Origin of the sequence: Ramlibacter sp. WS9 (assembly GCF_003797765.1) — a bacterium.
GTDB lineage: Bacteria > Pseudomonadota > Gammaproteobacteria > Burkholderiales > Burkholderiaceae_C > Ramlibacter.
In genome coordinates this window covers 1-112,869 of sequence record NZ_RKMB01000015.1, presented here as the reverse complement: position 1 = coordinate 112,869, position 112,869 = coordinate 1, and the positions used below count along the sequence as shown (strand labels likewise).

The 112,869-nt window shown below is 65.0% G+C and carries 109 protein-coding genes, 1 tRNA gene and 1 pseudogene (1 of these 111 only partly in view); 60 read left to right on the top strand and 51 right to left on the bottom strand.

Features of this window, described 5'->3' with window-relative positions:
* The 21 genes from EEB15_RS21190 to EEB15_RS21090 form a co-directional block, all read right to left on the bottom strand.
* Positions 1–233, bottom strand: the beginning of a protein-coding gene (locus EEB15_RS21190) for an NADH-quinone oxidoreductase subunit M (protein WP_141511871.1). The gene continues 1,240 nt to the left of window position 1, outside the view; 233 of the gene's 1,473 nt are visible here — the first part of the coding sequence; the start codon lies at positions 231–233; the stop codon falls past the left edge of the window.
* Between the two features lie 18 nt (positions 234–251).
* Positions 252–2,309 (bottom strand): NADH-quinone oxidoreductase subunit L, encoded by a 2,058-nt coding sequence (gene nuoL, locus EEB15_RS21185; protein ID WP_141511870.1) that lies wholly within the window; start codon positions 2,307–2,309, stop codon positions 252–254.
* Between the two features lie 16 nt (positions 2,310–2,325).
* Positions 2,326–2,634, bottom strand: a complete 309-nt coding sequence (nuoK, locus tag EEB15_RS21180) for an NADH-quinone oxidoreductase subunit NuoK (protein WP_048439385.1) — start codon at positions 2,632–2,634, stop codon at positions 2,326–2,328.
* Positions 2,631–3,284: an NADH-quinone oxidoreductase subunit J gene (locus EEB15_RS21175; RefSeq protein WP_141511869.1), complete on the bottom strand. Its 654-nt coding sequence runs from the start codon at positions 3,282–3,284 to the stop codon at positions 2,631–2,633. The genes nuoK and EEB15_RS21175 overlap by 4 nt, the downstream gene beginning before the upstream one ends.
* A gap of 22 nt (positions 3,285–3,306) precedes the next feature.
* Positions 3,307–3,816, bottom strand: coding sequence for an NADH-quinone oxidoreductase subunit NuoI (gene nuoI, locus EEB15_RS21170; RefSeq protein WP_141511868.1), 510 nt, complete (start codon positions 3,814–3,816; stop codon positions 3,307–3,309).
* Between the two features lie 2 nt (positions 3,817–3,818).
* Positions 3,819–4,895, bottom strand: a complete 1,077-nt coding sequence (nuoH, locus tag EEB15_RS21165) for an NADH-quinone oxidoreductase subunit NuoH (RefSeq protein ID WP_141511867.1) — start codon at positions 4,893–4,895, stop codon at positions 3,819–3,821.
* Positions 4,892–7,042 (bottom strand): NADH-quinone oxidoreductase subunit NuoG, encoded by a 2,151-nt coding sequence (gene nuoG / locus EEB15_RS21160; protein WP_141511866.1) that lies wholly within the window; start codon positions 7,040–7,042, stop codon positions 4,892–4,894. The genes nuoH and nuoG overlap by 4 nt, the downstream gene beginning before the upstream one ends.
* Positions 7,039–8,448, bottom strand: a complete 1,410-nt coding sequence (gene nuoF, locus EEB15_RS21155; protein WP_141511865.1) for an NADH-quinone oxidoreductase subunit NuoF — start codon at positions 8,446–8,448, stop codon at positions 7,039–7,041. The genes nuoG and nuoF overlap by 4 nt, the downstream gene beginning before the upstream one ends.
* Positions 8,445–8,933 carry an NADH-quinone oxidoreductase subunit NuoE gene (nuoE, locus tag EEB15_RS21150; protein ID WP_141511864.1) on the bottom strand — a complete coding sequence of 163 codons (489 nt, stop codon included), beginning with the start codon at positions 8,931–8,933 and terminating at the stop codon, positions 8,445–8,447. Before nuoE ends, nuoF begins: the two co-directional genes overlap by 4 nt.
* On the bottom strand, positions 8,930–10,183 hold the full coding sequence (locus EEB15_RS21145; protein ID WP_141511911.1) for an NADH-quinone oxidoreductase subunit D: 1,254 nt from the start codon (positions 10,181–10,183) through the stop codon (positions 8,930–8,932). Before EEB15_RS21145 ends, nuoE begins: the two co-directional genes overlap by 4 nt.
* Before the next feature lies 1 nt (position 10,184).
* Positions 10,185–10,802 (bottom strand): NADH-quinone oxidoreductase subunit C, encoded by a 618-nt coding sequence (locus EEB15_RS21140; protein WP_141511912.1) that lies wholly within the window; start codon positions 10,800–10,802, stop codon positions 10,185–10,187.
* Positions 10,803–10,807: 5 nt separating this feature from the next.
* Positions 10,808–11,287, bottom strand: a complete 480-nt coding sequence (locus tag EEB15_RS21135; RefSeq protein ID WP_141511863.1) for an NADH-quinone oxidoreductase subunit B family protein — start codon at positions 11,285–11,287, stop codon at positions 10,808–10,810.
* A 31-nt stretch (positions 11,288–11,318) separates the two neighbouring features.
* Positions 11,319–11,690, bottom strand: coding sequence for an NADH-quinone oxidoreductase subunit A (locus tag EEB15_RS21130; RefSeq protein ID WP_141511862.1), 372 nt, complete (start codon positions 11,688–11,690; stop codon positions 11,319–11,321).
* Positions 11,691–11,749: 59 nt separating this feature from the next.
* A tRNA-Leu gene (locus tag EEB15_RS21125) sits at positions 11,750–11,834 on the bottom strand.
* A 115-nt stretch (positions 11,835–11,949) separates the two neighbouring features.
* Positions 11,950–12,366 carry a preprotein translocase subunit SecG gene (secG, locus tag EEB15_RS21120; protein WP_141511861.1) on the bottom strand — a complete coding sequence of 139 codons (417 nt, stop codon included), beginning with the start codon at positions 12,364–12,366 and terminating at the stop codon, positions 11,950–11,952.
* A 36-nt stretch (positions 12,367–12,402) separates the two neighbouring features.
* Entirely contained in the window at positions 12,403–13,146 is a 744-nt protein-coding gene (gene tpiA / locus EEB15_RS21115) for a triose-phosphate isomerase (protein ID WP_141511860.1), read from the bottom strand.
* Entirely contained in the window at positions 13,143–14,162 is a 1,020-nt protein-coding gene (locus tag EEB15_RS21110; protein ID WP_141511859.1) for an NAD(P)H-quinone oxidoreductase, read from the bottom strand. Before EEB15_RS21110 ends, tpiA begins: the two co-directional genes overlap by 4 nt.
* The gene (pnp, locus tag EEB15_RS21105; RefSeq protein WP_141511858.1) at positions 14,159–16,426 is read right to left on the bottom strand and encodes a polyribonucleotide nucleotidyltransferase; all 2,268 of its coding nucleotides are present in this window, start codon (positions 16,424–16,426) and stop codon (positions 14,159–14,161) included. The genes EEB15_RS21110 and pnp overlap by 4 nt, the downstream gene beginning before the upstream one ends.
* A gap of 252 nt (positions 16,427–16,678) precedes the next feature.
* A complete protein-coding gene (gene rpsO / locus EEB15_RS21100) occupies positions 16,679–16,942 on the bottom strand; it encodes a 30S ribosomal protein S15 (protein ID WP_141511857.1) in 264 nt (87 codons plus the stop codon).
* A gap of 102 nt (positions 16,943–17,044) precedes the next feature.
* Positions 17,045–18,205 (bottom strand): pyridoxal phosphate-dependent aminotransferase, encoded by a 1,161-nt coding sequence (locus tag EEB15_RS21095; RefSeq protein ID WP_141511856.1) that lies wholly within the window; start codon positions 18,203–18,205, stop codon positions 17,045–17,047.
* A 30-nt stretch (positions 18,206–18,235) separates the two neighbouring features.
* Complete coding sequence (locus tag EEB15_RS21090; protein ID WP_141511855.1) at positions 18,236–19,555, bottom strand: branched-chain amino acid ABC transporter substrate-binding protein; 1,320 nt, start codon at positions 19,553–19,555, stop codon at positions 18,236–18,238.
* 92 nt (positions 19,556–19,647) lie between these two features.
* On the opposite strand from EEB15_RS21090, the gene EEB15_RS21085 reads away from it, so the two are divergent.
* Positions 19,648–20,031: an Hsp20/alpha crystallin family protein gene (locus EEB15_RS21085; protein ID WP_141511854.1), complete on the top strand. Its 384-nt coding sequence runs from the start codon at positions 19,648–19,650 to the stop codon at positions 20,029–20,031.
* On the opposite strand, the gene EEB15_RS21080 is transcribed toward EEB15_RS21085, so the two are convergent.
* Positions 20,032–22,677: a zinc-dependent metalloprotease gene (locus EEB15_RS21080; protein ID WP_233259565.1), complete on the bottom strand. Its 2,646-nt coding sequence runs from the start codon at positions 22,675–22,677 to the stop codon at positions 20,032–20,034. It lies immediately after the preceding gene.
* A 22-nt stretch (positions 22,678–22,699) separates the two neighbouring features.
* Positions 22,700–23,746 (bottom strand): tRNA (adenosine(37)-N6)-threonylcarbamoyltransferase complex transferase subunit TsaD, encoded by a 1,047-nt coding sequence (gene tsaD, locus EEB15_RS21075; protein WP_141511853.1) that lies wholly within the window; start codon positions 23,744–23,746, stop codon positions 22,700–22,702.
* A gap of 79 nt (positions 23,747–23,825) precedes the next feature.
* Here tsaD and EEB15_RS21070 point away from each other — a divergent pair, with 79 nt between their 5' ends.
* From EEB15_RS21070 to EEB15_RS21030, 9 genes are all read left to right on the top strand, one after another.
* A complete protein-coding gene (locus EEB15_RS21070; protein ID WP_141511852.1) occupies positions 23,826–24,458 on the top strand; it encodes an ANTAR domain-containing response regulator in 633 nt (210 codons plus the stop codon).
* A 406-nt stretch (positions 24,459–24,864) separates the two neighbouring features.
* On the top strand, positions 24,865–26,109 hold the full coding sequence (locus EEB15_RS21065; RefSeq protein WP_141511851.1) for a CmpA/NrtA family ABC transporter substrate-binding protein: 1,245 nt from the start codon (positions 24,865–24,867) through the stop codon (positions 26,107–26,109).
* 29 nt (positions 26,110–26,138) lie between these two features.
* A complete protein-coding gene (gene ntrB, locus EEB15_RS21060; protein ID WP_141511850.1) occupies positions 26,139–27,068 on the top strand; it encodes a nitrate ABC transporter permease in 930 nt (309 codons plus the stop codon).
* A 10-nt stretch (positions 27,069–27,078) separates the two neighbouring features.
* Positions 27,079–27,894 carry an ABC transporter ATP-binding protein gene (locus EEB15_RS21055; protein ID WP_141511849.1) on the top strand — a complete coding sequence of 272 codons (816 nt, stop codon included), beginning with the start codon at positions 27,079–27,081 and terminating at the stop codon, positions 27,892–27,894.
* A gap of 113 nt (positions 27,895–28,007) precedes the next feature.
* Positions 28,008–30,131, top strand: a complete 2,124-nt coding sequence (locus EEB15_RS21050; RefSeq protein WP_141511848.1) for an ATP-binding protein — start codon at positions 28,008–28,010, stop codon at positions 30,129–30,131.
* A gap of 20 nt (positions 30,132–30,151) precedes the next feature.
* Positions 30,152–30,523 carry a response regulator transcription factor gene (locus EEB15_RS21045; RefSeq protein WP_141511847.1) on the top strand — a complete coding sequence of 124 codons (372 nt, stop codon included), beginning with the start codon at positions 30,152–30,154 and terminating at the stop codon, positions 30,521–30,523.
* Positions 30,520–30,981, top strand: coding sequence for a chemotaxis protein CheX (locus EEB15_RS21040; protein ID WP_233259564.1), 462 nt, complete (start codon positions 30,520–30,522; stop codon positions 30,979–30,981). Before EEB15_RS21045 ends, EEB15_RS21040 begins: the two co-directional genes overlap by 4 nt.
* 159 nt (positions 30,982–31,140) lie before the next feature.
* Entirely contained in the window at positions 31,141–32,394 is a 1,254-nt protein-coding gene (locus EEB15_RS21035; protein ID WP_141511845.1) for a nitrate/nitrite transporter, read from the top strand.
* On the top strand, positions 32,394–33,608 hold the full coding sequence (locus EEB15_RS21030) for a nitrate/nitrite transporter (RefSeq protein ID WP_141511844.1): 1,215 nt from the start codon (positions 32,394–32,396) through the stop codon (positions 33,606–33,608). The genes EEB15_RS21035 and EEB15_RS21030 overlap by 1 nt, the downstream gene beginning before the upstream one ends.
* Positions 33,609–33,615: 7 nt before the next feature.
* Here EEB15_RS21030 and EEB15_RS21025 read toward each other — a convergent pair whose 3' ends face one another.
* Positions 33,616–35,430, bottom strand: a complete 1,815-nt coding sequence (locus tag EEB15_RS21025) for a bifunctional protein-serine/threonine kinase/phosphatase (RefSeq protein ID WP_141511843.1) — start codon at positions 35,428–35,430, stop codon at positions 33,616–33,618.
* A 149-nt stretch (positions 35,431–35,579) separates the two neighbouring features.
* On the opposite strand from EEB15_RS21025, the gene nirB reads away from it, so the two are divergent.
* From nirB to EEB15_RS20990, 7 genes are read left to right on the top strand one after another with little or no spacing between them, the layout of a single operon-like run.
* Positions 35,580–38,012, top strand: coding sequence for a nitrite reductase large subunit NirB (gene nirB / locus EEB15_RS21020; protein ID WP_141511842.1), 2,433 nt, complete (start codon positions 35,580–35,582; stop codon positions 38,010–38,012).
* Positions 38,013–38,026: 14 nt separating this feature from the next.
* Positions 38,027–38,818, top strand: a complete 792-nt coding sequence (locus tag EEB15_RS21015; RefSeq protein ID WP_141511841.1) for a type IV pili methyl-accepting chemotaxis transducer N-terminal domain-containing protein — start codon at positions 38,027–38,029, stop codon at positions 38,816–38,818.
* Complete coding sequence (gene nirD, locus EEB15_RS21010; protein ID WP_141511840.1) at positions 38,818–39,204, top strand: nitrite reductase small subunit NirD; 387 nt, start codon at positions 38,818–38,820, stop codon at positions 39,202–39,204. Before EEB15_RS21015 ends, nirD begins: the two co-directional genes overlap by 1 nt.
* An 8-nt stretch (positions 39,205–39,212) precedes the next feature.
* Entirely contained in the window at positions 39,213–41,459 is a 2,247-nt protein-coding gene (locus EEB15_RS21005; protein ID WP_141511839.1) for a molybdopterin oxidoreductase family protein, read from the top strand.
* 4 nt (positions 41,460–41,463) lie between these two features.
* Positions 41,464–42,045 carry a chlorite dismutase family protein gene (locus EEB15_RS21000; RefSeq protein ID WP_141511838.1) on the top strand — a complete coding sequence of 194 codons (582 nt, stop codon included), beginning with the start codon at positions 41,464–41,466 and terminating at the stop codon, positions 42,043–42,045.
* Between the two features lie 17 nt (positions 42,046–42,062).
* The gene (locus EEB15_RS20995; RefSeq protein WP_199236587.1) at positions 42,063–44,048 is read left to right on the top strand and encodes a DmsC/YnfH family molybdoenzyme membrane anchor subunit; all 1,986 of its coding nucleotides are present in this window, start codon (positions 42,063–42,065) and stop codon (positions 44,046–44,048) included.
* A 9-nt stretch (positions 44,049–44,057) separates the two neighbouring features.
* Positions 44,058–44,441, top strand: coding sequence for a hypothetical protein (locus EEB15_RS20990; protein WP_141511837.1), 384 nt, complete (start codon positions 44,058–44,060; stop codon positions 44,439–44,441).
* A gap of 17 nt (positions 44,442–44,458) precedes the next feature.
* Here the strand turns inward: EEB15_RS20990 and EEB15_RS20985 are convergent, their stop codons facing one another.
* From EEB15_RS20985 to EEB15_RS20975, 3 genes are read right to left on the bottom strand one after another with little or no spacing between them, the layout of a single operon-like run.
* Positions 44,459–45,640 carry a cytochrome P450 gene (locus EEB15_RS20985; protein ID WP_141511836.1) on the bottom strand — a complete coding sequence of 394 codons (1,182 nt, stop codon included), beginning with the start codon at positions 45,638–45,640 and terminating at the stop codon, positions 44,459–44,461.
* Positions 45,637–46,101, bottom strand: a complete 465-nt coding sequence (locus tag EEB15_RS20980; protein ID WP_141511835.1) for a hypothetical protein — start codon at positions 46,099–46,101, stop codon at positions 45,637–45,639. Before EEB15_RS20980 ends, EEB15_RS20985 begins: the two co-directional genes overlap by 4 nt.
* Positions 46,098–48,011: a cyanophycin synthetase gene (locus EEB15_RS20975; RefSeq protein ID WP_141511834.1), complete on the bottom strand. Its 1,914-nt coding sequence runs from the start codon at positions 48,009–48,011 to the stop codon at positions 46,098–46,100. The genes EEB15_RS20980 and EEB15_RS20975 overlap by 4 nt, the downstream gene beginning before the upstream one ends.
* A gap of 252 nt (positions 48,012–48,263) precedes the next feature.
* On the opposite strand from EEB15_RS20975, the gene ybiB reads away from it, so the two are divergent.
* From ybiB to EEB15_RS20945, 6 genes are all read left to right on the top strand, one after another.
* Positions 48,264–49,190 (top strand): DNA-binding protein YbiB, encoded by a 927-nt coding sequence (gene ybiB / locus EEB15_RS20970; protein ID WP_141511833.1) that lies wholly within the window; start codon positions 48,264–48,266, stop codon positions 49,188–49,190.
* On the top strand, positions 49,187–49,951 hold the full coding sequence (cobA, locus tag EEB15_RS20965) for a uroporphyrinogen-III C-methyltransferase (protein WP_141511832.1): 765 nt from the start codon (positions 49,187–49,189) through the stop codon (positions 49,949–49,951). The genes ybiB and cobA overlap by 4 nt, the downstream gene beginning before the upstream one ends.
* An 88-nt stretch (positions 49,952–50,039) precedes the next feature.
* Positions 50,040–51,407 carry a TonB-dependent receptor gene (locus tag EEB15_RS20960; protein WP_141511831.1) on the top strand — a complete coding sequence of 456 codons (1,368 nt, stop codon included), beginning with the start codon at positions 50,040–50,042 and terminating at the stop codon, positions 51,405–51,407.
* 11 nt (positions 51,408–51,418) lie between these two features.
* On the top strand, positions 51,419–52,933 hold the full coding sequence (locus EEB15_RS20955; RefSeq protein ID WP_141511830.1) for a FecR domain-containing protein: 1,515 nt from the start codon (positions 51,419–51,421) through the stop codon (positions 52,931–52,933).
* Positions 52,934–52,976: 43 nt separating this feature from the next.
* Positions 52,977–54,101, top strand: a complete 1,125-nt coding sequence (locus EEB15_RS20950; RefSeq protein WP_141511829.1) for a sterol desaturase family protein — start codon at positions 52,977–52,979, stop codon at positions 54,099–54,101.
* A complete protein-coding gene (locus EEB15_RS20945; RefSeq protein ID WP_141511828.1) occupies positions 54,102–55,340 on the top strand; it encodes an NAD(P)/FAD-dependent oxidoreductase in 1,239 nt (412 codons plus the stop codon). It abuts the gene before it with no gap.
* 6 nt (positions 55,341–55,346) lie between these two features.
* Here EEB15_RS20945 and EEB15_RS20940 read toward each other — a convergent pair whose 3' ends face one another.
* Both EEB15_RS20940 and EEB15_RS33750 read right to left on the bottom strand, forming a co-directional pair.
* Positions 55,347–56,207 carry a follicular epithelium yolk protein subunit gene (locus EEB15_RS20940; RefSeq protein WP_141511827.1) on the bottom strand — a complete coding sequence of 287 codons (861 nt, stop codon included), beginning with the start codon at positions 56,205–56,207 and terminating at the stop codon, positions 55,347–55,349.
* A 103-nt stretch (positions 56,208–56,310) separates the two neighbouring features.
* Entirely contained in the window at positions 56,311–56,583 is a 273-nt protein-coding gene (locus EEB15_RS33750) for a hypothetical protein (protein ID WP_158290184.1), read from the bottom strand.
* A gap of 619 nt (positions 56,584–57,202) precedes the next feature.
* On the opposite strand from EEB15_RS33750, the gene rpsU reads away from it, so the two are divergent.
* On the top strand, positions 57,203–57,415 hold the full coding sequence (gene rpsU / locus EEB15_RS20930) for a 30S ribosomal protein S21 (RefSeq protein ID WP_012346814.1): 213 nt from the start codon (positions 57,203–57,205) through the stop codon (positions 57,413–57,415).
* An 87-nt stretch (positions 57,416–57,502) separates the two neighbouring features.
* Positions 57,503–57,964, top strand: a complete 462-nt coding sequence (locus EEB15_RS20925) for a GatB/YqeY domain-containing protein (protein WP_141511825.1) — start codon at positions 57,503–57,505, stop codon at positions 57,962–57,964.
* Positions 57,965–57,971: 7 nt separating this feature from the next.
* Here the strand turns inward: EEB15_RS20925 and pmbA are convergent, their stop codons facing one another.
* Positions 57,972–59,351: a metalloprotease PmbA gene (pmbA, locus tag EEB15_RS20920; RefSeq protein ID WP_141511824.1), complete on the bottom strand. Its 1,380-nt coding sequence runs from the start codon at positions 59,349–59,351 to the stop codon at positions 57,972–57,974.
* 36 nt (positions 59,352–59,387) lie between these two features.
* On the opposite strand from pmbA, the gene yjgA reads away from it, so the two are divergent.
* From yjgA to EEB15_RS20905, 3 genes are read left to right on the top strand one after another with little or no spacing between them, the layout of a single operon-like run.
* On the top strand, positions 59,388–60,050 hold the full coding sequence (gene yjgA / locus EEB15_RS20915; protein ID WP_141511823.1) for a ribosome biogenesis factor YjgA: 663 nt from the start codon (positions 59,388–59,390) through the stop codon (positions 60,048–60,050).
* Entirely contained in the window at positions 60,031–60,630 is a 600-nt protein-coding gene (gene mog / locus EEB15_RS20910; protein WP_141511822.1) for a molybdopterin adenylyltransferase, read from the top strand. Before yjgA ends, mog begins: the two co-directional genes overlap by 20 nt.
* Positions 60,627–61,670 (top strand): hypothetical protein, encoded by a 1,044-nt coding sequence (locus tag EEB15_RS20905; RefSeq protein ID WP_141511821.1) that lies wholly within the window; start codon positions 60,627–60,629, stop codon positions 61,668–61,670. Before mog ends, EEB15_RS20905 begins: the two co-directional genes overlap by 4 nt.
* Here EEB15_RS20905 and cysE read toward each other — a convergent pair whose 3' ends face one another.
* A complete protein-coding gene (gene cysE / locus EEB15_RS20900) occupies positions 61,671–62,441 on the bottom strand; it encodes a serine O-acetyltransferase (RefSeq protein WP_141511820.1) in 771 nt (256 codons plus the stop codon).
* Positions 62,442–62,482: 41 nt separating this feature from the next.
* The gene (locus EEB15_RS20895; protein ID WP_141511819.1) at positions 62,483–63,205 is read right to left on the bottom strand and encodes an RNA methyltransferase; all 723 of its coding nucleotides are present in this window, start codon (positions 63,203–63,205) and stop codon (positions 62,483–62,485) included.
* 123 nt (positions 63,206–63,328) lie between these two features.
* Between EEB15_RS20895 and EEB15_RS20890 the strand changes: the two genes are divergently transcribed.
* Both EEB15_RS20890 and EEB15_RS20885 read left to right on the top strand, forming a co-directional pair.
* Positions 63,329–64,234, top strand: a complete 906-nt coding sequence (locus EEB15_RS20890; RefSeq protein WP_233259563.1) for an inositol monophosphatase family protein — start codon at positions 63,329–63,331, stop codon at positions 64,232–64,234.
* Between the two features lie 130 nt (positions 64,235–64,364).
* Positions 64,365–66,140 (top strand): ATP-binding protein, encoded by a 1,776-nt coding sequence (locus EEB15_RS20885; RefSeq protein WP_141511818.1) that lies wholly within the window; start codon positions 64,365–64,367, stop codon positions 66,138–66,140.
* A 6-nt stretch (positions 66,141–66,146) separates the two neighbouring features.
* On the opposite strand, the gene EEB15_RS20880 is transcribed toward EEB15_RS20885, so the two are convergent.
* The 3 genes from EEB15_RS20880 to EEB15_RS20870 form a co-directional block, all read right to left on the bottom strand.
* The gene (locus tag EEB15_RS20880; RefSeq protein WP_141511817.1) at positions 66,147–67,328 is read right to left on the bottom strand and encodes an HPP family protein; all 1,182 of its coding nucleotides are present in this window, start codon (positions 67,326–67,328) and stop codon (positions 66,147–66,149) included.
* A 102-nt stretch (positions 67,329–67,430) separates the two neighbouring features.
* Entirely contained in the window at positions 67,431–68,336 is a 906-nt protein-coding gene (locus tag EEB15_RS20875) for an antitoxin (RefSeq protein ID WP_141511816.1), read from the bottom strand.
* Positions 68,333–69,412 (bottom strand): helix-turn-helix domain-containing protein, encoded by a 1,080-nt coding sequence (locus EEB15_RS20870; RefSeq protein ID WP_199236586.1) that lies wholly within the window; start codon positions 69,410–69,412, stop codon positions 68,333–68,335. Before EEB15_RS20870 ends, EEB15_RS20875 begins: the two co-directional genes overlap by 4 nt.
* A 178-nt stretch (positions 69,413–69,590) precedes the next feature.
* Here EEB15_RS20870 and mutS point away from each other — a divergent pair, with 178 nt between their 5' ends.
* The 5 genes from mutS (at position 69,591) to EEB15_RS20845 (ending at position 76,452) form a co-directional block, all read left to right on the top strand.
* Positions 69,591–72,188 carry a DNA mismatch repair protein MutS gene (mutS, locus tag EEB15_RS20865; protein WP_141511814.1) on the top strand — a complete coding sequence of 866 codons (2,598 nt, stop codon included), beginning with the start codon at positions 69,591–69,593 and terminating at the stop codon, positions 72,186–72,188.
* On the top strand, positions 72,185–73,015 hold the full coding sequence (locus tag EEB15_RS20860; RefSeq protein WP_141511813.1) for a proteasome-type protease: 831 nt from the start codon (positions 72,185–72,187) through the stop codon (positions 73,013–73,015). Before mutS ends, EEB15_RS20860 begins: the two co-directional genes overlap by 4 nt.
* A 37-nt stretch (positions 73,016–73,052) precedes the next feature.
* Positions 73,053–73,862, top strand: a complete 810-nt coding sequence (locus tag EEB15_RS20855; protein ID WP_141511812.1) for an alpha/beta hydrolase — start codon at positions 73,053–73,055, stop codon at positions 73,860–73,862.
* 48 nt (positions 73,863–73,910) lie between these two features.
* Positions 73,911–75,575, top strand: a complete 1,665-nt coding sequence (locus EEB15_RS20850; protein WP_141511811.1) for a DUF4214 domain-containing protein — start codon at positions 73,911–73,913, stop codon at positions 75,573–75,575.
* Positions 75,576–75,687: 112 nt separating this feature from the next.
* Positions 75,688–76,452: an alpha/beta hydrolase gene (locus tag EEB15_RS20845; RefSeq protein WP_158290183.1), complete on the top strand. Its 765-nt coding sequence runs from the start codon at positions 75,688–75,690 to the stop codon at positions 76,450–76,452.
* Here the strand turns inward: EEB15_RS20845 and EEB15_RS20840 are convergent.
* Positions 76,415–77,239 carry an undecaprenyl-diphosphate phosphatase gene (locus tag EEB15_RS20840; protein ID WP_141511809.1) on the bottom strand — a complete coding sequence of 275 codons (825 nt, stop codon included), beginning with the start codon at positions 77,237–77,239 and terminating at the stop codon, positions 76,415–76,417. The genes EEB15_RS20845 and EEB15_RS20840 overlap by 38 nt on opposite strands.
* Before the next feature lie 71 nt (positions 77,240–77,310).
* Positions 77,311–77,793 carry a hypothetical protein gene (locus tag EEB15_RS20835; protein ID WP_141511808.1) on the bottom strand — a complete coding sequence of 161 codons (483 nt, stop codon included), beginning with the start codon at positions 77,791–77,793 and terminating at the stop codon, positions 77,311–77,313.
* Positions 77,794–77,949: 156 nt separating this feature from the next.
* On the opposite strand from EEB15_RS20835, the gene EEB15_RS20830 reads away from it, so the two are divergent.
* The 11 genes from EEB15_RS20830 (at position 77,950) to EEB15_RS20770 (ending at position 86,472) form a co-directional block, all read left to right on the top strand.
* Positions 77,950–78,540 carry an RNA polymerase sigma factor gene (locus tag EEB15_RS20830; RefSeq protein ID WP_158290182.1) on the top strand — a complete coding sequence of 197 codons (591 nt, stop codon included), beginning with the start codon at positions 77,950–77,952 and terminating at the stop codon, positions 78,538–78,540.
* Entirely contained in the window at positions 78,537–79,013 is a 477-nt protein-coding gene (locus EEB15_RS20825; protein WP_141511806.1) for a cupin domain-containing protein, read from the top strand. Before EEB15_RS20830 ends, EEB15_RS20825 begins: the two co-directional genes overlap by 4 nt.
* A 128-nt stretch (positions 79,014–79,141) precedes the next feature.
* Entirely contained in the window at positions 79,142–80,140 is a 999-nt protein-coding gene (locus EEB15_RS34655; protein ID WP_370283770.1) for a DUF6622 family protein, read from the top strand.
* A 33-nt stretch (positions 80,141–80,173) separates the two neighbouring features.
* Positions 80,174–80,461 (top strand): 2TM domain-containing protein, encoded by a 288-nt coding sequence (locus tag EEB15_RS20810; protein WP_141511805.1) that lies wholly within the window; start codon positions 80,174–80,176, stop codon positions 80,459–80,461.
* 6 nt (positions 80,462–80,467) lie between these two features.
* Entirely contained in the window at positions 80,468–81,493 is a 1,026-nt protein-coding gene (locus tag EEB15_RS20805) for a dienelactone hydrolase (RefSeq protein ID WP_141511804.1), read from the top strand.
* Positions 81,490–82,518: a dienelactone hydrolase gene (locus EEB15_RS20800; RefSeq protein ID WP_141511803.1), complete on the top strand. Its 1,029-nt coding sequence runs from the start codon at positions 81,490–81,492 to the stop codon at positions 82,516–82,518. Before EEB15_RS20805 ends, EEB15_RS20800 begins: the two co-directional genes overlap by 4 nt.
* 31 nt (positions 82,519–82,549) lie before the next feature.
* The gene (locus EEB15_RS20795) at positions 82,550–82,843 is read left to right on the top strand and encodes a 2TM domain-containing protein (RefSeq protein ID WP_141511802.1); all 294 of its coding nucleotides are present in this window, start codon (positions 82,550–82,552) and stop codon (positions 82,841–82,843) included.
* 10 nt (positions 82,844–82,853) lie between these two features.
* Positions 82,854–83,897: a sensor histidine kinase gene (locus tag EEB15_RS20790; RefSeq protein WP_141511801.1), complete on the top strand. Its 1,044-nt coding sequence runs from the start codon at positions 82,854–82,856 to the stop codon at positions 83,895–83,897.
* The gene (locus EEB15_RS20785; protein ID WP_141511800.1) at positions 83,894–84,700 is read left to right on the top strand and encodes a LytTR family DNA-binding domain-containing protein; all 807 of its coding nucleotides are present in this window, start codon (positions 83,894–83,896) and stop codon (positions 84,698–84,700) included. Before EEB15_RS20790 ends, EEB15_RS20785 begins: the two co-directional genes overlap by 4 nt.
* Before the next feature lie 257 nt (positions 84,701–84,957).
* Positions 84,958–85,845 carry a LysR family transcriptional regulator gene (locus EEB15_RS20775; RefSeq protein ID WP_141511798.1) on the top strand — a complete coding sequence of 296 codons (888 nt, stop codon included), beginning with the start codon at positions 84,958–84,960 and terminating at the stop codon, positions 85,843–85,845.
* A gap of 87 nt (positions 85,846–85,932) precedes the next feature.
* Positions 85,933–86,472 carry a DUF3455 domain-containing protein gene (locus tag EEB15_RS20770; protein ID WP_141511797.1) on the top strand — a complete coding sequence of 180 codons (540 nt, stop codon included), beginning with the start codon at positions 85,933–85,935 and terminating at the stop codon, positions 86,470–86,472.
* A gap of 229 nt (positions 86,473–86,701) precedes the next feature.
* On the opposite strand, the gene EEB15_RS20765 is transcribed toward EEB15_RS20770, so the two are convergent.
* Positions 86,702–87,145 carry a type II 3-dehydroquinate dehydratase gene (locus EEB15_RS20765; RefSeq protein ID WP_141511796.1) on the bottom strand — a complete coding sequence of 148 codons (444 nt, stop codon included), beginning with the start codon at positions 87,143–87,145 and terminating at the stop codon, positions 86,702–86,704.
* A 19-nt stretch (positions 87,146–87,164) separates the two neighbouring features.
* The gene (locus EEB15_RS20760; RefSeq protein ID WP_370283784.1) at positions 87,165–88,175 is read right to left on the bottom strand and encodes a TRAP transporter substrate-binding protein; all 1,011 of its coding nucleotides are present in this window, start codon (positions 88,173–88,175) and stop codon (positions 87,165–87,167) included.
* 160 nt (positions 88,176–88,335) lie between these two features.
* On the opposite strand from EEB15_RS20760, the gene EEB15_RS20755 reads away from it, so the two are divergent.
* Entirely contained in the window at positions 88,336–89,133 is a 798-nt protein-coding gene (locus tag EEB15_RS20755) for an IclR family transcriptional regulator (RefSeq protein ID WP_141511795.1), read from the top strand.
* 2 nt (positions 89,134–89,135) lie between these two features.
* Entirely contained in the window at positions 89,136–89,816 is a 681-nt protein-coding gene (locus EEB15_RS20750; RefSeq protein WP_141511794.1) for a DUF4286 family protein, read from the top strand.
* Positions 89,817–89,910: 94 nt separating this feature from the next.
* On the opposite strand, the gene EEB15_RS20745 is transcribed toward EEB15_RS20750, so the two are convergent.
* Positions 89,911–90,258: a hypothetical protein gene (locus EEB15_RS20745; protein WP_141511793.1), complete on the bottom strand. Its 348-nt coding sequence runs from the start codon at positions 90,256–90,258 to the stop codon at positions 89,911–89,913.
* A gap of 256 nt (positions 90,259–90,514) precedes the next feature.
* Here EEB15_RS20745 and EEB15_RS20740 point away from each other — a divergent pair, with 256 nt between their 5' ends.
* From EEB15_RS20740 to EEB15_RS20710, 8 genes and pseudogenes are all read left to right on the top strand, one after another.
* Positions 90,515–92,320, top strand: coding sequence for a glutamine--tRNA ligase/YqeY domain fusion protein (locus EEB15_RS20740; protein WP_141511792.1), 1,806 nt, complete (start codon positions 90,515–90,517; stop codon positions 92,318–92,320).
* A gap of 35 nt (positions 92,321–92,355) precedes the next feature.
* Positions 92,356–92,673 carry a type II toxin-antitoxin system RelE/ParE family toxin gene (locus EEB15_RS20735; protein ID WP_141511791.1) on the top strand — a complete coding sequence of 106 codons (318 nt, stop codon included), beginning with the start codon at positions 92,356–92,358 and terminating at the stop codon, positions 92,671–92,673.
* Positions 92,664–92,987, top strand: a complete 324-nt coding sequence (locus EEB15_RS20730) for a DNA-binding transcriptional regulator (protein ID WP_141511790.1) — start codon at positions 92,664–92,666, stop codon at positions 92,985–92,987. Before EEB15_RS20735 ends, EEB15_RS20730 begins: the two co-directional genes overlap by 10 nt.
* 61 nt (positions 92,988–93,048) lie before the next feature.
* Positions 93,049–93,393 (top strand): nucleotidyltransferase family protein, encoded by a 345-nt coding sequence (locus EEB15_RS20725; protein WP_141511789.1) that lies wholly within the window; start codon positions 93,049–93,051, stop codon positions 93,391–93,393.
* A complete protein-coding gene (locus EEB15_RS34475) occupies positions 93,390–93,524 on the top strand; it encodes a hypothetical protein (RefSeq protein WP_255466364.1) in 135 nt (44 codons plus the stop codon). The genes EEB15_RS20725 and EEB15_RS34475 overlap by 4 nt, the downstream gene beginning before the upstream one ends.
* Positions 93,520–93,888: pseudogene (locus EEB15_RS20720) on the top strand (glutamine--tRNA ligase); the annotation flags it as partial. The gene EEB15_RS34475 and the pseudogene EEB15_RS20720, both read left to right, overlap by 5 nt.
* Positions 93,885–94,364, top strand: coding sequence for a hypothetical protein (locus tag EEB15_RS20715; protein ID WP_141511787.1), 480 nt, complete (start codon positions 93,885–93,887; stop codon positions 94,362–94,364). The pseudogene EEB15_RS20720 and the gene EEB15_RS20715, both read left to right, overlap by 4 nt.
* Positions 94,365–94,380: 16 nt before the next feature.
* Positions 94,381–98,334, top strand: coding sequence for a hypothetical protein (locus EEB15_RS20710; protein ID WP_141511786.1), 3,954 nt, complete (start codon positions 94,381–94,383; stop codon positions 98,332–98,334).
* A gap of 206 nt (positions 98,335–98,540) precedes the next feature.
* Here the strand turns inward: EEB15_RS20710 and EEB15_RS20705 are convergent, their stop codons facing one another.
* The 6 genes from EEB15_RS20705 to EEB15_RS33745 all read right to left on the bottom strand — a co-directional run bounded on the left by EEB15_RS20705 (position 98,541) and on the right by EEB15_RS33745 (position 104,715).
* Positions 98,541–99,812: an IS256 family transposase gene (locus tag EEB15_RS20705; RefSeq protein WP_141511785.1), complete on the bottom strand. Its 1,272-nt coding sequence runs from the start codon at positions 99,810–99,812 to the stop codon at positions 98,541–98,543.
* Between the two features lie 138 nt (positions 99,813–99,950).
* Entirely contained in the window at positions 99,951–100,850 is a 900-nt protein-coding gene (locus EEB15_RS20700; RefSeq protein ID WP_141511784.1) for a hypothetical protein, read from the bottom strand.
* A 183-nt stretch (positions 100,851–101,033) separates the two neighbouring features.
* On the bottom strand, positions 101,034–101,897 hold the full coding sequence (locus EEB15_RS20695) for a restriction endonuclease (RefSeq protein ID WP_141511783.1): 864 nt from the start codon (positions 101,895–101,897) through the stop codon (positions 101,034–101,036).
* A 145-nt stretch (positions 101,898–102,042) separates the two neighbouring features.
* The gene (locus EEB15_RS20690; RefSeq protein WP_158290180.1) at positions 102,043–102,795 is read right to left on the bottom strand and encodes a hypothetical protein; all 753 of its coding nucleotides are present in this window, start codon (positions 102,793–102,795) and stop codon (positions 102,043–102,045) included.
* An 83-nt stretch (positions 102,796–102,878) separates the two neighbouring features.
* Positions 102,879–104,135, bottom strand: coding sequence for a hypothetical protein (locus EEB15_RS20685; protein WP_141511781.1), 1,257 nt, complete (start codon positions 104,133–104,135; stop codon positions 102,879–102,881).
* A 52-nt stretch (positions 104,136–104,187) separates the two neighbouring features.
* Positions 104,188–104,715 (bottom strand): hypothetical protein, encoded by a 528-nt coding sequence (locus EEB15_RS33745; RefSeq protein ID WP_158290179.1) that lies wholly within the window; start codon positions 104,713–104,715, stop codon positions 104,188–104,190.
* An 83-nt stretch (positions 104,716–104,798) separates the two neighbouring features.
* On the opposite strand from EEB15_RS33745, the gene EEB15_RS33740 reads away from it, so the two are divergent.
* Positions 104,799–105,014: a hypothetical protein gene (locus EEB15_RS33740; RefSeq protein WP_158290178.1), complete on the top strand. Its 216-nt coding sequence runs from the start codon at positions 104,799–104,801 to the stop codon at positions 105,012–105,014.
* A 280-nt stretch (positions 105,015–105,294) separates the two neighbouring features.
* Here EEB15_RS33740 and EEB15_RS20675 read toward each other — a convergent pair whose 3' ends face one another.
* A complete protein-coding gene (locus EEB15_RS20675; protein WP_141511780.1) occupies positions 105,295–105,546 on the bottom strand; it encodes a hypothetical protein in 252 nt (83 codons plus the stop codon).
* Positions 105,547–105,628: 82 nt separating this feature from the next.
* Here EEB15_RS20675 and EEB15_RS20670 point away from each other — a divergent pair, with 82 nt between their 5' ends.
* Positions 105,629–106,252 (top strand): hypothetical protein, encoded by a 624-nt coding sequence (locus tag EEB15_RS20670; protein WP_141511779.1) that lies wholly within the window; start codon positions 105,629–105,631, stop codon positions 106,250–106,252.
* Positions 106,253–106,267: 15 nt separating this feature from the next.
* Here the strand turns inward: EEB15_RS20670 and EEB15_RS20665 are convergent, their stop codons facing one another.
* The gene (locus EEB15_RS20665) at positions 106,268–106,645 is read right to left on the bottom strand and encodes a hypothetical protein (RefSeq protein WP_141511778.1); all 378 of its coding nucleotides are present in this window, start codon (positions 106,643–106,645) and stop codon (positions 106,268–106,270) included.
* Positions 106,646–106,733: 88 nt separating this feature from the next.
* Here EEB15_RS20665 and EEB15_RS20660 point away from each other — a divergent pair, with 88 nt between their 5' ends.
* Complete coding sequence (locus EEB15_RS20660) at positions 106,734–107,552, top strand: class I SAM-dependent methyltransferase (protein WP_199236585.1); 819 nt, start codon at positions 106,734–106,736, stop codon at positions 107,550–107,552.
* A 27-nt stretch (positions 107,553–107,579) separates the two neighbouring features.
* On the opposite strand, the gene EEB15_RS20655 is transcribed toward EEB15_RS20660, so the two are convergent.
* Together EEB15_RS20655 and EEB15_RS20650 are read right to left on the bottom strand one after the other, a co-directional pair.
* Positions 107,580–109,250, bottom strand: coding sequence for a DUF3455 domain-containing protein (locus EEB15_RS20655; RefSeq protein ID WP_158290177.1), 1,671 nt, complete (start codon positions 109,248–109,250; stop codon positions 107,580–107,582).
* Positions 109,251–109,276: 26 nt separating this feature from the next.
* Positions 109,277–110,134 (bottom strand): class I SAM-dependent methyltransferase, encoded by an 858-nt coding sequence (locus tag EEB15_RS20650; RefSeq protein WP_141511777.1) that lies wholly within the window; start codon positions 110,132–110,134, stop codon positions 109,277–109,279.
* Positions 110,135–110,220: 86 nt separating this feature from the next.
* On the opposite strand from EEB15_RS20650, the gene EEB15_RS20645 reads away from it, so the two are divergent.
* Positions 110,221–112,263, top strand: a complete 2,043-nt coding sequence (locus EEB15_RS20645) for a transcriptional regulator (RefSeq protein WP_233259562.1) — start codon at positions 110,221–110,223, stop codon at positions 112,261–112,263.
* A 25-nt stretch (positions 112,264–112,288) separates the two neighbouring features.
* On the opposite strand, the gene EEB15_RS20640 is transcribed toward EEB15_RS20645, so the two are convergent.
* Positions 112,289–112,648 carry a hypothetical protein gene (locus tag EEB15_RS20640; RefSeq protein WP_141511776.1) on the bottom strand — a complete coding sequence of 120 codons (360 nt, stop codon included), beginning with the start codon at positions 112,646–112,648 and terminating at the stop codon, positions 112,289–112,291.
* Between the last annotated feature and the right edge of the window lie 221 nt (positions 112,649–112,869).

Sequence of the window (112,869 nt, the reverse complement as noted above, 5' to 3'; positions counted from 1 at the left end):
CCCAGGTGGTAATTGACGTTGAACCGGTCGATCCACGGCGCCTTCTCGACGAACTGCATCGCCGAGCTGGCAACGTCGAAGCGCGAGTACAGCGGCAGCGTGACCAGCAGGCTGACGACGGCGCCGATCAGCGCGATCCAGCGCACCGTGCGTGCCTGGTCGTCCCGCCCGAGGGCCAGCAACACGGCGCCGAAGAAGATCGGCGTCCAGATCGCGAGACTCAGCAAACCCATTTTTGTTCTTCTTTCAACTTAACGCTTGACCCATTCCATCAGCTGCGGCCAGCTGATGAAGTAGGTGATGAGCAAAAACACGCCGACGATCATCGCGAACGCGTAGTGGTAGATGTAGCCGGTCTGGAACCAGCGCACCACGCCGGCCACCCACGCCACGCCGCGCGCGCTGCCGTTGACCATGGCGCCGTCGATGATGGCCTGGTCGCCGCCCTTCCAGAGGCCGAGGCCCAGGAGGCGCGCCCCACGGGCCAGCACGTTCTCGTTGAACCAATCCATGTAGTACTTGTTGTCCAGCAGCGTGTACAGCGGCATCACGCGCGCCTTGATCGCGGCGGGCAACTCCGGCTTTACCAGGTACATGTACCAGGCCGCCACCACACCAGCCAGCGCAAGCCAGAACGGTGCAGTCATGAGGCCGTGCAACGCCATCTGGGCCGGGCCGTGGAACTCCGCGGCGAGCTTCGCCATGGCCGGGTGCAGTTCGCTGTTGACGAAGATCGAATCCTTCAGCAGGTCGCCGTACAGCATCGGGCCGATGGCCAGGAAGCCGATCACCACCGACGGGAATGCCAGCAGCAGCAGCGGTGCCGTCACCACCCACGGCGACTCGTGCGGCGTGCCGTGGTCGTCGTGATGATGGTGCGGATCGGGCTCGTCGTGGGCGTCGTGGTGATGCGCGTCGGGGTTCTGGTCGAACCGCTCCTTGCCGTGGAACACCAGGAAGTACATGCGGAACGAATAGAACGCCGTCACGAACACACCGGCCAGCACGGCGAAATGCGCGAAGCCCGCGCCCGGCAGCGTGCTGAAGTGCACCGCCTCGATGATCGAGTCCTTGGAATAGAAGCCGGCGAACAGCGGCGTGCCGATCAACGCGAGGGACCCCAGCAGCGACGTGATCCAGGTGATCGGCATGTACTTGCGCACGTTGCCCATCCAGCGGATGTCCTGGTTGTGGTGCATGCCGATGATCACCGAGCCGGCCGCAAGGAACAGCAGCGCCTTGAAGAACGCGTGCGTCATCAGGTGGAACACCGCGACGGAATAAGCCGACGCGCCGAGCGCCACCGTCATGTAGCCCAGCTGCGACAGGGTCGAGTACGCCACCACGCGCTTGATGTCGTTCTGGATGATGCCCAGGAAACCCATGAAGAGCGCGGTGATCGCGCCAACCACCAGGATGAACGACAAAGCCACGTCGCTCAACTCGAACAGCGGCGACATGCGCGCGACCATGAAGATGCCGGCCGTCACCATGGTGGCGGCGTGGATCAGCGCGGAGATCGGCGTCGGGCCTTCCATCGAATCGGGCAGCCAGACGTGCAGCGGGAACTGCGCGCTCTTGCCCATCGCGCCGACGAACAGGCAAATGCAGATGGCGGTGATCAGCATCCAGCCGGTGTGCGGCAGGGTCATCTTGGCCAGTTCGCCGGCCTTGGCGAAGGTTTCGGCGTAGCTCAGCGTGCCGGCAAAGGCCACGATCAGGCCGATGCCCAGGATGAAACCGAAGTCGCCGACGCGGTTGACCAGGAAGGCCTTCATGTTGGCGAAGATCGCCGTCGGCTTGTTGAACCAGAAGCCGATCAGCAGGTACGACACCAGGCCCACCGCCTCCCAGCCGAAGAACAGCTGCAGGAAGTTGTTGCTCATCACGAGCATCAGCATCGAGAACGTGAAGAGCGAGATGTAGGCGAAGAAGCGGTTGTAGCCGTCGTCTTCTTCCATGTAGCCGATGGTGTAGATGTGGACCATCAGCGACACGAAGGTCACCACGCACATCATCATCGCGGTGAGGCCGTCGACGAGGAAGCCCACTTCCATCTTCAGGCCGCCGATCACCATCCACTCATAAATGGTCTGGTTGAAGCGTGCACCGTCCACCGCCACGCTCTTGAGCGTCATCGCGGAGATCACGAAGGCCACGAACACGCCCAGGATGCACAGCGTGTGCGACAGGCGCCGGCCGATCCAGTTGCCGCCGAACGTGGTGCCGAAGATGCCGGCCAGCGCAGCGCCGGCCAGCGGGGCCAGCGGGACGACGAGCAGGGTTGAAGCGTTGAGGGTCTGGCTCATGTTGTTGTGGTCCGGCTCAGCCCTTGAGGGTGTTGAGCTCGTCGACGTTGATGTTCGATTTGTTGCGGAACAGCAGCACCAGGATGGCCAGGCCGATGGCCGACTCCGCCGCCGCCACCGTCAGGATGAAGAACACGAAGACCTGGCCGTGCATGTCGTTCAGGTAGTACGAGAACGCGACGAAGTTCATGTTCACGGCCAGGAGCATCAGCTCGATGGCCATCAGCAGCACGATCAGGTTGCGGCGGTTCAGGAAGATGCCGATCACCGACAGCGCGAACAGCATCGCGCCGAGCGAGAGGAAATGTCCGAGGGTGAGCGTCATGCCTTGGTCTCCACGGCGGCCACGGGCTGCGGCTCGGGTTCGGCGATCGTCGGTGGCAGCTTGATGATCTGCAACCGGTCGGCGGCCTTCACGCGCACCTGCTGCGACGGATCGGTGTGCTTGCTGTCCTTGCGCTGACGCAGCGTGAGCGCGATGGCCGCGATGATGGCAACCAGCAGGATGACCGCGGCAATTTCCAGCGGGTACAGGTACTGGCTGTACAGCAGCTTGCCCAGCTCCTTGGTGTTGGAAATCGGGATCGCGCCCGGCGCGGGCATCGGCACGACACGGGGTTCTTCGCCCAGGCGGAAACCGCCCATCAGCACGGCGGCCATTTCCAACGCGATCAGCGATCCCACGGTGGCCGCGACCGGGAAGTGCTTCCAGAATCCGGCCCTCAGGCTGTCGACGTTGATGTCCAGCATCATCACGACGAAGAGAAACAGCACCATCACGGCGCCGACGTAGACCAGCACCAGCGAGATGGCGAGGAATTCCGCCTTGAGCAGGATCCACACGGCCGCCGCCTGGAAGAACGCCAGCACCAGGTACAGCGCGGCATAGACCGGGTTGCGCGCGGTGATGACGCGGAACGCCGCGAACAGCAGGACCGCGGAGAACAGGTAGAAGAAGCCGGTTCGGATATCCATGGGTTGTTTCTTTTCCGCGCGTTCAGCGGTATTTGGCGTCGGCCGCCTTGGCCGCGGCGATCTCGGGCTCGTAGCGGTCGCCCACGGCCAGCAGCATCTCTTTGGTGAAGTACAGGTCGCCGCGCTTTTCGCCGTGGTATTCGAGGATGTGGGTCTCGACGATGGAGTCGACCGGGCAGCTTTCCTCGCAGAAGCCGCAGAAGATGCACTTCGTCAGGTCGATGTCGTAGCGCGTGGTGCGACGCGTGCCGTCGGCGCGCTGGTCGGATTCGATCGTGATGGCGAGCGCGGGGCACACGGCCTCGCACAGCTTGCAGGCGATGCAGCGCTCTTCGCCGTTCTCGTAGCGGCGCAGCGCGTGCAGGCCGCGAAAGCGCGGCGACAGCGGCGTCTTTTCTTCCGGGAACTGCACGGTGATCTTGCGGCTGAACGCGTACTTGCCGGTGATGGCCAGGCCCTTGAACAACTCGAACAGCATGAAGCTGCCCAGGAAGTCCTTGAGCGAGAAATTGGATGCGGCTACAGCTGCCATGGTCATTTCCAGGGGTTGTAGGGGGTTTGCATGATGGCGGCGATCAACACCAGCCACACCAGCGTGACCGGGATGAAGATCTTCCAGCCCAGGCGCATGATCTGGTCATAGCGGTAGCGCGGGAAGGTGGAGCGCACCCACAGGAACATGGTGACGACCATGAAGGTCTTGATGCCCAGCCAGATCCAGCCGGGGATGAACGACAGGAACTCGAACGGGGGCAGCCAGCCGCCCAGGAACATGAGGACGGCCAAGATCGCGACCAACCACATGTTGGCGTACTCGGCCAGGAAGAACATGGCGAAGCTCATGCCCGAGTACTCGATCATGTGGCCCGCGACGATTTCCGACTCGCCTTCCACCACGTCGAACGGATGGCGGTTGGTCTCGGCCAGGCCGGAGACGAAATAGACGACGAAGATCGGCAACAGCGGAAGCCAGTGCCACGACAGGAAGTTGAGCCCCATCGACGTGCCGGTGCCCTTGGCCTGGCTCATCACGATGTCGGTCATGTTCAGGCTGCCCGACACCATCAGCACCACCACCAGGCAGAAGCCCATGGCGATCTCATAGCTGACCATCTGCGCCGAAGCGCGCAGCGCGCCCAGGAAGGCGTACTTGGAGTTGGACGCCCAGCCGGCGATGATGACGCCGTAGACCTCCATCGAGGTGATCGCCATCAGGAACAGCAGGCCGGCGTTGATGTTGGCCAGCGCGACGTCCGGGCCGAACGGGATCACGGCCCATGCGGCCAGGGCCGGCATGATGGTCATGATCGGGCCCAGGTAGAACAGGCCCTTGTTGGCCACCGTGGGCAGGATGATTTCCTTGGTCAGCAGCTTGAGCGCATCAGCGATCGGCTGTAACAGCCCCATGGGTCCGATGCGGTTGGGGCCGACGCGAATCTGCGTGAAGCCGATGGCCTTGCGTTCCCACAGCGTGAGGTAGGCGACAGCACCCATCAGCGGCGCGACCACGACGATGATCTTGATCAGCGTCCACGCCACCGGCCAGGCGGCAGCTGTCCACCAGCCGGCGTTGATGAGGCCGTTGCCGAAGCCCCAGATCTGGTCGATCATGCCGGCACTCCTTCACGCGCTTGCGCGTCTTGCACCACGGCAGCACGCGCATCGGCCGTGAGCTGGAGAGAAGGCGCTCGGCGCACGATGCCGTCGAGTTGGTAGATCGCGGCGGTCACTGGTTGGCCGGCCTGAGCTGATACGTTCACAGCCACCGACGTTGCGTTGTTCAACAGGTTGCCCTGGACATGGCTGGCCTTGACGTCTTGCGCACCGCGAGCAGCGACCAGAACCTCTTGCGCCGATTCGTGGGCGAAGCCGGGCAAGCCAAGCATGTTGGCAAGCACGCGCAGCACCTTCCAGCACGGACGCGCCTCGCCCAAGGGCTTGACGACCGCGTGGAAACCCTGGACGCGGCCCTCGGCGTTGACGAAGGTGCCGGGTGTTTCGGTGAAAGGCGCGATCGGCAGCAGCACGTCGCTGAATTCCAGGTTGGCCTTGAACGGGCTGAGCGTCACGACCATCTCGGCCTGACCCAGCGCAGCGGCTGCTTTCATGCCGGCGGCAGAGTCGAATTCGGGTTCGGTGTTCAGCAGGATGGCGGCCTTGAGGGCACCGCCCAGCATCTGCTGTGCGTTCAGGCCGCCAGCACCGGGCATGGCGTTCACGAGTTGAGCGCCGACAGTGTTGGCGGCTTCGGTGAGGAAGCCGACCGTCGCACCGGTCTGCTCGCCGATCCAGTTGGCGAGGGCGAGCAGGCCCGACGCGTTGGCGTGGTGTGCCGCGGCGTTGCCCAGCAGGATGGCCTTGCGCTCGCCGCCCAGCAGCGACTTGGCGATGGCCTTGGCGGCGTCGGTCGCGTTGCCTTGCGCGGGCGCGGAAGCGCCCTTCTCTGTTGCGACTGCGGCGGCCACGTCGGCCAGAGCCTGCGCCCAGTTCGACGCGGGCGTGATCACGGAAGAAGCAATGGACATGGCCCAATCGTTCTTCACATCGTGGATCACCGATACCGCCGCGCCCTTGCGCGTTGCCGCGCGCAGGCGCAGCGCAAACAGCGGATGGTCCTTGCGGAGGTTGGAACCGACGACCAAGGCGCGCTGCAGATTCGACAACGACGCGACGGAGGTGCCGAGCCAACGGACGCCGTCGTGCTTCGCAAATTCCGCGTTGCGCAGGCGGTAGTCGATGCTCTCGCTGCCCAGGCCGCGCACCAGCGCGCCAGCCAGGAACAACTCCTCGACCGTGCTGTGGGGGCTGACCAGGGCGCCGATGCTCTTGGCGCCGTGATCGGTCTTGATCTGCTTCAACCCGTTCGCCACGTATTCCAGCGCCGTCTGCCAGTCGACCGTCTTCCACTCGCCGCCCTGCTTGAGCATGGGCTGGGTCAGGCGGTCTGCTTCGTTCAGCGCTTCATACGAGAAGCGGTCGCGGTCGGCGATCCAGCACTCGTTGACTTCGTCGTTCTCGAAGGGCAGGACGCGCAGGACCTTGTTGTTCTTGACCTGGACGATCAGGTTGGCACCGGTCGAATCGTGCGGACTCACCGACTTGCGGCGCGACAGCTCCCAGGGGCGGGCCTGGTAGCGGAACGGTTTGCTGGTAAGCGCGCCCACCGGGCACAGGTCGATCATGTTGCCGGACACTTCGGAATCGACCGTGTCACCCAGCACCGTCGTGATTTCGGAGTGCTCGCCGCGATGGATCATGCCCAGTTCCATTACGCCGCCCACTTCCTGGCCGAAGCGCACGCAGCGGGTGCAATGGATGCAGCGGCTCATCTCTTCCATCGAGATCAGCGGGCCGACGTCCTTGTGCAGCACGACGCGCTTTTCTTCCTCGTAGCGCGAGGAAGAACCGCCGTAGCCCACGGCCAGGTCTTGCAGCTGGCATTCGCCGCCCTGGTCGCAGATCGGGCAGTCCAGCGGATGGTTGATCAGCAGGAACTCCATCACCGACTGCTGGGCCTTCAGGGCCTTGTCGCTCTTCGTGCGGACGATCATGCCGTTGGTGACAGGCGTCGCGCAGGCCGGCATCGGCTTCGGCGCTTTTTCCACGTCGACCAGGCACATGCGGCAGTTGGCCGCGATGGACAGCTTCTTGTGATAGCAGAAGTGCGGGATGTACGTGCCCGCCTTGTCGGCCGCATGCATGATCATGCTGCCTTCGGTGATCTGTACCTTCTGGCCGTCGAGTTCAATCTCTATCATGGAGCGCTCCGCGCTTCTGTTCTCACCCTCTCCCCTTGGGAGAGGGCCGGGGTGAGGGCTGCCCCGGCGACAGCTTTGTTAATCTTGGCTTCGAACTCGTGGCGGAAGTGCTTGATCATTGCGCGCACGGGCATCGCCGCCGCGTCGCCCAGGGCGCAGATGGTGCGGCCCTGGATGTTGTCGGCTACCGAGTTCAGCAGGTCCATGTCGCTCGGCTTGCCATGGCCATGGTGGATGCGGTCCACCACGCGCCAGAGCCAGCCCGTGCCTTCGCGGCAAGGCGTGCATTGGCCGCACGATTCGTGCATGTAGAAGTACGACAGGCGCAGCAGTGACTCCACCATGTCGCGCGAGTCGTCCATCACGATGACGGCGCCCGAGCCCAGCATGGAGCCGGCCTTGGCGATGGAGTCGTAGTCCATCGTGCAGGTGTTCATGATGTCGGCCGGCAGCACCGGCGCCGACGATCCGCCGGGGATCACCGCCTTGAGCTTGCGGCCCTTGCGCACACCGCCGGCGAGCTCCAGCAGCTTGGTGAACGGCGTGCCCAGCGGCACTTCGTAGTTGCCGGGCAGCTCCACGTCGCCGGAGACCGAGTAGATCTTCGTGCCGCCGTTGTTCGGCTTGCCACACTCCAGGTAGGCCTGGCCGCCATTGCGGATGATCCAGGGCACCGCCGCGAAGGTTTCGGTGTTGTTGATGGTGGTCGGCTTGCCGTACAGGCCGAAGCTGGCCGGGAACGGCGGCTTGAAGCGCGGCTGGCCCTTCTTGCCTTCGAGCGATTCAAGCAGCGCGGTTTCTTCGCCGCAGATGTAGGCGCCGAAGCCGTGGGCCGCGTGCAGCTGGAACGAGTAGTTGGAGCCCAGGATCTTGTCGCCCAGATAGCCCGCCGCCCTCGCCTCTTCCAGCGCTTCCTCGAAGCGGTCGTAGGTCTCGAAAATCTCGCCGTGGATGTAGTTGTAGCCTACGTTGATGCCCATCGCGTAGGCCGCGATGATCATGCCTTCGATGACGATGTGCGGGTTGAACTGCAGGATGTCGCGGTCCTTGCAGGTGCCCGGCTCGCCTTCGTCGGAGTTGCACACCAGGTACTTCTGACCCGGGAACTGGCGGGGCATGAAGCTCCACTTCAGGCCGGTGGGAAAGCCCGCGCCGCCGCGGCCGCGCAGCGCCGATTCCTTGACGGTGGCGATCACCTGGTCTTGCGTGAGGCCGACAACGCCCTCGGCGTTCACTTCGGTCAGGATCTTGCGCAAGGCCTGATAGCCGCCGCGCGATTCATAGTCCTTCAGGCGCCAGTTGGTGCCATCGAGATCCGCATAGATCTGCGGGTTGATGTGGCGGCCATGGAAGCACGTTTGCACGCCCGTGGCCTGGAATTGCGCCAGCACTTGATCGGCGTTCATGCTTGCTCCGCCTTCTTCAAACCATCGATCAGCTGGTCGAGCTTGTCGTCGCTCATGAAGCTGCACATCGTGCGGTCGTTCACCAGCATCACCGGCGAATCGGCGCAGGCGCCCAGGCATTCGGATTGCTGCAGGGTGAACATGCCATCGCGCGTGGTCTCGCCCATCGCGATGCCGAGGCGATGCTCCAGATGGCGCAGCGCACGCGCGCCGTCGCGCAGCTGGCACGGCAGGTTGGTACAGACGTTGAGCTTGTACTTGCCCACCGGCTTCTGGTTGTACATGTTGTAGAAGGTCGTGACCTCGTGCACGGCGATAGGCGCCATGCCCAGGTATTCCGCGACGATGTTCTCGCTGTCGCGGCTGACCCAGCCCTCTTCCTTCTGCACGATGGCCAGCAGGGCCATCACGGCCGACTGCTTCTGCTCGGGCGGGTACTTCGCGACTTCCTTGTCGAAGAGCGCTTTTGTCGATTCAGAAATCATCGGTCAATCTCTCCGAACACGATGTCCATGGTGCCGATGATCGCGACGGCGTCGGCGATCATGTGGCCGCGGCCCATCTCGTCAAGGGCGGCCAGGTGGGGAAAGCCCGGCGGACGGATCTTCAGGCGGTAAGGCTTGTTGGCGCCGTCGCTCACGATGTAGATGCCGAACTCGCCCTTCGGGTGCTCCACCGCCGCGTACGCCTCGCCGGCCGGGACGCGGAAGCCTTCGGAGAAGAGCTTGAAGTGGTGGATCAGCTCTTCCATGTTGGCCTTCATCGACTCGCGGTCGGGCGCGGCCACCTTGTGGTTGTCGGTGATCACGGGGCCGGGGTTGGCACGCAGCCAATCGACGCACTGCTTGATGATGCGGTTGGACTCGCGCATTTCCTGCACGCGCACCAGGTAGCGGTCGTAGCAGTCACCCGTCTTGCCGACGGGGATGTCGAAGTCCATGTGCTCGTACACGTCGTACGGCTGCTTCTTGCGCAGATCCCACGCGATGCCCGAGCCGCGCAGCATGGGGCCGGTGAAGCCCAGGTTCAGCGCGCGCTCCGGCGTCACCACGCCGATGCCGACGGTGCGCTGCTTCCAGATGCGGTTGTCGGTAAGCAGCGTCTCGTATTCGTCCACGTAGTGGGGGAAGCGCTTGGTGAAATCTTCGATGAAGTCAAGCAGCGAACCTGTGCGGTTCTCGTTGAGCCGCTTGATCGCGCGTTCGTTGCGGATCTTGTTGACCTTGTACTGCGGCATGCTGTCGGGCAGGTCGCGGTAGACACCGCCCGGGCGGAAATACGCCGCGTGCATGCGCGCGCCGGAGACAGCCTCGTACATGTCAAACAGGTCTTCGCGCTCGCGGAAGCAGTAGATGAGGATGTTCATCGCGCCGCAGTCCAGCCCGTGCGCGCCCAGCCACAGCAGGTGGTTCATCAGCCGCGTGATCTCGGAGAACATCACGCGGATGTATTGCGCGCGAACCGGCACTTCCAGGCCCATCATCTTCTCGATGGCCAGGCAGTAGGCGTGCTCGTTGCACATCATCGACACGTAATCCAGCCGGTCCATGTAGGGCAGCGACTGGATGTAGGTGCGCGTTTCGGCGAGCTTTTCGGTGGCGCGGTGCAAGAGGCCGATGTGCGGGTCGGCGCGCTGGATCACTTCGCCGTCCAGTTCGAGCACCAGACGCAGCACGCCGTGCGCCGCCGGGTGCTGCGGACCGAAGTTGAGGGTGTAGTTCTTGATCTCGGCCATCTCAGTGCAGGCCCCCATAGTTCTCTTCGCGGATGATCCGCGGCGTGATCTCTCGCGGCTCGATCGTCACGGGCTGGTAAATGACGCGCTGGCGTTCCGGGTCGTAGCGCATCTCGACGTGGCCCGACACCGGGAAGTCCTTGCGGAACGGGTGGCCGATGAAGCCGTAGTCGGTGAGGATGCGGCGCAGGTCGGCGTGGCCTTCGAAGACGATGCCGTACAGGTCGAACGCCTCGCGCTCGAACCAGTTGGCCGAGCTCCAGAGGCCGGTGAGCGAATCCACGACCGGCAGCTCGTCATCGGGGGCGAACACCTTCAGGCGCACGCGCTGGTTCAGGCTGACGGACAGCAGGTGGCTGGCCACGCAGAAACGCGCGCCCTCCCAGCGGCCGTCGCCCCACTCGGAGTAATCGAGCCCGCACAGGTCGAGCAGCTGTTCGAACTGGCAGCCGGGCGCGTCGCGCAACAGCTGGGCGGCGGCCAGGTAGTCGGCAGCGGCCACCGTGACGGTGAGCTCGCCCAGGCGCAGCTCGACGCTCTTGGCCAGGGCGCCCAGCGTGGACGCGAGCACTTCCTTGAGCTCTTCGGGCTTGACGGCGAAGGGGGTGTTCAGCGGCATGTCGTTCATGCCCTGGCAATGGTTTGCGTGCGGCGGATCTTTTGCTGCAGCTGGATGATCCCGTAGAGCAAGGCTTCCGCCGTGGGCGGGCAGCCCGGCACGTACACGTCGACCGGCACGATGCGGTCGCAGCCGCGGACCACCGAATAGCTGTAGTGGTAGTAGCCGCCGCCATTGGCGCACGAGCCCATGGAGAGGACCCAGCGCGGCTCCGGCATCTGGTCATACACCTTGCGCAGCGCCGGCGCCATCTTGTTGCACAGCGTGCCGGCGACGATCATCAGGTCGGACTGACGGGGGCTGGGGCGAAACAGCATGCCGAAGCGGTCGATGTCGTAGCGCGCCGCACCGGCGTGCATCATCTCCACCGCGCAGCACGCCAGGCCGAACGTCATCGGCCAGAGCGAGCCGGTCTTGGCCCAGTTGACGACCGAGTCCACGGTCGTGGTGACCATGCCCTTTTCGAGAATGCCTTCGTTGGCCATAGTTATTCCTTGGGGTGCGCGAGCAGCGGGATCACTCCCAGTCGAGCGCGCCCTTTTTCCATTCGTACACGAAGCCCACGACGAGGATGGCCAGAAAGACCATCATGGCCCAGAAGCCGGCGGGGCCGATTTCCTTCAGGGCGACCGCCCAGGGGAAGAGGAAAGCGATTTCCAGGTCGAACAGGATGAAGAGGATCGCGACCAGGTAGTAGCGCACGTCGAACTTCATGCGCGCGTCTTCGAAAGCTTCGAAGCCGCATTCATAGGGGGAGTTCTTTGCCGCGTCAGGCTTCTGGAAGCCCATCAGGCTGCTGAAGGCCCAGCCCAGCACCTGGGGCAGGACGCCGACCGCAACGCCGACAAGGATGAACAGGAGGACAGGGAGGTACTGGTCTAAGTTCATCTTGAGGGCTGTAATCCGCACTTTGACCCGCCGATGCGTCCCGGCGGGATTTTCTTGTTTGGTGCCGTCGGCGAGACTCGAACTCGCACAGCTTTCGCCACTACCCCCTCAAGATAGCGTGTCTACCAATTTCACCACGACGGCGGTTTTTTCCTGCCCGGGTGGGCATGAGGAATCTCGCGATTTTTAGCTTCCCGGACAGCCTTGGAGTTTACCCTTAAATACAGGCCCTTCTCCACCTGCGGAATCTATGTTTGCGTCACTTGACTGGGATCAAGCCGGCACCCGACGCGGCAGGCGCTGCCGGAGCGGGAACCGTGGACGTAGCGGGCGCGGGTGCCGCGGTGCCGGGAATCTGCGCTGCGCCTGACGCTGCAGGCGCCGGGGCAGTGGCAGGCGCGCCGGCCCGGTCGAGCACACTACCCGACTCGGGTGCACGCAAGTTGCCGAAGTAGGCGAGCGCCAGCGTGCAGGCGAAAAACACCGCCGCCAGCACAGCCGTGGTGCGGGACAGGAAGTTGGCGCTGCCGCTGGCGCCGAACAGGCTGCCCGAGCTGCCGCTGCCGAAAGCAGCACCCATGTCGGCGCCCTTGCCGTGCTGGATGAGGATGAGGCCGATCATGCCGAGCGCCGTGAGCATCTGCACGGCGAGGACGACGGTAAGCAAAACGTTCATTTCCTGTTTACTCCTGATTCTTGTGACGGACGGCGCCTAGCGCGCGGCCCCGACGATTTGCAGAAAGTCCGCCGCCTTGAGCGAAGCGCCGCCGACGAGCCCGCCATCGATGTCGGGTTGCGCCAGCAGGGCCGCCGCGTTGGCCGCGTTCATGCTGCCGCCGTAGAGAAGATGGATGCGGCCCGAATGTTCGGTCGCCGCCTTGAGCTGCGCTCGCAGCAGCGCGTGCACCTGTTGGGCCTGCTCGGGCGTAGCCGTGCGGCCGGTGCCGATCGCCCAGACCGGCTCATAAGCCACGACGATCTCGCTGATGCAATGCCCGTTGGTGTGGATCACCGCGGCCATTTGGCGTTTGACCACCTCTTCGGTCTTGCCACCCTCGCGTTCCGCCAGCGTTTCGCCGACGCAGACGATGGGCGTGACGCCCGCCGCCAGCGCGACGCGCGCCTTCTCGGCCACCAGCGCGTCGGTTTCGCCGTGGTATTGCCTGCGCTCGGAGTGGCCGACGATGGCGTAACGCACGCCGAATTCCTTCAGCATCGCCGCCGACACTTCGCCGGTGTACGCGCCGCGCTCGTGCTGCGACACGTCCTGCGCGCCCACTTCCAGCGCGGAACCGGTACGCAGCATCTGCACCTGCGCGAGATACGGGGCCGGCACGCAGACGGCCACCGTGCATGCGGCGTCCTTCATGCCGGCGATGACGGCGCGCACCAGCGCGTCGTTGGCGGCCAGGTCGCCGTTCATCTTCCAGTTGCCGGCGATGAGTTTCTTTTTCATTTCTGTTCAGCCCAGGTGAGCACGATCTTGCCGACGTGCTGGTTGGACTCCATCAACTCGTGGGCCTTGGCGGCATCGGCTGCCGGGAACACGCTGTGAATCACGGGCTTGATGGCGCCGCTTTCCAGCAGCGGCCACACCTTGGCCTGGAGCGAACGCGCGATGTCGGCCTTGAATTCGATCGAGCGCGGCCGCAGCGTCGAGCCAGTGATGGTGAGGCGCTTGCGCAGCACCAGGCCTGCATTGAATTCCGCCTTCGTGCCGCCCTGCACTGCGATGATGACGATGCGGCCGTCCTCGGCCATGCAGCCGACTTCGCGCGCGACGTAGGCACCCGCGACCATGTCGAGGATGACGTCGACGCCCTTGCCGCCCGTGAGGCTCTTCACCTCCTCGGCAAAGTCCTTCGTCTTGTAGTTGATCGCGTGATCAGCGCCGAGTTTCACGCAGGCGTCGCACTTGTCGTCGCTGCCGGCGGTGGCGATCACCCGCGTCGCAGGCGCGTTCACGCCATCGCCCAGCGCCTTGGCCAATTGGATCGCCGTCACGCCGATGCCGCTCGTGCCGCCCTGGACCATGAACGTCTCGCCGGCCTTCAGACGACCGCGATCGAACACATTGCTCCAGACGGTGAAGAAGGTTTCGGGCAGCGAAGCCGCCTCGATGTCGCTCAGGCCCTTCGGCACGGGCAGGCATTGGCCGACAGGCGCAACGCACAGCTCGGCGTAGCCGCCCCCGGCAACCAGCGCGCAAACGCGGTCGCCCTTCTGGAAGCCGGCCGCGGCCATGGCTTGCGCGTCGCCATCGACGATTTCGCCGGCCACTTCGAGCCCCGGGATGTCAGAGGCGCCCGGCGGCACCGGGTAATTGCCCGTGCGCTGCAGGACGTCCGGGCGGTTGATGCCGGAAGCGGTGACCCGTATCAGGAGCTCGCCCGCGCCCGGCACAGGCGCGGGACGCTCGCCCAGGCGCAGCACGCCGGGCGGCCCGTACGAGCTGATCTCGACGGCTTTCACTCTTGCGGTTCGACCGGTGCTTGTTGCGGTTCGCGCGGCTGCTGGTCGCCACGCGGCTGACGGTCTTCGCGCGGCGGGCGATCTTCACGCGGGCCACGGTCACCGCGCGGGCCGCGATCTTCGCGGGGCTGGCGGTCTTCACGCGGGGCGCGGTCCTGGAAATCGCCGGCCGGACGGTCCAGCAGCGCCTTCATGGACAGCTTGACGCGGCCCTTTTCGTCCGTCTCGAGCACCTTGACCTTGACGATCTGGCCTTCGCTCAGGTAGTCGGTGACTTTTTCCACGCGCTCATGGGCAATCTGGCTGATGTGCAGCAGGCCGTCCTTGCCGGGCAGCAGGTTGACCAGGGCGCCGAAGTCGAGGATCTTGGTGATCGGGCCTTCGTAGACCTTGCCGATTTCCACTTCCGCGGTGATCTGCTCGATGCGCGCCTTGGCAACGTCGGCCTTGGCGGCGTCGGTGGCGGCGATGGTGATGGTGCCGTCTTCCTCGATGTTGATCTGGCAGCCGGTCTCTTCGGTCAGCGCGCGAATGACGGCGCCGCCCTTGCCGATCACGTCACGGATCTTCTCGGGGTTGATCTTCATCGTGTAGAGCTTGGGCGCGAAGCTGGAGACTTCGGTGTTGGCCGAGCCCATGGCTTCCTGCATCTTGCCCAGGATGTGCATGCGCGCTTCCTTGGCCTGGGCCAGGGCGACCTGCATGATTTCCTTGGTGATGCCCTGGATCTTGATGTCCATCTGCAGCGCCGAGATGCCGTTGGTGGTGCCAGCGACCTTGAAGTCCATGTCGCCCAGATGATCTTCGTCGCCCAGGATGTCGGTCAGCACCGCGAAGCGGTTGCCTTCCTTGATGAGGCCCATGGCGATGCCGGCCACGTGGGCCTTCATCGGGACGCCCGCGTCCATCAGCGACAGGCAGCCGCCGCAGACCGACGCCATCGACGACGAGCCGTTGGATTCGGTGATCTCGGACACGACGCGCATCGTGTAGGGGAATTCGTCCTTGCTCGGCAGCACGGCGATGAGCGCGCGCTTGGCCAGGCGGCCGTGGCCGATTTCGCGGCGCTTGGTGGAGCCCATGCGGCCCACTTCACCGGTGGCGAAGGGGGGCATGTTGTAGTGGAACATGAAGCGGTCTTCGTATTCGCCCATCAGCGCGTCGATGCGCTGCGCGTCGCGCTCGGTGCCGAGCGTCGTGACGACCAGCGCCTGCGTCTCGCCACGCGTGAACAGCGCCGAGCCGTGGGTGCGGGGCAGCACGCCGGTGCGGATTTCGATGGGGCGCACGGTGCGAGTGTCACGGCCGTCGATGCGGGGTTCGCCGGCCAGGATCTGGTCGCGCACGATCTTCGCCTCGACGGCGAACAGCAGGTCGCCCAGCTTGCCGGAGTCGAATTCGCCGCCGTCGGCCTTCAGGGCTTCGACGATGGAAGCGTTGGCTTCGCGCAGAGCCTGGGTGCGGGCCTGCTTGCTGCGGATCTGGTAGACCGCGCGCAGCTTGGGTTCGGCAATGCCGTTGACCTTGGCGATGAAGGCCTCGTCCTTGGCGGGCGCTTGCCATTCCCACACCGGCTTGCCCGCGTCGCGGACCAGCTCGTGGATGGCGTTGATGGCGATGTTGCCCTGCTCGTGGCCGAAGACCACGGCGCCCAGCATGATTTCTTCGGACAGCTGCTGCGCTTCCGATTCGACCATCAGCACGGCGGCTTCGGTGCCGGCGACGATCAGGTCGAGCTGGGAATCCTTGCGCTGGGTCTGGCCCGGGTTCAGGACGTATTCGCCGTTGATGTAGCCCACGCGCGCGGCGCCGATGGGGCCGGCGAACGGGATGCCGGAAATCGCCAGCGCGGCGCTGACGCCGATCATCGCGGCGATGTCGGCGTCAACTTCGGGGTTCAGCGACAGCGTGTGGATGACGACGTGCACTTCATTGAGGAAGCCTTCGGGGAACAGCGGGCGGATCGGGCGGTCGATCAGGCGGCTGGTCAGCGTCTCGTGCTCGCTGGGCTTGGCTTCACGCTTGAAGAAGCTGCCGGGAATCTTGCCCGCGGCATAGGTCTTCTCGATGTAGTCGACGGTCAGCGGGAAGAAGTCCTGGCCCGGCTTGGCGGACTTGGACGCCACCACGGTCGCCAGGACCACAGTACCTTCGATATCGACGACGACGGCGCCGCCCGATTGCCGGGCGATCTCGCCGGTTTCCAGCTTGACGGAGTGGGCGCCCCACTGGAACGTCTTGGTGACCTTGTTGAAAATGCTCATGTTGATCTTTCCTTGTGCTTGCGGGACAGATCAGGATTGCTTGCAATCTGCTCTGTCCCCACTGACTAAGGGTGCATCAGGCTGCACCGGGATGCCCGGAGAGGCGGTGTCGAACACGATGCCATTCCATCAAGAGCCTCGCCGGGCTGCTGGTGGAATGACACAGCGCGTATTCGTCTTGCCGTCTCCGAAGTACAAAGCGCCTGAGCTAGGGTGAACTAACTCAGGCGCTCATGTGATTCTTGCCCAGTCTTACTTGCGCAGGCCCAGCTTGCCGATCAGCGCGGTGTAACGCTCAGCGTCCTTGCCCTTCAGGTAAGCCAGCAGGCTCTTGCGGCGGTTCACCATGCGCAACAGGCCGCGGCGGCCATGGTGGTCCTTGGCGTGGGTCTTGAAGTGCGGGGTGAGTTCGTTGATGCGGGCGGTGAGCAGTGCGACTTGCACTTCGGGGCTGCCCGTGTCGGATGCGCTGCGCGCGTTGGCCTTGACGACTTCGGCCTTGTTCAATGCGGTCATTGGGTTTCCTTGAATGTTTTAACTTGCGTTGGTGGCTGGAATGGCTGCCAACGTGCGCCCTGCGAAATGCAAAGCCTCGGAATTATACAACGCCCCCCGAAGCTACTTGCCCGCCGCCAGCCAACGCCCCAGCCGTTCCACGCCCTGCCCCAACCGGGCAACGTCTTTTGAAGCAAAGCACCAGCGCAGCCACCCCTGGGCCTCGGGCGCGAAGGCATTTCCGGGCGCCAGGCCCAGCCCCGCCTCCACCACCAGCCTTTTGGCCGTTTCCAGCGAGTCCTTGTAACCGTTGAGCTTGAAAAAGGCGTACATGCCGCCCTTGGCCGGCTCGAGTTCGACCTGGGGCAGCGCCTGCAGCAACGGGACTAGGGTGTCGCGGCAGGCCTTCAGGTGCGCCACGACCCGCGGCGTGACCTCTTCCGTGCGCTGCAAGGCCACGATCCCGGCCCTCTGGGTAAAGACGCTGGCGCAGGACGTGTTGAACTCCACGAGCTTGCCCATGTGCGGCGTGAGGGTGGCGGGCATGACCAGCCAGCCCAGCCGCCAGCCGGTCATGAGGAAGCTCTTTGAAAAACTGTGCGCCACCACCAGCCGGTCGTCGGGCGAAGCGACATCGAGGAAGCTCGGCGCACAGCGGTTCGGCGTGTCTTCGAAGTAGAGCCGCTCGTACACCTCGTCCGCGAGGATCCACGTGCCGGTCTTGCGGCAGTGCGCCAGGATGGCTTCCTGCTCCGCACGGGTCAGCGTCCAGCCCGTCGGGTTGTTGGGCGCATTGACGATCAGCAGCCGGGTCCCTGGTGTCACGGCATCCAGCAATTCCTGCACGTCCAGTGTCCAGCGCCCGCCCTCGGGCCGCAACGGCACGCATCGGAGCTTGGCGCCCATGATGAGTGGCTGGGCCGTGAGGTTCGGCCAGACAGGAGTGACGCACACCACGTCATCGCCGGCATCGACCAGCGCCTGCACAGCCAGCATCAGGGCATTGACGCCACCTGACGTGATGGCGATGCGGTCGGCCGTCACGCGCGGGTGCAACGCGCTGGTGTAGCCCGCGACAGCCTCGCGCAGCTCGGGCAAGCCCAGGTTGTGCGAGTAAAAAGTCTCTCCCTTTTGCAGCGATTCGATAGCTGCATCACGGATGAACTGGGGCGTGACCTCGTCGCTTTCGCCGAACCAGAAGGCCAGCACGTCACTGCGGCCCATGCCCGCGTTCGCGACTTCACGGATGCGGGACTCTTCGAGGTTCTGGATGGCTTGGCGCATGGATGGTGGCGGCTGGTGGAGCGCGCAGTATCAACCAGCGCGCGCCATCTTGCAGGTGGAGGGCATTTCTGCCATGCCCGGCTGGATGGTCTTGATCACCCGGAACCCGTAGCCCGAACCTTCCACGTCGAACTTCACGCCGGGCGTGCCCTGGCGGTCCATCATGCCCACGACCAGCGGCTGCTGGAACTGGTGATCGGCCGCCCGCATCGCGCCGCGCTGGCCGTGGAAGCTGACCGTGACTTTTTCCAGCGCCGTCGCGACGGCCGCCGCATCGACGCTGCCCGCCTTCTCGACGGCTTGTGCCAGCGCCTCGATCATCAGCTGCATGCGCATGTGGACGTAGTCGTCCGCGGGCTTGGGATAGCGCTGGCGGAACGCCTGGTAGAAGGCCTCGCTCTGCGGCGTCGGCACGTTGGGAAGCCAGTCGGCCACCGCGACGATGCGGCCGGCGCCCGCGTCACCGATGGCGGCCGGCGCGCCCAGTGCGTTGCCGTAGAAGGTGTAGAACTTGCCGTCGAAGCCCGCTTCACGCGCGGCCTTCACGAGGAGCGTCAGGTCGCTGCTGAAGTTGCCGGTGATGATCGCGTCGGCGCCGGTGGCCTTGATCTTCGCCGCATACGGCGCGAAGTCCTTGATGCGCATCAGCGGGTGCAGCTCGTCGCCGACGATCTGCACGTCGGGCCGCTGCGCGCCGAGCTGGCGGCGCGCCTCGCGCAGCACCGCCTGGCCGAAGCTGTAGTCCTGGCCGATCAGGTAGGCGCTTTTCACGCCCCGGTCTTCGCGCAGCACCTCCATAAGGGCGGCCATGCGCATGTCCGCGTGGGCGTCGAAACGGAAGTGCCAGAAGCTGCACTTTTCGTTGGTGAGGATGGGATCGACCGCGGAGTAATTCAGGAAGACGACGCGCCGCGCCGGCTCGCGTTCGTTGTGCTTGTTGATGGCGTCGATCAGCGCTGCCGCCACTGCCGACGAATTGCCTTGCAGGATGAACTGCGCGCCATCGTCGATAGCTGAACGCAACGTCGAGAGCGCTTCCTCGATCTGGCCCTTGCTGTCGTAGCGCTCCAGCGCGAGGCGCCGCGCACCGCCCGGCAGCTTCACGCCGCCGCGCTCATTGACGCGCTCCACGGCCCAGACGAGGTTGCGGAACACCGCTTCGCCGCCGTTGGCGTTGCCGCCCGACAGGCCTTCGATCATCGCCAGCTTGATCGGCGCCTGGGGGCTCTGGGCCCAGGCGAAGGCCGGCGCACATAGCGATGCGGCCAGCGATTTCAAGACCCGGCGGCGCTGATTTTTCACTCTTGATTTCCCTTGAAAACGGATCGCGCGGGCACAGATGGGAGGCATGCGGCGATCACGGTTGAAAGCCGCGCAGTGTAGCCGGGGACAGCGGAACAAAACCCGCCGTCTCCACCTCGTTTCAAGCCAAGGAGATCACCATGTTTTTCGCCCCCGTTGTCCGCACCCGCGCCGCTGCCCCGTCGTTCCGTTCTTTTGACCGCAGCTTCGAGCGTTTTGTGAACGATGCCTTCTTTACCGGCACCGCAACGCCGGGCTTCAAGGTCGAACAGGACGACAAGGCCTGGACGGTCACGCTGGACCTGCCCGGTGTCGCCCGTGAAGAGCTGGCCATCAGCATCGAAGGCGCCATCGTGCGCATCGAGACCAAGGCCGAAGCCAAGCGCTCCTTCAAGGCCGCTTACGAGCTGCCGCAGGAGATCGACGTCGCCAACACCGGCGCCAAGCTCGAGAACGGCGTGCTGACGCTGACGCTGGCCAAGCAAGTGCCGGTCAGCAACGTCCGCACCATCGAAGTCAAGTAATCACACGCCGCTGCGCACCAGCGGCGCTTTCAAAACCTCGGTCAGCGTCGCCTGGCTCTCCAGCAGGTGCGCGCGGGCCTCGTGGCTCATCGGCCGGCCGAGCGCACGCTGGATGCCCGCCAGCAGCTGCGTCGCCTTCTCGCGCTGCAGGCTGCGGGCGTCCGCCGGCGCCCTGCCCGACGGCCGCACCAGCATGCCGGCCATGCGCCTCAGGTGTTCGCGCTGCAGGTTGCGGCGCGCGGGGCTGATGTCGCCGCCCTTCGCCAGCTCGCTCCAGATGGCGGATTGCAGATTCGCGTAGAGCTCGTGCAGCGGCAATGCGTCCTCTGCACGGCGCAGCTTCTCGCGTGAGTTGAGCAGGCGCGCGGCCACCACGTCGGACATCAGCTGATCGAGCGCCGCCGTCTGCAGGCCCAGCAGTCGAGCGGAGATCGAAATGTCGGTGCGGTCGCCGCGGAAGTGGTCGACGCCGAGGCGGCTGACCAGCTCGGGCGAGAAAACAAAGCTCTTGGCCTGGAACAAACTATCCGACACGAGCTTCAACGCCTGCCGCTGCCGAGGGGCCGGCACCGGCGTGAAAGTCGCCCTGCCCGTTCCCGCGCGGTCGCGCAGGAACGTCGTGCCGCCCACGTATTTCACGGCCACGGGCACCGCCCGCGCGAACTGGCGGAACCCGTATTCGAAGCTGCGCCGCAGCGACTCATAGCTGCCGCCCGGCTGCAATTGCCGCGTCTGGAGCCGGTCCCACAATTCGCGCGACATGGACAGTCGCTTGTCGACATAGACCAGCGGGTCCGAGCCCAGGTCGAAGGTGTTCACGTCCGGGTCTGCCACCTGCGAAGCGGACGCGTCTTCGTCCGTTCCGTAAGCCAGCCGAGGTTCCGTCGAGCGCGAAGCGATGCGCGCGAGTTCCCCGGTCTCCTTCGCCGGGTCGAGCTGTGCGTACGCGTATTCGACCGCCCAGTAGTCGTACGGGCCCAGCGTCGTCATGACGTACTCGCCTTGCGGCTCGCCCTTGACCGACAGGTTGAACGGCACATAGTCCATGATGGAGCCGGCCATCCCGTTCGCCTGCGTGAACGTCTTGTCCTGCAGCTGCTTCAGGTTGTAGATGGTGGACGACCGGAAGTTGTGCCGCAGCCCCAGCGTGTGCCCGATCTCATGAATGATCGTGGACTTGACGTAAGCCTGTGCCAGCGCCTCGGCCTGCGGGCTGCCCATGTCGATGTCGCCGCGCGCGTCGAGCAGCTCGAGCGCGAAGCCCATTTCCATGGAAGCCTCATGCGAAAAATGGCAGTCCGCGCCGTGCTGGTGGTCCATGCTCGTGGGCGACAAATCATCGGTGGCCACGCGCCGTGCACCACGTGCGAACACGTCGGACATGCCGATGTCGGCGTCGAGGATTTCTCCGCTGCGCGCGTCCACGCGTGACGGGCCGATGGCAAAGCCGACGTCGGCCCCGACGAACCAGCGGATCGAAGCGTGCCGCGCATCGAGCGTGTCGAAGCTGTCGCCATCTTGCTGCTGGCGCACCGCGATGGCGTCCTTGAAGCCGATCTTCTCGAACGCCTTGTTCCATTCCAGCACGCCATCGGCCACGCTCTGGCGGTACTTCTGCGGGATGTTCTTGTCCAGCCAGTACACGATGGGTTGCTTCGGCTCGGACAGGGCCGCGGCGGGATCCTTCTTCTCGAGCCGCCAGCGGTTCACGTAGTGCCGTGCCGTGTCGGGCTTGATGTCGTCGCTGAAGTCGTGGCTGGTCGTCACGAAGTGGCCGACGCGGTCATCCGCGAGGCGCGGGCGCATCGGCTGCTCCGGCAGCGGCGCGAAGTTGTAATAGAAGCCGACGAACAGGCTGCGCGGATCGGGCGTGGTCTGCGGCGGGGACGGCATCGGCACCGGCGGAGGGGTCAGCGGCGGAGCGGAAATACGTGCCACCGAGAAATGCGTGTTGACCAGGAAGCCGGTCAGCGCGGCGTCGACATCGAGCTTGGAAAAGCTGGTGTTGGCCCGGTCCACGGTGTAGTTGAGCCGGTAGGCGTTTTCAAGCCGTGTGGAATACCCGGCGACGTCGTTGAACAGCAACGCCGAAGCATCCACCAGGATCGCCTGGGTGTCGCGGTGCGGCGAGCTGAGCACCGGTGCGCTGCCGATCAGGCTGTCCGAAAACGCCTGGGCCACGGCCCGGGCATGCGGGGTGCCCGGCGTGGCGTAGAACGCGGTGTTCTTCGCGATGAGCTGCACCTGGTTGCCGATCTTCCGGAACTCCGCCTGGTAGCTGCGGCCCATCTGGCTGCCGTAGAGGCCGCGCTCGCCGACGCTGTTCGCCACGTTCCACGAGAAAAAGAACGGCTTGCCGAACTGCTCCGGCCGAATTTCCAGCCAGACCTTTTCGTCCTTCTGGTGCAGTGTGAAGAAGCCCTTGAGCTCGGCGGCGTCGCGGACGATCTCCCGGAATGGCTTCAGGGGCGTAACGGGAGGCGGGATTGCCGGCGCTGCCGGGGCAGCAGCGGGCGCGGCGGGGCTAGCAGGCGCCGATGCCGGCGCCGCCGGCGGTTCGGGCTGCTGGGCCCGTGTGGTCCCCAGCGCACACAGCAACATCAGCCCGGCGGCAGTGGTGCCGATCCGGCGATTCATCAAGTCCATCTCGCGTCTCCATCGTTTGGCTCTATTGTCCGGCTGCGCCGGCCAGCGAGTCCAGCCCCCAACGGGGCTTGACGTCGAACGCATAGTCAAAATTGGCCTGTTCGCGGCCGCTTTGCAACCGCATGGCGGCCGCCATGGCGATCATGGCACCGTTGTCGGTGCAGAACTCGAGCTCCGGGTAATGCACTGTCGCGCCGCGCCGGGCGCAAGCGGCATTGAGTTCCGCGCGCAGCGACGTGTTGGCGCCGACGCCGCCGGCAATCACGATGCGCCGCAAGCCCGTGCGGTCCAGCGCCGCCACGGACTTCCTGACCAGCACTTCCACGATCGCGGCCTGTGTGGACGCCGCCAGATCGGCCTTGCGCGCTTCCAACTCGTCGCCCAGCTTCTTTGCCTGCGTGAGCACGGCCGTCTTCAACCCCGCAAACGAAAAGTCGAGGTCACCGCTGTGCAGGAGCGGGCGCGGCAGTTTGAACGCCGATGGGTTGCCCTGCCCCGCCAGCCGCGACAGCGCAGGCCCGCCCGGATAGCCCAGCCCCATGAGCTTGGCCGATTTGTCGAAGGCCTCGCCGGCGGCATCGTCGATGGTTTCGCCCAGCAGCGTGTAGCGCCCGACGCCCCCGACTTCCATCAATTGCGTGTGCCCCCCCGATACCAGGAGGGCAATGAACGGAAATTGCGGCGGATCGCTGCCGAGAAACGGCGACAGCAAGTGGCCCTCAAGATGGTGCACGCCCAGCACCGGTTTGCCGAGAGCTGCACCCAGGGCACACGCCACGCCCGCACCAACGAGCAGCGCACCGGCCAATCCCGGCCCGCGCGTGTACGCCACCACGTCCAGGTCGGACAGCCGTGCACCAGTGTCGCGCAGCACCGCCTCGGTAAGGGGCAGAACGCGCCGGATGTGGTCGCGGCTGGCTAGCTCAGGCACCACGCCGCCATAGGCCTGGTGCATGTCGATCTGGGTATGGAGCGCCTGGCCGCGCAGCGTCGGCAACCCCGCGCCGCGCGATTCGACCAGCGCGACACCTGTTTCGTCGCAAGAGGACTCGATACCCAGTACAAGCATGGAGCGAGTTTAGGCGAACCTTCCCCCCCGGAGGGTGGGGGTCACATCCATCTGGCTCGAATCTTGCGCAATGCCCTGCATGACGCCTTCGCAGTCCCTCCGTATCGTGGTGATCGCACCAGATTCGCTCGTTCCCGATTCGACGGACGAGCACGAGGTCGAGCAGGCGGAGCGTTCGCGCCTGCTGCGCATCAGCCTGCTCGAGAACGGCTACAACATCATTGCCGTCCTGCCGACGGACACTTTCCTCGGCGAGCGTATCGCCCAGCTGCAGCCGGACATGATCGTGGTGGACGCGGAAAGCGCGGCACGTGACGCGCTGGAGCACGTGGTGATGGCCACGCGCGACGCCCGGCGGCCGATCGTGCTGTTCACCAACGACGAAGACACCACGCACGTGAAGGACGCCGTGGCGGCGGGCGTGTCGGCATACATCGTGGCGGGCCTCGCGCCCGACCGGATCCGCCCCATTCTGGACGTGGCGATGGCGCGGTTCCAGCACGAACAGCAGTTGCGCCGCGAGCTGGCGGACGCGCGGTCCGAGCTGCAGGAGCGCAAGGTGATCGACCGCGCCAAGGGACTGCTGATGCAGCGCCAGGGCCTCTCCGAGAAAGAAGCCTACGAGAAGCTGCGCAAGACCGCGATGGACCGCGGCCTGAAGCTCGGCGACGTGGCGCAGCGCATCCTTGACGTGGCCGATCTGCTGGCGTGAATTCAGCGTTTCGACGCTGGGCCGCCCCAAGGCGAAACAGCGCCCTCGGGGGGCAGCGCGGCAACGCAGTTGCAAGCGTGGGGGCACCATCTGGTGCGCACGTTTTAGTGCACCGCACAAAACGAGTGCGCACCCTCCAGTGGTGCATTCACCTCCTTCGTACCCCGCACCAAACCTACGCATCATGCTATTCAAACAATAGCTAACAGGGGCCCGGAACACCTGGCACAGCTATTGCATTATCCCTCCCAAGAACCAACGAAGGTTCGCTGACCGCAACCGCTTCAAAGGCGAAGCAGCTCGCAGGTCAACCTGGACGAAGGCGTCCCCACCAACACGGTGCCGTGTTGCGTGAGGGCGCCTTTTTTTGTTTTGTTTTTTCAATTCGTTTGGAGACGAATACGTGATGACCGATCTCTTGAAAACCAAACTCTCGCGCCGCAGTGTCCTGCAGGCCGCCGCCGTCGGCGCCGTGGGCATCTCCCCCGCCCTGCGCAGCGTCGTCTGGGCCGCGGGCTCGGACAAGCCCGAGAAAGAAGAAGTCAAGATCGGCTTCATCCCGCTCACCGACTGCGCCAGCGTGGTGATGGCCTCGGTGCTGGGCATCGACAAGAAGTACGGCGTCAAGATCACGCCCAGCAAGGAAGCGAGCTGGGCCGGCGTGCGCGACAAGCTCGTCAACGGCGAGCTGGACATGGCCCACGTGCTGTGGGGCCTGATCTACGGCGTCCACATGGGCACCAGCGGCCCCAAGAAGGACATGGCGGTCCTGATGAACCTGAACCACAACGGCCAGGCCATTACGCTGTCCAAGAAGCTCGCCGAGAAAGGCGCCGTGGACGGCGCCTCGCTGGCGAAGCTGATGCAGACGGACAAGCGCGAGTACACCTTCGCCCAGACCTTCCCGACCGGCACCCACGCGATGTGGCTGTATTACTGGCTCGCGACGTACGGCATCAACCCGATGAAGGACGCCAAGGTCATCACCGTGCCGCCGCCCCAGATGGTGGCCAACATGCGCGTGGGCAACATGGACGGCTACTGCGTGGGCGAGCCCTGGGGCCACCGCGCCATCATGGACGGCATCGGCATCACCGGCGTCACCACGCAGGACATCTGGAAAGACCATCCTGAGAAGGCGCTCGGCACCACTGCGGACTTCGTCAAGAAGTACCCCAACACCGCGCGCGCCGTCACGGCCGCCATCCTGGAAGCCGGCAAGTGGATCGACGCCGGCCTGCAGAACAAGATGAAGATGGCCGAGACGGTGGCCGACAAGTCCTACGTCAACACCGGCGTGGACGCGATCAACCAGCGCATCCTGGGCCGCTACCAGAACGGCCTGGGCAAGACCTGGGACGACCCGAACCACATGAAGTTCTACAACGACGGCATGGTGAACTTCCCCTACCTCACCGACGGCATGTGGTTCCTCACGCAGCACAAGCGCTGGGGCCTGATCAAGGAGCACCCCGATTACCTGGGCATCGCCAAGCAGATCAACCAGATCGACGTGTACAAGGACGCCGCTTCGCTGGCGAAGGTCAACGTGCCGAAGGACCCGATGCGCACCGCCAAGATGATCGACGGCGTCGTGTGGGACGGCAAGGACCCGAAGAAGTACGCGGACTCGTTCAAGGTCCACGCCTGAGTTTGCATTCAATTCCCGAGGAGACAAACATGGTCAGCGCAGTATTTCATTCCCCGCTCGAGAAGGCGCCCACGGCGCCGTCCGTCCCCGTCCGCGAGGCCAAGCCCGCCATGAAGACAGTGGCGGCTAACACCGCGGCCCCCGTCGAAGCACCGGCAGCGTTTCGCCCGTCCTTCGACTGGCGCGGCCTGTGGCTCAAGGTGCTGCCACCGTTCTTCGGCATGGGCTTCCTGGTGGGCATCTGGGCCATCATCTCGATGAACAGCGCCAGCGGCTTTCCGTCGCCGACCGACACCTTCAAGCAGGCGGTCGACGTGTTCAGCGACCCGTTCTACTCCAAGGGCCCGAACGACCAGGGCATCGGCTGGAACGTGCTGTCCTCGCTCAAGCGCGTGGCCTTCGGCTTCGGCATGGCGGCGGCGGTAGGTATCCCGGCCGGCTTCCTGATCGGCCGCTTCACCTTCCTGTCGCGGATGTTCAACCCGCTGATCAGCCTGCTTCGCCCGGTCTCGCCGCTGGCCTGGCTCCCGATCGGCCTGATGGTGTTCAAGGGCGCCAACCCGGCCGCCATCTGGACCATCTTCATCTGCTCCATCTGGCCGATGATCATCAACACCGCCGTCGGCGTGCAGCGCGTGCCCAGCGACTACATGAACGTGGCGCGCGTGCTCAATCTTTCCGAGTGGAAGATCGTCACCAAGATCCTGTTCCCCGCCGTGCTGCCTTACATGCTCACCGGCGTGCGGCTGGCCGTCGGCACGGCGTGGCTGGTGATCGTCGCGGCCGAGATGCTGACCGGCGGCGTCGGCATCGGCTTCTGGGTGTGGGACGAGTGGAACAACCTGAACGTCAAGAACATCATCATCGCGATCTTCACGATCGGTCTGGTGGGCCTGATCCTGGAATTCGCGCTGATCAAGCTCGCGACTGCATTCACGTTCGAAGAAGTAAAGACCTGAGGAGACAGACATGAGCGCCAACCTGACCACCAAATACATCCAGATCGAAGGCGTCGAGCAGACCTTCAAGACGAGCAAGGGCCCGTTCGTCGCCTTGCGCGACATCAACCTCACGGTCGCCAAGGGCGAGTTCGTCGCGCTGATCGGCCACTCGGGCTGCGGCAAGTCCACGCTGCTGAACCTGATCGCCGGGCTCACTACGCCGACCCAGGGTCACCTCATCTGCGCCAACCGCGAAATCGCCGGCCCGGGCCCGGACCGCGGCGTGGTGTTCCAGAACCACTCGCTGCTGCCGTGGCTGACCTGCTTCGAGAACGTCTACCTGGCGGTCGAGCGCGTCTTCGGCGCCGCCGAAAGCCGCAGCCAGCTCAAGGCGCGCACCGATGCCGCGCTGGCGCTGGTTGGATTGACCCCGGCGGCACAGAAACGTCCCGGAGAGATCTCCGGTGGCATGAAGCAGCGCGTGGGCATCGCACGCGCGCTGTCGATGGAGCCCAACGTGCTGCTGCTGGACGAACCGTTCGGCGCGCTGGATGCATTGACCCGCGCCAAGCTGCAGGACGAGCTGCTGCAGATCGTCGCCAAGACACAGAGCACCGTCGTGATGGTCACGCACGACGTGGACGAAGCCGTGCTGCTGTCGGACCGCATCGTGATGATGACGAACGGCCCCGCCGCGACGATCGGCGAAGTGCTCGCCGTAGAGCTGCCGCGCCCGCGCGACCGGATCGCGCTCGCCGAAGACCGCAACTACGTGCACTACCGCAAGGCGGTCATCGACTTCCTCTACACCCGCCAATCCCATGTGGAGAAGCTCGCCGCCTAAGAGCATGACCCACCCCCGAAGCGCCTGCGGCGCCTCCCCCTCAAGGGGGCGCCACCAGCGGCCCGGCAAAGCCGGTTCCGCGGTGGCCCCCGAATAGACAACAGGAGCCCTCCATGTCTGCAGTCTTGCCCCTTCCCTCCACCGGCCAGCCGGCCGGCAAGACGCCTTTGGCGCGCGGCAACCGGGCCGGACAGGGATTTTCGTTCGGCAAGTACCGCGAGATCATCATCGCGGTGGCATTCTTCCTGCTGTTCGACATCGGCGTGCTGGTGTTGAACTTCTACACCTCGTTCAAGATCGACCAGGACACGGTGGCCATCAACCTGGCGGGCCGGCAGCGCTACGTGTCGCAACGCATCGCACGCACGTTGCTGGAGCTGGACGCCGCGCGCGTTTCCGACAAGCCGTACAAGCCCGAGACGCTGGCCGAGCTGCGCGCCGGCGCCAAGATCTTCAACCTTTCGCACTCGGCCTTTCGCGAAGGCGCCACGGTGCCCGGCGGCGACGGCAAGCCCGTGTTCCTGGAAGCCGTCACATCGCCGCGCGGCAGGGAGCTGGAAGACCAGGTAGAAGCGCTGTGGCGGCCCTACTTCGAGCGGCTGCAGCCGCTCAATCTCGACAGCTTCACGCCGCAGCAGCTCGCCGACGCCCTGGCCTACAGTCAGGCCAACAACATCAAGCTGCTCGGCATCGCCAATGATTTCGTCACGGAGACGCAGGCTATCGGCGCGTCTCGGGCGAGCACGCTTCGCATGGTTCAGACGGGCGGGATCGTGCTCGCGCTGCTGAACTTCATCTTCATCCTGTTCAAGTTCTTGACGCGCCTGCGCACCTCGGACGCGGCCATTGAAACGGCCAACGAAGAGAACCGCGAAATCCTGACCAGCGTGCGCGAGGGCCTGTTCCTCATCACGCCGGATTTCCAGCTCGGCTCGCAGCTGTCCCAATCCGCTCACACGCTCTTCGGACGCCAACTGACGCCGGGCGACAACTTCTTCGCCCTCCTGCAGCCGCTGGTCTCGGAAAAGGCACTGACGGACGCCCGCGACTATGTGCAGCTCCTGTTCGCGCCGCACGTCAAGGAGTCGCTGGTTCAAGGCATCAACCCGCTGTCGGAAGTCGAGGTTGCGATCAAGAACCGCCTGGGCGCCGACGCGCGGCGCCACCTGTCGTTCCACTTCAACCGCGTGCAGGAAGGCGGCGCAGTGCGTCACTTGCTGGTCACCGTTCAGGACATCTCCGCGCGCATCGAACTGGAGACGCGGCTGCAGACCGAACGCACGCGCTCGCAAAAAGAGTTTTCGATGCTGCTGAAGGCGATCGACGCCGACCCGGCCTTGCTGCGCCAGTTCGTCTATCGCGCCGAAGGCAGCCTGCTGGAGATCAACGACATCATGCGCAGCACGTCGGCGGCGAACGGCGAGTCCGCGATCCTGAAACGGCTGGACGAGATCGCCCGCCGCGTGCACTCGCTCAAGGGCGATGCAGGGACGCTCGGGCTGGACACCGTCGCCAACCAGGCCCATGCCTTCGAGAGCGAGCTGCTGCGCATTCGCAATTCGGGTGGCGACCTGGGTTCCGCGCTGTTGTCATTGCCGCTGCCAGTCGAGGACCTGCTCACCAAGATCTCCGCGCTCAAGAGCCTGACAGGGCTGCAGCGCCCGGCCGCCGACGACGGCGCGTCACCCGAAGCGGTCAACGCCGCGCTCGCCAAGCTGGCGCAGGACGCGGCCACCGATTGCGGCAAGAAGATCGAACCGGTCGTCCGCATGGGCAGCCAGAGCGATCTGGAAGACACCACCGGGCAACTGGTGCGCGAAATCGCGGTGCAACTGCTGCGCAACGCCGTCGTGCATGGGGTCGAGTCGCCGATGCTGCGCAAGGCCGCCAACAAGCCGGAGCACGGCAAGGTGGATGTGCAGCTGGTGCGCGGCGAGACCGAATGGTCGCTGACCGTGCGCGACGATGGCGCCGGGTTATCCGCCGGGCGCGTCCGCCAGAAGCTGCTGGATCTGGGCTGGTACACCGCCGCCCAGCTGGAGAGCTTCGACGACCGTCAGATCGTCGCGCACATCTTCAAACCCGGCTTCTCGACGGCCGCGGGCGTTTCGATGCATGCGGGGCGCGGCGTTGGCCTGGACGTCGTGCAGGCCAACGTACAGAAGCTCGGCGCTCGCCTGCTGCTCAGCTCGACGCCGGGCCAGTTCACCGAGTTCAAGATCAAATTCGCCGCCTGACCGTAAAGAAGTCCACTGCCATGCGCCTCCTCATCGTCGACGACTCCAACATGATCCGCTCGCGCATCTCGCGCGTGGTGCAGGCCGGCGGCCTGTCGAACATTTCGCTGGTGGGCCTGGCCCGCAACGGCGCCGAAGCCGTGCGCATTGCGCGCTCGACCCAGCCCGAAGTGGTGACCATGGACCTGACCATGCCCGAGATGGACGGTGTCGAGTGCATCGGCCAGCTGCTGCGCATCCTGCCGAAGGTCAACATCCTCGTGGTGAGCGCACTTTCCGACAAATCGACGGCCATCCAGGCACTCAAGCTGGGCGCGCGCGGCTTCGTCGCCAAGCCCTTTTCCGACGACGAACTGAAAATGGCCTTGCTGGACGTGATGGAGACAAGATGATGGACGCCCTGCACGAAACCGAACTCAAGTTGTTCGTCGATTCCGTCCGCCGCTACTTTCAGGTGGTCACCAAGCAGGAGCCGCAGATCACATCTGCCTTCCTCGGCACGGGCGACGTGGACGGCCACGACTTCAACGGCATCGTCACCTTCTCGGGAACCTACAACGGCCACGTCATGGTTTCGATGCCGCCGCAGCTGCTGAAGGAACTGCTCCTGCTGCAAGGCGAGACTGACCTGTCGGAGAGCAACCTGCTGGACGCCGTGGGCGAGATTGCCAACACGCTGGGCGGCAATGCCCGCAAGACGCTTGGCGCCGGATTGAATATCTCGGTCCCCATGAAGCTGCACGGCAGCTCGGGCGTGCGCGCCCGGGTGCGCAAGCACCCGTACGTGATCACGCTGCGCTGGAACCACCAGCCGGCGATGGTGTGCGTGGACATGGAGAAGAGGCACTAGGACGGCCCGCCGCAAAACCAAAGTGGTGCGGCGCACCAATTGCGCCCGCTGAACGCCCCGCATTGATGCGAAGGCGGGCGATTTGGCGTGCCCCACGCTGGCACGTTTCTCGCACTGATTCTGTGAACTTAACGATATGCCTCACAGAGGATTTGCACCATGGCGGGTTTTCGCACCTTTCTGAAGTCGGGCCACGCACCGACATTGTTTGCCGCGTTCCTGTACTTCGACTTCTGCTTCGCGGTATGGGTCCTGAATGGTGCGATGGCACCTTTCATCAGTGAGGCGTATCAGCTCACGGCTGCCCAAAAGGGCTTCATGATCTCGGTACCGATCCTGGCCGGTGCCGTCATGCGGTTTCCCCTCGGCGTCCTGGCGCAGTACATCGGGCGCAAGAATGCGGCACTGGTCGAGATGGGCATGATCGTCGCGGCGCTGGCGTTCGGGTTCTTCTTCATCAGCTCGTATGACCACGTGATCGCGATGGGCGTGCTGCTGGGCATCGCGGGCGCCAGTTTCGGCGTGGCGCTGTCACTGGGTTCGGGCTGGTACCCGCCCAAGTACAAGGGGCTGGCGATGGGCATCGCGGGCGCCGGCAACTCCGGCACCGTGCTGGCAGTGCTGTTCGCCCCGCCGCTGGCCATGGCCTATGGCTGGCAAGCGGTCTACGGCATCGCTGCCTTCTTCATGCTGATCCCGATGGTGGTGATGGTGGTCTTCGCAAAAGAGCCGCCGGACATCGAGCACCAGACCTTCCGCGAGCACATCGCCTGCCTGTTCGAAAAGGACGGCTGGGCCTTCAGCCTGATCTACGTCATCACCTTCGGCGGCTTCATCGGCCTGGCCAGCTTCCTGCCCACCTACTTCCACGACCAATTCGGCGTCACCAAGGTCCAGGCGGGCCAGCTCACGATGCTGGCAGCCCTGATGGGCTCGGCCATCCGCGTGGTGGGCGGCTACATCTCGGATCGCGTCGGCGGCATCAACACCCTTACCGGAGTGCTGGGCGTCGTGGCCGTCACGCTGGTGCTGTGCGGCCTCGCTGGCAGCTCGCTCACCGTCACCACCTTGCTGTTCATGCTGTGCTTCGCCGCGCTGGGCGCGGGCAACGGCGCGCTGTTCCAACTGGTGCCGCTTCGCTGGCCGCTGGCCACGGCCGTCGCCGGCTCCATGATCGGCGAGATCGGCGCGCTGGGCGGCGGATTCCTGCCCAATGCCATGGGCCTGTCCAAGCAGTTCACGGGCACCTATTTCTGGGGTTTCCTCGCCTTCGCCGTGCTGGCCGTCGCCATGCTGGTGATGCTGCGCGTGATGCAGCTGCGCTGGACCCGCACCTGGGCCGAAAAGGGTGGCCGCGCACGGCCGGCAACCGTTGAGCCGGAGGGCAAGACCAGGCTGGCCACGGCCAAGTAATGGCAGGCATCCGCAATTTCCTGGGCGCCGGCCACGCCCCGACGCTCGGCGCCGCGTTCTTCTACTTCGCGTTTTCCTGCTGCATCTGGGTGATGAACGGCGCCATGGCGCCCTTCATCACGGAGGCCTACAACCTCTCGCCCGCGCAGAAGGGCGTGATGCTGTCGGTGCCCATTTTCGCGGGTGCGCTAATGCGCTTTCCGCTGGGCATCCTGGCCCAGTACATCGGCCGAAAGAATGCCACGCTGGTCGAGATGGCGTTGATCATGGTGGCGCTGCTGTTCGGCTATTTCTTCGTTGATTCGTACGGCAGCCTGCTGGCCATGGGCGTGCTGCTGGGCATCGCCGGGGCCAGCTTCGGCGTGGCATTGAGCCTGGGCTCGGGCTCTTTCCCCGCGCGGTACAAGGGCCTGGCCATGGGCCTTGTGGGGGCAGGCAACGTGGGAACGGCCGTCTCCGTACTGGTCGCGCCCGCGTTGGCGCAGCGTCTCGGCTGGCAGACGGTTTACGGCATCGCCGCAGTGGCCATGCTGCTGCCGATGCTGGCGATGATCTTCTTTGCCAAGGAGCCGCCGGATATCGCGCCGCACGCGCCGCTGCGCGAGCACATCGCCTGCTTGTTCGAGAAAGACGGCTGGGCCTTCAGCGTGATCTACGCTGTGACGTTCGGCGGCTTCATCGGGCTCACCACCTTCCTGCCCTCGTACTACTACGACCAGTTCGGCGTGAGCAAGGTGCAAGCCGGCCAGCTGTCCATGCTGGCGGCTTTCATGGGCGCCGCGGTGCGCATCTTCGGCGGCTGGATTTCCGACCACTGGGGCGGCGTGAACACCCTCACCGCGGTGCTGGCCACCGTGGCCGTGACACTGGTGTTGTGCGGCCTGGCCGGCAATTCGCTGGTGGCAACTACTTTGCTCTTCATGCTGTGCTTCGGCGCGCTGGGCGCGGGCAACGGCGCCCTCTTCCAGCTCGTGCCGCTGCGCTGGCCGCTGGCCACGGCCGTGGCAGGCTCGATGATCGGCGAGGTGGGCGCACTGGGCGGCGGGCTCGTCCCCAATGCGATGGGGCTTTCCAAACAGTACACCGGCACGTACCTGTGGGGCTTCGTGCTGTTCTCGCTCTGCACGGTGCTGGTCCTGTTGATGCTGCGCACCATGCAGATCCGCTGGACGCGGACCTGGGCTGAGAAGGGCGGTCGCGCGCGCACGGCGTGATCAGCGCCTACTTCGGCAGAAACAGCAGCCAGTAGATCAGCAGCAGGTTGAACAGCACGCTCACGCCGAGCGCGATCTTCCACAGGGCTGTGGGGTCGCGCTGGATCAGTGGTGTGGGTGGAGGCGCCGTTAGCGGGCGGGAAGCGCCCCGCTCCAGTGCCAGCAGGAACTCCTCCGCCGTTTCGAAGCGCTGGCGCTTGTCACGGGCCACAGCCTTGAGCACCACGTGGTCGAGCCAGATCGGCACCTCGGGGTTGCGGCGGCTCGGTGCGATCGGGTCGCGGTAGTAGCGCCCGGCTTGATAGGGAAGCACGTCGCCGTACGGGAGCTTCCCGCCGGTGAGCAGCTGGTAGAGCGTGACCCCCAATGCAAACAAGTCGCTCTGCGCGTCGGGGCCTTCCTCCGGCCCCTCCCCGCCCTGTGCCTGGAAGCCCCATTGCTCGGGATTGATGTAGCTGGGTGTACCGGCGTGCAAAAGCCGTGTCGCTTCGGGCTCGCGTCCGCTCAACGCCACACCGAGGTCCAGCAGGCGCAGCACGCCGTCCTCGCCCTGGTGCAGGTTGGCCGGCTTCACGTCGCGATGGATCACGCTCTGGCGGTGCAGACGGCCCAGCGCGCGCGCCACGTGCGTGGCTGCTGCCACCGCCTGGTTGATGCCGAAGCTGTGCTTGCGGTCCAGCATCTGCTGCAGCGTTTCGCCGCCGTGCCACTCGTACAGCAGGTAAAAGGCCGTCGGCGATTCCACCAGCGGATCGTGCAGTGCCACCAGGTTTTCCGACGCACGGCCCGAGGCCATCCGCTTGGCCAGCCAGGCTTCGTGCGCCAGCATGGCCCGTTCCTCGGCGTCATGCGCACGTTGGGGATTCAATGTCTTCAGCGCGTAGAGCTTTCCGCGCGCGCCGAGCGCCGACGGGCCGCCCCTAGGCGCGAGAGCCCCCTCGGGGGGCAGCGAGGACACGTCAGTGCCGAGCGTGGGGGCAATACTTCTCACCTGGTACAAGAGGTTGATGCCGTTGTCGGCAACCAGCGAAGTGACCGCCAGCCCGTCGAGGGTGTCGCCCATCTTGAGCTTGGGCGGAATCGGCAGTTGCAGCGCCGCCCGGTTTTCGTCTTGCAGGGTGGCGTCCAGCACGCCAAGCACGCGTACCACCAGGGCGGTGCAGTTGTCGCCACTTCCCTGGTCCAGCGCCGTGCGCACCAGCAACTCGCTGAGCGCCTGGGCGCCATCGGCGGCCAGCGCCTTCAACCGCTTGGCGGGCACGACGTTGTGAACACCGTCTGACAGCAAGACGAACACATCGCCCACGTGAAGATCGCCCTGGCTGTAATCCACCACCAGGCGTTCTTCGGCACCCACGGCCCGCAGCAGCTTGTGGCTGAAGTCGGGATGGTCCATCGCATGGTCTTGTGTCAACTGCGTCAGTTCGCCGCCTCGCAGCAGGTAGGCCCGCGTGTCGCCCACGTGCGCCAGCGCGTAGCTCTGGCCACGCAGGACCACCGCCGTCAGCGTGGTCAGCCCGCAGGCCGGAGCGCGGCGGCGGTTCAAACCGGCGAGCCACGAGTTCTGCGCGCCGATGATCCGGTCCAACGCCACGGTCGTATCCCAGGTTTCGGGCGTACCGAAGTAGTCGCGCACCAAACTGGTCACCGTGGTCTGCGCGGCTTCACGGCCCATGCCGCCCATGCTCACGCCATCGGCTATGGCCGCAATCGCGCCCATGGCCTCGCGGCCCGGCTCGGGCAGCATCGCTGCCGCGAAGTCCTCGTTGATCTCTTTCTTGCCGGTCAACGAGGTGAAGCCGATGTCGATTTCAAAAGCCATGCACCAGCCTAAGCAAGATCGATGCCCAAGATGGTGCACCGCAACAGACGTGGTGCGCCGCCCTTTGGTGCACCTCCTGGGAAGACGGGGCCCCAAAAACTGGCATGACCCTTGCACTCCATTGAAAGAAGTATCCATTGGAGAGAAAAGTGAAAAGATCGAAGTTGGTGATGGTGGGCAACGGCATGGCGGGCGTGCGCACCATCGAAGAGCTTCTGAAAGTCGCGCCGGACCTGTACGACATCGCGGTCTTCGGCGCCGAGCCGCATCCCAACTACAACCGCATCCTGCTCTCGCCGGTGCTCGCCGGCGAGCAGACGCTGGACGAGATCGTGCTGAACTCCTGGGAGTGGTACGAAGAGAACAACATCAAGCTCCACGCCGGCAAGAAGGTGATCGAGGTTGATCGCGTGCGCCGCGTGGTGCGTGCGGAAGACGGCACCGAGGAGCCGTATGACCGCCTCCTGATGTGCACCGGCTCCAACCCCTTCATTCTGCCCGTGCCGGGCAAGGACTTGCAGGGCGTGATCGCCTACCGCGACATCGCCGACACCAACGCGATGATCGACGCGTCGCAGAAATACAAGAAGGCTGTCGTCATCGGCGGCGGACTGCTGGGCCTGGAAGCCGCCAACGGCCTGATGCTGCGCGGCATGGACGTCACCGTGGTGCACGTCATGCCCTGGCTGATGGAGCGCCAGCTGGACGACGTGGCGGGCAAGCTGCTGCAGAAGTCGCTGGAAGACCGCGGCCTCAAGTTCCTGATCGGCGCACAGACGCAGGAGCTCGTTCCCGACAAAGATGGCCGTGTGATGGCCATCAAGTTCAAGGACGGCATGGAGATCCCCACGGACCTGGTCGTCATGGCCGTCGGCATCCGCCCCAACACCGAGCTGGCCGAGACGATGCGCCTGCACTGCAACCGCGGCATCGTCGTCAACGACACGATGCAGACGGTGACCGATGCACGCATCTACTCCGTCGGTGAATGCGCCGCCCACCGCGGCATCGCCTACGGCCTGGTGGCCCCGCTGTTCGAGCAGGCCAAGGTCGCGGCCAACCACCTGGCCCAGTTCGGCATCGGCCGCTACACCGGCTCGCTCACTTCCACCAAGCTGAAGGTCACGGGCATCGACCTGTTCTCCGCCGGTGAATTCATGGGCGGCGAAGGCACGGAGCAGATCGTCATGTCCGACCCGGGCGGCGGAGTCTACAAGAAGCTGGTCATCAAGGGCGACAAGCTGGTGGGCGCCTGCTTGTACGGCGACACCGTGGACGGCAGCTGGTACTTCAAGCTGCTGCGCGACGGCCGCAGTGTGAAGGACATCCGCGACAAGCTGCTCGTCGGCGAATCCAACATCGGCGACACCGGCCACGAGGGCCACAACAAGGCCGCCTCCATGCCCGACGACGCAGAGGTCTGCGGCTGCAACGGCGTGAACAAGGGCACGATCTGCAAGGCCATCAAGGAAAAGGGCCTGTTCACGCTCGACGAGGTGAAGAAGCACACCAAGGCCAGCGCCTCCTGCGGCTCCTGCACCGGCCTGGTGGAACAGATCCTGATGTTCACCGCCGGCGGCGACTACTCGGCCACGCCGAAGCTCAAGCCGATGTGCGCGTGCACCGACCATGGCCACCAGGCCGTGCGCGATGCCATCCGCGACAGCAAGCTGCTGAAGATCGCCGACGTGTTCAAGGCCATGAGCTGGAAGACGCCCAACGGCTGCTCCAGCTGCCGCCCGGCCGTCAACTACTACCTCATCTCCACCTGGCCCCATGAGGCCAAGGACGATCCGCAATCTCGTTTCATCAACGAGCGCAGCCACGCCAACATCCAGAAGGACGGCACCTACTCCGTCATCCCGCGCATGTGGGGCGGCGAAACCACGGCTGACGAACTGCGCCGCATCGCGGATGCGGTGGACAAGTACAAGATTCCGACCGTCAAGGTCACCGGCGGCCAGCGTATCGACCTCTTGGGCGTCAAGAAGGAAGACCTGCAGAACGTCTGGAAGGACATCGGCATGCCTTCGGGCCACGCCTACGCCAAGGCGCTGCGCACGGTGAAGACCTGCGTCGGCAGCGAGTGGTGCCGCATGGGCACGCAGGACTCCACCCAGATGGGCAAGGACCTGGAAAAAGCCATGTGGCGCATGTACGCGCCGCACAAGGTGAAGTTCGCCGTGTCGGGCTGCCCGCGCAACTGCGCCGAAGCCGGCATCAAGGACGTCGGGATCATCGGCGTCGACTCCGGCTGGGAGATGTACGTCGCCGGCAACGGCGGCATCAAGACGGAAGTGGCGCACTTCTTCACCAAGCTCAAGACGTCGGAAGAAGTGCTGGAGTACACCGGCGCCTTCATGCAGCTGTACCGCGAGGAAGGCTGGTACCTGGAGCGCACGGTGCATTACGTCGGCCGCGTTGGCCTGGACTATGTGAAGAAAAAGATCCTGGAAGACCACGACCTGCGCCGTGCCCTGTGGGCCCGCCTGCAAGCCGCGCTCAAGGACGAGCCCGATCCGTGGTTCGAATTCGACAAGGCGGCCGTGGACACGCGCCAGTTCGACAAGTTGCCCGCCTGAACAGAGAACGAAGTATGAAAAGACGCGACTTCATCGCATCGTCCGCCGCGCTACTCGGCCTGTCGGCCCACGCGCAGGTGACGGACCTCAACGACGCCATCAACAAGGCCGGGCGCCAGCGCATGCTGTCGCAGCGCATCAGCAAGGCCTACCTGGCACTGGCCCACAAGGTGGAAGCCGACTCCGCCCGTCAGGTGCTGGACCGCTCGCTGGCGTTGTTCGACCGCCAGCTGGCCGAACTCAAGGCTTTTGCCCCGGCGCCCGATATTCGCGAAACCTACGCCAAGCTCGAAGCCGTGTGGAGCGAGTTCAAGGGCGTCGTGGTCGGGACGGCCCCTGCCAAGGAGCACGCTGCCAAGGTCATCCAGCTGGACGGCGCCATCCTGGCGCTGGCCAACCAGGGCACGCAGCAATACGAGCGGGCATCCGCCAAAACGGTGGGCAAGCTGGTGAACATCGCCGGCCGCCAGCGCATGCTGTCGCAGCGCATGGCCAAGTTCTACCTGGCCAACGCCATGAAGGTGGACCCGCAGGGCAGCGTCGCCGAGATCGGCAAGGCCCGCGCCGAATTCGTGGCGGCCACGGAGCTGCTGCGCAACGCGCCGGAGACAACGCCGAAGATCAAGGAAGAACTCGGCTTGGCGGATATGCAGTGGATCTTTTTCAACCAGGGGCTGCAGCACATGGACGGGATGCAATCGCCCAAGCTGATGTCGGATGTGTTCGTCACCAGCGAAAACCTGCTGAGCGTGATGGACCGGATCACCGGCCTGTACAGCGGAATCAAAGTTTCAGGAGCAGCGTGATGAGTGAATGGAAACCGATCTGCCGCGTGGACGACATCCCCGTGCTGGGCTCGCGGTGCGTCGCCCGCCCCAAGGGCGTCGACGTCGCGGTGTTCCGCAACGACCAGGACGAAGTGTTCGCCCTGCTCGACCGTTGCCCCCACAAGGGTGGCCCTCTGTCGCAGGGCATCGTGTTCGGCACCAGTGTGGCATGCCCCTTGCACAACTGGACCATCGGCATGGCCGACGGCTGCGCCAAGGCACCAGATGAGGGCTGTACCCCGAAGTTCGCGGTGAAGGTGGAAGCCGGCGTGGTTCACCTGGACGCCAACGAACTCGCCAACCACGCCACCGACCTGCCCCGGCCCGTCGCCGGCCCGACGCTTAGAGAAACCGCCACAACGTAAGTCAACGCATGCTATTCGGCCGCACCCATCGCAAGCCCATCTCCATTCCGGCCAAGGAGGTCAAGGAGTGGAAGTACACGACGTGCAACTACTGCTCGACCGGTTGCGCCATCGAGATCGGCCTGAACGAGAAGGGCAAGATCGTCACCAGCCGTGGCCACGCCGGCGCCGACGTGAACCGCGGCAAGCTGTGCATCAAGGGCCTGCTGGAGCACGAGCTGTTCGACTCGCCCGGCCGTGGCACCATGCCGCTGATGCGCGAAAAGGCGCACCTGCCGTTCCAGCCCGCCAATTGGGAAGCAGCGCTGGACAAGACGGCTGAGAAGATCAAGGAAATCCAGGCCAAGTACGGCCGCGATTCGTTCGCCGTGGTCTCCACCGGGCAGTTGCTGACGGAAGAGTTCTACACCCTGGGCAAGCTGGTGCGCGGCCAGATCGGCACCAACAACTACGACGGCAACACCACGCTGTGCATGGCCTCGGCCGTGTCCGGCTACAAGCGCTCCTTCGGCTCCGACGGCCCGCCCGGCTGCTATGGCGACTTCGAGCACACGCACTGCCTGATGGCCTTCGGCTCCAACCTGCCCGAGCAGCACCCCATCATCTATTGGCGGCTGAAGGAAGCGCTGGAAAAGCGCAAGTTCCCGCTGATCGTGGTCGATCCGCGCGTGACCATGCTGGCCCAGTTCGCCGACATCCACCTGCCGATCACGCCTGGGACCGACACGGTGCTGATCAACGCGATGATGCACGTCATCTTCAAGGAAGGCCTGCAGGACGACGAGTACATCGCCAACCACACGCAAGGTATCGAGGAACTGCGCGCGCTGGTTGCCGACTACGACCCCAAGACGGCCCAGCACATCTGCGGCATCGACGAGGACCGCATCCGCACCGTCGCGCGCATCTATGCCAAGGCGCCGGCCGCCATGAGCATCTGGACCATGGGCATCAACCAGTCCACCCACGGCTCGGACGGCGTGGTCGACATCAACAACCTCAACTTGATCACCGGCAACATCGGCATCCCCGGCGGCACCAGCCTGTCGATCACAGGCCAGTGCAATGCGATGGGCACGCGCGAATGGTCGTCATGCTCGGGCCTGCCCGGCTACCGTGCGCTGGAAAAAGAAAAGGACCGCAAGCACATCGCCGACTTCTGGGGCATCGACGAGAGCTTCTTCCCGGCCAAGCGCGGCCTGGCGCAAACCGACATCTTCCCCGCCATCGAAACCGGCGAGATCAAGGGCCTGTGGCTGGTGGCCACCAACCCCATGACCTCCATGCCCAACCAGCCGCGCATCATCAAGGCGATGGAGAACCTGGAGTTCCTGGTGGTGCAGGACGTCTACGAAGACGTGGAGACCAACAAGTACTCGCACGTCTTCCTGCCGGCCGCCGTGTGGGCCGAGAAGGAAGGCTGCCACACCAACACCGAGCGGCGCGTCAACCTCACGCGCAACGTGCTGCCGGCCTACGCCGACTCCAAGCCCGACTTCTGGATCTTCAACGAGATGGCCAAGCGGTTCGAGGACCGCAACAAGATCCACTTCCCCGCTACGCCCGAAGGCGCCTTCGAGGAAATGAAGATCCTGTCCGTCGGCGAGGGCCGCACGCTGGACATCTCGGGCATGAGCTACGACCGCATCGAGGCCGCGCGCGGCATCCAGTGGCCGTACAGCGAAGAGCAGGCCCAGGCCGACATGCAGAAGGGCGGCTTCTCGCAGAACCTCGACATGAAGAAGCGGCTGCCCTTCGACGGCGATCCGCGCCTGTACACCGACGGCGTGTTCCAGACGCCCAGTGGCAAGGCCAACCTGATCCCGGTGCGCTTCGTCAACAACAACGAATGCCCGGACGGCGAATACCCGTTCTGGCTGAATTCGGGCCGCGTGGTGGAGCACTTCCACACCCGCACCCGCACAGGCAAGATCGGCAACTGCAACAAGTTCAGCCCCACGCCGTACATGGAGATGAACCCCGACGCGGCTGAAGAGTTGGGCATCGAACACAGCAGCTACGTGCGCGTCGTCAGCCGCCGCGGCGACGCGGTGGTGATGGTGCAGCTCACGCATCGCGTGGGCCGCAACATGGTGTTCATCCCCTTCCACTTCCATGACTGCGTGAACCGCCTGACGCTGGGCCTGCTGGACCCGTACTCGCGCCAGCCGGCGTTCAAGCAGAACGCCGTGCGCATCGAGAAGACCGACCAGCAGGAAGCCGCACGCCTGAACCTGGAACGCCGCACGTTCTGAAGCCATGAGCAGCGCAACGCCATCCGTCCCCCGCCTGTTCGGCTTCATCGCCGGCAGCGACGGGCCGTGGCGCGTGGAGCGGATCACTCCCGTCGTCGGTGAGCCCGTGCCTCCCGCCACCAGGATCAGCGTCGTTGCCGATGCGGCAGTCGAGCTACCCGCGAACGCCTCGTGGTCGCTGCGCGGCATCACCAGCAACGAGCGCTATGTGGAGCGCGAGGAAAAGACCACCCTGGTCGCCAAGCAGGAAGGCCTGGGCCGACCCGCGGCCACCCGCGCCGCCCTGATCCCGATCCGCAAAAACGCCGCCTGGTGGGCGCTGACGCAGGACGAGCGCCGCGCCGTCTTCGAAGCCCAGTCGCAGCACATCGCGATCGGCCTGAAATACCTGCCTGCCGTGGCCCGGCGCCTGCACCACTGCCGTGACCTCGGCCCGTCGGAGCCTTTCGACTTCATTACCTGGTTCGAGTACGCGCCGGCCGACTCCGCTGCCTTTGAAGAGCTCGTGCACGCATTGCGTTCGTCGCCCGAATGGAACTACGTCGACCGTGAAGTCGACATCCGCTTAGCCCTGGACCCGGCCTGAAACCGAGACATACCGCCATGATGAACATCACCACCAACCTGAAGACCGGCGAGGCCATGCTGCTGCCGGTGGGTTCCACGGCGCCCGCGACGCCCCCGGGCCGCAAGATCTGGGAAATCCGCACCGAGGAGCAGCACTACGCGATGCTGCGTGACCAGACGATCAAGGAAACAAACCGCTACGGCCAGAAGATCGACCTGATCGCGCACACCGAAGGCAAGCTGCCGGTCGGCCGCTCGATGTTCATCAACGAGAACCCGGCGGTGGGCACCAACCCCAACCGCAACAAGCAGCACGGCTTTTTCTTCACCGCCGACAACTGCATCGGCTGCCACGCCTGCGAAGCGGCTTGCAGCGAAAAGAACGACAACCCCGCGCACCTGGCCTTCCGCTCGGTCGGCTATGTGGAAGGCGGCAGCTACCCCGACTACAAGCGCATGAACATCTCGATGGCCTGCAACCATTGCGATGACCCGGTCTGCCTGAAAGGCTGCCCTACCCGCGCCTACACCAAGCACGTCGAATACGGCGCGGTGCTGCAGGACCCGGAAACCTGCTTCGGCTGCGGCTACTGCACCTGGGTCTGCCCGTACAACGCGCCGCAGCTCGACCCGGTCAAGGGTCAGGTCTCCAAGTGCAATATGTGCGTGGACCGGCTCGAAGTGGGCTTGAAGCCCGCCTGCGTCTCCGCCTGTGTGGGCAACGCGCTGGACTTCGGCGTCATCGAGAACATCCCCGAAAACCGCGAGCAGGCACGCGTCGAAATCCCCGGCTTCCCCTCGCCCGAGATCACCCAGCCCAACATCCGCTTCCAGCAGATCAAGCAGCTGCCCGACGAAATGAAGCGCACCGACTCCATGCCGGTGAAGTACCACAAGGACGACAAGGGACGTTACCGGCCCGCCATCGACCAGAAGCAGGGCAAGGCCCAGCACTGGAACGTCGCGCGCCTGTCCTCGCGCGAGAACCCGCTGGTGCTGTTCACCCTGGCCGCGCAGGCCTCCGCCGGCGCCTTCGCGCTCACTTTCCTCGGCGCCCAGGCCGGGCTGCGGGGCTTTGCCACGTTCGCCCAGTCAGCGGTGTACGCGCCGCTGGCCATCCTGTGCTTCCTGATGGTGGCTTTCGGCCTGTTCATGTCCACCATGCACCTGGGCAAGCCGCACCGCTTCTACCGCGGCTTCAACAACCTGCGCCACTCGCCGGTGTCGCGCGAAGGCCTGGGCATCGCGATCTTCATGGGCGCGCTGGGCATGCACATCCTGTTCAGCTTGCCGGGCAACAGCCTGTTCCAGTCGGTTTTTGCCGCGGTCCTCTCGCGCGACATCGCCGATGTGGTGAGCCTGTCCGCTGCGGCGGCCGCGGCCCGCGGGTTCGGCTACCTGGCCCTTTTGGGCAGCGCTGGCGGCCTGTACTACATGTACAAGTGCTACCGCATCAAGGCACGCCCGTTCTGGAACCACTGGCAAGTCGGCACGGCTTTCGTGGGCAGCGCGTTGTCCCTGGGCGCGCTGGTCGCCGGCATCGTGATGATCGCCACCCAGGCCTTCAACGGCCTGCCCTTCATCAACATCGCCACCGTCTGCACGGCCCTGATGTGCGTGGGCATGCTGGTCGAAGGCATCGGCCACACGGCGCACGCCAAGGCCATGGGCACAGCCGAGCATGAAGGCGGCGCGTCGTACTACATCCAGACCACGACCTTCGGCAAGACCTACAGGCTGCGTAATGCCATGCTGGGCCTGAACCTCGGCCTGGCCTGCGCGCTGCTGGCGAGCATGCTGGTGCTGGATGCCATCAACGTCTTCACACTGCTGGGCCTGGCGGTCGTCGGCGCCACACTGGTCGCCACCAGCCTGATCGGCCGCGCCCTGTTCTACGTGCTGGTCATTCCGACCACGATGCCCGGCGCCTTCTTCTGGAAGAACAAGGGCTTCGAAGAGCATGCCCGCGACATCGGCCTGGCGAACATGCCGCAAGTTGGCGTTGCGCCGCTCAGGCACTAAGCTCGCCGGATGGAGTTGCAAGAACTGGCCGGCAAGACCTGTGTTGTCGGCGTCAACTATTTCGGCCTGCAGGGCGAGTTGCTCAAGCAGTCGCAGTACTGCGGCCAGGTGGCCAAAGTGGACGGCGAACTGGGCATCACCATAGCCCTGCGGCACAGCGACCCCACGGTCACGCAGGCCGAATTCATCCTGCCGCCCAACCTCGACGCCTGGTTCAAGGCGCCCCCCGGCCACTACAAGCACCCGCCTTCGGGTGTGGACATGGAGAACCCCGACTACCTGGTCACCTGGAACGTGTTCCGCACCCAGGACAACAAGCCCGAGGGCCAGCACGAGTGGTGGGAATGGGTGCCCAACACCGAGCGGCCGCAAGTCGGGCCCGGCGCAATCTGAGCAGTTGGGCCTTGGCGCTATGCGACGGTCGCCGGCAGGGTGTGGAGGCTGCGGAACAGCGAGTTCTTGCGCCAATACGCCGCGCCCTCCAGGCGCAAGGCAGGGCACTGTTCGAGCAGCCGCGAGATCGCGATCCGGCCCTCCAGCCGGGCCAGCATCTGTCCCAGGCAGTTGTGCCCGCCCAAGCCGAATGCGAGGTGCCGGTTGGGCGTTCGGCGGATGTCGAACTGCGCTGCATTGTCGAACTGCGACTCGTCGCGATTGGCCGCGCCGATGATGATGCCCAGCTGCTGGCCAGGCTCGAGCCGCAGCCCGCGCATTTCATAGGGCTCGGCGACGATGCGGAACGTTGCTCTTTGCGCGGGGCTTTCGAACCTGAGGGTCTCCTCGAGCGCCCCGGCCAGGAGGTTGGGCTCCTTTCGCACCAGGTCCAGTTGCTCGGGGTGGTTGAGCAACAGCAACAGGCCGCTGCCGATCAGGCTGACGGTCGTCTCGTGTCCCGCCACCAGCAGCAGGCCGGCCATCCCGAGCGCTTCCTCGGCGCTGATGCTCCCCTCGTCCACGGCTGTGTTCATCTCGCTGAGCAGGTCGTCGCCCGGCTGGCGGCGCTTCGCTTCCATGAGGGAGCTGAAGTACTTGAGGAACGCCATTCCGGTATCGCGCTGCCGTTGCATGTCGTCGGCCGACGCGAGCACGGAATCGAACCCCTCCACCATCACGAGTGACCATTGGCGGATCTGCGGAATGTCCTCCTGCGGGATACCCATCAGGTGCCCGATGATGCGCAGCGGCACCTGCTCGGCGAAGTCGGTCACCAGGTCCACGCCGCCCTTGGCTTTCATGCGTTCGACCAGCGTGTCGACGATGGCGAAAATCTCGCTCTCGAAACGCTTGAGGTTCTGGGCCGAGAAACGGTCGGCGACCAGGCGCCGCAGGCGCGGATGGTCGGGCGCGTCGCGGTGCAGCATATGCAGGTCGAAAGGTGTGCCCGTTCCGGGCCGGCGGATCGTGCTGATGTTCTTCGAGATCGCAGGCCCGGCCCGGAACAGGGTGACCGCGTCGTCGTAGCGGGCAAACAGCCACATCCCTTCACTGGTGCTCTCCTGGGCGTGCGGCAGCCACAGGGGCTGGTCCGATTTGCGCATGCTCGCGTAATAGGGGTACGGGTTCTGGAAGAACGCCGTCTCGTTCAGGTTCATGCGAGAAATCCTTTGAGCTTCACTTCGAAGAGGCCGCCCTGCTCGTCGGTCACCTTGTACCGGCACACGCCGTACAGGTTGTGGCCGCGCTTTCGCATAGAAAGCACTTCCATGTCGACATCGATCCGGTCGGGGCTGCGGATCGCGCGCACGCTGCGCGTTTCGCTCTCCACCATCCAGCCCTCCAGCGTCTTTTCGGCCAGCCCTGCCTTCACGTGCGCGTACACGATCATCAGTTGCGACAGGAACTCGAGCGTGGAAAAGATGGTGAGGTGGAAACCCTTGTCGTCGGTCCTGGAAACGTACGTGGAGCGCATCGAGACGGCGGCGCGCAGGCGGCCGTCCTCGACCTCGACCGCGTCGATGCGCCAAGACTCCTGCTTGCGCCCCTCGTTGAGGTAGTGCGAGGAAAATTTTTCGATCTCCGCCGGCCCCAGGCGGCGGTGCAAGGCTGTGCTCATGGCTCCACTTCCGTCAACATCCGGTACATCGTATCTTCCAGCGCCGCGGCCGGGCAGGCCGTGACGCGCGAATTCACCAGGCTTGCACCCAGCGCACCCCATTCGAGGCAGTCCTGGTTGATGACCACCGACTTGGAACAAGCCGCCAGTTCCACGGCCACCGCGCGCCACTCGCCCCAGCCGCCGGCCGCGACGTCCGCGCAGGGGCCTTCCAGGACCAGCACATCGAAACGGTCGACCGGCAGGCCGCTCGCCACGGACTCCTTCGCCGACACGACGAAGATCGCCGTCTCGACCTGGGTATCGCCCAGCAGCATCATCCCGGCGCGAAACACGTCGGGCTCGCCCGCTGCCACGGGCTGGCCGGCGATGGTCACGCGCCGGGGCGTTGCCAGGCCCACACAAATCCCGTGCCCGGCCAGGCGCGTCTGCAGACCGTCGAGCCATGCGCCGCCCCTGTCCGTGCCCAGGACGCCCACGACCGGGATGCGGCCCTGCCCGCGCACCAGGCGCTTGAGCAATTCCGCCGGCAAATGGGGGTAGAGCTGGGGCTGGCTGTTCACTTCGCAAATCAACGCCCCACTCTCCAGCCAGGAGCGCTTGATGTCCGGTATCAAGAGATCGACGCCCGCGATGTCCAGGCGCAGCAGGCGCGCGGCGCGGCCCGCCAGCGCGAGGTTGTCCGGATGCGCATGTTCCAGCGCGGGCACCGGCACGCCGCCGGTCGCGACGTTGGCCGCGCCCCGCAACCGCACGAACATGCCTGCCGGCGGAACCGCGACCAGGTCCAGGCCCTGGTCGGCCAGCATGGAGGCCGCTTCGTCGTCGTACTCGATGCGCTTGAGCCCGCCGACCGCCCCACGCGAAGGGTCCGCATTGGTGGCGTCCAGCAGTTCGCGCACGGTGCTGCGGCCGTCGCCGGTCACGCTCGCCGGTACCCGGTGGGTGACCCAGAACACCTCTCCCTTGAAAACCTGGAGGCGGTAGTCGTTGCCTTCGAAGTGCTTTTCCACGAGGACCTGTTGCGACAGCTTGCTGGCCTTGGCGTAGGCCGCGGACACGCCCTTGGCATCGTTGATGCCCGCGGTGACGCCGTGCCCTCCGTCCAGGTTTGCGGGCTTGACCACCACCGGGTAGCCGAGCTTGTCGGCGAGCTTCAGCGCGTGGGCCGCATCGCGCGCGATCTCGTGCACCGGCGCCGGCAATCCGGCATTGCGCAACAGCAGGGCGGTGGCCTGCTTGTTGCGCGCGAAGCGCGCGGAGATGTTCGGCGTTTCGTCGGTCAGCGAGCTGTCCAGCCAGCGCGCCTGACTGCCCCAACCGAACTGGAAAACGTTGTTCAGCACCTGCCGCCACGGGATGCCCGCCTCGTGCGCCGCTTGCAGGAACCGCAGCGAATTGATGCCCTTGGGCGCCTGCGCCTCCAGCGTGCGCAGCACAGTGGGCAAGTTGTCGTATGCGGGCTGGACGGAGGCACCGCTCGCGGCCAGGTTGAAGGTCCGCACGGCCCAATGCAGCACCATCCAGGTTTCCTTGGGCTCCTGGCTCATGGCGGGCAGCGCCAGCATGACTGACTCCGCACTCGCGAAGCGGATGACCTTGGCGTCGCTGAACGCGGGCATGCCGCCCGTGCGCAGGATCTCGAGCGTGAGGTGCACCAGCCGGGCGATCACCGGGTGACCCTGCACCGCCGCCGCGATGCCCGCTGCGCCATAGCCCGGCGCCGCGCGGGCAAAGCATTTGTCCACCGATTGCAGCATGGCCAAGGTGATGGACGCCAAAGGCGGACACCGGAGTTCGACCACCAGCGATGGCTGCAGCACGTCGCGCTGGTAGCCCGGCACTGGGTAAGCGCGAAGCAGGCGCACGGGACCTCGTTCATTCCCCGCCTTGTCAACATCTTCGAACATCAGGACCGGCGCTCCTATTCCGACACGGCCTTCATCACGCCGCCGAGTTTGTTGTTAACTTAGTGGGCGCCTCGCCTTGCTTCACCAGCGCGGCGCGAAGGTTCTCAGGAAGAAGGACGCCTGAATCTCGCCGGGCGCGATGCGCCCCACCACGCAAAAAAAAGGCATGCTACCACTGGCTCCGCGGGAGGGTCGCTTCCACTCAATTCGCGAAATACCCGAAAGTCATAAGGCATCAGCGAAAATCCATCCATGGGTATCAGCCAGTACATCAAGGAAATCGGCCGCGGCAAGCAGGGCGCGCGTTCGATCGGCCGTGCGCAGGCGGCCGACTTGTTCGGGCAGATCCTCGACGGCGCCGTGACGGATCTCGAAATCGGCGCGTTCTGCCTGTCGATGCGCATCAAGGGCGAAACGCCTGAAGAAATGGGCGGCTTTCTCGACGCCGCCTACGCCCGCCTGAACCGCGTGCCGCCCAGCGGCAAGCCCGTCGTCGTGCTGCCCAGTTACAACGGCGCGCGAAAGCTGCCGGTGCTCACGCCCCTGCTGGCGCTGCTGATCGCCCGGCGTGGCCTGCCGGTGCTGATCCACGGCACGGCCACCGAGTCCAGCCGCGTGTTCGTTCCCCATGTGCTGCAGGCGCTCGACATCCACGCCCTCCCCGCGATCCGCGCCATCGCCCCGGGCGAGGCTGCCTATGCGCCGACCGAGCTGCTGTCCCCGGGGCTGAAGCGCCTGCTGGACGTGCGCCGCGTCGTGGGACTGCGCAATTCGAGCCATAGCCTGGTCAAGCTCATGAACCCCTGCGACGGGCCGGCCGTGATTGTCAGCAGTTACACGCACCCGGAGTACGCGGTGTCGATGGCCGCGGTGTTCGAACTCATGGGCTCGACAGCCCTCCTTCTGCGCGGCACCGAGGGCGAGGTGGTGGCCGACGCGCGCCGCCTGCCGCAAATGGACGGCTTCATCGCCGGGAGGCGCGTGACCCTGCAGGAAGGCCAGAAAGGTACCCTCACCGACCTCCCGGACCTGCCGCGCGAAATCGACGCCGAAACCACAGCTGCTTACATTCAGGATGTGCTGGCCGGCCGCAAGCCAGTGCCGGCATCGATGGCATTGCAGGTGGAACACATCTTGCATCTGGCTTCGGCAAACAATCCAACGAACGCAGAGACATGAACACCGGCAAAGTCACCCTCGTAGGCGCAGGTCCCGGCGACCCGGAACTGCTGACCCTGAAGGCCGTCAAGGCCATCCAGGCCGCCACCGTGCTGCTGGTCGACGACCTGGTCAGCCCCGAGATCGTCGCCTTCGGCTCGCCCGGCGCGCGCATCGTCAATGTCGGCAAGCGCGGCGGTTGCAAGAGCACGCCGCAGGCCTTCATCGAAAAGCTCATGATCATGGCCGCCCGCGAAGGCGAGAACGTCGTGCGCCTGAAGGGCGGTGATCCATTCATCTTCGGCCGCGGCGGCGAGGAGGTCGAACACCTGCAGGCCGCGGGCATCGAAGTGCAGGTCGTCAACGGCATCACCTCCGGCCTGGCCGCCGTCACGTCCCTGGGCGTTCCGCTGACGCATCGCGAACACGCGCACGGCGTGGTCTTCGTCACGGGCCACGCGCAGCCAGGCTCGCAGGGCACCGATTGGCGTGCCCTGGCGGCCACCGCGCGCGACGCCAAGCTCACGCTGGTGATCTACATGGGCGTGAGCGGCGCCGGCCACATCCAGCAAGAGCTGCTCACGGGCCTGCCGGCGTCCACCCCCGTGGCCGTGGTCCACCGGGCCAGCCTGCCGGACGAACGCAGCGCCGTCACCACGCTGGGCGAACTGGACGCCACCATCGCCCGCGAACAGCTGGCCAGCCCCTCGGTCATCGTCGTCGGCGACGTGATCAGCGGCGTCGCCGCGGTGTCGGCGCCGGTGCAGTTCCATGTTGCCTGAGTCCGGCGCACCTCGCCTGCCTCTTTCCCCGATACCGCGCGCGCCCTTCTTGTGTTACCTTTTTCTCTAACGAGAAGAGGGGCGAACAATGAGGAAGGGACTTCCGCTGGGCGCATGCTGCTGGACGGCACTGGCGTTGCTGCCTACCTGGGCGGCCGCCGCGCCCGCCGACGATCTGAAAGCACTGCTCGAGCAAGGCAAGGACCGCGAAGCCTACCTGGCCGGCCGCGCCGCGCCGCAGCTGCTGGGCGACCCGAGCTTCGATTTCTACTTCGGCATCGCCGCGCTCAACACCGGCGCGCCGGGTGAAGGTGTGCTCGCGCTGGAGCGCTACCTGCTGCGGTTCCCGGACAACCGCGCGGCGCAGTTCCAGCTGGCGCGTGGCTATTTCATCCTGGGAGAGGACTTGCGCGCGCGCGAGGAATTCCAGGCGCTCGCCCCCGCGGCCACCGGTGCTGAACTGGACAGCATCAGGCGCTTCCTCGATGCGATCCGGGCCCGCGAATCGCGCTACAAGCCCACTGCGACGGCCTTCGCCGAGGTCGGAATCGGATGGGACAACAACATCAACAGCGGCGTAGCCAGCGGCCAGATCGCCGGGCTGCCCGAAGGCTTCGTGGTGGCGCCCGGCCAGACCTCGGAACGGCAGCGCGACTCCTTCCGCAGCATTGCGCTGGGCGGGCAAGGTACCTATCCGCTGCGGCCCGGCCTGTCGCTGTACGGGGGCGCCACGCTCCTGGCTCGCGCCCATTCGAAATCCGGCAACGATGTCTTCGACCAGGACGTCGCCGCGGTGCAGGGCGGCCTCTCGTACCTGGAGGGCCGCAGCCTCTATCGGCTGGGCGTTGACTTCACCACGCTCAGGGTGGACAGCCATCGCTACCTGGACGTGGGCACGCTGGCCGGCGAGTGGCAATACCAGGCTGACCAGTTCAACCGCTTCAGCCTTGCGGCGCAATGGTCGCGGCAGTCTTACCAGAACGTCGACGGCTTCCTCGACCTCGCGCAGACCACCGCGGTGTCCTCCAATGCCGACGTGCGAAACAGCGACCTGGTGGGCCTTGGTGGCTCCTGGAATCGCAGCCTGGAGCACGAATGGAACCCCGCGCTCAGCTTCGGCGTGAACCTGGCGCAGGAAAGGAACCGGCGCGACCGCCCCGACCTGTCGCGCGACGTTCAGGGCGTGCGATTCGGCGCAACGGCCCAGCCGCGGCCGAAGTGGACGGTCGGCGCGGGCTTGAACTGGCAGGCCCACCGCTATGGCGCGGAGTTCGCTTCAGGGCTCGAGACACGCGAGGATCGATTTGCCGCTTTCGATCTCTCGGCAGCGTACGCGTTCGATAGCAACTGGTCGGTGCGGGCCGACTACCAGCACGTCAGGCAGCGTTCGAATATCGGCCTGTACCAGTATGACCGTGACACGGTGGCGCTGAAGTTGCGCTACGAAATGAACTGACCGGAGGAACCATGCAGCGCGAGACCTTCATTGTGGTTGCCAGCCTCCTCGCGTCGCTGGCCGCGCCGCCGGCTCTCGCCGAGCCGGTGGGACGCGTACTCGCGCTCGCGGGCACGGCGTCGATCGACCGTGCCGGCCAGCGCCAGCCCCTGCAGGCCGGCTTTGAAATCGAGAACGGCGACCTGATCGACGTGGGGGACAAGAGCGCCCTGCAGGTGCGGTTCGCGGACGAATCGGTGGTGGCGCTGCGGGCCAATTCGCAGCTCAAGGTCCAGGATTTCCGCTACGGCAGGAACCCCGACGACCGTTCCATCATGGCCCTGATACGCGGCGGCATGCGCACCTTGACCGGGTTGATCGGCAAGGGCAACCCGAGGGCCCATATCGTGGGCAACTCGCTCGCCACGATCGGTATTCGAGGCACCCACTTCACCCTTGTCGCCTGCGACAACGACTGCTTCAACCCCGACGGTACCGCAGCGGCCAACGGCTTGTTCGGCGGTGTGACGGACGGGCGGATTTCTGTGACGAACGACGCCGGCGAAGCGGAATTCGGCCAGCAGGACTACTTCCACGTCGCCAGCGCCGCCACGCCGCCCGAGCGCCTGCTGGCGCCACCCGCGGTGCTGAACGACCGCGCGCTGGTGGTACGGGCCCGCGCCACCCAGGCAGCGGCCGACGCCGACAGCAGGGCAGCACGCGCCGGCAGCACGCAGGTTTCCACGTCTCCGCAACTGTCGGCGCTGCGCCTGCAGGCCGCCGCCGTGCAGGCCATCCGCACCGCGATCGCCGCCGGCGAGAGGCCCGGCGTCGCCGCCGTGCTCGCGGCGCAGACCGACATCTCGGTGATCCGGGCGCGCAGTGTCCACGACAACGGCGCGCTGAACCCACTCACCGAATCGCGCAGCATGACGATCCGGGACATCAAGGCCGAGGTCGAAGGCGTGGGCGACAAGTTCTTCTACAACTCCGCCACGCTGGCCGTACAGCTGGCCAAGTCGCGGGTGATGGATGGACGCCCTGGCGCGGGCCTGTACTGGACCTTCGAGCCGCCCACCGAGCCCGGCAATCCCACGGGGACGCACTTCGTGTTCGGCGACACGCCGCTGGTGGCCTTGCCGGGTTCAGGGACCGCTGTGTACAACTTCGTCGGAGGCACCGCCCCCACCGACAACCTCGGGCGCACCGGCAGCCTCTCGGCCGGCCGCCTGGGCATGGACTTCCAGACCCGGCAGGTCAAGGCGCTGGATCCGATCACACTGCAGTTCGCGCGCCAGGCCGTGGTTCCGGCCACCGGTTACCAGGTCAGTGCCGGCAGCACCTGGAACATGGGTGCCGGAGCGCAAGCACTGTCCGGCGTGCAATGCGTGGGCTGCAACGGAACGCCCCAGGTCACCGTCAATGGCCGGCTGGTGGGCGTCACCCTGCAAGGCTACGCAGCGGCGATCACGGTGCAGAGCACCATCGGCGCCGCGTCGCCCGTCAACCACGTGGCGGCCGGGGTCGCGGGCTTCGGGCGCCAGTAGCCGCGCGCTACACTGCGCCGCAGTCAGGACATCGGAGGGGCGCATGCTCGACAAACTCAATGAATTCAGCGAGAGCCATGGCGCGCTCGCGCCCGGCCGCGGCCGCATCACGGGCGTCATCGCGCTCAGCCTGGCCATTTTGTGCTTCTTGGGGGTGCTGGCCTTCCACTTCCCCGAGTACCTGACCACGCCGCAACTGCGCAAGAGCTACGACGTAGAGATGATCCGCAAGATCATGTTCGGCGCGATGGTGATCGCCGGGGGCTTGAGCATCGTCAACATCTGCTTCAACCGTTCGCGCTGGCTCTCGTCCTTCGCGTTCATGCTCGTGGTGGCAACAGCGCTGCTGGGCGGCCACAAGGTGCCGGTCAACGACTTCGCCGACAACACGCCTTACATCGGCCTGGACTGGTTCATCCTGGACCTGCTGGGCTCTTCGCTGATCTTCATCTTCATCGAAAAGCTGTTCGCCCTGCGCAAGGACCAGCCGGTGTTCCGCGCCGAATGGCAGACCGACCTGCATCACTTCATCGTCAACCACATGGTGGTGGGCTTCGTATTGCTGGCCACCAACCTCGTCGTGCACAAGTTCTTCGGTTGGGCCGCCAACGACGGCGTCCGCGGCTGGGTGCAGGGCCTGCCCTTCTGGGCCGGCCTGCTGCTCATCGTGCTGGTCGCCGACCTGGTGCAGTACTGGACGCACCGCGCCTACCACGAGGTGCCGCTGCTGTGGCGCCTGCATGCCGTGCATCACAGCGTCAAAAGCATGGACTGGATGGCGGGCTCGCGCCAGCACATCCTGGAATTGCTGATCACGCGCACGCTGGTGCTGGCGCCGATCTACGTGTTCGGCTTCTCCAAGGAAGTGATCGACGCGTACATCGTCATCGTCGGCTTCCAGGCCGTGTTCAACCACGCCAACGTCAGCGTGCGTCTGGGGCCGCTGCGCTACATCATCGTCACGCCCAACTTCCACCACTGGCACCACAGCCAGGACCAGGAAGCGCTCGACAAGAACTACGCCGCCCATTTCGCCTTTTTGGACTACCTGTTCGGCACCGCGGTGAAGAGCACCAAGCTCTGGCCGCAATCCTATGGCGTGCTGGGCGACTACGTGCCCAACGGCTTCTTCAAGCAGTTCAAGTTTCCGTTCACCTGGAAGGGTTGAGTGGCTGAACCGGCGCATTTCGATGCCATCGTCATCGGCGCGGGCGCGGCGGGCCTGTTCTGTGCCGGCGCCGCCGGCCAGCGGGGCCTGAAAGTCCTGCTGGTCGATCTCAGCGAGAAGATCGGCGAGAAGATCCGCATCTCCGGCGGCGGGCGCTGCAACTTCACCAATCGCGACCTCGACCCCCGAGCGCCCCACAAGCACTTCCTGGGCGACAACGCGCAGTTCTGCCGCTCCGCGCTCTCCCGCTACACGCCCCAGGACTTCATCACGCTGGTGCAGAAGCACGGCATCCCTTTCCACGAGAAGCACAAGGGCCAGCTCTTCGGCGACCGCTCTGCCGAAGATTTCATCCGCATGCTGGTCGCCGAATGCGACGCGGGCGGCGTCACGCGTTGGCAGCCGTGCGCGGTGCGTGAGGTTGCTGCCCTCGACGGGCCCGAGCCGTCCGGCGCGCGGTTCCGCGTCACGACCGACCACGGCGTCGTGTCCGCGCACCACGTGGTCATCGCTACCGGCGGCCTGTCCATCCCCAAGATCGGCGCCACCGATTTCGGTTACCGCATCGCCCGCCAGTTCGGGCTGCGCATCGTCGACCCGCGCCCGGCGCTGGTGCCGCTCACGTTCGACGGCGACAGCTGGGCACCGTACGCGCAACTGGCGGGCCTGGCGCTGCCGGTCGCCATCGAAACGGGTGACAAGAAGAACCGCACCGTCTTCCACGAAGATCTGCTCTTCACCCACCGCGGCCTGAGCGGCCCGGCGGTGCTGCAGATTTCCAGCTATTGGCGCGAAGGCCAGCCGATCCGGATCGACCTGGCCCCGGACATCGACCTGCAGCGGGAGTTGCTGCGCGCCAAGGCCACCTCGCGCAAGTTGATCGCCAACGAGCTCGCCGCCCATGTGCCGTCGCGCCTCGCCGATGCCTGGGTGCAGCAAGACGCGGCGTGGCAGCGGCCCATCAACGAGGCCACCGACAAGGCTCTCACGGCGCTGGCGGACCGGCTGACGCACTGGACGCTGGTGCCGTCTGGCACAGAGGGTTATCGAAAGGCCGAAGTGACCGCCGGCGGCGTCGACACCCGCGACCTCTCCTCGCAAACGCTGGAGTCGAAGCAACCCGGCCTCTTTTTCATCGGCGAAGTGGTCGACGTGACGGGTTGGCTCGGCGGCTACAACTTCCAGTGGGCCTGGGCCAGCGCCTGGGCTTGCGCCCAGGGCATGGCCACCCGGGCGTAGCGACTTTCAGGCGTGCACGGCTTCGGCCGTGAAGGCCGTCTTCAACTGCTGGCCCGACGGGTCGTTCAGGACAATCTTGGAGTTGGTGAAGAAGCCGATCTCGATGTCTTCCGTGAAAGTCAGGAGGTTCGAGATGCCGCCCGCACCCATGACCGACCCGATGTCCAGGCCCCAGAAGTGATGGTCCTTGAACGTCGGGTTGTAGTTGATCGCTGTCGACCCCGTCACATACGCCTTGTAGACGACGCGCACTCTCATCGTGCCGCGGCTGGCGGTGAGTTGCGCCTGGACGGCCTGGCCCGGGTCCAGCGGGACGCTGACACCGGACTGCGTGCCCACGGTGATGGTGGTGCTCTCGCCGGTGGTTTCGCCCCAGGAATGGGCGTAAGACAGCGAGGTTTCACCACCACCGCCGGTACCCAGGAATTCCACCTTGTAGGTGAACTTCTGGCCCACGGTGATCGTGTTCGTTTCCGACCAGCTGCTGGAACTGGTGTTGGCGACCTGCTGCGAGATGCCCACGTTGAACGTTCCCTTGACGTTGCTGTCGTTCGAGAACGTCTGCTGGGCGATGATGGTGGGCTCCGAGGTGATCCCGATGACGGTGGCGCTGTCGACCACCAGCACGGTTTGCACCTGGGGCCAGCCATATGTCCGGTACAGGTCGTCCCAAGGCGTGTCGCTGTGCAGGAACGCGTCGTTGGGGTTCTGGCCGAAATAGCGGCCCACGGCGTTCTTGAGGTTGCCGTCCTGAAGCCCGAAGCTGTTCACTTCGGTGTCGGTGATCACGTGCTGCACGCTGCCCGATGCGCTGACGCTGGACGTGTCGGCCGTCAGGCCGGCGCGGATGCTGATATCGATTGCCATTGTTGTTCGATCCCTGCTGATTCTTTTCAACCGCGACAAGAGCGTCGCGAGCCGATTGTGTTGAAGGCGCGTGAATGTGTCGCGATGTTTCAACGTGACTTATTCACCTGTGCCCGGCGGCCAGCAATTGCCGCAACTGGCCCAACAGCCGGTCGGCCGTGACGGCCGTGACGAGATGTTCATCGAAGCTTGCCGCAAGCGCGCGTGACCGGTCGTTGTCGCGCCCGCAACCGGTCAGCGCGACCAGCGAAGACGCGCGGCAACAGCTCCGGTGCGATACCGCAACCCGTGTCTTCCACCGCGACTTCGATCCAACCATTGCGGGTGTGAAGGCGCCCACCAGTTCGTCCCGGTAACGCACGGGCACCGTGATCATGGAACGGAAGTCCAGCTCGCGCAGCGAGCTGCCAGTGCCCTTCGCTGGTAGCCACTTTGCGGTACCAGGCCTCGCCGATGTCCGGGTGCAGTGCCGGCTGGCCGGTGGAGAGCGCGCACAGGTTCATGTCGGCGCGCTCCTGGCGCGCCCACTGGGTCGGGGCGAGCAGGGCCTCGATGTCGGGCGCTTCGTGGGCGGCCAAGGTGCGCCGCACGCCCCCGCCGTGCGTCACGTCGAAAAAACCGAAATCGCCCAGCGCCGGGAGGCACGCGCCGATCGTCTGGCGCAGCGTGTCGTTGAAGTCGGCGGCGGACGCCTACAGTCGGGCTGCCCGGGCCAGAACCTGCCGCTGCACTTCCGGCGCTGCCGCCACGGACGAATTTTGATGAGGCGTCACGGGCGAATTCTGGCTGATTTCGCGAGCCGGCGGGGGTCGAGACCGCCCGGTTGAAAGCGCCGCGGTTGCCAGGAGCGTCGCTGGGGCTATAATGACGGGCTTTGCTGGCAAACCCCCAACGGCCTGATCACCACCTAAGTTGGGGAACCCCGCAGACAACGGCACCCGGGCGCGATCTTCCCTGGTCCCTGAAGTCCGCACAAATTTGGAATTCATTCGCTGATGACGACGATCCGTGTAAAAGAAAACGAGCCCTTCGACGTGGCCCTGCGCCGCTTCAAGCGCACCATTGAAAAGCTGGGCCTGCTGACCGAACTTCGCGCCCGCGAGTTCTACGAAAAGCCCACCGCCGAGCGCAAGCGCAAGAAGGCCGCGGCCGTCAAGCGCCACTACAAGCGCGTGCGCAGCATGCAGCTTCCGAAGAAGCTCTACTAAAACGTTGCCCTCGCGGCACCCGAAAAGCCTGCCTGGGGACGCTCAAGCAGGCTTTTTTAATTCCTTTTCGCATTTCCGGGAGATCCCATGAGCCTCAAAGAACGCATCACCGACGACATGAAGGCCGCCATGCGCGCCAAAGACAGCGAGCGACTGGGCACCATCCGCCTGCTGACAGCGGCCATGAAGCAGAAGGAAGTGGACGAGCGCGTGGAGCTGGACGATGTGGCCGTGATCGGCATCGTCGACAAGATGCTCAAGCAGCGCAAGGACAGCATCGAGGCCTTCGAGAAGGCCGGTCGCCAGGACCTGGCGGACAAGGAGAAGGCCGAGACCGTCGTGCTGCAGGCCTACCTGCCAGCCCGCCTATCGGCCGACGAGGTTGCGGCCGAGGTGAAGGCCATCGTGGCCGAGCTCGGTGAGCAACTTGGCAAAGCCCCCGGCCCCGGCGAAATGGGCAAGGTCATGGGCGCCGTGAAGGCCAAGCTGGCCGGCAAGGCCGACATGGGGCAGGTTTCGGCGGCCGTGAAGTCCGCGCTGGCGGGTTGAACGGATCTTACGATCCCGCCACCTTCATCTTGTCGATCAACACCGACCCGACGGTCTTCGCACCGTAGTTGTAGGTGTCGGCGCCCACAGCCTGGATGCCGGTCAGCATGGACTTCATGTTGCCGGCGATCGTGATCTCTTGCACCGGATAGGCGATTTCGCCCTTCTCCACCCAGAAGCCACTCGCACCGCGCGAATAATCGCCCGTCACGTAGTTCACGCCCTGCCCCATCAGTTCGATGACGAACAGGCCCGTGCCCAGCTTGCGCAGCATGGCCTTCAAGTCGTCGTCCGGCTGCGTCAGGCGCGAGGTGAGCGTGAGATTGTGCGAGCCGCCGGCGTTGCCGGTGGTCTTCATTCCCAGCTTGCGCGCCGAATAGCTGCTGAGGAAGTAACCCTCGACGCGCCCGGCATCCACGACCTTGCGCGCCTTGGTGCGCACGCCTTCTTCGTCGAAAGCCGAACTGCCCTTGCCACGGCGCACCATCGGGTCTTCCAGCACGTCGATGTGCTCCGGGAAGACCGTCTTGCCCAGCGAGTCCAGCAGGAAGCTGCTCTTGCGGTAGAGCGAACCGCCGCTCACGGCTTGCACGAACCCGCCCAGCAGCCCGGCTGCCAGCGGCGACTCGAACAGCACCGGGCATTCGCGCGTGGCGATCTTGCGTGACTTCAGCCGCGACAGTGCGCGTTCCGCGGCGTAGCGGCCCACTTCCTTCGGCCCCGCAAGATCCTGCGCGCTGCGCATCGAGCTGTACCAGGCATCGCGCTGCATCCCGTCGCCTTTGCCGGCGATAGGCGCGACCGAAATCGAGTGGCGCGAGCTGGCGTAGCCGCCACGAAAACCCCGCGAATGCGCGCTGAAGAAGTGGCTCTGCTGGGCTGAGACGCCCGCGCCCTCGCTGTTGGTGATGCGCTTGTCGGTCTTGAAGGCGGCGGCCTCGCATTCCAGCGCCAGCTTGGCGGCTTCTTCGCTGGTGATGGCCCAGGGATGGAACAGGTCCAGATCGGGCTGTTCGTCCGGCCCGGCGATGTCTTGCGCCTCCGGCAGGCCAGCCACGGGGTCTTCCGCGGTGAAGCGGGCGATGTCGTACGCGGCCTGCACGGTCTGCTCGATTGCGGCGCTGGAAAAGTCGGATGTGCTGGCGTTGCCGCGGCGATGGCCGACGTAGACGGTGACGCCGAGCGACTTGTCGCGGTTGCGTTCGACGTTCTCGAGTTCGCCCTTGCGCACCGACACGCTCAGGCCGCAGCCTTCCGACGCCTCGGCGCCCGCATCGGTCGCGCCCAGCTTCCTGGCATGCGCCAGGGCCGCGTCGACCAGTTCTTCGAATACGGCACGGCTGTAGCTGAAACCGGTGGCGGGGCGGGTGGTGTCGTTGTTGTTCATGGCGAAGCTATGATACTTGCCCTACTCCAGCCCCTCATGTCACGCAAACCCAAAAAAGGCTACTTCGTGCGCGGCCAGTTCGTCGCCGAAGGCAGCGAGCTGGATCTCGAGCTCAAGGCTGAGCTCAAAGGCACGACCGAAGCCAGCCGAACCGACCTCAAGCGCGAAAGCACGGAGCTGCAAAAGCTCGGTGAATCGCTGCTGACCCTGCGCGCCGATTTGATGGCGGGCTTGTCCTTGCCCGAAAAACTCATCGACGCCGTTGCCGAAGCCAAGCGCATCACCAACTTTGAAGGCAAGCGCCGCCAGATGCAGTTCATCGGCAAACTGATGCGCGGCCTGGACGAGGAGACGCGCCAGTCCGTGCGCGACGCGCTCGACGAGCAGCGCAAAGGTTCGGCCAGCGACGCGCTCGCCCTGCACCAGGCCGAGCAATGGCGCGACAAGCTGATCGCCAACGAAGATGCGCTGGACCAGTGGATGCGTGAGTACCCGCAGACCGATACGCAGCAGCTGCGGGCGCTGATCCGCCAGGCACGCAAGGACGTGCAGCCCACGCAGGACCAGGTGTCCAAGGGGCTTGTGCCACGGCATGGCCGCGCGTACCGCGAGATCTTCCAGTTGGTGAAGGACCAGCTGACCGGCATCCCCTCGCCGGCCGAAGAGGACGACGGTACCTATGACCACAGAAACGTTTGAGCCGGTCACGATCGGCATCGTCTCGATCAGCGACCGCGCGTCCAGCGGCGTCTACGAAGACAAGGGCCTGCCCGCGCTGAAGGACTGGCTTACTCGCGCGCTGAAGAACCCCATCACCTTCGAAGCCCGTTTGATCCCCGACGAAAGAGAAGGCATCAGCGCCGCGTTGATCGATCTGGTCGATGCCGGCTGTTCGCTCGTGCTCACCACCGGCGGCACGGGCCCGGCGCCGCGCGACGTAACGCCTGAAGCGACGCTGGCGGTGGCGCACAAGGAGATGCCAGGCTTTGGCGAGCAGATGCGGCAGATCAGCCTGCGCTTCGTGCCCACGGCCATCCTGTCGCGGCAATGCGCGGTAGTCCGTGACAAGAGCCTCATCATCAACCTGCCGGGCCAGCCCAAGTCGATCCAGGAGACCCTTGAAGGGCTGAAGGGCACGGGTGGCGAGCAACTGGTGGCCGGCATCTTTGCCGCCGTGCCGTATTGCGTCGATTTGATCGGCGGCCCCTACCTCAAGACGAACGACGAGGTGTGTAAGGCCTTTAGGCCGAAGAGCGCGCAGCGTCCCGCGGGCGTATGACGAGCTACTACCTCTGGCTTCTGGCGTACCTGCCGCTTCTGCTGGTGGTGTTCCTTCTCTTCTGGCGCAACAGGGCCATGAAAAAGCACCAGGACAAGCTGGTGGCGGACCTGCAAGGCAAGCGCTACTGGCGCATCAACCTGTCGCGACCCGCATTCCACCAGCGCTGGTGGCGCGTGATGCCTTTCGAGGCCAAGGGCGTGCTGGTCGACGAGGGCGACAGGCTGCGAATCAGGGGCTTCTGGCTGAAGGACCGCCGTGCGTTCGACTCGCTCTTCGACAAAGGCAGCAGTGCCGTCGAGTGGCTGGGCAACCGCAACCTGCGCGCGGGCAACCTGCATTGGGCGAAGTTGACAACGCCACGGGGCGAAATGAATTTTTGCGCCGACACGGGCATGTACGCGTTGCCCTCGCGCGAGGCACTCGCCGACATTTTCCGCGGCACATTCCCCGCTTACGCCCTGGCCGAGGAGCAGACCAGCGACTTCGCCCTGGAAAAAAGCCCCAGGAGCATCGTCATCGTCGTGCTGTTCTTCGTGCTGCTCTTTTTCAGCTTGATCGACACGTTCGTCGTCACCCGGTTCGAGCTGGCCGACTCGCAACTGGCCCGCATACTGTTCAATCCGCTGGTTTGGGGCGGCGCACTGGCGTGCGCTGGCGTCTGTGACCTGCTGGCCTACCGGTACCTGCTGACCGGGCGGGTGCCCGCGCGCGAGTCGCTGGTGCTAAGCCTCATGTTGTCCGCTGCCTTGCTGGGCGCGGCACTCCCGGCGGCCAAGCGGGTAGACCAAGGGTTGGACGGCAACGGCATCCGGAACTACAGCTATCGGCTGGCCAGCCCCACTCGCCTGGAGCCCGTGGACATGAACCTGGGGCTGCCGACACTGCGTTTTCCACGGGCCATCGACTACTGGGCACAGTTTCGCGTCGGAAGCGAGCATCAGGTGCCCTTCGTGCGTGGCCCGATGGGACTTTGGCAACTAGACCACGGCGAATTCGACAAGCCGCTGATCGCGTTCTACGAAAAGCAGGGCCGCTGACTACTTGCCGACCAGCTGCGTCAGCTTCTCCGCTTCGAAACACTCCTTGAGTGCCGCGTCGTCGGGCACGCAGTCACCGTCCTTGCGGGTGGCCGAGAGCTTCTCGATCGCCTGCCAGAGCAACGCGATCTGGTGGTCCTGCGAAGAAGCGCTGTCGATCAGCCCCTTCATCGCCTGGCTGAGCGGATCGTCTTCGAGCGTGATGCCATACGCCGAGAACTTCGGGTTGCCCGTCACGTCCGCACTGGTGCCCTCTTTCGACGGAATGATGCGCGCGGGGATGCCCACCGCCGTTGCACCCGCAGGTACCGGCTTGATGACCACGGCGTTGCTGCCAATCTTCGCGCCATCGCCCACGACGAAGCCGCCCAGCACCTTGGCACCGGCGCTGACCACCACGTTCTTGCCGAGTGTGGGGTGTCGCTTGGCACCCTTGTAGAGCGAAGTGCCGCCCAGCGTCACGCCCTGGTAGATCGTGCAGCCGTCGCCGATCTCGGCGGTCTCGCCCACCACCACGCCCATGGCGTGGTCGAAGAAGACCCGCTCGCCCAGCACCGCCCCGGGGTGGATCTCGATGCCCGTGAACCACCGCGCGACCATGGAGACGAAGCGGCCCAGCCACTTCAGCCCGTGAGTCCACAGCCAGTGCGACACGCGGTGCATCACCACGGCGTGCAGGCCCGGATAACACGTGATCACCTCCCACGTACTGCGCGCGGCAGGATCGCGGTCGAGGATGCACTGGATATCGGAACGCAGGCGGGTGAACATGTCAGGCCGTTCTGTGGGCTATTTGCTTATGCGTAGCCAGTCTATCGTTTTACACCCGAGGCTGCTTCGGACATGGCTTTGGCAACACCACGCAGGATGTGGATTTCCTCAGGGGTCAGTTGCGCCCGGTTGAAAAGCTGGTTCAGGCGCGGCATCAGCTTCTTGGGCGCGGCGGGGTCGAGGAACCCGATGTCCACCAGCGACCTCTGCCAGTGCGCCAGCATGCCCGCCACCGCCTTCGCGTCAGCCAGTTCGCGTTCGGGCAGGGCCGGCGGGCCGAACCCGCCCAGGGCCGTGCGCCACTCGTAAGCGATCACCTGGATCGCCGCGGCGAGGTTGAGCGAGCCATAGTCCGGCGCCGTGGGAATCGAAAGCGCCGCGTGGCAGCGATACACATCGTCGTTGCTCATGCCGAAGCGCTCGGAGCCGAAGAGGAAGCCGACGCTGTGCGGTGACGAGGCCAGGCCCGCGAAGTGCTCTCGCGGTGCCACCGTGGGGGGGCCGAAGTCGCGCGGCGTCATCGCCGTGGCGCACAGGTAGCTCACGCCCTCCAGCGCTTCGTCGAGCGTTGCGACAATGCGCGCCTTCTCCAGTACGTCGGTGGCACCGCTGGCGCGCTGCAGCGTTTCCTCGCGCGTGAGTACATCGGGCCAGCGCGGCGCCACGAGGACGAGGTCGTCGAACCCCATCACTTTCAGCGCGCGCGCCGCAGCGCCCACGTTACCCGCGTGGCTCGTGTTGATGAGGATGAAACGGGTCTTCACAGGGCTGGAACGGGGGGTCCGGGTAAAATGGGGGTATTGTCGCCGCCCGCATCGCCGGGGCCGGCCAATCAGTTCCTTAATCAGTTGGGGACAGAGCTAAAGATCTGTCCCACAAACACATCTATGACTTCCCCCAACCTGCATCCCATGCTCAATGTGGCCATCAAGGCCGCCCGCGCCGCCGGCGCCATCATCAACCGGGCCGCACTTGACGTCGAGTCGGTGCGCATTTCGCAAAAGCAGGTGAACGACTTCGTCACCGAGGTGGACCACGCCGCAGAGGCCGTGATCATCGAGACGCTGCTCACGGCCTATCCGCACCACGCGATCTGGGCCGAGGAATCGGGCAAGACACATGGTACCCAGGGCTCCGATTTCGTCTGGATCATCGATCCGCTCGACGGCACCACCAATTTCATCCACGGCTTTCCCGTCTACTGCGTCAGCATCGCGCTGGCCGTGAAGGGCAAGGTCGAGCAAGCCTGCATTTACGACCCGAGCCGCAACGACCTCTTCACCGCCACCAAGGGCCGTGGCGCCTACATGAACGAGCGCCGCCTGCGCGTCTCCAAGCGCATCGACCTGCGCCAGTGCCTCATTTCCACCGGCTTCCCGTTCCGCCCGGGCGACAACTTCAACAGCTACCTGAAAATGATGGCCGACGTGATGCAACGCACGGCGGGCCTCCGCCGCCCCGGCGCCGCCGCGCTCGATCTCGCCTATGTGGCGGCCGGCTTCACCGACGGTTTCTTCGAAACCGGTCTGTCGGCCTGGGACGTTGCCGCCGGTTCGCTGCTGGTGCAGGAGGCCGGCGGCCTGATCGGCAATTTCACCGGAGACGCCGACTTCATGGAGCAGCGCGAATGCGTTGCGGGCAACCCCAAGATCTACAGCCAGCTGGTCGGCATCCTCGGCAAGTACAGCAAGTTCGCCAGCGCCGCCGACAAGGCCGCTGTGCGCAAGGCGACGCTGAACCTGGTGTCACCCGACGCCCGTCCGGGTGCGCAGGTCGACGACACGGCCGCCTGATTTCCAGCTGGACCGGGCTTGGGGTGCGGCCTAGAATGGGCTCGAACGCCGGTTCAACTGCCTGGTAGACGGCAGCAGGCGACCGCAACGCACGGACGCCGGACCGGCGCAGGTTCAGGAGGACCTGAGCATGGCCCAAGACATCTCCCTGCGGTTAGCTGCCGTGCCTTCTGCGGCAGGCGCGGCTTCGATCCGGCCCCTGGCGCTGCCCCTCGCGGTTGCGGCTGTCGTGATCGGAGCGGTGGTCTGGGTCGCCATCCTCGCCGCCTACAACCTCGACTACGAACAGGAATCGGCCCGCCTGGAGGCATTGTCGGAACTGCGCGCCACGCAAGCCAGCAGCTGGCTCAGCGAGAAGATGGCGCAGGCCCGGTTCGCCGGCAACAGCCCGCTGGGCGAGATGTTCGTGAAGTGGCGCGACGAAGGCGACAACACCGCGCGCGACCGGTTGCTGGGCCGGCTTTCCAGCTTCCACAAGGCCAGCGGCGGCCACAGCGTGCTGATCCTGGACAACCGCGGCGAGATCGTGGCCAGCGAACCGCTCCAACCGGGCCAGGCTTCGCCGGAGCTGCGGGCCGCGGCGCGGCGGGCTGTCGAAACCAACTTGCCGCAATTCACCGCTTTCCACGGGCATGGCGGCGTGGCGCCCGCTCCACGGGTGGATGTCGTGGCCCCGCTGACGCTCAGCGGCACGCCGGCGCGGGGCCTGGTCGTGCTCAGGCTCGACCCCCGGCTGGTGCTGCTGCCGCTGCTGAGCCAGTGGCCGGTGCCCAGCGCGACGGCCACATCGATCCTGATCCACCGCGACGGTGACGCGCTGGTCGGCCCGCTGGACCGCACGCGTGCCCCCATCTCGTCGCCCAACCTGCTCGCGGCCCGCGTGCTGCGCGGCGAAGTGCCGTTTGGCACCGCGGTGGAAGCCATCGACTTCAAAGGACAGGCGGTGATCGGCGTCGTGCGGCCGGTGCCAGGCACGGACTGGTACCTGGTCGCCAAGATCGACCGCAGCGAGGCCTATGCCGACGCCCGGCGCAGCACTGTATGGATCGCCGTGGCGGGTCTTCTCGCGTTGTTGGCCACCGGCGCGACAGCTCACTGGCGGCGTGAGCGCCAGGCCCTGCGGTTTGCACGCATCGACCAGGCCCAGCAGGAGGCCGACCGCCAGCGCCTGGAGGAACTGGTGGAACACCGCACCGCCGAACTTGCGGCCAAGAACCAGTCGCTGGCACGCGCGGTGGCCGACCTGGAAGCGTTTGGCGCGAGCGTTTCGCACGATCTGCGCGGGCCACTGCGCACGATCAATGGTTTCGCCACCGTGCTCCAGCGCAGCGAGGGCGGCAACCTCTCGCAGGAAGGCCAGCGCAAGCTCGGCCGCATCCTGGCCGGCGCCGCCACCATGGACCGCATGATCGAGGACATCCTGGAATGCTCGCGTGCCGAACGCGTGGAGATGCATTTCCGTACGGTGGATCTGGGCGAACTGGTGCGCGAGCTGCTGGCGGAAATGATGCACGACCACCCTGGCACGCAGGTGGTCGTGGGCGAGCTGCCGGTCGTGCGGGCCGACCCGACCCTGGCACGCCAGGTGCTCGCCAACCTGGTCGGCAACGCGCTGAAGTTCTCTTCGCGCCAGCCGTCTCCACGCATCGAGATCGGCACTTTGACGCCAGGCGGCAACCGCGTCTTCGTGCGCGACAACGGCGTCGGGTTCGAGCCGGGCCAGGCCGAGAAGCTCTTCGCACCCTTCCAGCGCCTGCACGATGACGACAACTTCGTCGGCACGGGCGTGGGCCTGTCGATCGTCAAACGCCTGATCGAGCGGCACGGCGGCACTGTCGAAGCCGAATCGATGCCCGGCGTGCAGACGACGTTCACGTTCGACTTCGGCCCAGCCCACACCGCATGACGACCTTCAACCCGCGGGCTGCACCGCGCGGTACAGCGCGCCCACCAGGTCCGATTGCGTGATGATGCCCACAAGGCGCTTTTCGGCGTCAATGATGGGGATGTGGTGGTGCCCGCCTTGCGAGAACACGGGCACCAGCTCGATCAGGTAACGGTCGGCGCTGGCCACCTGCACGTTCCGCGTCATGATCTGGCCCACCACTTCGGGCCGTTCGGTGTGCGTCAGGCCCAGCCGTTTCACCAGGCCGCGCAGACGCTCGCCGATGCCGTCGTGCTGGTCCAGGTCGGCATGGCGCATGAAATCCGCGACCGTCACGATGCCCGCGATGCGCCGGGCGCGATCGGTCACCGGCAACGCCTTGATGCCGTGCTTGCGCATGAGCGCCCAGGCTTCGTCCAGGGGCGTTCCGAACTGCACCGCGATCGGGTCCGGCGTCATCACGTCGGAGCAGCGCAGGTCGCCCAGCTTGCGCTGGTAGGCCGCGGTCTCCGCGTCATGCAGCAGCGTCTCCAGGTCGTCGCGGCTCACGTCCAGCACCTGGTTGAAATGCGCAAGTGCCGTGTCGAGGTCGGCGGACGTAAAGCGGGTACCGGTGCGCGCCGGCGTTTGCCCCGGTGCCGATTGCACGTGGGGATAGGCGCGCCCCGTGAGCGAGTTGTAGACGATGCCGCCCAGCACCAGCAGGAGCGAATTGGTCAGCACCGGAAACGCCGCGAACTGGAAACCCGATGCCTGCGCCAGCACCACGAACAAGGCTGTCGCGCCGCCCGGCGGGTGCAGGCAGCGCAACGTGAACATCGCCGCGATGGCCAAACCCACAGCTGCGGCCGCAGCCAACTCGGGCTGCGGGATCATCAGGAAGCACGCGATGCCCACCAGCGCGGAAACCGTGTTGCCGCCCACCACCGCCCAAGGCTGCGCCATCGGGCTGCCCGGCACCGCGAAGACGAGCACCGCGCTCGCGCCGATCGGCGCCACCAGCCACGGCGACAGGCCCGCCGCGCCGGCCGCCCAGTGCGAAAGCCCGCCGGCCAGCAGGATGCCGACCGCGGCGCCAGCGATCGCGCGCCAGCGTTCCCGTGCGTCCACGCGCACCGGCGCAGGCCACAGGGCACGAAGCCAGGCGCGCCATGGCGCCACACGGGCCTGCGTTTCAGAAGAAAACAAGGTGTCGGGAGGCGCTGACATGGGCTCCGGTACTGCGTGTGAACCTGGGGCGATTCTGGCAGAGAGCGCCCGCCCTGCTGGATACCGTCCCGACGGATTTGGGCAAAACTGTTTTACATGACCTTATTGATACTCAATTCGCGCGAGGAGTCGTTCAATGACGTCGCTGGCCTCGCGCTGGCGCAGCGCCCTCGCCTCTCGCCGTTCAGGCCCATCGCCTTCGCCCAGCTCAAACTTGGCCACCGCGACCGGACCGTCCTTGCGATAACCCTCGGTCTCTCCCACCTGCGCAAATCGGGCACGCAACAGGTCCATTGCGCTCTTCACAACATCGCTGTGCTTGCCTTCAAGCGCTTGGCGAAATGCCCGCGCCACCGCATCAACACCTCCAGCGGCATGCTCCAGGCAATAGATCAGGTCATGCGCATCCTTGCGCTCGAAACGCTGATCGAACGCGAACGCCTTCAAGCATGAGAAGCTGATCAGGTTGGCATGCCTGATCTTTTCGACAGCGATCCCGTCGCCGCCCAGCAGTTCCGCCTCGATCTCGGTGACCTCATACAGATCGAACACGATCGACGAGTGCGGGATGTTGATGGCCGAGATCGTCCCGTTGGTCGGCAACGGCTGCACCCGACCTCCAGCAATGTCCGGCGCATCCGCCAAAAACTCCAGCACCATGAGCGCCCCATGCTCAGTGCGAGTCTGCCAACGCCAGGAGAGCTTTTGCTGCCTGTCGTTCTCGGCACGCTCGAAGCCCATCTTCTTCAGGTTCTCTTCGAGCGTGTGATAGGCGTCCGTGTTGGCCAGGATCTGCAGATCAATCACGATGTCGACATCCATCGTCCCTGCGTGCGCCGGTACGACAGGAGGCCGAGCCTTCACCAGATAACGTGGTGTGAGCCCGCCGACCAGATAGACCGAGTCCCTCCATGGCCCCAACCCGCGCAGCAGCGTCACGAGGACACGTTCGCAGTCGAGCGTGTACTGGTCGCTGTAGCCGTCGAGCGTTGCGGGCTTGACCGTCAAAATCCGATCCTTTCCCGGCGCAGATGCCCGGCCATCTCCTTGGCGCGACCTTCGCCCCGCAACAGGTCGAGGTAGACCTGCACTGGGCTCGCCAGCCACACGCCATCGACCCGCTCGCGGAACAGCAGTTCCCCCGCAGTTTTCGTCTCGATGACGACAAGGTTCGCCCCCTCGGTGACGACGCGCGCATCGAGTTCTGCCAGCGCGGCCTCGGCGCCCGCTCCCGGCAACAGCCGAGTACGCACCTGCGAAATGCCGGACAGGAATGGTGCATAGCGCTGCGCGGCGGCCTCGTAGCTCACCGCGTAGGCGGCCTGATGCACGTCGAAGACTTGGCCCAGGCGCTGGAGCAAGGCATCAAACTTCAGGCCAGGTACGTAGTGGCGGCGCAGTACCGGCGCAGGCGAGCCAGCGAGCTGCTGGGTCCACGCGTCCAGCAGCTCGCCGGGCTCCCGCAGATGGCGCTCCTTGCCCGGCCCCTGCCCACGGGATTCGAGCCAATCGAAGCGCTCGAGCTCACTCAGCACATCGGAGGCGGTGGACGGCGCGACCTGCGCCCGTTCTGCCACCTCGGTGACGCCGAACCAGTCTTGGTGGTGAACCAACAGCGCGTGCAGCACTTGCGCGCGGCGCCCTGAGAACAATGAGCGCACCGATTTCTCAAGGGTCTTCGGTGGCGGCCTGTCGATGTACACGTAGGCCCCAGGGGCCGGAAGAAACAGACTGCCACCGCTGTCGTAGTAACCAACGCGCTCCGACTTGAGCAAGTCCTTCGCACCCGGCGAAAGGGACTCTGCAACCAGCAGATACTGGACATCGGGTGGATAAGCCTGACGCAGCGCCTTGAATTGCCACAGCACTTGCCGCACGTCCCGCGGATACGCGGTCTTTTTCGCCTCGACCAGCAGGACAATCGGCTTGCCGGCAACGTTAAGATGGATCTGAGCATCCACTTTGTAAGGAACCGCCGGGGCCGCCTCCCGCACGTCCATCTCGGCACGCACGTCCGGCAGCTCCCGGAGTGCATCCAGGAACCGATCGATCAGTACGCGTTCGGCGGTGGTTGATTCAGTCATGGCGCGGCTTATTCCCTGCTCAGCGAATAATATCATTTCGGCGAATATTCGATAAATATCGAACTTTCGCTGTTCAGCGAATCTTCCATATTTGATCGGAATTCAGCAAGACATGGCAAAAAGTGCCCCAAATTTGCCTCAAGAAAACTGAAGCATAAAATGTAAGCTGTTGATTTATATGGAAAAACCAAACGTTTCTGCGCACACGCCGATGATGCAGCAGTACCTCGGGCTGAAGGCGGACTTCCCCGACACGCTGCTCTTCTATCGCATGGGCGATTTCTACGAGCTGTTCTACAGCGACGCGGAAAAGGCCGCGCGCCTGCTCGATATCACGCTCACACGCCGCGGCAACTCCGCCGGCGAGCCGGTGGTGATGGCCGGCGTGCCATTCCACTCCGTCGAAGGCTACCTGGCGCGCCTCATCAAGCATGGCGAATCGGTGGCCATCTGCGAGCAGGTGGGCGACGTAGCCACGTCCAAGGGCCCGGTCGAACGCAAGGTGGTGCGCGTCGTGACGCCCGGCACGCTCACCGACACCGAATTGCTGAACGACAAGGCCGAGGCGATGCTGCTGGCCGTGCACCAGGGATCGCGGCACAAGCTGGGCCTGGCGTGGTTGAGCGTCACGCAGGGCGCGCTGCAACTCGCCGAATGCGCGGCCGACGAACTGGAGACCTGGGTCGCGCGCATCTCGCCGAGCGAATTGCTGTTCAGCGCCGACGTGACACCCGCCTTCGAGCAGCGATTGAAGGCCCTGCGCTTCGCGTCGCAGGTGTCGCTGACGCAACGGCCCGAATTCCAGTTCGATTCGGGCCTGGGGCTGCGCAAGCTCCTGGAGCAGCTCAATGGCGCGACCCTGCAGGCCTGGGGCGCGGACGAACTGCTGCTGTCCCACGCCGCGGCGGCCGCCCTGCTCTCTTACGCCGAGCACACGCAGGGCCGCGCGCTGTCGCACGTACAGAGCTTGCAGGTGCAGCGCGACGACGAACTGATCGACCTGCCCACCACGACCCGGCGCAACCTGGAACTGGTGCAGACACTGCGCGGCGAAGACTCGCCCACCCTCTTCTCGCTGCTGGACACCTGCATGACCGGCATGGGCAGCCGCATGCTCAAGTGCTGGATGCTGGAGCCGCGCCGTGAGCGCACACAGGCCATCTTGCGGCATGAAGCGATCGACGCCTTGCGGGGCGGCCTGTGGCAGCAGTTACGCGCCGAACTGAAAGGCTGCAGCGATGTGGAGCGCATCACCGCACGCATCGCGCTGCGCCAGGTGCGGCCGCGCGAACTCGTCGGGCTGCGGCAGTCGCTGGAGAAGTCCGCCCTGGTGTCGCAGCGCCTTAGCGGCCACACGGCACTCATCGCCGAACTGGCTTCTGCCATGTCGCCGCCTGAAGGTTGCGCCGGCCTGATGGCGCGCACGATCATGGAAGAGCCGGCCGCTCTGGTGCGCGATGGCGGCGTCATCGCGAACGGCCTGGACGCCGAACTCGACGAGTTGCGCGCTATCCAGGACAACTGCGACGGCTTCCTGCTGGAGTTGGAGACGCGAGAGAAAGCCCGCACCGGCATCGCCAACTTGCGGGTGCAGTTCAACAAGGTGCACGGCTTCTACATCGAAATCACGCAAGGGCAGCTGGACAAGGTGCCGGGCGATTACAGACGCCGCCAGACGCTGAAGAATGCAGAGCGCTTCATCACGCCCGAGCTGAAGGCCTTCGAAGACAAGGCGCTGTCGGCACAAGACCGTGCGCTGGCGCGCGAGAAGCTGCTGTACGAGCAGTTGCTGGACCAGTTGCAGCCCTTCGTGCCCGCGTTGACCCGGCTGGCACGCGCGCTGGCATCGCTCGATGCGCTGTGCGCACTTGCCGAGCGCTCGCTCACGCTCGACTGGTGCCGCCCGCAGTTCATGAAGGAGCCGGGCATCGAGATCGTGCGGGGACGCCACCCGGTCGTCGAAGCGCGGCTCGCGGAAATGTCCGCGGGCACGTTCATCGCCAACGACACGCGGTTCGGGCCCCGGCAGCGCATGCAGGTCATCACCGGCCCCAACATGGGCGGCAAATCGACGTACATGCGGCAGGTCGCGCTGGTCTGCCTGTTGGCGGCCATGGGTTCGTACGTTCCGGCCAGCGCGTGCCGGCTCGGCCCGATGGATGCGATCCACACCCGCATCGGCGCGGCCGACGATCTGGCCAATGCGCAATCGACCTTCATGCTGGAGATGACCGAAGCGGCGCAGATCCTGCACGCGGCCACACCGCAGAGCCTGGTGCTCATGGATGAGATCGGCCGCGGCACGTCGACTTTCGACGGCTTGGCACTCGCGTCGGGCATCGCCGCGCACCTGCACGACAAGACGCAGGCTTTCACGCTTTTCGCGACGCACTATTTCGAGTTGACGGAATTCCCAGCGAAGCACCACTGCGCCGTCAACGTGCATGTGAGTGCGGCCGAGTCGGGCACCGACATCGTTTTCCTGCACGAGATCCAGCCCGGCCCGGCGAGCCGAAGCTACGGTATCCAGGTGGCGAAGCTTGCGGGCATGCCCGCTGCCGTGGTCAACCACGCACGCCACGCCCTCACGGCTTTGGAAAACCAGCAAACGCTGAGCCGCGAGCAGGTAGACTTGTTCGCACCGCCGCCCGCGGCCGACGCTCCTGCACACAGCGCTGTCGAAGCGGCCGTGGCGGCCTTGAACCCCGATGCACTGAGTCCGCGTGAAGCGCTGGATGCTTTGTACGCACTGAAGAAGTTAGGAGAACGAACATGACCTATGGCGTCGGCATCAAACTCAACGCGGGGCTGGTGTTCTTGTCGGACTCGCGCACCAACGCGGGTGTGGACAACATCAGCACCTTCCGCAAGATGATCGTGTATGAGCGCCCGGGCGACCGCTTCATGGTGCTGCTGTCGGCCGGAAACTTGAGCATTGCGCAGTCGGTTCGCGAGATCCTGCAGGTCGAGCAGCTCAAGGACCGCGCGGAAGATAGTGAAGCCATCACGATCTGGAACGCCAAGAGCATGTTCGACGCGGCTCGCGTGCTGGGCAATGCGGTGCGCCACGTGTATGACCGTGACGCCGAAGCGCTGAAGTACGCGGGCGTTGAGTTCAACGTGTCGCTGATCTTCGGCGGGCAGATCCGCGGCGAAGGCATGCGATTGTTCCAGGTGTATTCGGCCGGCAATTTCATCGAGGCCACGTCCGAGACGCCCTACTTCCAGATCGGCGAATACAAGTACGGCAAGCCGGTGCTCGACCGCGTGATCACGCCCGAGACGCCGCTGGAAGAAGCCGCCAAGTGCGCACTGGTGTCGATGGATTCGACGATGAAGTCCAACCTGTCCGTCGGCCCGCCGATGGACTTGGTGGTCTATGAAGCGAACCGTTTCGAGACGGACAAGATCGTCTGCATCGACATGAACAACCCCTACTACCGGATGCTGCACGGCAGCTGGGGCCAGAAGCTGCGTGAAGTGTTCGACAGCCTGGAAGACCCGGTCTGGGACGACGCGCACACGGACACGCCGTTGAAAGTGGACACAGGACGCAGCAAGCCGCTGAAGAAGATCACGCGGCCGGAAGAACGGCTGATTTAAGAAGGCTGTCATTGCGGACTTGATCCGCAATCCATGCATGTCTCTCATCGTCTTTTCGCACGCCAACAGCTTCCCCGCCGCCACCTACGCCGTCCTGTTCAAGAGCCTGCGTTCGCGCGGCTTCACGGTGAAGGCCGTCGACAAGTTCGGGCATGCGCCTGAATATCCCGTCACCGACAACTGGCGCTACCTCGTGCAGCAGTTGCACGACTTTGCCGCACGCGAAGTCGAAAAAGCCGGCGAGCCCGCATTCTTCGTCGGCCATTCGCTCGGCGGGTTCTTGAGCCTCATGTGCGCCGCGCGACATCCGCAGTTGTGCAAGGGCGTGCTGCTGATCGACTCGCCGCTCTTGGGTGGCTGGAAGGCCACAGCGCTGGGCGCGATGAAGCGTACGCAACTGGTCGGCTCGGTGTCTCCAGGGCGCGTGAGCCGCAAGCGCAAGAACCGCTGGCCCGCGGTGGATGACGCGTTCGAGCACTTCCGCCACAAGAAAGCTTTCGCGAAGTGGGACGAGCAGGTGCTGCGCGACTACGTCACGCACTGCACGCGCGATGAAGACGGCGAGCGCGTTCTGAGTTTCGATCGCGACGTCGAAACCGCGATCTACAACACTCTGCCCGACAACCTCGACCGCCTCTTGCGCAGCCACCCTCTCAAGTGCAACGTGGCCTTCCTCGGCGGTCGTGATTCCGACGAGATGAAGCAAGTCGGCATGGCCATGACCGAGCAGGTCGTGCAGGGCCGCATCATGATGATGGACGGCAGCCACCTCTTTCCGATGGAGAAACCCATCGCCACAGCCGCCGCCATCGAAGCGGCACTGCGCGGATACGACTTCGCTCACTGAGCGCCGCAAGCAAACACATATACTTACATCCTCAAAGTTGGGGGGAGTATGGAAGTAGTCATGTTGCGGCGCGCCCTGTCAGCCGCCTTTGTCACGATCCTGGTCGCTTGCGGAGGAGCCAATGCTCCCCAGTCGTCGCGGCCTGAGTCTCCGCAAGCCCAAGCGATGCGCCCGATGGCAGCTGCCACTGGCCCCAGGGCGGAAGTGGCGCAGTTGTATGTCGCGCTATTTGGACGGGCTGCCGATCTTGAGGGACTGAACTTCTGGACGGCCCAGCTCAATAGCGGAAGGACGCTGGCGGAAGTAGCACAGGCGATGTTCGATACGACGCCGGCGCGCGACTTCTACCCAACCTACTTAGCGAAGTCGGACATCGTGGCGCGGTTCTATCGAAACGTGCTTCGGAGGACAGGCGAGACACAGGGACTTAATTTCTGGAACAGCAAACTTGATGTCCCGGGGACCACTGTGGGTGCGGTCATTTCTGAAATGCTGTCCGTCGTATCGAATTACTCGGGCAGCGACGCGCAGGGCATTTATAGCGCGGCATTGTTTAACAACCGCGCTGCGGCCGCGCTGGAATATGCGGAGCGCAATCTGCCGGCGAACGAGGCGCTCGATTTTCTGGTAACCATCAGCACCAACCCGGCCTCAGTTGCGGCCGCTTTTGATCCATCTCCTCTTGAATGGACGGAGAGCGACGCAGCTTGGCCGCAGTCGACGAACGTGTTCTTCGCGAACGGCCTGTTCTACATGGGTGGGAATAATGGTAAAGGGGCGAATTCGGCAGTGACCGCAAGCGGGACTTATTCGACTAGCGACGACGGGGTGAACTGGACCGCGCATGCACTTCCATTCACCGCATCGGACGCGCGGACGGACATCTTTGCGTACCGTGGCGGCCGGTTTTTTGCGGGCGCATCCAGCAAGGAAGTGTTGACAAGTCTGGACGGTCAATCATGGACGCCACTCGTGTTGAAATTTGACTTTTCCATTTTTCAAACCGCCTATGTGGGTGGGCGCCACTTCTTGTTTTGCTACCGTCTTACGCCAAACGGGAGCGTAGATCGCATCTTTTACATCGATAGCGCGGATGCGATGCAGTGGTCGGCGGAACAGGCTCTCCCTGAGCGTTACTTCCCCTCGCCCGTGAGTGACAATCCTGCGGAAAGCGGTCAGCCCACTGTTTTCGCAGGCACGACGCCATATTTCAATGGTCCAGAAAAGTCCCTCGTACGGGGCAGCCCTACTTACATCGCGTGGGATCCGGCGTCGCACTGGCAGCAGTTGCCTCACGATCCGTTGACAGGTACGTACCCTAACTCCGTCGCATATGGCAATGGCGTGTACGTTGCCCGAGCTGGAGGGATGTCGCTCGAATCCAGCACCGATCTAATCCACTGGACCCCCGCCATTGGACGCTACATGGGGGAGCGAAACTTTGCGGAGCTAAGGCCGCCCAAATTCGCTCACGATCGCTTTTTTGGCGGCTATGGCAATCGCTTACTGAGCAGCACCAACGGCAGCCTATGGAAATTGGAGAAGACCACTTGGACATCGGCCACCACATTCGCCAAAGTAGCGTATGGCAATGGCATCTATGTGATGGTCAGCAGATATCCAAGCCCGGCAAGTACTGTGCATATCGCCGTTGGGCGGCACAAGTCCATTGTCCAATCATCTGCTGTTCGCTCTAACGTGATGTCCCACTGAGCGCCAAAGTCGTCATCTTCACTGCTGCAGTGCAGCAATATGGCACCTGTCCTACAGGGCCGGACCGCCCGTTCTCACAGGGCAAACGTTGACCGCCCCGCACATTGAGTGCATGGACTCAACACAAGCACTTTCATCCTCTTTTCGCGCCCCTCCTTTGGCACTTCTGGCAACCGAGCCGCTGCGGGCGATGTTCGACTTCATGGCCGCACGCATGGGCGTCGGCGCCACGAAAGTCGGCGATGGCCATCCGGTCGTCGTCTATCCGGGCCTCGCGGGCGGCGCCATGACCACCTTGCACCTGCGCCGCTTCCTCACCAACTCGGGCTTCACCGCGCGCGACTGGGAAGGCGGCGTCAACACCGGGCCTGATGGCCACCTGGACGATTGGCTGGCCGGCCTGGAGCAGCGCATCCGCGACCTGCATGGCGAACATGGGCGCAAGGTCAGCCTGGTCGGCTGGAGCCTGGGCGGCGTCTATGCACGCGAAATCGCCAAGCGCTGCCCGGACAGCGTGCGCCAGGTCGTGACGCTGGGCACGCCCTTCGCGTCATTGGGCAGCGCCAATCACGCGGGCACGGTCTACAAGCTGATCAAGCGCGACGCCGACCAGCTCACGCCCGAACTGCAGGCGCGCCTTTGCCAATGCCCACCGGTGCCGACGACGTCGATCTACAGCAAGACCGACGGCATCGTGTCGTGGCAGGGCTGCATCGAGAAGCGGACCGAGCGCTCGGAGAGCGTGGAAGTGCACGCCAGCCACCTGGGCATGGGCACGAACCCGGAGGTGCTGCGCATCGTGGCCAACCGGCTGGCGCAGCCGGAGGGCGGTTGGCGCCCTATGCCGCCCAGTGGACAGCGCCGCTCCAGGCTGTAGCCAGCACCACGATGCCGAACGCGATGCGGTACCACGCGAACGGCGTGAAGCTGTGGGTGGAGATGTAGCGCAGCAGCCAGCGCACGCACAGCCACGCGCTCAGGAACGAGAAGACCAGGCCCACGGCAAACGTGGGCAAATCCGCCATCGACAGCAGCGCCCGCTCCTTGAACAGGCTGTACGCGCCTGCTCCGATCAAGGTGGGAATGGCGAGGTAGAACGAGAAGTCCGTCGCGGCCTTGCGCGACAGACCCAGCAGCATGCCGCCGATGATGGTGGCGCCGCTGCGGCTGGTGCCGGGGATCATCGCGAGGCATTGCACCAGGCCGACCTTCATCGCGTCCATCGGCGTCATCTCGTCGACCTCCTGGATGCGCACCGCCACCTGCGTGCGCTTCTCGGCCCACAGGATGATGAAGCCGCCCAGGATGAACGTGGTGGCGACCACCTCCGCCGTGAAGAGATTCGCCTTGATCGCCTTGCCGAACAGCAGGCCCAGCACTACGGCCGGGAAGAAAGCGATCAGCACGTTGAGCGCGAATCGCTGCGCCTGCTTTTGCGTGGGCAACGCCACCAGCGTGTCGCGGATCTTCTGCCAATACACGATGATCACCGCGAGGATGGCGCCGGTCTGGATTGCGATGTCGAAGACCTTGGCCTTTTCGTCGTCGAACCCGAGCAGCGCGCCCGCCAGGATCAGGTGGCCGGTGCTGGATATCGGAAGAAACTCGGTCAGGCCCTCGACCACCCCCATGATGGCCGCCTTGACCAGCAATACGATATCCACGCACACCCCTTGAAGAAAGAGGGCGCATTATCGCTGCACGGATGCCGGATCGAGTCCGGCACGACAGCCTCTCAGGCGGTTGCCGTCTCCTTCGGCCGATAGCCCCGCTGCTCCAGGTCGTACTTGTCTTCCAGCGCCGCGGCCGTCACCTCTTTCAAGACCTGGGAGCGCAGCAGCGGCGCCAGCCAGCCCATCAGCGGTGGCGTCTGCAGCCGGATGGTGATGTCGACCTCGGTGCCCTCCTTGCCGCCGGCGGCTGAAGGGTTGAAGGCGAAATCGAGCGAGCCGCCCTTGTTGAAGCCTTCGATCGACACATCGTGGATACTGCCGTCCGCGTCGATGGTGCGCTCGAACAGGTCGCGCTGCTTGATGCCCAGCAACTTGACCTCCTGCGTGAACCGTGCCCGGTTCGGCTCCTGCGCCAGCACTTCGAACTTCAACTTGGGGTGCACATTTGTCTCGATGTGGTGGTACAGGTCGGCGAACTGCGAGCGCACCGCGGGCAGCGGCGCCTGGATCCAGATCTGGTGCTTGACTTCGACGGTACGGGCCATGGTTTTCTCCTGTTTGGCGAATCTGTTTCCTGCATTACGTGAGAGTGCGCGGATCGGATGCATCCGGCCACGTCATCCGTGCGTAAACCTCGCATGTCGACTCAGGCGTATTTCACCGTCGCCCCCATAACTTTCGTGCTAGCCTTTCGGCCGAGCATGGAAGCGCCCGCCACCGACCCCCAGGCCGCCAATGCCGCTCGCGACGAGCGGTTCGCCGGCCAGCTCCGCGCCGCCGCGGATGGGGACGCGCGGGCCTTCGAGGCGTTCTACGAGGGCACGGTGCGCTATGCCATGGCCCTGGTCCGCCGGATCGTGGGGCAGGCTCTGGCCGAGGATGTCCTGAGCGACTGCTATTTCCAGGCCTGGCGCAACGCCGGCCGCTTCGATGCGGAGCGCGGCAGCGCCCTCACCTGGCTGCTCACGATGGCGCGCAGCCGCGCGCTCGACCGGCTGCGCCAGGAGACGCTGCGGCATGGCGGCCAGGCCGGTGCACCGGCCTTCGACGCCGACGAAACCGAAGCCACGCCCAGTCCTGGCCCCGAACAGCTGCTGGAAAGCGTGGAGGCGTGCTCGCGCCTGCACAGCGCCCTGGCGCAGCTTTCGGCCAACGAGCGCTGGGTCCTGGGCCTGGCGTATTTCCGCGACCACAGCCAAAGCGAGATCGCCGCGCTCACCGGCCTGCCGCTGGGCACCGTCAAGTCGCTGATCAACCGGGCGCAACACAAGCTGCGCGAGGTGCTGCAATGAGCGAGCCAGAATTCCTTCTCGACCCGGACATCGCCGCCGCGCTCACGGGAGCCCAGAGCGCGAACGGTGACGCCGATCAAGGCTTCGATGCCACGGCGATGGCGCGTGTACGCGCCCGGCTGATGAAGCGCATCGCGGCCGATTCGGTGCCGCACCACATCACCGTGCCTGCCGAAGGCGGCAGCTGGCACGGGTTCCTTCCCGGCATCGAGCGCAAGGTGTTGCACGAGCAGGACGGCGTGATGTCTTACCTGCTCAAGTTCGCGCCGAAGGCCGTGCTGCCCGCCCACCGCCATCCGCACGACGAGGAATGCGTGGTCCTCGAGGGCCGGCTGCGCATCGGCGGCCTGGTGCTGGGCCCGGGCAGCTTCCATCGGGTCCGGCAGGACGTGCTGGACGCCGACAGCACCACCGACGACGGGTGCGTCATCTACCTGCGCGGGGCCTCGCCCAAGGCTGAGCACTTGGTCTGATCGGGCTGCAGGTCGCACCGCCACGCCTGCATTTCGCACCGTTTTTCCGCCGTTTCGTCCCATCGCAGTGGCCCGTTCGGGGGCCGCCCGGCAAAGTCCGCTCCATCGAAGACCCGCCGGAGCACACCATGTCCCTCACCCCCGAAATCGCCGTCCACGTCACCGCCGCTATCGGCGCCGTCGTCACGGGCCCGATCGCGCTGTGGGCCCGCCGCGGCCGCCAGCAACGCCCGCGTCTGCACCGCGCCTTCGGCCACGCCTGGGTCACGCTGATGATCGCCACCGCCGTCTCGGCCCTGTTCATTCGCGGGAAGTTGCCCAACATCGCCGGCTTCTCGCCGATCCACCTTCTGGTGCCCGTGGTGCTCGGCCTGCTCGCGCTGTCGTTCTGGTTCCTGGCCAAAGGCAACATCGCCGGCCACAAGAAGACCATGCAGCGCCTGTACATCGGCGCCTGTCTGGCGGCCGGCGCCTTCACCCTGCTGCCCGGCCGCCTGCTGGGCGAGCTGCTCTGGGTCGACTGGCTCGGCCTCGTCGCCCCGCATGTCCACACCGCTGAAACCATCGTTCAACCCATTGCAACCCAAGGAGCTTCCATGACCCCCTCGTTCCTCCAGATCGTTTCCTTCACGCCCCTGTGGGTGTGGGGCCTGCTGGCCGCCCTGCTGGCCCTGGGCTTGAGCCAGACCCGCGACCGCAGCGCCAGCTTGAAGCGCATCGTCATCATGCCCGTCGCCATGACTGCCTTCTCGCTGTGGGGCACCATCTCCGCCTTCGGCGCCACGGCCGCCGTGCTGGGCATCTGGTCCGTCGCCGCTGCCACCCTGCTGCTGGCTGTGATGCTGTGCTTCGGCCCGGCGCAAGCCGCCTACGACGCCAAGACCCGCCTGTTCCAGTTGCCGGGCAGCTGGGTGCCGATGGCGCTGATCGCTGGCATCTTCCTGACCAAGTACGCCGCTGGCGTGGCCATGGCGATGCGCCCCGAGCTGAAGTTCGACCTGAGCTTCGCGCTGGCCCTGTCCACCGTGTACGGCGCCTTCAGCGGCATGTTCGCCGGCCGCGCCGCCCGCCTGCTGCGCCTCGCGCTGCGGCCTAACCACGGCGTCGTGCCGGCCCTGCAAACCTGATCCAACACCTTTCACACTTCAAAGGAGAACACCATGCAAGCCACTGAAACGCAAGACCTCGAACGGCTGGCCCGCAAGCGCGCCGGCGCCAAGATGGGCTGGTACATCCACGCCACCGTGTTCATCGCCGTCAACGTGATGCTGTTCATGCTGTCGGCGATGAGCGGACGCAACTGGGCCGTCTTCCCGTTCTTCGGATGGGGCCTGGGCCTGGCGATCCACGGCCTGGCCGTGTTCTTCGCCACCGGTGGTGCCGGGTTGCATGAGAGCCTGGTGCAGCGCGAACGCAACCGCCTGCAGTTGCAGCGGGATCCCTGGTAAGCCGCCATGTACAAATACCTCCTCACCTGCTTCCTCGCCCTCGCCGCCACGTGCGCGCACGCCGGCGTCGGCCTCACGCAGGTCACGCCCGCCAAAGGCGACGGCCCGGTCACCGTCTTCTACCCTTCCAGCGCCGCGGACCAACCCATCCAACGCGGCCCCTTCTCCTTGAACCTCGCGTTCAACGGCGCGCCGCAGCGTGGCAACGGCCGGCTCGTCGTCCTGTCGCACGGCTCCGGCGGCAACCCGTGGGTGCACTCCAACCTGGCCCGCACACTCGTCGAAGCGGGCTTCGTGGTTGCCATGCCGCAGCACCAGGGCGACAACGCGCAGGACCATTCCAAGCCCGGCCCCGAAAGCTGGAAGCTGCGGCCCGGCGAAGTGTCGCGCGCCGTCGATGCCGTCGCGCAAGACGCGCGCTTCGCGCCGCTGCTGTCGCTCGACAAGGTCGGCATGTACGGCATGTCCGCCGGCGGCCACACGGCGCTGAGCCTGGCGGGCGGGCGCTGGTCCGACGCGCAATTCACGCGGCACTGCGAAGCGAACATCGCCGAGGACTTCCCGTCGTGCGTGGGGCTGATGACCAGTCTTCGCGGCAACTTCCTGGACGGCCTGAAGAAAATGGTCGCCGTCGGCGCCATCCGCACACGCTTCACCGACGAGGCCTGGCACGTCCACAACGACCCGCGCATCCGCGCCGTCGTGGCCGGCGTGCCGTACGCCGCCGACTTCGACGCCGGATCCCTGGCCGCGCCGGCCGTGCCGCTCGGGCTCGTCACTGCCCGGCTGGACAAGTGGCTCACGCCGCGCTTTCACAGCGACCGCATCCTGGCCGCGTGCAAGACCTGCGAACTGGTCGCGGACCTGCCGACGGGCGGCCATGGCGCGCTGTTATCGCCGCTGCCGCCCATGGACCGGCTGGGCGAGATCGGCGCGGACCTGATGGGCGACCCGCCCGGCTTCGACCGCGCCGTCCTACCCGCTGTGGACGCCAAGATCACCGTGTTCTTCCAGAAGCACCTGCTGCCATGAAAAAGCAACTCGCCGCCTGCCTGCTGGCACTCGCCGCCGCGGCCGCCCAGGCCGGCATGGGGCTCATGGAACTGCCCGGCGCCAAAGGCGACGGCCCCGTCACCGTGTACTACCCCACCAGCGCCGCCGAACAGCCGCTGCAGCGGGGGCCATTCACCTTCAACATGGCTTGGCAAGGCGCGCCGGTTCGCGGCAATGGCCGCCTGGTCGTGATCTCGCACGGCTCGGGCGGCGCGCCCTGGGTTCATGCGGACCTGGCACGCGCGCTGGTCGAGGCGGGCTTTACCGTGGCCCTGCCCGAACACAAGGGCGACCACTACAAGGACTTCAGCGACCCGGGCCCCGTGAGCTGGAAGATGCGGCCGGCCGAAGTCTCGCGCGCCATCGACGCGATGGCCGCCGATTCACGTTTCGGCCCACTGCTGACGCTGGACCGTGTCGGCATGTTCGGCGGCTCAGCGGGCGGCCATACCGCGTTGAGCCTGGCCGGTGGCCGCTGGTCGCCCGCCGCCTTCCGCGGCCATTGCCAGGCGCACATCGAGGACGATTTCTCCTCTTGCGTGGGCTACACCACGCGGCTGCGCGGCAACCTGCTGGACGGCCTGAAGAAAGCCGTGGCGCTGGGCGTGATCCGCCAGCGCTTCGACGACGAAACCTGGTACACCCACAACGATCCGCGCATCGCCGCCGTGGTTGCCGCGGTACCGTTCGCCGCAGACTTCGACATGCCCTCGCTCGCCGTGCCCCGCGTGCCGCTGGGCCTGGTTTCCGCCGGCAAGGACATCAACCAGGTGCCGCGTTTCCACATCGGCGCCGTGCGCGCCGCGTGTGCCGCCTGCGAAACCGTGGCCGACTTCCCGGATGCGTCGCACGGCGTGATGCTGTCGCCCACGCCCCCTGCGGAAAAGATCAGCGCCATCGCCCAGGAGCTCAACGGCGACCCGCCGGGCTTCGACCGCCCGGCCGCCGTGGCCACACTGAACCGGGCCGTGACGGCATTTTTCCGCAAGCACCTGCTGCCCTAGAATGACCGTGTCGCTGTACCCCACCCGCACCATGACCCCGATGTCCGCCGAAGAGATCGAGCGCCTCGCCCACAAGCGCGCGGGCGCCAAGCTGGGCTGGTATGTGCATGCCACCGTGTATGTGCTCGTCAACCTGATGATCTTCGCGGCGGCCTACTTCGGCTGGCGGTCGCGCCCATGGAATCCCTATGCCACGTTGGGCTGGGGCCTGGGCCTGGCGCTGCACGGCGTCTCGGTGTTCGTCCTGGGCAAGGGCAGCGGCCTGCGCGAGCGCATGGTGGCGCAGGAACGCGAGCGCCTGCGGCGCGAGCACGGCGGCTCTTGAAGCTGCGGCCGTGAGAATCGACTGGCTTTCCAAACTGCAGCACTACCTGCAGGTCCTCGCGTTCTCGCTGGTCATCGCCACCATCCAGTACTCCTTCCAGCCCGAGCGGCCCTACGCGCCGAGCGTCGTCTACTCGCTGTTCATCGGCTCTTTCATGTGGGCTTTCATCGACCTGGGCCGCCATTCTTTTCCGTCGAGCCGCGAGACGGGCTGGCCGAAGGGCCTGGCCGGCCTCGCGCTCGTGGTCGGCAGCATTGCGGCGGCGTACATCCTGGGGACGCGCATCGCCAGTGCCTTGTGCACCTACTACGGCTGGTTTGCCCCGGGCCTGCCGGACACAGACCGCAGCCAATGGCGCGCGTCCATCCTGATCACGGTCATGGCCGGCGTTGCGGGCAGCTACTTCTTCTACAGCCGCGGACGCAGCGCTTACCTCGAAGAGAAGATGCTCGAGGCGCACAAGCACGCCAACGAGGCGCGCCTGAAGCTGCTGGAAGCGCAGCTGGAGCCGCACATGCTGTTCAACACGCTCGCCAACCTGCGTGCGCTGATCGGCGTGGACCCTGAGCGCGCCCAGGGCATGCTGGACCACATGATCGCGTACCTGCGGGCCACGCTCAGCGCATCGCGCGCCGCCACGCACAGCCTGCAAGCCGAGTTCGACCGGCTGCGCGACTACCTGGAACTGATGGCGATCCGCATGGGGCCGCGCCTTTCGTACTCTCTGGAACTGCCGGCCGATCTGGCGCAGCACGCGGTGCCCGCGCTCCTGCTGCAGCCCCTGGTAGAGAACAGCATCCAGCATGGCCTGGAGCCCAAGGTGGGTGGTGGGCGCATCACCGTCAGCGCGCGCCGCGAAGCCGGGCAGTTGGTGCTGGAAGTGGCGGACACGGGCGTCGGGCCGTCCGGAGCCACGGCCGGCGGCAAGGGCTTCGGCATGACGCAGGTGCGCGAGCGCCTGGCCGCCTTGCACAACGGCGCGGCCACGATGGATTTTTCCGCGGCGCCCGATGGCGGCGCGCGAACCGTTCTTCGATTGCCTCTTGCGTCATGAGCGAAGCCACCGCCCTCATCGCTGAAGACGAGCCGCTGCTCGCCACCGCGCTGCAAGCCGAGCTGGCGAAGGCCTGGCCGCAGCTACGCATCGCCGCGACGGTGGGCGACGGTGCGTCGGCCGTCGTGCAATCGCTCGCGCTCAAGCCCGACGTGCTGTTCTTCGACATCCGCATGCCCGGCCAGAGCGGCCTCGACGCGGCCGTGGAGTTGGCCGACGAGTGGCCGCACGAGCTGCCCTTCCCCGCGCTCGTCTTCGTCACGGCGTATGACCAATACGCGGTGCAAGCTTTCGAAACGCAGGCCGTCGATTACCTGCTGAAGCCCGTGCAGCCTGCGCGCCTGCAAAAGACCGTGGCGAAGGTGCAGGAGGTTCTCTCCAAGCGCGCGCAAGGCGGCACGGACATCGAGGCCACACTGGGGCAATTGCGCAATTTGCTCGGCACGGTCAACGCTCCCGGTCAGGCCGCGGCGCAAGGCCCACTCAAGCTGATCCAGGTCAGCGTCGGCACCAGCATTCGCATGGTGCCGGTGGAGGAAGTGGTTTACTTCGAAGCGGCCGACAAATACCTGCGTGTGCTGACCGAAGGCCACGAGTATCTGATCCGCACGCCGCTGAAGGAGCTGCTGCCGCAGCTCGACGCGCAGCGGTTCTGGCAAGTGCACCGCGGCACCGTCGTGCGCTCGGATGCCATCGACACCGTCACGCGTGATGAAGCCGGCAAGTTGCACCTGCAGCTGCGCGGGCGCAAGGAAAAGCTGCCGGTGAGCCGGCTGTACGCGCACCTGTTCCGGGCGATGTAACGCCTGTCAGCCAGGTCTCGTCGTCGCACATCACCGACGGAATCTGGCTGCGCCCGATCCCCAGATCCGCCAATTCACTGTCCGACATCCCGCGCAGCTGCGCCTCATGCGCGCGGGTGTAGCCCCGGCGCCGGGCCCACAGGCTCAACAGCAATCTGAAAATCATGATGTGCTCCCAAAGTTCATGACATGCATCTTGGCGGCTACACTGCCATTTGTGAAGTTGAGAATCCTGATCTCTCTTATCAGCTTTCCTGATGCGTGAACTGAACCTGGACCAGCTGCGGACCCTGGTAGCCATCGCCGACCTGGGCACTTTCTCAGCCGCCGCGCAGGCGCTGAACCTCGCGCAGCCCACGGTGAGCCTGCACGTGAGCGAGCTGGAGTCGCGCCTGTCGGCCCAGCTCGTGCTGCGCGGCGGGCGCCGCGTCGTGCCCACGCCCGCCGGCGCCGTGCTGGTGGAACGCGCGCGCCGCCTGCTGCGCGAAGCCGACGACGCAGTCGACACCGTGCGGGGCATCGTGGCCGGGCGCACCGGCCGCGTGCGCCTGGGCACTTCCACCGGCATCCTCGTGTACCTGTTGCCGCAGATGCTGCAGGCCATGGCCAAGAGCCACCCGGGCGTCGACGTCGACGTGCAGATCATCGGCACCTACGACGGCCTGGCGGGCATCGCCGCCGGTACGCTCGACGTGGCGCTGGTCGCCCCGCCCGAAGCGCCGGGCGACCTGGTGGTGTCGCGCTGGCGGCGGGATCCGATGATGGCCCTGATGCCCGCCGACTGGGAAGCACCGCAGCGCGTGTCGCCGCAATGGCTGGCCGGCAAGCCGCTGATCTTCAACGACTCGACCACGCGCCTGTACAAGCAGACGATGGAATGGTTCGGCACCGCCGGCATCGTGCCGCGCGTGCGCATCGAGCTCAACTACAACGAGGCGATGAAGAGCCTGGTGGCCGCCGGCTACGGTGCGGCCATCCTGCCGCTGGAAGGCCCGGTGGCGGAACACCTGGTGCGCGGCATCCAAGCCGTCCCGCTCAAGCCCGCGCTGGCGCGCGAGACGGTGGTCGTGCACCGCGCGCTGCCGCTGCTGGACGGCGCCACGCGCAGCGTGCTCGAGGTGCTCAAGCGCTTCAAGGAGCGCTGAACCGCCGCGCTCACATCCAATCGGCTCCCGGCTGCGTACGGCAAGGGTGGCACCGCCACCCTTTCAACCACCCCAGGAGCTCGAACCATGATCCGTCTCACCCTTCTCGCCGCCTCCGCCCTCGTGTTCGCCGGCTGCGCCAGCCAGCCGATGATGATGAAACCCTACGACCAGGCCATGCTGCCCGCCACCGTTCAGGTGCCCGCCGGCAACAAGGTGGCGATGGAGACCGTGGGCGTAGGCGAGATCACCTACGAATGCCGCGCCAAGCAAGGCATGGCCGGCCACGAGTGGGTGTTCGTCGGCCCCGACGCCAAGCTGATGGACCGCGGCGGCAAGCAGGTCGGCCGCTACTTCGGCCCGCCCGCCACCTGGGAGAACATGGACGGCTCCAAGGTCACTGCAACCCAGGTTGCCGTGGCGCCCGCAGCGGCCGGCAGCATCCCGCTGCAACTGGTCAAGGCCAACCCCGCCATGGGCAGCGGCATGATGACCGGCACCACGTACATCCAGCGCGTCGCCACGCAGGGCGGTGTGGCGCCTTCGGCCCCTTGCGCGGACGCGCAAATCGGCAAAAAGCAGATCGTGAAATACCAGGCCGACTACATCTTCTACCGTGCGATGTAAGCCCTTGTAGCCTGGGCTCTGTCTGGCACTCTTTGTGGGCCCTGTCCTACATAGGAAACAGCTGGGCCAGCGTCTACTACTTAGCAATCACCCCGACTCCTCTGAGTCCCCTCCTCCTCCGGGGTGAGCTGGTCCGGCCCTCCGTCCCGCGACTGGCATGTTGGCCCCCAGGCCTAAAGCCTGGGGGCCTCTTTTTTGGCCGTCCGAAACCGCGAGGGCGGCAGTTTGCTCACCCCTTGTTTTCTCTCGCGAGCGCCACAATGCCTCGCAGCCCCAGCAGGTACGACTGCGGCCCCAGGCCCTGGATCGTGCCTTTCACCGCGGGCGAGATGATGGAGTGGCTGCGCCAGGGTTCGCGCGCGGCGATGTTGGACATGTGTACTTCCAGCACCGGGAAAGGCATCGCCTTGATCGCGTCATGCAGCGGCACGCCGTGCTGCGTCAAACCCGCGGGGTTAACTAGCGCGCCCTGCGCGGAGTCGATGTGCTTGTGAAAAAAATCGATCAGCACGCCCTCGTGGTTGGACTGGATGGTTTCCAGCTGCACGCCCAGCTCCCCCGCCAGCGCGGCCAGCTGCTCATCGATCTGCGCCAGTGTGGTGTGGCCGTAGATGTGCGGCTCGCGCCTGCCGAACAGGTTGAGATTCGGGCCGTGGAGGACAAGGATTTTCATGAAGCTCAGAACTTCCGCATCAGAACTTGGATACGCGCTCGAGCTCGGTCTTGAAGAGCGTCACGACAGCCGGGTCATAGGCGGCGGAGAACTTGTCGTACACCGGCTTCACTTCAGCGCGCATGCGGGCGAGCTCTGCGGGCGGAATGTCGTTGTAGACCATGCCCTTGGCCTTGAGCTCGCCCAACGCCTTGCCCGAGATTTCGCGGCTGACCACACGCTGGTAGTTCTGCGCTTCGATGGCGGCGTCTTGCAGCAGCTTCTGCTCCACCGGCGACAGCTTGTCCCAGAAACGCTTGCTGATCTGCACCGGGTTGGTCGCGTAGACGTGGTTCGTGCCGCTCACGTACTTCTGCACCTCGTAGAGCTTGCTCGACAGGATCACCGCGAAGGGGTTCTCCTGGCCGTCCACCGCCTTGTTCTCGAGCGCGCCGTACAGCTCGGCGAAGGGCATGGGCACCGGGTTCGCCTTGAAGGTCTTGAAGGTTTCCAGGAACACGGGGTTCGGAATCACGCGCAGCTTCAGGCCGTCCAGGTCAGAGCCCTTCATGATGGGCCGCTTGCTGTTGGTAACGTTGCGAAAGCCCAGGTCGAAGAAGGCCAGGACGATGACGCCCTTTTCCGGCAACTTGGCGGCAATCATCTTGCCCAGCGGCCCATCGACCAGCGCGTCTGCCTGTTGGGCATTGGCGAAGAGGAAGGGGAAGTCGAGCAGGCCGAATTCCTTGACGATGCCGTTCAGCGACGTGGTGGACGCCACGAGCATTTCCTGCACGCCGCCTTGCAGCGCCGACTGCTGCTGCAGTTCGTTGCCCAACTGCGATGCCGCGAATTCCTGCACCTTGATCTTGCCGCCGCTCTTGGCCGCGACGATCTCGGCGAACTTGCGCACACCCAGGCTGGTGGGATGGTCCGGATTGTTCAGGTGGCCGAACTTGATGGTGCGTTCCTGGATGTCCTGCGCCATGGCGCCAAAAGCGGCGAATGTGAGGGCGGCGGCGCACGCGATCGCGCGGCGGGTAAGCTGGATGTTCAAGATGCTGTCTCCTTGATGGGGATGGAAAAGCCGTACCTGACAACCCCGTCCGGCGGCCCGCGAGCGGATCGTATCACACGAAATGGAATACCATTCCAATATGGAACCTGATTTCAAAACTAGGCATTTGGCAGCGAAGCCCGAGGCCCGACCCATGAACGGCACGCTCGAGCGCTCCCTGGGCATCCTCGAATACCTGGCGGCCTACCCTGAAGGCATGTCGCTCGCCGGCATCGCGCAGGACCTGGCCCTTCCCCGCAGCGCCTGCCACCGGCTGCTGACGGATCTGGCGCGCTGCGGCTATGTGCGCCAGTTGCGCGACCACGGCGACTACGCCCTCACCACCAAGCTGGCGGCGCTGGGCCTCACCTTCCTCAGCGGCTCGGGCATCGTCGACATCGCCCAGCCGCTGATCGACCGGCTGGCCGAGGTTTCGGGCGAGCTGGTGCGCCTGGCGCTGGTGGACGGCGATCGGCTCACCTTCGTGGCCAAGGCCCAGGGCGCGCGCTTCGGCCTGCGCTATGACCCCGACATGGGCATCGACGTGCGCCTGTCGTGCAGCGCGGGCGGCCACGCCTGGCTGATGACGCTTTCCGACGAGCGCGCCATCGAGATCGTTTCCAAACAGGGCTTCGGCGACCCCAAGCACTACGGCCCCAAGGCGCCCACCACCGTGAAGGAGCTGCTGCGCATCCTGGCGAAAGACCGGGCGCGCGGCTTCAGCACCATCAATGAGATGTATGCGCCCGGAATGACGGCCATGGCCGCGCCGGTGCAGCGCCATGGCGAGCCGGCCATCGCGGTGATCACCGTGGCCGGCCCCGCCATTCGCCTGACGGAAGCGCGCATGGAAGAACTAGGCCCCGAGCTGCTGCGCGCCGCCGATGAACTGGCCGTCGCCAGCCGCGCCTCCCCCATGTTCATGCGCGATCGCCCCGCGGTGGAGGACTAAGAATGGCGTTGCTTGGGAAAGCCGCCATCGCCATGTGGTGGGACATGGCGCCCGAACACCGTGACGAATTCCAGAACTGGCATTCGCACGAGCACTTCCCCGAACGCATGGGCATCCCCGGCTTCCTGCGCGGCGCGCGCTGGGCCGCGGCCGATGGCGGGGAAGGCTTCTTCATCATGTACGAGCTGGCCGACTACGAAACGCTCTCATCGCCGGGCTACCTCGCGCGGCTGAACAGCCCCACGCCGTGGTCCACCAAGCTCATGCCGCACCACCGCAACATGGTGCGCAGCCAGTGCCGCGTGCTGGAGAGCGTGGGTGGCGCCATCGCGCGCCATGCGCTGACACTGCGGCTTTCGCCCGAAGAAGGCAGTGAAGGCGCGCTGCGCGCGTTCCTGGCCGCACAAGCCAAAGAGATTGCATCGCACGCGGGAACGACCGCAGCGCATCTGCTGCAAACGCAAACCCCTCAGATTGCCGCCACCACCGAGCAAAAAATCCGGGGCGCGGACGAGGCCGCCGACTGGATTTTTGTGGCGTGCGGCTATGAGCTTGCGGCGCTCGAAGCAGTGCGCGCCGGCCCAATGAGCGCCGACTCACTGGCAAGCCATGGCGCGGCACCCGGGGAACACGCCGGGCTGTACAGCCTTTGCCACTCCCATACCGCAAGCGACACGGCCTGAATCGACACGGCCTGCAACGCACAAAAAAAGGCCCCAGCGCTCATGCGCGGGGGCCCAGCTTGGAGAACCTGGCTCTGAGAAGGATGTCGTCGAATCAGTACCTGTAGTAGTACCCGCGCGCAGCGGGATGGTGGCGGTGATGCCTGTGGTGCCTCACGTGGCCGTAATACACGGGCGCCGTCCGCACATAGACCGGCGCGCCGTAGTACACGGGAGCCGGCGCGTAGTACACCGGTGCCGGCTGGTAGTAGACCGGGGCCGCGTAGACCGGCGGGTAGTACACCGGTGCGTTCGACACGCCCAGCACCACACCCGGGGCCACGTTGGCGCCAACCGAAAAGTACACATTGCTGCGGGCCTGCGCCACCGAGGCCGTGCCTGCAGCCGCCAGGGCGACGGCCACCGCGGCGGCCTTGCCATAAATCGAACTGCTGAATTTCATGGGGTACTCCTGTCATGCGAGGCGCGTGCACATGCGCCCATGATTTGATTAGACGCAGCGGGCCATGACATGACTATCGCTGCTCCGTCAAAGGCGTTGCGAGACGTAACCCATCCGGGTTTTCGGCCCCTTTTGTGCGTAACGGGTTGGCAGCGCACAACACCTCCCCTCTGTCATTGCGGGCCACGACCCGCAATCCATGTCCGCCTGCCACCGTCACCGCAAGGGGTTGTAACCAACTCAATAGAATGGCCCTATGACAGCCGCCCCCGACAAAGAACTCTCCAAGCCCAGTAATTTCCTGCGCCAGATCATCGAACGCGACCTGGAGCAAGGCACGTACGCCCAGCGCCACTGGGCCGGCCAGCCCGCGGACGCCGCCACGCACGAACAAGGCGTGCCCGACCCGGCCAAGATCCGCACCCGCTTCCCGCCCGAACCCAACGGCTACCTGCACGTGGGCCACGCCAAGAGCATCTGCCTGAACTTCGGGCTGGCGCAGGACTACGGCGGCGTGTGCCACATGCGCTTCGACGACACCAACCCCGAGAAGGAAGACCAGGAATACGTCGACAGCATCCTGGACGCGGTGAAGTGGCTGGGCTTTGGCTGGGACGCCAACGGCACCTCGCACTACTACCACGCGAGCGATTACTTCGACTTCATGTACCGCGCGGCCGAATACCTCATCGAAGCCGGCCTGGCCTATGTCGACGAGCAAACCGCCGAAGAGATGCGCCACAACCGCGGCGACTTCGGCAAGCCCGGCACCGACAGCCCCTACCGCAGCCGCAGCATCGACGAGAGCCTGCAGCGCTTTCGCGACATGCGTGACGGCAAGCTGGCCGACGGCGCCGCCGTGCTGCGCGCCAAGATCGACATGGCCAGCCCCAACATCAACATGCGGGACCCGGCCATCTACCGCATCCGGCGCGCCACGCACCACAACACCGGCGACAAGTGGTGCATCTACCCCATGTACACCTATGCGCACCCCATCGAGGACGCGCTGGAGAACATCACCCACAGCCTGTGCACGCTGGAGTTCGAAGACCAGCGGCCCTTCTACGACTGGCTGCTGGACCGGTTGAGCGAAGGCGGCCTCATCAACAAGCCGCACCCGCGCCAATACGAATTCGCGCGGCTGAACCTCACGTACGTGATCACCAGCAAGCGCAAGCTGAAGCAGCTGGTCGACGACGAGCACGTGAGCGGCTGGGACGACCCGCGCATGCCCACCATCGTGGGCCTGCGCCGGCGCGGCTACACGCCCGAGAGCATCCAGCTGTTTGCCGAGCGCATAGGAGTGACCAAGAGCGACAGCTGGATCGACTACGGCACGCTGGACCAGGCGCTGCGCGACGACCTGGACCCGAAGGCCGCGAGAGCGATGGCGGTGCTCGACCCGGTGAAGCTGATCATCACCAACTGGGACCAGCTCATGGAAGACGCCGGCCACGCCGCCTTCGACGGCCTGTACCTGGACGACTGCAGCGCGCCCGTGCACCCGCACGACGAATCGCGCGGCGTGCGCAACTTCAAGTTCGGCAAGGAACTGTGGATCGAGCGCAGCGACTACGAGGATGTCCCGCCCAAGGGCTACAACCGTTTGTTCCCCGGCAACAAGGTGCGCCTGAAGTACGGCCATGTGATCGAGTGCCAGGGCGCTGTGCGCGACGAGACCGGCCAGGTGGTGAGCGTGCTGGCCGACCTGGTGCCCGACACCAAGAGCGGCACCCCCGGCGCCAGCGCCATCAAGGTGAAAGGCGTGATCACCTGGGTGGCCGTGGCCGATGCGCTGAAGGCGGAAGTGCGGCTGTACGACCGCCTGTTCGCCGTGCCGCAGCCGGACACGACAGAGAAAGATTTTCTGGAAGAACTGAACCCGGATAGCCTGAAGGTGGTGACGGCGTATGTGGAGCCGTCGCTGGCGTCAGCGAAGGGGGATGAGAAGTTTCAGTTCGAGCGGCATGGGTACTTTGTGGCGGATCGGAAGGATCATGCGGAGGGAAAGCCTGTGTTTAACAGGGTGGCGGGGATGAAGGATAGTTGGGGGAAGTAAGCCAACTCTACGGCAAAGCCGTATAATCGCCTACGATGCTCACTGTCGTCGAATCCCCACTTTTTCAAGGCCTGTGGCCGGACTATTGGGACGAAGACGAGCGAGGTGAGTTTGCGACGTGGTTGGCCCATTCGCCGGACGCCGGCGATGTGGTGCCGGGTTCCGGTGGTGTGCGCAAGGTGCGGTGGTCACGCAAAGGCGCGGGCAAACGTGGTGGCGTGCGCGTGATCTATTTCAACCGGCTGACCAATGGTGAAATCTGGCTGCTGTTGATCTATGCCAAGAGCGCTCGCGACAACGTGCCGGCCGATGTGTTGAAACAGCTCAAGCAGGAGATTGAAAAATGCGCATGACTGAAAAGCAATTGCTCGCCCGCGATGCCAAGCGCGACATTGGCGCGGAACTGCTGCTCTCGGTGCGTCAGATGAAAGCGGGAAAAGGCAAAGTCGTTGCCCGTGTGGAAGTGCCGGCAGTCACCCATGCCCGCATGAAATCCGGCCTTTCTCAGGCAGACTTTGCCAACCTGTTGGGCGTGTCTGTTCGCACACTGCAAGATTGGGAACAAGGCCGCCGGCAACCTTCCGGTGCGGCACGCACGTTGATCACCATCGCAGAGCAGCAGCCGAAGGTGTTGAAACAGGTGTTCAAGAACCTGGAATCAGCGTGACGACGAGGCAAGCCGAGTGATCGTTCCGGCCGATATCTGCCCTGGCAGCGAAATCACTACCATGAATGCTTCGACGGTAGACCCCGATACGCTGCGAGCCGTCCGCGCATTCATGGCGGGCGTGGTGGGCCACTACCCCGCACACCAAGCCATCCTCTTCGGCAGCCGCGCCCGTGGCACGGCGCATGACGAGAGCGACGCCGACGTCGCGGTCTTGCTGACAGGTGAGAAAGGTCCGTTCATCAAGACCAAGATGGCGCTCGATGACATTGCCTACGACGTTCTGCTTGCCACCGGCATTCGCATCCAGCCACTGCCGGTGTGGGACGAGGAATGGGCGCATCCAGAGCTCTATTCCAACCCCCGGCTGCTGCAGAACATCGCGCGCGAAGGCATTGCGTTGTGAACGCGCTTGACCTGATGGTCAAGGGCGACTTGATCAGCCCGGACGAAGCGAAATGGACAGTCGAACAAGCTGGTGCCTTCGTGGAAGAGATCGAAGGCGCTTTGCGTGCGCGTGAAGATTCACATGACTGAAAGCGGCACGCCCGGCAGCCATGCGGTGAAAGTGAAAGGCGTGATCACCTGGGTGGCCGTGGCCGATGCGTTGAAAGCCGAAGTAAGACTGTATGACCGCCTCTTCGCCGTGCCGCAGCCGGACACGACGGACACGACGGACAAGAACTACCACAAGGAACTGAACCCGGATTCGCTGAAAATGGTGACGGCGTACGTGGAGCCGTCGCTGGCATCAGCGAAAGGGGATGAGAAGTTTCAGTTCGAGAGGCATGGGTATTTTGTGGCGGATCGGAAAGACCACATGCCGCCTCCTCTGAATGGAGGAGAGGGTAAGTCTGTGTTTAACAGGGTGGCGGGGATGAAGGATAGTTGGGGGAAATGACTGGTTTTCCCCCAACTGTACAAAGTTTTACTGAGGCAGCAGACTCTTGGCTCTGTGACGGCTGCTCTTTGGTTGTTCGCTACATGGCCTTAGCTGAGAGCGACATCAACAGAATCATTGATGCGCAACTTCTCTTCCAACCGCTGCCCGCGAGTCGCTCGATTGACTTTCATACACGCGCCGGTGATCTAGTTGCTGGACAAAAATCGTTTTCGTCCCTTCGCAAGACTGAACTAAAGTCCCGGCTTGCGGATGCCATTGGCGGTCGAATAACGCTCGGCAAACAGAAGCTCGCCCTCGACGATACCGGGCCTTCGAGTTTCCATTCTGAGATGCCAGTGCGCGACAGATGGTTCTTCAATCTCCACCTGCAAATGTGGGGCAAGGCGCTTCCCCTCAAGGGGCTGTCATCCATTCCGGAAAGCTCAATAACTTTCCACTCCGCTTGTCCGCGTTCCCCGGCGGGCGGGCATTGATGCAAGGTATACCACCATGGCGAAGAACTCTGTTTTGGACGTGCTTTCCGTGCCGTCGGCGTTGCCGACGGAGTATCGTATCCTGAACCAGGCCGGCATCATGCCGGCGCAGGACAGCCAGAAATATATCCAATTCGTCGAAGCCGACGCGGGAATGGCGGTGTTCAATCCCGCCAGCGAAGATGCGGCGGCGATCGAGACGAAGAGCATAACCATATCGGGGATGACCGTCGTTCTCGAGAACTCGAGCGCACAGCCGTTGTTCGTTCGCGTGAACGGTCGGAAGAACCTTCGGTTTCTGAACATCGCTGCAGACGAGGTGATCATCCGGAGCCCGCTGATCGTGCCCGGCGCCACCGTCACGATTCACGCCCGGAGCCTGCGCTTCGAAAAAACGGGCCTGATCAATACGACACCGCCCTCCATCGATACGCGCAGCACTAAAACGGTTGCGTTGAAGGGTGCGCCCGCCGGGAGCATTTATCTCTACGTCAAGACGCTGGAGGTCTCGGGCAGCGACAAGCGGCTCATCGCCAACGGCGGCAACGGCCAGCCGGCGCAATTGGGTGAAAAGGGCGTCGATGGCAAAAACCTCACACCTTGGAATGGCAAGGCTACGACCAAAACCGACCTCGGCGTTTCGGCGGACTTCGACTGGACAGATGACATGCGCGGCAAGACCAACGGCTTCACGGTCGTTCACGCCTCGATCTGGTGTTGGTTTAGTGAAAACGGCCGTTCAACGAAGAATGATCGCGCGGATTTCTTCGAGGGCGACTTCCCGCCGGGCAATGGCCAGCCCCCCAAGCGCATGCCAGGCACGCCGGGCGGCGGGGGAGCGGGCGGCGACGTCTATTCCCGGTTTCAGGATTTGTTGACGCCACGCACAGAACAGAAGGCGGGACAGAGCGGAGAAAAGGCGGTTCTCGTTGCGGCCTCGTTGGCGGGCACGCCCGTGAAGTCCTGCTCGGTATATGCCTACTACGAAAAGGGGACCATTTGGAACTCAAAGAAATCCGGGAAGGAATTCGAAATGAACCAGACGCACGAGTCCTACGGGCATGCGGCGGTTCCAGCGCCCGAGGCGCCCACGGCCGAGCCTGCGGGCCGTCAAAAGCCGCTCGGCCGCACGGATGACGCAGTCTGGCTGCACCCGCTCAACCTCCAGGCCTTCACCAGCTACCTGCGCGATGCCTATCGCGCAGGTCAGGCCTCGTCGTTGCGGGGGCGGGCAGGGGAGTATGTCGCCACCCTGGCGGCGCTCGACGCCGTTCTTGCCAAAGCGGCTTCGAGTGGCCCCGATTTCGTGGCCGGCGCGTCCCAATTGCCGATCGAGTTCATGCCAATCGAGGCCGAACTCAGGGCGTTGGTGGCCCAGATCGACAGTCCGTTTGATTATTTCGGATACCCCGCCGGCTGGACCCCGGTGCTTTCCTTCGAGAGCAATTACTCGGCTTTCGAAACGGAGACCCGCGACGCCATGGCGCGGCTTTATCTGGCCTACTGGATCGAGCACAACCAGGCGAGCGCAGAGGCCCGGGCCAATACCATCAAGACCACGCTGGAGCAGGTGAAGAAAGAAACCGACGCCGCGATCAAAGCTTACAACGACGGCAACACCGAGCTGGTCACGGTCGATCAGGACTACGACGCGCTTCGCGCTCGCATCGATCATGTAATCCGCGACGCGATGGCGATCGAAGCCGACGTGGAACGGTATGCCAAGGGTGATCTGGAACGCGAAAAATTCTTCCGCGCCGCCGGCAAGCTCCTCGGCGGGATTGCGCAGATGATTCCGGTCGGCCAGCCGGCGCTGGCCGCCGTTGGCAAGGGGCTCACCGCCCTCGCGGATTTTGACGCCGACCAGCCGTGGGGTTCGGTGAAAAAAATCGGCGCCGAGCTCTGGGACACGAAGCTCGTCCAGGATAAGCTGATGCCGAAGGTGAAGGCCGGGGCGAAGAAGCTGCTCGAATTGAAATCCGACGAGAACGAGGAGAAGGACGACTTCACCAAGGAGGTCGAGAAGAAGGAACTGGGCAACAAGGTGAAGAAGCACATCAAGGAGCAGACCGAAGCGAAGGAGCAGATGACCAAGGCGCTTGGTGCCTTCGCGGTTTCCGAGGACGAAGTGGAGGCGGCGGTCGAGAAGGCGCTCGCGAAATGCCCCGAGTATGCGAAACTCAAGAAGGACCTCGACAAGCTCAACAAGGACAAAGCCGAGTTTGCGGTGAAGCTGCTGGGGATCGTGCGCCGGCTTGACGAGGCGTCGACGATCGTGGTGAACAACCGGCTGACCGAGATCGAGCTGCGCGGCGCGCTCTCCACTACCGCAAAAAACCTGACCCCCGAGGGCTTGCGTTACACCCGGGCGATGGGGCTGCGGGCGCTGGAGCGGCTGCAGCGCTACGAATATTATTTCGTAAAGTCCTACCTCTATCTGTGGCTCGAGACGCTGCCGAACTTCGACACAAACTCGGAGTATATATTCAAGAAACTGCAGGAAGTCGTGCAGCCGAAGAGTGAAGCGATCCTGAGCGGAGAACAATTCAAGGCACTGGGAACGGTGTTTCGCGAGAACCTGAAGACCGTCGCCGATCGTTTGCTGACCTACTACAACACCACGGTGCCCAGTCAGACCGCGACGAAGAGCAAGTTCACGCTCGAATTGTCGGACAAGCACCTCGCGGCCCTCAACGGGCCGGGAAAGTCAGCCGTCGTTGATCCCATGGCCGAGGGCAAGCTGCACCTCAGCCTGGAAAACGTGCGCATCTACGATATCCAGGTGGTCGATGCCAAGCTGATCAATCCACCGCCTTCAGCGGTCGATGTCAGGTTGCGGATGAAGCACGGGGATGAGTCGACGCTGCGGCGCAACGGCAAGCTGTATTTGTTCCGCAACACCGAGCGGCGCTGGGGCACGACGGTCAGCAGCGTGGGGGAGAGGACCACGCTCAGCGCCGACACACCCGACCCGATGGACGACTCGCTGATTCGCACGCTCCTCGGTCTGACCACCGCACCGGAGACACTGCGCAGCCGGCCGTCGGCTTGGTCGAGCCTCGTCATCGAACGCGAGCTGATGGACATGGTCAGCGACTACGCCGCGACGTTTTCAGCGGTCACGATCGAGGTGCAATACACGGCACAAGACGTGGACCCGAACCACGTTTCGGTTTTCGTGAGCGTGCCGAGTCCGCTCGAACCGGAGATCAAGTGCAGTCAGAAGGATTTGAACGAGCACGACCATGGCGCTGGGCGTTTCATGCGGACGTATCACAAGGCCACCGGGAGCATCACCTTGACCGCACCGGCGGACTACGGGGATCACGTCTTCCTCGGCTGGCGCTCGCGCGGCCTGAAGTCCGGCAGCGAGCCGACGAACCTGATGCCTCTGCTCGCGGCGGACGTGGCGGCCAAGGATCTGCCGAAGGATCTCGTGCGCGAACGGACCATCAGGCTGACGCTCGACACGCACCGGCTGGTCGAGGCGGTGTTTCAGCAGCGCATTGTTCGGCAGGAGAATCGGGGCGACCCGGCGACCTGGCCGCGTGGTGGTCCGGAGGGCTGGGAGTTCCACGATTGGCTGCTCGTCAACGAATCGGAGAAGGAGGAATTCAAGATCGCGAAGGTCGACTATATGCCCTGGCGCGGCGGAGATAGTGGCTACGGGGCCGAGGCGCAAACCGTGATTGGGAACAGCATGGTCAAGCTCGCGCTGGAAAAGCTGGCGGTGGCTCCGGGAGCTTCGATGAAGTTCTCAGTCTTTGCGAATCCGCAGGTCTCGGCCACCGGCAACGGCACGCAGCTTCAACTGGGCTCGACCACCGGCTATTCGGCGTTGTTCAGCGGACGCGGTGAAATCATCGACCTGGGCAAGTCGGAGAACGTCTGGAAGCCGGCCGGCCCGGCGTTCCACGTCGACTCGAAGGCGCGCGTGCTCCGGTTCCTAGGCAAGGACGTAAAGAAGTGAGGCGCCTCCCGACGTTGTTCGTGGCGCGCCACGAACGCACCACCAGCGCGCAAAAAAAGGCAGGCTTTTCAGTCGGCCTTTTGCAGTGAGGAAACCCGAACGGGGGGCTGTCTGAATTTTCGTGTTCGAGGCGCTGAGACTTGTCCACGGCGGCGGGCGTCGCTTGCGACAAACGCACGACGCGGTGGTCAAGTCGGTCGTACATCTTAAGCTGCTGTCTTTGCGAACCGGTCTTCGAAGAGGATCGCAAACTGATTCATCGCCTCCTTCCAGTTGTGGGCCGCACGGCCCCATTCGGCCGTGATGTTTCTCAAGGCCAGCCAGATCAGCTTGCTGGCCGCATCGTCGCTGGGGAAGTGACCTCTGGACTTGATGATCTTGCGCAGGCGCGCGTTGATGCTCTCGATCGCATTGGTCGTGTAGATCACCCGCCTGATCTGCGGCGGGAAGGCGAAGAACGTAATCACATGGCTCCAGGCCCGGCGCCAGGAGGCCACCACCGTGGGGAACTTCTGGCCCCAAGGGTCTTGCTCGAACGCATCGAGTTCGGCCTGCGCCGCGTCCGCGTTGGCAGCCGTGTAGATGGGCTTGATGGCCGCCGCCAGCGTCTTGCGGTCCTTCCAGCTGGCGTAGTCCAGGCTGTTGCGGATCAGGTGCACGATGCAAGTCTGCAGCGTGGTGGCCGGGAACACCGCGCCCAGCGCTTCGGGCATGCCCTTCAAGCCGTCGGTGACGGCGATCAGGATGTCGTTCACGCCGCGGGTCTTCAGGTCGTTGAACACTTTCATCCAGAACTTGGCGCCCTCGGTGCCTTCGATCCACAGGCCCAGGATGTCGCGCGTGCCGTCGGGCAGCACGCCCAGGGCCAGGTAGATCGCCTTGTTGCGCACCACTGCGTCTTCCTTGATCTTTACGCGCAGCGCATCGAAGAACACCACCGGGTACATCGGCTCGAGCGGGCGGGCCCGCCAGGTGGTGACCTCGGCCATCACGGCTTCGGTGACGCTGCTGATGAATTCGGCCGAAACGTCCGTGGCGTAGGTCTCGCGCAGGAACCCCTGGATCTCGCGCATGGTCATGCCGCGCGCATACAGGGCGATGATGGAGTCGTCAAAGCCGGTGAAGCGCCGCTCGTGTTTGGGGATGAGGATCGGCTCGAAGCTGCCGTCGCGGTCGCGTGGCACCTCGATGCGCACCGGGCCTTCACCGGTTTGCACGGTCTTGGCGCTTCTGCCATTGCGCTGATTGGCCCCCGCCTCGGGCTTGGCAGCGCCGGCGGGGTAGCCCAGGTGGTGCCCCAGCTCCGCGCCCATGGCGCGTTCGATGAGGGCCTTCTTGAAGGCCATGGAGGCCGCGTTGACGGCCTCCCCTGTCATTGGGCCGGTGACGAACTGGTCGATCAGTTCATCGGGGATCTTCGGCAGCGCCGCACTCCGGGCGGCAATGGCTGCATTCTTCAACTTTGTTCTGCTTGGCATAAATGGTCCTGACGGTCATTGTTATGCCTCAAACACAGAAATCAGGACAGACTCAAGATTCGGTCTTAGGAGCCTGTCCTGATGCCGGCGCTGCGAGACTAGAGGCAGCGACCATCCCACAACACTCTCCGCTAGTCGCTAAGCTGCTTTCGGCTCGGTGAGCTTGTACAGGCGCCGAGCCTCGAAGTGCTCGACCAATTTCTCAGTCATCTGAACGAACAGCTCCGAGGAGCCGATTGCACCGTGGATGTCCGCACTTAATTGAGAGTAGATGTCCTTGAGCGATGGGAAGTGGGACTTGAAAGCCTCAGGGAGGGAAGCCATGTACCTGTCCATGGCTTCATCTGCCCGGGCGGTGGGTGCTGCCCACTTTCGAGCGAATTGCTCGCACGCAGTTCGAAGCATGAAGAGTGCCGGAAGATGTTGACCAGACTGGTACGCGAGCAGCGCACCGGAATAGTACTTCGCGATGTCCTTATGGATGACTGCTGGAATCTCAACATGCTCCATCGGTGACCGGCCGGTGAGCTCCCGCTTTCCCCCATGTCGACGCACAACAAATGCGTCGGGCGTCGACTTGCACGACTGGCACCGGTAGGTGAACGCATACAGCTCTTCAATTTGCTGCGGCTTCTTGCTTTCATCCTTCCTAACAACTTGGAAGACGGACACCAGATTAAAAGCCTCAAGACGGTGACATTCACGCGTGCAGTAGACCTTTATGTCAGGTGGCGTGAATACGACCTTTGGTTCATTGGCGCCGCCGCTGAAGAATCCGAGGACTTCCTTCTGGTTCGTGGATGGAATCCACCCAACGACCGCTGCATCTATAGCGTAATGGCCCATCTGCACGGCCTCGTCCCTAATATGGTTCGCGACTTTTGGTAGAAAGCTCGCTCGAATGGCACTGGAATCAACGGCCGTCTTCTGATAGAGATGCTTCGTCTCCATGAGGGTTTTTAAAGCATCAGCGATGCCCGCACCAAGAGCCTCGTGGTACCCCGAAATGGCACCCTGGGCAGTCTTGTAGAACTCCATGGCTTCCTCCGAATCGTAGAAAGTCAGTGTAGCTTCTCAATGCGGGCCTCCACGCGCGGAAACTATTGTCGATCTCGAAGCGCTCCTCCGAATCCAGCAGCATGCTCGCGGCCCTCTCGATCCAGCACGCCGGCGGCAGTAGCGAGCAGGCGTAGATCGCGAATTGGAAGTCCTATCGCCTCATCACCGCGTCCCCCGGCAAACGGGAAATTTCGGGCATCCCCAAAAACTGGAGCCAGCGTTCACGCCCTTACGCGCCGTCCTGCGAACCATCGTGGATTCGCAAAGAGGGCAACTGGGCGCCACCTCTGACGCGGGCGGCGGTGACGGTGCCGCTAGGCCCACGGCCGCCGTGTTGGCTGCGCGGGCCTTAGCTCCAGTTTTGCCCTGTCGCAGCAATTCAAACAGCTGTGGGCCGTCCACCAGCTGCACGTTACGCCCCTCTGCGAAAGCCTTCGCGTCGGCCGTGAACGATCCGGCAGTGATGACGAAACCACCGTCCGCGCCCTGCGCTGCCATGACGCCGTACAACTCCCGAATGATCTGCACGGGGACTTTGGTTGCCTTCCACTGTTTGCACTGAACCAGGAATTTCTCGTTGCCTTTGCGCAGGACCAGGTCGACGCCACCGTCGGCGCCGGCACCACCGAGTTCGGTGACTGCGTAGCCTTGAAGCCTGAACGCTTCGCCGACAAGCATCTCGAATTCGCGCCAGGACATTCCGTGCAGAGCATCCGCGCCCTTGGCGCTCGTCACTTCGTTCAGGAGCCCCTCACGTTTTCGGCGTCGTAAGAACGATGTGAGGGCGCCGAGCAGGCAGAAAAATGGAAGGAGGTATTGGCCGATGGATGCGAACGCAGCCAACATCATCCCCGTGACCATTCCGCCCAGCTGGCCCGGCTGCACCGCAGTGACCTTGGGCGTGGCCGCGAGCTGGTGGAGAATCAGATAGCTGATGATGGCCAAAGCAACGCCCGCCCACCACGGCAGCATTGCAACCAGATCAAGAATGTCGTCAGCGCCACTTTGACGGCGTCGTCTTGCCATACCCCTCCCTACTTCTGAATGCGTTCTGGCTGCTGCACAGCCTTTTGAGAGGATTATTGGTCGGATCTCAACGCCAACGCCAGCGAAACATCCTCGAGGCGCGCGCGCTACTTCCTTGAACCCCCTCTATGCTCAGGGACACCTCTTACTTCGCCGGCGCAATAGTGAGCTGCGCCTCCCCTACCCCCACTCTTTTGTCTGCCAATGCCTTCAACTTGTCGAGAAACTGCGCATCCTTTATTGGCGGTTGAATCCACACAATTTTCCCGACGCCTGCATTGATGATTGCACCAATCAAAAATGTCCCGATTGCCCCTCCTGCTGCACCCGTACCGGCCGCCTGACCCACGCTAACCGTGCTGCCCCGCGCTAGGCTGGTGCCAAGTGCTCCTCCAACTGCACCGCCGATTGCTCCACCAGTTGTCAAGGCGACCAAGTCAACCTTCTTGCTGTTGGTGTCCTTCACAAATGCCACTTCCGTGCAGCTTGAAGCCTGGGTAATTTGGGGGGACACCGGCTCGGTTGAAAAGTACGAATACAAGGTGATGGGCTTGGCCGCATTGTTGGGAACGTAGAAGCCGCCGTCCGTTGTGGTGGGTTGGCCAGGGAAAGCGCCTCCGCTTTTTCCTCTGACTGAAACCCCGCCTATAGGCGCCCGAAAGTAGGTTCCATCGGCGTCAACCTTCTCTGACCAGTAGGGACCTTTCTCGAGCCTGGTAGTCCACTGGACATTGAAGGAGCCATATAGCGCTGTGAGTTCAAGAGGTTCAGCTAAATGGACGCAGGTGATTTCTCTCGGTGCCTGCAAGTCATTCGGATCTGTCGAGTTGGAGGCAGCGTATGCAGATGAACCCAGAGCACAAAGAAGAATCGCAGACTTGCGCAGATTGAATAGCAAAGACAACCTCATTGAATAGACTCGTTGAAGATTGAAGGGCGCCAGCCATTTCCAGACGCGACGCGTAGTCGAGGCTGTATTCGTCACCCAGCCGCCATCACATCATTCACCACCCCCGCGGTAACCGCCAGCCGCGTCACCCCATCCGGCTCGATCGCAAACACCCCACGCCCATTGGTATAGACCACCGCCCCGTCAGCGCCGATGTCGTAAGAGGCAACGCTGCTCGCCAGCACCTGTTCCGCGCCATTCGGGCTGCGCCGCACCAGTTGCCAATCCGCCGGCACCAGCGACGGCACACCGTGCACGGCCCGCGCTTCGCGCAGCGCCTTCTCCGCATCGATGCGCTTGCCCTGCACCAGAATGTTCTTCCAGTCGGCCTCCACCTTGGGGCCGGATGCGCTGGTGAGCGGCTTGCGTGTGTACATCAACGAGAAGAAGTTGAGGTAATGGAACACCGCGCGCAGCAGGCGGAAGGGGAACAGCAACGTGTCGAGCAACGCGTTCTTCGGGGTGTAGCTCGGCATCTCGTACGGCCTGCGGATGTAGTGCAGGTAGCCGTCCTTCGACACGCGCGGCCTCAAGTGGTCGAACCTCGGGTCGTCCACGATGGGCGCCACGGAGTTCGACTCCATGTCCAGCGTCTGGATGCTCATCGGCCCCTGCGCAATGATGTAGCCCTGCTCGTTGCGCGCGAAGCCGGACGACTGGAACAACAGCCGGTTCGGCACGCCGGGGATCCACGCCGGGGCGCCGTCTTCGGTGTCGCCCCCGGTCACTTCGCGCATGCCGTTGCCTTCGTTGTCCATGACGACGATGTTCGCTTTGCCGGCTTTGTAGTGCGAAGCGGCCGCGATGCGCGCGCCGTCGGCGGACACGGCCAGGTCGGAGATGTGCATGGCCGGCTTGAGCATCAGGCGCAGCTCCCGGCCCGATTCCGCGTCGCGCCGGAAGAGGCCGCCCACGGTCTGGTCTTTCAGCGCGTACAGAAGGCTGCCCGAAGGTTCGAAGGCCGCGCTCGTCACGTTGATGGGCGTTTCCGGCGTGTCGTAGCCCCGGCGGCCGCCGCCTGACGCGATGTTGAACGCCGTGCCCTCTTTCCAGCCGTGGCGCTGCGCGGCGCGGTCCCGGCGCTCGAGCTGTTCCTTGATGAAGAGGCTCTCCAGCGCCACGGGCTCGCCGCCCACGTCGCGGTGAAACAGCTGCCCATTGGAAAGAAAGGCCAGCTTGCGCGCGGTACGGTCGACGCCCAGGTCACTGACGGCGGCGCGCTGGCCCCAGAAGCGAAATAACACATAGACGACGATTGCTGCGACAAGCAGCACGAGCACGATATGCATGGCGGTCCCCCTCGCCGTGGAGTGTATCGGGTGCGGGGGCCTCAAGCCTGCACTACTTCAGCTGGAGAGTGCCTTCGCTGTTGACGCTGCGTACCAGCACGCCTGAGCCTTTCGCAGTCCAGCCTGTCGTTGTGGTTCCGGCCATCGCGTTCTGAAATTTGCAAGCATCGAAGCTGCCCGCGGGTACTGAAGTTGCTTCCTGACCGAGATAGGTTATTTGCGAGGTATAGCTGTTAGACGTGGTTGCTGTCGCGGAAAGTTGGGTGATTTCGTTGTAGACCAGGTTCTGGCTTTCGCCGACAGCCAGGCTGGCACTCCGGTCGCGCACTGGAGGGTTGTAAGTCGTTTTCACCTCACCTTGCCCCGCGGGGCCAGGCTGCATGAACGATGTTCCGTAGGAAATCACGTCGGTGCCTTCGACCCGCTGATAAAGCGTGTTGTTGGATGTGACGCTGGAGCCATTCACGGTGACGACGTTCGTGAAGTTGATCGGCAGAACGTTGGCCACGCCATTGAAAGTGATGGGCGCGCCCACTGTCCGGCGTGTCATCAACGTCGCAGAACCGGCGCCGCCAACCATGTCATAGCTCCACTCGAAGGTGTTCCCCGGCGTGTAGTGCGCCAGATTGAAGCAGTCGGCCCCAGTACCGGTCGCAGGTGCCGGTGCAGGTGCAGGTGCAGGTGCCGGTGCAGGTGCCGGTGCCGGTGCCGGTGCAGGTGCCGGTGCAGGTGCAGGTGCTTGCCCCGGTGCCGGGGCCGGGGCCGGTGCCGGTGCTTGTCCCGGTGCGGGTGCGGGTGCGGGTGCGGGTGCGGGTGCAGATGCTGGTTCAGGTGCAGAGTCATCTCCACCTCCACAGGCGGCGAGCACGCTCGACATGAGGCATACAAAAGCAAATTGCTTAGCTCTGGAATTCTTCATCGTAAAAACTCAATTTTGGTTTGATCAGGTCTTGGAGTTCGCCCACCAATGCTGCTACGTTGGGCACTGTGCCTCGTCGATCCTCGCGAGGCCGGCGGAGTGTAGGGTCGCCAGGTCGTGGGCACGACATCGCGGTATCGCGCTTAATAAACTCTTAAGAAGCAGGCGAAGGCTTCTGAGCATTAGTTCCCAATTTTTCAGCGCAGTGCCATGGGCATCAAGCCAGAGCGGTATCTCGGCCTATTTCCTCGAGCATCTCCGCCTGCACGCCGCAGCATCGTTCGCACGCCGCGTCATGTCCTCCATTGCGAGGACGAACAGTTCATGGGCGCGTTCGCGGATTTCATGCAGCTTCTGGCGACGCTCTTCCCACGATTCCGGCGGATCGCCCGGCATTTCCCGCATGCATGCCTGCGCGAACTCAAGCTCCATCTTGAGCGCCGCGCGATCCGCTTCACGCCATGCCTGGAAAATCTGGCTGGAGGGTGCCATCTGGGCACTCTACACCCAGACGTAACAGAATGTCACCGGGCGTTCTGTGCCGTATTTTGGGTTTGCTAGGCACAATGGCTCAGTGAAAACCCTGATCAAACGTTCTGGTGAATTTCAAGACGCCCTGGCCGCTTCGTTTCGAAGCGGCCTGGTGCTGGTCGATGAATCGCCCCGGTTGCGGGCATGTGCCGCCGCTTGCCAGCTCTCGCTCGAACACGCGACCATGGTGCGGGTTGCCTTCGAGCGGAACGCGTCCAACTCCGCGACGGCGCTGGTTCGCCTGCAGTACGAGGCTTTGCTACGTGGCGCCTGGCTATTGCACGCCGCCTCGGACTTCGAAGTGGAGAAACTGTCCGCCGCACTTGACGAGGACTCGGCCCAACGGGCCAAGAACGTGGCCGGCGCGGCCCACATGCTGGAAACGCTGGCCGCCACGGCGCCGGCGGCATTGGTCGGCCCGCTTCAGCAGTTCGACGATCTTTCGCGAAGGGGCCTCAACTCGTACGTGCATGCCGGCTTGCACCCCTTGCAGCGCGTCGCGCAGGGCTACTTCCCTCAGCCCCTCGCCGAGCAGTTGATCCGCAACTCGAATGGGCTGATGCACATGGCTTACCGCCTGTTGGCGACGCTCTCGGGCAATCAGGCGCTGGTCGATGTCACCACCCGTGCGCACCTGGCCTTTGCGGACTGCCTGCCGTTCGACTGACGGCCGGCTGGCGCCTCAGGCCGCGTTCAGGCTCCCGGCGCCCGTCGCGCGCAGGGCCATCCACGTCCACGCCGCGCCCGCCACATCCACCAGGCCAAAGCCGATCAGCGTGGGGTGGGCTCCTGCCAACAGGACCAGCGACACACCCAATGCGAAGAACAGCAGACGCCCGGGAATGGTGGCCTTGAAGAAGGCCGTCGCCCCGCCCACGCCGCAGGCCCAGTAGTAGTAGCCGACGACGATGGCCAGCGCGCCCAGTACGCGCACGTAGACGTCCTTCGCTTCCGGCGCGCCCAGCATCGACATCATCACATTGGGGATGAGCAGCAGGGTGATGCCGGTCAGGACGACGTAGACGCCGAACACCTTGATGGTGAACGCGGGTGATTTCATGAGTGTCTCCTCCGCCGCTGATGCGGCACGCGAAGAATCGAGCGGGCTGCGGCTTCTGTCAAGGCCCGGCCAGCGCAATAATGCGCGGATGAACCCCATCCGCCCACGCAGTCTTGCCGCCCTCGCCCTCGCCTTTGCCGCTTTGCTGGGCGCCTGCGCGTCGGCGCCTTCCGGCATTTCGCCTTCACAGGCCGCTGCCCTCGTCAACGCGCCCGATCGCTCACCGGGCGATCGCGTCAACGACGAGCGCCGCAAACCCGTGGAGATGCTGGCCTTCATCGGCGTGCGGCCCGGCATGACGGCACTCGATGTGAGCGCGGGGCGCGGCTACACCACTGAGCTCATCGCACGCGCTGTCGGGCCGACGGGCAAGGTGTACGGCCAACGCCCGCCACCGCGAGAAAACGCGGCAGCGCCCGCGCAGCCCGAGGGCCAGGCCGCACCTGCGCCGGCGCAGGCATCCGCGGTGCCCGTGATGCCCACGCTCGCGGAGCGGGTGCGCACCATCACCAACATCACCGCCGTACAGCGCCCGTTCGAAGACCCGGTGCCGCCCGAGGTGGCGGCAGGCGCGCTGGACCTGGTCACGCTGATGTTCAACTATCACGACTTCGGCCACATGGGTGTGGACCGAACACGCACCAATGCCGCCCTCTTCAAAGCATTGAAGCGGGGCGGCATCTACGTGATCGCCGATCACTCGGGACGGCCGGGCACCGGCATTTCAGAATCGGGCACGCTGCATCGCATCGAAGAAGCGTTCGTCAAGCAAGAGGTGGAGGCGGCGGGCTTCCGGCTCGTGGAGGTGGGCAACTTCATGCGCAACCCGGCCGATCCGCGGGACCGCAACACGCCGGTGCCCGCCATGCCCAAGGACGAATTCGTGTTGAAGTTCGTCAAGCCCTGACGCCCCGCCGCCGGCCTCCATCGTCCATCAGGTTCCGTACATCAGGTAGTCCGCGCTGTAGGGCACGGTGGCTGTCAGGCCGACGGTGCTCTTGTCGCAGACGGTCAACGCAATCGCGCCGCCGATCGTGTTGATCCGCTGGACGCTGCTCACCTTGGCGAACCGGCCCAGTGCCGGACCCGTGGACTTCGCGGAGAGCAGCAGCCAGGGGATCGCGCCTGCTTGCGGTGCGTCGGCGCGGGCTTGCATCGCGCCAACGATCTTGCTGCCGTCGGCGGCTTCCCAGTGCGGGCCGTGGTAGTGCGTGCCGATGGTTGCGCCGGTCCGGTCATACAAGTCGGCCTGGGGTGCGACGAATACCCACTTCGCACCGCCGGCGGCGGCGACGTCATCGACGCACTCATAGATCTGCTTTCCGCGCGCGGCGATGCTCTCCATCAGCTTCTGTTCGCCTTTCGGCGCCAGCACTTGCGGCACGGCGGCCGTCGCGGGCGACTGCGCAACCTTCGTTGCCGCCAGCGCGCCGATGCGCTTGCCCATGGCCAGGCCCACGTCGGTCGACGTGCGGAAGTGAATGCCTTCCCACACGCGGGCGTCGGCCACTTCCTTCATGAAAGCGTCGGCGCTGCTCCAGCGGCGCGTGGCGCCGTTGGCGGTGGGGCTGCTGGTCACCAGCTCGGGCATGCGGCCGGAACCGACTTCTGCCTTCAGCAACTCACCCACGGCGGCGGCCAGGATGCTGTGCGCGCTGGGGTATTCCGGATGGCCGGGGTTGTCGATGAGGGGGCTCCAGCCGGTCTCGACTTCGGTAGCGGGGTTGTCGTCTCGGTCACCGTTTCGGATGGCCGTGACGGGGCGCCAGAAGCCGTAGTGGTATTTGGCGTCCATCACCGCGATGACCGCGTCGTCCATCGCCTGGCTGGTGGCGGCCAGCAGGCGCGCGTTCTGCGCCAGATTGCGGCCGGGCGCCTGCGCCACGGACTTGGCCACCGAAAAGTAGATGGGCGGCAGAGAGAACTCCCAGAACTTCGCCACTTCGGTCTGCTCGGGCGTGCGTTGCTTGCTGGCCTTGCTGCCCAGCGCCTTCACCTCGTTGTAGTCGCGCGCCCATTGCGCGCTGCCCAGCGCCGGCGGCGGGCCGGGGCGGAACTGCGAAGCGCTTTGCATCAGCCAGGTCTTGCGCTGCGGCCAGTGGGGCGTGGCCACGCCGGCCGTCGGCACGTAAGCGCCCGGCGTGGTGTGCGGGCGGTACGCATCGGCGCCGGCTGCGCCATCGTCCGCGCGCCAGGCCAGCACGCGAGCGGCAGCCTGTTCGCCGGCGGCGATGCCGGCCGTCTTGCCGGCGCTGTCGCCCAGCTTGGCGATGGCCTTCTGGTAGGCACCGTCGATGGCGGCCGCCTGCTGGGGCAGCAGCTTGGCCAGCGCCGCGCGATTGGCCGCGGCCACTGCCGCTTCAGATGCGACGTCGACTCCTTCGCCGGCGTGCACCAGCTGCACCCCCGACACGGCTTCGTGCACGGCGGTCTGCACGATGGCCATGATGCGCACGGCGGGCGGCGTGCCGATCTTGGCCTGCACGATCACGTCGCCCGCAGTGGTGTTCCAGTCGGTCACGGCATCGGCATGCGCGTCGGCCGCTGCGCCGGCGAGGATGGCGGCGGCAAGAGCAGCCGCGGAGAGTGGGTAGTTGAAATTCATGTTTGGCTCCTTGGGATGGGTGGGGTTCAGCGGCGGGTGATGACGATTTCGAGGTAGTCGCTCGGCACCACCAGGCCGCCGTGGCCGCCGCGGTTGAACTGGTTCATCAGGCCGATGAGGTCTTCGGCCAGCGCGTGCTGCTTGTCTTCGTCCAGCGCGGCGAAAGCCTTGAGGATGGGGCCGTAGTAGCCGCGGAAGACTTCCAGCATGTGCTCGGGCGAGCGGTAGCGGAAGTTGAACTGCCGCGTTTCGGTGACGATGTTCGAAGCGCCGGCCTCGAACAGCTCGACGTTGCGCACGCGGGTGCCCCACAGTGCGGGCGACGTGACACCGGCGGGCGGCGGCACATACTTGCCGAGCGTCTTGAACACCTGGCCGATCAGGCTCTCGGGCGTCCAGTTGGCCATGGCGATCTTGCCGCCGGGGCGGCAAACGCGCAGCAGTTCCGAAGCGGCGCGCGCCGGGTTGGGCGTGAACATGACACCGAAGGTGGACAGCACGGCGTCGAAGCTGGCGTCGTCGAACGGCAACGCTTCGGCATCGGCCTCACGGAAGTCGACGCCGTGCAGCCGCTCGGCGGCGGCGCGCTCCCGGCCGCGCTCGAGCAGGGCCGGCACGTAGTCGGTGGAGGTCACTTCGCACCAGCGGCGCGCGGCCGCCAGTGTGGCGTTGCCGTTGCCGGCGGCAACGTCCAGCACGCGCTGGCCGGCGCGCAGGTCGGCGGCTTCGCACAGCGTCTCGCCGACGATTTGCAAGGTGGTGCCGACCACGGCATAGTCGCCGGAAGCCCAGGCGGCCTTCTGACGGGTCTTGATGGCGTTGAAGTCGGGGGCCGGGGCGCCAGCGGTTTGCGGCGCGGTGGCGATGGAGGAGGAAGAGGTCATGTCAAGGCTCCTTAAGAGAAAATGAAGTTGCGAGGCCTGAACTGTCTGCGGCAAGCGTTGCAGTGGGCGTGGGAGCCCGCGTGGGAATGACCGTGGAATCACTCGCGCAAGCGCAACAAAACGAAACACGCCCGGCTGCCGGGTTGACGCTGCGGCTGCTCGGGCCGCTGGCGGTCAGCCGTGCGGGCGGGGGGTTGGCGCTGCCGCCCTCGCGCAAAGTCCGCGCCCTGCTCGCCTACCTGGTGATGGCCGCGCGGCCGCCAACGCGCAGCGCACTGTGCGAAATGCTGTTCGACCTGCCGAGCGATCCGAAAGGCGAATTGCGCTGGTGTCTGAGCAAGCTGCGCACGGTGCTCGACGAACCGGGCCGCGCGCGTGTGCTGACTGACGGCGACGCAGTGGCCGTCGATCTCTCCGATTGCAGCGTGGACGCGCTCGAGGTGCAGGCCGCGCTGCGGCACGGGCTCGCGTCACTTCCTGTCGACCGGCTTGAGGCGCTGGCCGCCCTGTTCGGCCACGATGAATTTCTGGAAGGGCTGGATCTGCCCCGCAGCCCGACGTTCAGCAGCTGGCTGGTGGCCGAGCGGCGCCGTCTGCGTGCCGCCCACGCCGCCGTGCTGGAGCACTGGGTGCAGGCGCTGCCCGCTGACAGCGACATAGCGTTGGCTGCACTGGAGCGCTGGCTCGCGCTTGCGCCGTTCGACCGGCGCGCGCATGAAGGGCTGCTGGAAAGTTTGGCCCTGCGCAACCGCCTGCGCGAGGGCGACGAGCACCTGGCCGCGGCCGCGCGGCAGCACGAAGCCGAGGGACAAGATTGGGCACACCTCGCGTTCGCTTGGCGCGCGGCCAAGGCGCGACATGCCGGGGTGAAGATTTCAGGGTCGGCGCTGGTGATCGAGACTGCGGCCGTGGTGCCGCCCGAGCCGCCAATCGCCGTGGCCAAGCGAGCCTCGCTCGCGGTGATGCCCTTCGTCGACCGCACGCCTGGTGTCGCGCTGCGCGGTGGCGTGGGCGACGGGATGGCGCACGACATCATCACGCGGCTGTCGAAGCTGCGCAGCATGTTCGTCATTGCGGAAGGCACGATGTTCGCGCTGTCCGAACGGCACGTCGACTCGCAGGATGTGGGCCGCCGCCTCAACGTGGACTATGTGGCCAGCGGTTCGCTGCGCCGTGGGGCCAATGCGCAATTGCAGGTGTCGGTGCAGCTGACCGAAACCCGCACGGCCCAGGTGGTGTGGGCAGAAGAATTCCAGGTGCGGCTGGACGACACCTTCGAGGTGCTCGACCAGGTGGGCAACCGCATTGTCACCAGCATCGCCAACCAGGTCGAAGTGGCCGAGCGCAACCGGGCCATCCTCAAGAACCCCAACTCGCTCAATGCATGGGAAGCGCACCATCGCGGCCTGTGGCACATGGTGCGGTTCACTCGCGAAGACAACGATCAGGCCCGGCACTTCTTCCAGACCGCGGTGCGGCTCGACCCTACGTTTGCACGGCCCCATGCCGGCATTTCGTTCACGCATTTCCAAGACGCCTTCCTGGGCTGGCGAGACCGCGAGGCGTCGATCGGGCTCGCCTATGGTGCGGCCAGCGAAGGGCTGATGGCCGACGAACGGGACCCGGCCGCCCACTGGTCCCTGGGGCGCGCAATGTGGCTGCAGCACAAGCAGGATCAAGCGCTCCAGGAACTGCGTGCCGCCGTTGACCTGAGCCCCAACTTCGCGCTGGGGCACTACACGCTGGGGTTCGTGCATGCGCAGTCCGGCGACCCAACGATCGCGATCACCGAATCCGACCATGCGCGCGACTTGAGCCCGATGGACCCGCTGCTGTTCGGCATGCTCGCTTCGAAGGCTTTGGCATTGCTGCGGCTGGGCCGATTCGAGGAGGCGGCCGACTTTGGTGTGCGATCTGCGTCGCGCCCGAACGCGCATATCCACATCCGCGCGATCGCCATGTGCAGCCTGGCCTTGGCCGGACGCATGCCTGAAGCAAAGGAATACGCGCAGGCGATCCAGCGAACGGAAGCGCGCTACAGCGTAGAGGATCTACTGCTCGCGTTCCGGATGGGCGGCGATGTAGAGGCGCTGCTGCGCAAGGCCGCCGCGCTCGTCGCGACGCGGTGAAGGTCGCTTGAGCCGCGGCGATCGGTCAGCGCGCCGGCGCTCCCATGACACTGGTGGCGCGGCTGGGCATCTTGAAATAGGCCGCCCCGCTGTCTTCCGCGTTGAGCGCCCTCACTTCATCGCGAGCGGCGGCATAGTCCGCCTTGGCTTTCGCGGCGGTAAAGCCGCTCTGGGGCAGCGACGCCCGGTTGTGCTGCAGCGTCCATTCGTCGGTGGCCGGGAGCACTTGGGCCTTGATGACCATGTGGGGGGCGGACAGCACGGCGGGCATGGTGTCGATGGTGATGTCGTCCGCGTAGCTGTTGCCGGCGGAGATGGCTGCTGCGGCGGCAACGGCCACGGTAGCGATGCCAGTGAAGAGGGAGGATGCGATATTGCGGGCCATGAGAATCTCCTTGAGCGGGGGTTGCGATCGAGGGCGGGGCGGGCTTCGCTCAAATCCCGCCTGTCCGGCCAATGAGTCGCCGCGTCGCGATGCCGCTTACAGCCAAACTTCTCGGCCGTGGTGTAAAAGATCGTTAGCCCCGAGTCGCTGAACTTCACGCTCGTCGCGTCAGGCAGTTGCCGCCCGCAGCACCCGCCCTCGCCCCCGCCGCAACGCCAACC

Coding starts and splice junctions, on each gene's coding strand:
- nuoL (WP_141511870.1), bottom strand. CDS start 2,309: ATGAGCCAGACCCTCAACGCTTCAACCCTGCTCGTCGTCCCGCTGGCC.
- nuoK (WP_048439385.1), bottom strand. CDS start 2,634: ATGACGCTCACCCTCGGACATTTCCTCTCGCTCGGCGCGATGCTGTTC.
- EEB15_RS21175 (WP_141511869.1), bottom strand. CDS start 3,284: ATGGATATCCGAACCGGCTTCTTCTACCTGTTCTCCGCGGTCCTGCTG.
- nuoI (WP_141511868.1), bottom strand. CDS start 3,816: ATGGCAGCTGTAGCCGCATCCAATTTCTCGCTCAAGGACTTCCTGGGC.
- nuoH (WP_141511867.1), bottom strand. CDS start 4,895: ATGATCGACCAGATCTGGGGCTTCGGCAACGGCCTCATCAACGCCGGC.
- nuoG (WP_141511866.1), bottom strand. CDS start 7,042: ATGATAGAGATTGAACTCGACGGCCAGAAGGTACAGATCACCGAAGGC.
- nuoF (WP_141511865.1), bottom strand. CDS start 8,448: ATGAACGCCGATCAAGTGCTGGCGCAATTCCAGGCCACGGGCGTGCAA.
- nuoE (WP_141511864.1), bottom strand. CDS start 8,933: ATGATTTCTGAATCGACAAAAGCGCTCTTCGACAAGGAAGTCGCGAAG.
- EEB15_RS21145 (WP_141511911.1), bottom strand. CDS start 10,183: ATGGCCGAGATCAAGAACTACACCCTCAACTTCGGTCCGCAGCACCCG.
- EEB15_RS21140 (WP_141511912.1), bottom strand. CDS start 10,802: ATGCCGCTGAACACCCCCTTCGCCGTCAAGCCCGAAGAGCTCAAGGAA.
- EEB15_RS21135 (WP_141511863.1), bottom strand. CDS start 11,287: ATGGCCAACGAAGGCATTCTCGAAAAGGGCATGGTCACCACGACCGTG.
- EEB15_RS21130 (WP_141511862.1), bottom strand. CDS start 11,690: ATGAACTTAGACCAGTACCTCCCTGTCCTCCTGTTCATCCTTGTCGGC.
- secG (WP_141511861.1), bottom strand. CDS start 12,366: ATGAACGTTTTGCTTACCGTCGTCCTCGCCGTGCAGATGCTCACGGCG.
- tpiA (WP_141511860.1), bottom strand. CDS start 13,146: ATGAAAAAGAAACTCATCGCCGGCAACTGGAAGATGAACGGCGACCTG.
- pnp (WP_141511858.1), bottom strand. CDS start 16,426: ATGAGCATTTTCAACAAGGTCACCAAGACGTTCCAGTGGGGCGCCCAC.
- rpsO (WP_141511857.1), bottom strand. CDS start 16,942: ATGACCGCATTGAACAAGGCCGAAGTCGTCAAGGCCAACGCGCGCAGC.
- EEB15_RS21095 (WP_141511856.1), bottom strand. CDS start 18,205: ATGCGCCAAGCCATCCAGAACCTCGAAGAGTCCCGCATCCGTGAAGTC.
- EEB15_RS21090 (WP_141511855.1), bottom strand. CDS start 19,555: ATGCCTCCCATCTGTGCCCGCGCGATCCGTTTTCAAGGGAAATCAAGA.
- EEB15_RS21085 (WP_141511854.1), top strand. CDS start 19,648: ATGTTTTTCGCCCCCGTTGTCCGCACCCGCGCCGCTGCCCCGTCGTTC.
- EEB15_RS21080 (WP_233259565.1), bottom strand. CDS start 22,677: ATGGACTTGATGAATCGCCGGATCGGCACCACTGCCGCCGGGCTGATG.
- tsaD (WP_141511853.1), bottom strand. CDS start 23,746: ATGCTTGTACTGGGTATCGAGTCCTCTTGCGACGAAACAGGTGTCGCG.
- EEB15_RS21070 (WP_141511852.1), top strand. CDS start 23,826: ATGACGCCTTCGCAGTCCCTCCGTATCGTGGTGATCGCACCAGATTCG.
- EEB15_RS21065 (WP_141511851.1), top strand. CDS start 24,865: ATGACCGATCTCTTGAAAACCAAACTCTCGCGCCGCAGTGTCCTGCAG.
- ntrB (WP_141511850.1), top strand. CDS start 26,139: ATGGTCAGCGCAGTATTTCATTCCCCGCTCGAGAAGGCGCCCACGGCG.
- EEB15_RS21055 (WP_141511849.1), top strand. CDS start 27,079: ATGAGCGCCAACCTGACCACCAAATACATCCAGATCGAAGGCGTCGAG.
- EEB15_RS21050 (WP_141511848.1), top strand. CDS start 28,008: ATGTCTGCAGTCTTGCCCCTTCCCTCCACCGGCCAGCCGGCCGGCAAG.
- EEB15_RS21045 (WP_141511847.1), top strand. CDS start 30,152: ATGCGCCTCCTCATCGTCGACGACTCCAACATGATCCGCTCGCGCATC.
- EEB15_RS21040 (WP_233259564.1), top strand. CDS start 30,520: ATGATGGACGCCCTGCACGAAACCGAACTCAAGTTGTTCGTCGATTCC.
- EEB15_RS21035 (WP_141511845.1), top strand. CDS start 31,141: ATGGCGGGTTTTCGCACCTTTCTGAAGTCGGGCCACGCACCGACATTG.
- EEB15_RS21030 (WP_141511844.1), top strand. CDS start 32,394: ATGGCAGGCATCCGCAATTTCCTGGGCGCCGGCCACGCCCCGACGCTC.
- EEB15_RS21025 (WP_141511843.1), bottom strand. CDS start 35,430: ATGGCTTTTGAAATCGACATCGGCTTCACCTCGTTGACCGGCAAGAAA.
- EEB15_RS21015 (WP_141511841.1), top strand. CDS start 38,027: ATGAAAAGACGCGACTTCATCGCATCGTCCGCCGCGCTACTCGGCCTG.
- nirD (WP_141511840.1), top strand. CDS start 38,818: ATGAGTGAATGGAAACCGATCTGCCGCGTGGACGACATCCCCGTGCTG.
- EEB15_RS21005 (WP_141511839.1), top strand. CDS start 39,213: ATGCTATTCGGCCGCACCCATCGCAAGCCCATCTCCATTCCGGCCAAG.
- EEB15_RS21000 (WP_141511838.1), top strand. CDS start 41,464: ATGAGCAGCGCAACGCCATCCGTCCCCCGCCTGTTCGGCTTCATCGCC.
- EEB15_RS20995 (WP_199236587.1), top strand. CDS start 42,063: ATGATGAACATCACCACCAACCTGAAGACCGGCGAGGCCATGCTGCTG.
- EEB15_RS20990 (WP_141511837.1), top strand. CDS start 44,058: ATGGAGTTGCAAGAACTGGCCGGCAAGACCTGTGTTGTCGGCGTCAAC.
- EEB15_RS20985 (WP_141511836.1), bottom strand. CDS start 45,640: ATGAACCTGAACGAGACGGCGTTCTTCCAGAACCCGTACCCCTATTAC.
- EEB15_RS20980 (WP_141511835.1), bottom strand. CDS start 46,101: ATGAGCACAGCCTTGCACCGCCGCCTGGGGCCGGCGGAGATCGAAAAA.
- EEB15_RS20975 (WP_141511834.1), bottom strand. CDS start 48,011: ATGTTCGAAGATGTTGACAAGGCGGGGAATGAACGAGGTCCCGTGCGC.
- ybiB (WP_141511833.1), top strand. CDS start 48,264: ATGGGTATCAGCCAGTACATCAAGGAAATCGGCCGCGGCAAGCAGGGC.
- cobA (WP_141511832.1), top strand. CDS start 49,187: ATGAACACCGGCAAAGTCACCCTCGTAGGCGCAGGTCCCGGCGACCCG.
- EEB15_RS20960 (WP_141511831.1), top strand. CDS start 50,040: ATGAGGAAGGGACTTCCGCTGGGCGCATGCTGCTGGACGGCACTGGCG.
- EEB15_RS20955 (WP_141511830.1), top strand. CDS start 51,419: ATGCAGCGCGAGACCTTCATTGTGGTTGCCAGCCTCCTCGCGTCGCTG.
- EEB15_RS20950 (WP_141511829.1), top strand. CDS start 52,977: ATGCTCGACAAACTCAATGAATTCAGCGAGAGCCATGGCGCGCTCGCG.
- EEB15_RS20940 (WP_141511827.1), bottom strand. CDS start 56,207: ATGGCAATCGATATCAGCATCCGCGCCGGCCTGACGGCCGACACGTCC.
- EEB15_RS33750 (WP_158290184.1), bottom strand. CDS start 56,583: ATGATCACGGTGCCCGTGCGTTACCGGGACGAACTGGTGGGCGCCTTC.
- rpsU (WP_012346814.1), top strand. CDS start 57,203: ATGACGACGATCCGTGTAAAAGAAAACGAGCCCTTCGACGTGGCCCTG.
- EEB15_RS20925 (WP_141511825.1), top strand. CDS start 57,503: ATGAGCCTCAAAGAACGCATCACCGACGACATGAAGGCCGCCATGCGC.
- pmbA (WP_141511824.1), bottom strand. CDS start 59,351: ATGAACAACAACGACACCACCCGCCCCGCCACCGGTTTCAGCTACAGC.
- yjgA (WP_141511823.1), top strand. CDS start 59,388: ATGTCACGCAAACCCAAAAAAGGCTACTTCGTGCGCGGCCAGTTCGTC.
- mog (WP_141511822.1), top strand. CDS start 60,031: ATGACCACAGAAACGTTTGAGCCGGTCACGATCGGCATCGTCTCGATC.
- EEB15_RS20905 (WP_141511821.1), top strand. CDS start 60,627: ATGACGAGCTACTACCTCTGGCTTCTGGCGTACCTGCCGCTTCTGCTG.
- cysE (WP_141511820.1), bottom strand. CDS start 62,441: ATGTTCACCCGCCTGCGTTCCGATATCCAGTGCATCCTCGACCGCGAT.
- EEB15_RS20890 (WP_233259563.1), top strand. CDS start 63,329: ATGACTTCCCCCAACCTGCATCCCATGCTCAATGTGGCCATCAAGGCC.
- EEB15_RS20885 (WP_141511818.1), top strand. CDS start 64,365: ATGGCCCAAGACATCTCCCTGCGGTTAGCTGCCGTGCCTTCTGCGGCA.
- EEB15_RS20880 (WP_141511817.1), bottom strand. CDS start 67,328: ATGTCAGCGCCTCCCGACACCTTGTTTTCTTCTGAAACGCAGGCCCGT.
- EEB15_RS20870 (WP_199236586.1), bottom strand. CDS start 69,412: ATGACTGAATCAACCACCGCCGAACGCGTACTGATCGATCGGTTCCTG.
- mutS (WP_141511814.1), top strand. CDS start 69,591: ATGGAAAAACCAAACGTTTCTGCGCACACGCCGATGATGCAGCAGTAC.
- EEB15_RS20860 (WP_141511813.1), top strand. CDS start 72,185: ATGACCTATGGCGTCGGCATCAAACTCAACGCGGGGCTGGTGTTCTTG.
- EEB15_RS20855 (WP_141511812.1), top strand. CDS start 73,053: ATGTCTCTCATCGTCTTTTCGCACGCCAACAGCTTCCCCGCCGCCACC.
- EEB15_RS20850 (WP_141511811.1), top strand. CDS start 73,911: ATGGAAGTAGTCATGTTGCGGCGCGCCCTGTCAGCCGCCTTTGTCACG.
- EEB15_RS20845 (WP_158290183.1), top strand. CDS start 75,688: ATGGACTCAACACAAGCACTTTCATCCTCTTTTCGCGCCCCTCCTTTG.
- EEB15_RS20835 (WP_141511808.1), bottom strand. CDS start 77,793: ATGGCCCGTACCGTCGAAGTCAAGCACCAGATCTGGATCCAGGCGCCG.
- EEB15_RS20830 (WP_158290182.1), top strand. CDS start 77,950: ATGGAAGCGCCCGCCACCGACCCCCAGGCCGCCAATGCCGCTCGCGAC.
- EEB15_RS20825 (WP_141511806.1), top strand. CDS start 78,537: ATGAGCGAGCCAGAATTCCTTCTCGACCCGGACATCGCCGCCGCGCTC.
- EEB15_RS34655 (WP_370283770.1), top strand. CDS start 79,142: ATGTCCCTCACCCCCGAAATCGCCGTCCACGTCACCGCCGCTATCGGC.
- EEB15_RS20810 (WP_141511805.1), top strand. CDS start 80,174: ATGCAAGCCACTGAAACGCAAGACCTCGAACGGCTGGCCCGCAAGCGC.
- EEB15_RS20805 (WP_141511804.1), top strand. CDS start 80,468: ATGTACAAATACCTCCTCACCTGCTTCCTCGCCCTCGCCGCCACGTGC.
- EEB15_RS20800 (WP_141511803.1), top strand. CDS start 81,490: ATGAAAAAGCAACTCGCCGCCTGCCTGCTGGCACTCGCCGCCGCGGCC.
- EEB15_RS20795 (WP_141511802.1), top strand. CDS start 82,550: ATGACCCCGATGTCCGCCGAAGAGATCGAGCGCCTCGCCCACAAGCGC.
- EEB15_RS20785 (WP_141511800.1), top strand. CDS start 83,894: ATGAGCGAAGCCACCGCCCTCATCGCTGAAGACGAGCCGCTGCTCGCC.
- EEB15_RS20775 (WP_141511798.1), top strand. CDS start 84,958: ATGCGTGAACTGAACCTGGACCAGCTGCGGACCCTGGTAGCCATCGCC.
- EEB15_RS20770 (WP_141511797.1), top strand. CDS start 85,933: ATGATCCGTCTCACCCTTCTCGCCGCCTCCGCCCTCGTGTTCGCCGGC.
- EEB15_RS20765 (WP_141511796.1), bottom strand. CDS start 87,145: ATGAAAATCCTTGTCCTCCACGGCCCGAATCTCAACCTGTTCGGCAGG.
- EEB15_RS20755 (WP_141511795.1), top strand. CDS start 88,336: ATGAACGGCACGCTCGAGCGCTCCCTGGGCATCCTCGAATACCTGGCG.
- EEB15_RS20750 (WP_141511794.1), top strand. CDS start 89,136: ATGGCGTTGCTTGGGAAAGCCGCCATCGCCATGTGGTGGGACATGGCG.
- EEB15_RS20745 (WP_141511793.1), bottom strand. CDS start 90,258: ATGAAATTCAGCAGTTCGATTTATGGCAAGGCCGCCGCGGTGGCCGTC.
- EEB15_RS20740 (WP_141511792.1), top strand. CDS start 90,515: ATGACAGCCGCCCCCGACAAAGAACTCTCCAAGCCCAGTAATTTCCTG.
- EEB15_RS20735 (WP_141511791.1), top strand. CDS start 92,356: ATGCTCACTGTCGTCGAATCCCCACTTTTTCAAGGCCTGTGGCCGGAC.
- EEB15_RS20730 (WP_141511790.1), top strand. CDS start 92,664: ATGCGCATGACTGAAAAGCAATTGCTCGCCCGCGATGCCAAGCGCGAC.
- EEB15_RS20725 (WP_141511789.1), top strand. CDS start 93,049: ATGAATGCTTCGACGGTAGACCCCGATACGCTGCGAGCCGTCCGCGCA.
- EEB15_RS20715 (WP_141511787.1), top strand. CDS start 93,885: ATGACTGGTTTTCCCCCAACTGTACAAAGTTTTACTGAGGCAGCAGAC.
- EEB15_RS20710 (WP_141511786.1), top strand. CDS start 94,381: ATGGCGAAGAACTCTGTTTTGGACGTGCTTTCCGTGCCGTCGGCGTTG.
- EEB15_RS20705 (WP_141511785.1), bottom strand. CDS start 99,812: ATGCCAAGCAGAACAAAGTTGAAGAATGCAGCCATTGCCGCCCGGAGT.
- EEB15_RS20700 (WP_141511784.1), bottom strand. CDS start 100,850: ATGGAGTTCTACAAGACTGCCCAGGGTGCCATTTCGGGGTACCACGAG.
- EEB15_RS20695 (WP_141511783.1), bottom strand. CDS start 101,897: ATGGCAAGACGACGCCGTCAAAGTGGCGCTGACGACATTCTTGATCTG.
- EEB15_RS20685 (WP_141511781.1), bottom strand. CDS start 104,135: ATGCATATCGTGCTCGTGCTGCTTGTCGCAGCAATCGTCGTCTATGTG.
- EEB15_RS33745 (WP_158290179.1), bottom strand. CDS start 104,715: ATGGTTGGCGGCGCCGGTTCTGCGACGTTGATGACACGCCGGACAGTG.
- EEB15_RS20675 (WP_141511780.1), bottom strand. CDS start 105,546: ATGGCACCCTCCAGCCAGATTTTCCAGGCATGGCGTGAAGCGGATCGC.
- EEB15_RS20665 (WP_141511778.1), bottom strand. CDS start 106,645: ATGAAATCACCCGCGTTCACCATCAAGGTGTTCGGCGTCTACGTCGTC.
- EEB15_RS20660 (WP_199236585.1), top strand. CDS start 106,734: ATGAACCCCATCCGCCCACGCAGTCTTGCCGCCCTCGCCCTCGCCTTT.
- EEB15_RS20655 (WP_158290177.1), bottom strand. CDS start 109,250: ATGAATTTCAACTACCCACTCTCCGCGGCTGCTCTTGCCGCCGCCATC.
- EEB15_RS20650 (WP_141511777.1), bottom strand. CDS start 110,134: ATGACCTCTTCCTCCTCCATCGCCACCGCGCCGCAAACCGCTGGCGCC.
- EEB15_RS20645 (WP_233259562.1), top strand. CDS start 110,221: ATGACCGTGGAATCACTCGCGCAAGCGCAACAAAACGAAACACGCCCG.
- EEB15_RS20640 (WP_141511776.1), bottom strand. CDS start 112,648: ATGGCCCGCAATATCGCATCCTCCCTCTTCACTGGCATCGCTACCGTG.